Source organism: Amycolatopsis sp. NPDC057786, assembly GCF_042797905.1.
Classification (GTDB): domain Bacteria; phylum Actinomycetota; class Actinomycetes; order Mycobacteriales; family Pseudonocardiaceae; genus Amycolatopsis.
The window spans coordinates 113,098-225,809 of record NZ_JBHVKW010000004.1 but is presented as its reverse complement, the minus strand read 5'-3'; the positions used below and the strand labels follow the sequence as shown (position 1 = coordinate 225,809).

Sequence of the window (112,712 nt, the reverse complement as noted above, 5' to 3'; positions counted from 1 at the left end):
TCGCCGAGCCGTTCACGATCACGTCCTTGACCGAGCATCGCGAGATCGCCTTCCGCCAGCCGATTCCGTTGGGCGCCATGGAACTCGTGCTGAACCTGACCGAGGTCGACGGCGGGACGGAATTCGTCCAGAAGGTCACCATGGACGGGCCGCTGCGCTCGGTCATGGTCGCGATCATCGGCGGCGACGTCGTCAAGCACTTCGACGTCAAGTGCGCCAGGCTCGCGGAACTCGCGGCGGCGCAGGCCGATCACGACGCCTGAGGACACCAGCGCGACTCCGATCACTTGGGAGAAGCGGAAATCCTGCATGCCGAGCAGAAGCGAGACGGCGAGGCCGGAGACCGGCATCAGCCCGACCAGTACCCCTGCCCGGTCCGCGCCCAGCGCCGAAACCGCCGAGTACCAAAGAAGAAACGCGATGGCGGTGACGACCACCGTCAGGTAACCGAGCGCGATCAGTTCACGCCCGTCCGGCCACGCCCAGGCGCCGGACGGGTCGATGATCGTCCCGACGACCGCGCCGCCGACCCCCGCGGCGAAACAACCCCAGGTCGCGGTCGCCAACGGCCCGAGCCTGTCGAGCACACCGACGGCGAGGAGTGTGAAGAGCGCTTCGCACACCATCGCCAGCGCCGCGAGCACCAGACCTTGCCAGCGCGCCGCGCCGCCGCCGGACAGCACGGCGATCCCGAGACCGGCGAGCACCGCCCCGGTCACCGGCGCCAGTGAGGGCCGCTTCCTCTTGACCAACGGACCGGCGAGAGCGAGCACGAGCGGCGTGCCGCCGAGGAACGCGGCGACCAGACCGGGTTCGGCGTAGCGCTGCGCGAACAACAGGCAGGCCTGGAACCCGATCATCCCGGTCGCCGCGAGCGCGAGCAGCGACGGGATGTCGCGCGCGCCCGGCAACGGCAGCGGGCGCCCGCTCAGCCGCGCCCACGCCAGCAGGAGCACTCCCGCCAGCGCGTACCTCAGCGCCTGACCGGTGATCACCGGGTACCCGTCGAGCATCCCCGTCACCGGCACGGACGCGCCGACGATCAGCACCCCCAGTACGCCGATCGTCACGCCTCTTCGTTCGTTGTCCATGCCCCCACGATGACCACTCTTTGGCCCGAACCGAAGAGCCAAATTACGCTTTCTCGACCGGACCATAAGCCAATCGGAACCGCGGCCACGACCAGCCTGGGTCTGTCAGGACCAGGCACGCGCCCCCGGCGATCCGGGATACTCGGAACCATGACCGAGACGGCCGAACTGGGCGACTTCCTCAAGGCACGCAGGGCCGCGCTGGACCCGGCGGACCTCGGCCTGCCGACGGGGTTCAACCAGCGGCGGGTCGCCGGGCTGCGCCGCGAGGAGCTCGCGCAGCTGGCCGGGATCAGCGTCGACTACTACACGCGCCTGGAGCAGGGCCGGGCGCGCAACGTGTCCGACTCCGTCCTCGATTCGCTGAGCCGGGCGCTGCGGCTGCACCGCGACGAGGAGGCCTACCTGCGCAATCTGGCCGCCCCGAAACGCAAGCGCGTCGCGCGGCCCCGGCCGCCGCGGATCCGGCCGGAACTCCAGCTGATGCTGAACGCCATCCAGGCCCCGGCGCTCATCTTCGACCGCTACGGGGACGTGCTGGCCTGGAATTCGCTCGGCTCCGCGCTTTCCTTCGACTTCGCCGCTCGGCCGGCGGGCGAGCGCAACATCCCGAAGATGTTCTTCCTCGACGAACACGCCCACGAGTTCCACCCGGAGTGGGAAACCGTGGCGAAGGAGATCGTGGCGAACCTGCGCTCCGAGAGCGGGAAGTATCCGGACGATCCGCGCTTCGCCCAGCTGGTCGGCGAGCTCTCCCTCGGCAGCGAGGCGTTCCGGAAGCTGTGGGCGAAGCACACCGTGCGCGAGAAGGCACACTCGTCGAAGGTCGTGCTCAACCCGATCGTGGGTGAACTCCGGCTGCGCTACGAGACGCTCCGGCTGCCCGACGATCCGGGCCAGGCCCTGGTGATCTACACCGCCGAGCCCGGCTCCGACAGCGAACGCGCGCTACGCCTGCTCGCCAGCTGGGTCGCCGATCCCGCGCACACGTGAGCCCGCTCGGACAGGAATCGCGCTTCCCCGCGTGCGATGCGACCAAAGCGCCCTTCACCGCGTGAGACGAGGGGAAAGTCCCCTTCAGCCTCGGTGACCTCGGCGCGTACATGAGCCGCTCGGCGCGAAACTGTCGGTGCCCGGGTCCATGATGGACCCATGTTGCTCACCGAGGTGGTGACCGCGTCGGCCGAACTGGCCGCCACGAGGTCCAGAAAGGCGAAGATCGCCACCCTGGCCGCGGTCCTGCGCGCCGCTGGTGAGCTGGAACTGCCCGCGGTCATCGCGTTCCTCACCGGCCAGCCGACGCAGGGCCGTATCGGCACCGGCTGGCGGACGCTGGCCGAGCTGCAGGCGGCCCCGGCCGCCGAGCCGTCGTTGACCGTCGCCGAGGTGGACACGGCGTTCGGCACTGTGGGGGCGACGTCAGGGTCGGGTTCGGTGAAGCTGCGCGCGGACACGTTGCGGGCGTTGTTCACCAAGATGACCAAGGAGGAGCAGGAGTTCCTGTTCCGGCTGCTCACCGGCGAGCTCCGCCAGGGCGCGCTCGAAGGGATCATGGTGGACGCCATCGCGGCGGCGGCCGAGATCCCGGCCGAGGACGTCCGGCGGGCTTTCATGCTCTCCGGGCAGCTGCCGGTGACGGGCCTGGCGGCCATGACGGGCGGCCGCGAGCGGCTGGCGGAGTTCAAACTGGCCTTGGGCAGGCCGATCCGGCCGATGCTGGCCTCCCCGGCGGAGTCGCTGGACGAGGCGATCACCGAACACGCCGAGTCGCTCGTCGAGTACAAAATGGACGGTGCGCGGATCCAGGTCCACCGCGAAGGCGACGAGGTGCACGTCTACACGCGGACGCTTCGGGAGATCACCGGCAGCGTCGGCGAACTCGTGGATCTGGTGCGCTCCCTGCCCTGCACGTCGGTGGTACTCGACGGCGAGACGCTGGCGCTGACCGACGACGGCAGGCCGAGGCCGTTCCAGGAGACGATGAGCCGGTTCGGCAGCACGCGCGAGGAGCAGGTCAAGGCACTCCTCCTGCGGCCGTACTTCTTCGACTGCCTGCACCTCGACGGGGTCGACCTGCTGGACGCTCCGCTGTCCGAGCGCAACGTCGCCCTGCGAAAGGTCGCGGGCGAGCACGTCATCCCGGGCGAGATCGCGCCGGCCTCGGCCGAGGCGGTGCTGGAAGCGGCGATGGCCGCCGGGCACGAAGGCGTGATGGTCAAGGACCTCGCGTCGCCGTACGCGGCAGGCCGCCGCGGGCGCGCGTGGCTCAAGGTGAAACCCGTGCACACGATCGACCTGGTCGTGCTCGCCGCGGAATGGGGTCACGGCAGGCGCACCGGCACGCTGTCGAACCTGCATCTCGGCGCCCGTGACCCGGACGGCGGGCCGCCGATCATGGTCGGCAAGACGTTCAAGGGGATGACCGACGAGCTGCTGGCCTGGCAGACGAAGACGTTCCAGGAGATCGAGACCCACCGCACGGACTGGGTGGTGCACGTCCGCCCGGAGCTCGTCGTCGAAATCGAACTCGACGGGGCCCAGGTGAGCACGCGGTATCCGGGCGGGCTGGCGCTGCGCTTCGCGCGCGTCGTGCGGTACCGGCCGGACAAGGAGGCCGCGGATGCCGACACCATCGACACCGTCCGCGGCCTCCTCAAGCCCTGAACTCCCCGCATTTCGTCCTCTGAATGCGGTCCTTGCGCGTGCAACTACCGCATTCAGAGGACTAAACGCCTCAGTAGCAGCGGTCCGAAGAGATCCGGTAGGTGTAGTTGTTCGACAGGTTGGAGGTCACCTCGAACCGGATCTTGTGGTACACCGGCGGCTCCCCGAGCACACCGTGCTTGACCGTGCGCTCCTTGCCCGGCGCGATCGCCCCGCTCCAGAGACCCTTGTCGAAGACGTCGTCGATGATCTGGACGAGCATTCCCCGGTAGTCGTGGTTGTGCACGGTGATGTCGATGCTCTGCCCCGCGCTCACCTCGACGACCTTCGTCTTCCCGCCCATCAGTGGTCCGCCCTCACAGACCTTCGACGCCGCCGAAGCGGACGGAGCCATCAGCAGGGTGCCGGCGAGCGCGACCGGGACGACGGCGAACAGCTTCTTCTTCATCGGTTCCCCACAACGGTCTTGACGACATTGGACTGGACGGCCAGGTCGAGGCCGATCTTCATGTTTCCCCCGCAATAGGCCTTCTCGCCGTTCTTGAAATGCACCGTCAGATCCCCGGCGCATTCGAACACCTTGACGTCCCAAGTGCGCGTACCCGGCTTGAGGCAGATCGCGTCCTTCCCGGCCCGGCGCATCCAGCCGTGGTAGCCGGATTCGCAGGTGATGATCGGATCACTGCCCGAAGCGGGCGCCGGAGCCGCCTGTGCGGCGGTGACCGGCAGGAGCGCCACGGTGAGCGCGGCCCCGGCCAGTGCGGCGACCTTGACGTACGGACGCATGGATTCCCTTTCCGCAAATAATGTGAGAGTGTTTCGGAAAATCCCCATCCGGAATTCCCGGACGCCGATGACGTTAAAGGCCGCCGAAGCCACTCCGGAAGCGATTCACGACCACCAAATGGCCATGGCCGAAAAGGCAATGTCCATGCAGGTCAGCGCTTTGGCCATCGGCCCGGAGGTCAAATGACGCGGACCGAGAAGAACACCGCGCGCGTGTTCGGCAGCAGGATGTGCCCTTGCTCGTCGGCCATCTTCCAGTACACCTGGCAATGCCCTGGCCGATCGGGCGCGCGCACCTCGACGGAGACGCGCACGCGCTCGCCGGGCGCGGTCTGCGGGACGGGGACGCGGTCGGGGGTGGCGCATTCGCCGGGGTTCCCGAACGAACCGGCGCGGACCAGATAGCGGCCGACCCATCCGACCGATCCCGCGTTGCGGAACTCCCAGATCTTCACGAAGGTCGACTCGGCCGCGACCTCGCTGCCGTCGGGCACGGTCACGTCGGCGACGAATTCCGACGCGTCGCCGGCCGGGGCGGCGGGTTCGGAACCGAAGGGCGCGGCGAAGACGAACACCAGCGCCGCGACGAGGACGACCGCCACGGCTCCGGCGAGCAGGAACGCCGTCCGGCGCGAACGCTCGGGCGCGGGTTCGGGCGCCACACCGGAGGCCAGCGCGTCCCGCGCGCGTTCCCACGCACCGCGCCATTCGTGCCGGACTTCGTCCTCGTCACCGCCGAGCACCCCGGCGGCCAGCACGCGGACGAACTCCCAGGACGTCTCCCAGCTGGGCAGCCGTTCACCGCGGGCGGCGGCCGAAAGCGCGGACTTCGACGCGAGCGCGCCGTACTCGTCGCGCATGCGGTCGTAGGAAGGGTCGCCGGCGGCCCGTTTCAGCTCCCACAGCCGCCGCGCGAACTCGGCGACGGGTCCGCTGTCCTCCGCCGGCCCCCGCGCGACCCGTCCGCGGCGTCCGGGCCTCCGCTCGACGTCCATCGTTTCCCACGATATGACCCGATGGGCGGGAAGACCCGGCGGCATCCCGCCCCCGATCGAGTGGCGGCGCACGGTGGTGACGGGACGTCCCCGCCCGATCACCCATAAAGTGGGCGAATGCAGGCTTCCAAGATCGCGCGCGCCTGGTTCGGCCTGACCGCGCTGGTGGTGATCGCCGGTCTCGCCGCCCAGATCCCGGTCTCCGCGGGCACCACCGGCGGCACCTTCCACACTCCGGCCGGCCGGGTGGCCAACCTGCTGGCCTTCTTCACCATCGATTCGAACATCCTGGTCGGCCTCGGCAGCCTGCTGCTCGCGCTCGGTGTCGCGGGCCGGTCGACGCTGTTCGGCGTGCTGCGGCTCACCGGTCTCGTCGGCATCACCGTGACGGGTGTCGTCTTCCAGGTCGCGCTGGCCGATCTCTACGAACTGCACGGCTGGGCCGTTTTCGCCGACACGATGCTGCACAAGGTGTCGCCGTTGATGTGCGTCGCGGGCTGGCTGCTCTTCGGGCCGCGCGGCCAGTTGTCGTGGCGGGTCCTGTGGTGGTCACTGCTGTATCCGCTGGCCTGGCTCGCGGTCACGCTGGTGCGCGGCGCGTTCATCGGGTTCTACCCGTACCCGTTCGTCGATCCGGGGATCAACGGCTACGGCGGTGTCGCGTTCAACTGCGTGCTGATCGGGGTGCTGTTCACCGGTCTCGCGGCGGCCGCGGTCGGATTCGACCGCACGTTCAGCCGCAAAGACGAAGTGGACGACTACTTAGCCCCGGACCCGCCGGAAAGCGTTGAGCGGATCCGCGACGCCGGCACGTACTAGCGTCCGCACCGCGCCGAGCCGCGGGTCCACCGGCTTTCCGGCCGCCACCCGGTGCATCTGCTGGGTGTGCCACTGGATCTCAAGCAGGCTGTCTGCCAGCCGGATGCCGGTCTTCGGGGCCGTGCGCCGCGCGCGGACGTCCTCGCCCTTCAGCAGGCGTCCGGGCAGTGCCGGGTCGACGATCAGCGGCCTGCCGAGACCGATGACGTCCAGCGCGCCGGAACGCAGCGCGTCCGCCATGCCTCGCGGACTGGTGAAGCCACCGGTGACCATCAGCGCGACGTCGGTGACCTGCCGCGCCTTCGTGGCGTAGTCGAGGAAGTAAGCCTCACGGCTGACGGTGCTCGCCTTGGCGGAGCCCATCATGGCGGTCTTCTCGTAGGTGCCGCCGGAGACTTCCAGCAGGTCGATCCCCGCTTCACCCAGTTCGCGGACGACTTCGAGCGATTCCTCCTCGCTGAAGCCACCGCGCTGGAAGTCCGCGCTGTTGAGTTTGACCGCGATCGGCACCGCGTCGCCGACCTCGGCGCGCACGCGGGCGACCACTTCCAGCAGGAACCGGCGCCGCCGGAGCGCGTCACCGCCCCAGCCGTCGGTGCGCCGGTTGGTCAGTGGTGAAAGGAACTGTGACACGAGGTAGCCGTGCGCGCCGTGGATCTGGACACCGGCGAATCCCGCGTCGACGACGGTCCGCGCGGCCACGCCGAACCGCTCGATGATCGCTTCGATCTCGTCGACGGTCAGCGCCCGCGGAGTCGCGAACACCGAGCGGATGCCGCGGTCGCCGAACGGGACCGCCGAGGGCGCGACCGGCTGCCGGGACAGGAAACGCGGGCTCTGCCTGCCGGGATGGTTGAGCTGGACCCACAACCGGGACTCGGTCCCGTCCGCCGACCGCGCCCACGGCTTGAACTCGGTCGCGTCCGGCTCACGGGGCACGGCGACGTTGCGCGGTTCGCCCAGCGCGGTCGGATCGACCATGACGTTGCCGGTGATCAGTGTCCCGGCACCGCCTCGCGACCACGTCCGGTACAGCTCGGCCAGTTCGGCGGTCGGCCGGTTGCGACGATCGCCGAGCTGTTCGCTGAGCGCGGCCTTGGCCAGCCGGTTCGGCAGGACCGCGCCACACCGCAGTTCCAGCGGTTCGGCCAGCAGTTCACTGGGCTCGCTCATCCGCGCTTCCTCCCGCCGTTACCTACTGGGCAGTATCCCTACTCGAAGTAACATACTCGCGGTATGTCGAGTACTCAAGGCGCGCCGATGCCGAAGGGGTTGTCGATCACGTAGCGCCAGAGTCCGTCCCCGCCACGCCTCGCGACGTCGGTGGCCGTCGCGGAGAGGTGGCCCTCGATGACCCAGTCGACGATCAGCAAGGCCAGGTCACCGGCCACGTGCACCTGGCGCGGACTGACCTTGATGGGCTTGCCGAGCGCGAGGATCCCGCCGTTCGCGGCCCGGCGTTCCGCGCCGCTCACCCGCACGCCGTCCCGGCCGACGAACACGGCGTCCGGCTCGTAGACCGTGTCGAGGATTTCGGCGGATCCGGTGTTGAAGGCGGCTTGGAAGACGAAGGGATGTTCGGCGGGGTCGGTGGTCAAAGGCACACTGAGGGAATGCGTCATGCGGACAGCGAAACCGACCGCGAAGCAGGTCACCAAACGGAAACCTTCGACGGCGAACTCGTCCCGGACGCCCGCGGCCGTACGCGGCGGCCGGAGCCGGACTGTCCCGTCGAGGTCGCGCTCGCCGCGATTTCGGGCCGCTGGACGACGCTGGTCCTCCGGGAGCTGATGGGCGGAGCCCGGTCCTTCAGTGACCTGCGCGCGGCGTTGCCCGACCTGTCCGCGAAGGTGCTGACAGAACGCCTCGGCGACCTGACCGCACGACGTCTCGCAGTCCGCGAGGAGCTGCCGGGATTCCCGAGCCGGACCAGCTACCGGCTCACCCCGGCCGGCCTGGAACTACGGCCGCTGCTGATCGAGCTCTACCGCTCGGGTTCGGCGCTAGAGGGTCTGACCAGTCAGGCGAAGCCTGGCCGTTGAGGGTGGTGGCGGGGCGGGGTCCGGGCCAGTAGGCGCGGCGCGACCGGCTCCACCCGCGCACGCACCTTCACCTCTTCGGCCATCTTCCGCGCCCAGGCCTGCAACCCCGGGATGTCGATCCCATGCGGCCGGGCCTCGCGGAAGGGCTCGATGTTCTCGGCGCCGCGCTCCAGCAGCGAGGCCGCCCCGTTCCCGTTTCCCCGGGCCACGTGGGTCAGGCCGACGGCGAGCTGCGCGAGACCGCGCCACAGCTCCCGCTCCGGCCCGTCAGTGGACTTCCACGCGTCCTCGAACACCTCGTGCGCGTGAAACGGGCGGCCCGCGTCGAGCAGGCGCTGCGCCTCGGAGATGGTGTCCCCAGGGCTCCGTTCGATGCCCTCGGGCTGTCGTTCGACACCGTCGGCGCCGTACGGGAGCGGCCTGCCGAGACCGTCCCGCGGGCGGGCGTTGCGGGCTCGTCCGGCTTCGTCACGGTCCCGGTCGGTCATGCCGACAGTGTCCCACGCGGGTATCCTGGGGCCTCGTGCGCTTTCTCGACGGGCATCGGCCCGCTCACGACCTGACCTACGACGACGTCTTCCTCCTGCCGAACCGGTCGGACGTGGAGTCCCGTTTCGACGTCGACCTGTCCACCGTGGACGGCACCGGCGCGACGATCCCGATCGTGGTGGCCAACATGACCGCCGTCGCCGGTCGCCGGATGGCCGAGACGGTCGCCCGGCGCGGTGGGCTCGTCGTCCTGCCCCAGGATGTCGACGTGGCCGCGGTCGCCGACATCGTCGGCTGGGTCAAGAGCCGTCACACCGTATGGGACACCCCGCTCGTGCTGACCGGCGGAGACGCGGTGGCCGACGCGCTGAACCTGGTGGGCAAACGAGCCCACGGCGCCGTCGTCGTCGTGGACGAGGACGGCAAGCCCGTCGGTGTCGTCGACGAAGCGGCTTGCGCCGGCGTAGACCGCTTCGCGCGCCTCGCCGACGTCGCGGAGCCTGCGGTCGTCACGGTCCCGCTGGATACGCCCCCGCGTGAGGTGTTCGAGCGCCTGCACGACCACGGCGGCCGCCTCGCGCTCGGCATCGACGAAAACGGCAGGCTCGCCGGCGTCCTGACCGAGATCGCGGCGCTGCGCGCGGAGATCTACACCCCGGCCGTCGACGACGGCGGCAACCTGCGCGTCGCCGCCGCGATCGGCGTGAACGGCGACGTCGCCGCGAAGGCCGAGGCCGTCCTCGCGGCAGGCGTCGACGTGCTGGTCGTCGACACCGCCCACGGCCACCAGGAGAAGATGATCTCGGCGCTGAAGGCCGTCCGGTCGGTGAACCCGCAGGTCCCGGTCGTCGCCGGGAACGTGGTCACCTCCGAGGGCACGCGCGACCTGATCCACGCGGGCGCGGACGTCGTCAAGGTCGGCGTCGGCCCCGGCGCCATGTGCACGACCCGGATGATGACCGGCGTCGGGCGCCCGCAGTTCTCCGCCGTCGCCGAATGCGCCGCGGCGGCGCGCGAACTGGGCAAGCACGTCTGGGCGGACGGCGGCGTGCGGCATCCGCGCGACGTCGCGCTGGCACTCGCCGCCGGCGCGTCGGCGGCGATGGTCGGCTCATGGTTCGCGGGCACCCACGAATCCCCTGGCGACCTGCGCTACGACGAGCAGGGCAAACCGTACAAGGAGTCGTTCGGCATGGCGTCGAAGCGCGCCGTCGGCGCCCGCACGCGCACGGACAACGTCTTCGAACGCGCCAAGAAGGGCCTGTTCGAAGAGGGCATCTCGGCGTCGCGGATGGCGCTGGACCCGGCTCGCCCCGGCGTCGAAGACCTGCTCGACTCCATCGGCTCCGGTGTCCGCTCCGCCTGCACGTACGCGGGCGCGCGCACGCTGGAGGAGTTCCACGAGCGCGCGCTGCTCGGGATCCAGTCCGCCGCCGGCTTCGCGGAAGGGCGTCCACTGCCTTCGGGCTGGTGAACCCGAGGGAGTCCACTTGAGACTGTCCCAAGTGGACTCCCCCGGTCCGGTTATCCGTGGTCCTCCAGCATTTCGGTGACGAGCGCCGCGATCGGCGATCGCTCGGACCGGGTCAGCGTGATATGCGCGAACAGCGGGTGACCCTTGAGTTTCTCGATCACCGCCGAAACGCCGTCGTGCCGCCCGACCCGCAGGTTGTCGCGCTGCGCGACGTCATGGGTGAGCACGACCCGCGAAGCCGTGCCGAGCCGCGAAAGCACGGTCAGGAGCACGTTGCGCTCCAAGGACTGCGCCTCGTCGACGATGACGAACGTGTCGTGCAGCGACCGGCCGCGGATATGGGTCAGCGGAAGCACTTCGAGCATGCCGCGGTCGAAGACCTCGTCGAGGACGTCCTGGCTGACCAGCCCGCCGAGGGTGTCGAACACCGCCTGCGCCCACGGCTGCATCTTCTCGCTCTCGGAACCGGGCAGGTAGCCCAGATCCTGGCCGCCGACCGCGTACACCGGCCGGAACACGACCACCTTGCGGTGCTGGCGGCGTTCCATCACCGACTCCAGCCCCGCGCAGAGCGCGAGCGCCGACTTGCCCGTGCCGGCGCGTCCACCCAGCGAGACGATGCCGACGTCGGAGTCCAGCAGGAGATCCAGCGCCACCCGCTGCTCGGCCGACCGGCCGTGCAGGCCGAACGCCTCCTTGTCACCGCGCACGAGGCGGATCCGCTTGTCCGCGGTGACCCGCCCCAGCGCGCTCGAACTGCCCGCGAGCAGCCGCAAGCCGGTGTGACAGGGCAGTTCACCGACCTCCGGCATCCCGAATTCCGCCGGATCCACGGAAGACCCGCTGAACAGCGCGTCGACCAGGGTCTGCGGGACGTCCACGTCCGCCATCCCGGTCCAGCCCGAGGGCGTCACCTCCTGCGCGCGGTACTCGTCGGCTTCGAGACCGACGGCGCCCGCCTTGACACGCAGGGGGATGTCCTTGGTCACCAGCGTGACCGACGCGCGTTCCGCCGCCAGGTTGAGCGCACAGGCGAGGATGCGGTGGTCGTTGAAGTCGGTGCGGAAGCCGACCGGGAGCACCGTGGGGTCGGAGTGGTTCAACTCCACCTGAAGGGTGCCGCCGTGCTCACCGATCGGGATCGGCGCGTCGAGCCTGCCGTGCTGACGACGCAGGTCGTCGAGCATGCGGAGCGCTTCGCGCGCGAACCACCCCAGTTCGGGATGGTGACGTTTCGCCTCCAGTTCACTGATGACGACCAGCGGGAGCACGACCGCGTGTTCGGCGAACCGGGTCACCGACCAGGGGTCAGAGAGCAGGACCGACGTGTCGAGCACGTAAGTGGACCGCTGGGATTCGGGCGAGATCGAGGCTTTCTCCGGGCCAGAGGCACCGGTCGAAGAACGGCCAGAGGCCTTGCGGGGTGAACGCTGCGCAGTCACGACGGCATCTCCCTCGTGGGCGTGGCACCACGCCCGCACTCGCTGGGCCGGGCACTTCCCTGGCTAACCGTTCCTTCCGACGTCTTCCACGTCAGTCGGCACGGCCACGAGGGCCGGGTGCCGGCCCCCTCGTGCATCCACTGGGCGGCTGTGCCGCCCTGTCGACTACCGCCACGACCAGGGCCTCCCGTGAGAGTCCGCATGGGACGCGAACCCTCACTTCCGGAAGGTACCTGCGTCCGGCCGATCGCGCAGGCAGCCACCACGGTGATTCGCCAAACCGTCATCTCACTGTCGGTCGCGTGACATCAACGCCTGGTCACCGTTACGGTGCGTGATGATGATCTCCATTCAGGGACGCTCGTCGACGTGACCCGGATGGATTAACGCGACGCAGGGCGTTCACCTGATGAGACGGCGGGTTCTACCACGCGTCGTCGCGGGACGCATTTTGTGCCCGAGACAGAGAACCGGACCGAGTGAAATGCGCCTTTTTCGGCTCACACAATGGGCTTACGAGACGGTCACAAATCCTGAATAGCGAGTAATTTTCTCACTGCGGGACACCCCCACCGGATTCGGTGCCCCCGATCCCTGAACATCTCTATCAAGGAGTGCGAAGTGCTGAAGAAGGCTGGTTTCGTTTCCGCCGTCGCCGCGGGCATCATGATGGTCGGCGGGACCGCGTTCGCCGCCACCGGTGACACCACGGGCACCCCGGACCCCACGTTCGGCGACGCCTACAACACGTTCATCGAGGGCGGCGGCGCGCTGGGCTACGGCGCCGCTTCCCTGGTCGCCGGTGCCTACACGGGCATCGCCACCACCCCGGCGCTGATCCTCCACTCGCTGGAGCACCACGGCCACTGATCTTCAGTGACGACGTCGAAGGCCCCGGAGTGCACGCCGGGGCCTTCGTCATGTCCGGGGTCAGGAACCGAAGCGCCGGTGCCGCCACGCGTAATCGCGCATGGCGCGCAGGAAATCGACCCGGCGGAACGCGGGCCAATAAGCTTCGGTGAACCAGAATTCCGAATGCGCCGATTGCCAGAGCAGAAATCCGGAAAGCCGCTGCTCACCCGAGGTGCGGATAATCAGATCCGGATCCGGCTGGCCCGAGGTGTACATGTGTTCGGAGATGTGGTCGACATCCAGAATCTTCGCGAGCTCGCGGATCGAGGTGCCCTCGTCGGCGTGCTGGAGCAGGAGTTTGCGGACCGCGTCGGCGATCTCCTGACGCCCTCCGTAACCGACCGCGACGTTGACCTCCATCCCGGTGCGCCCCTCGGTGCGCTCCGCGGCCGCGCTGAGGGCCTTCGCGACCTCCGGGGGCAGCAGGTCGAGTGCGCCCACGATGCGAAGCCGCCACGGGGTGTGCGGCGCGGCGAGTTCGTCGGTGACGTCGGTGATGATCTTCAGCAACGGGCTCAGTTCCTCGGCCGCGCGGCCGAGGTTGTCCGTCGAGAGCAGCCACATGGTGACGACCTCGACGTCGGCCTCGTTGCACCAGCTCAGGAAGTCGGCGATCTTCTTGGCGCCCGCGCGGTGCCCGTCGGCGACGTCGGTGAAGCCCGCTTCGCGCGCCCAGCGGCGGTTGCCGTCCAGCATGATGGCGATGTGGCGTGGATGGCGCCCCTTGGCCTGCTGGATCAGGCGCCTGCCGTAGGCGCTGTACACGACGTCTGACAAGAAGGACCGAAGACTCACGCCACTGGAGAGTAGTCACCTCGCGGGTCCCAGTGGGACGCGCCACGGACACTGGCGAAAAACCTACGGTGCCGTAACCTGGGTGAGTGAGCGTAGTGACCGAACCCCAGCCGTCCGGCCCCACGCCCGTGGTGGACACGCGTCCTCGGTTGCGTGGGCACATCCACTTCTGGTCCTTCTTCGGCGCTGTCGCCGGAGCCTCGACCCTCATCAGCCTCGCGGCGTCCACTGTGTCGGGTATCGCCGCTTTGTCCACATCGGTCTATGGCTTGACCGTCCTCGGCGTCTTCGGCGTCAGCGCGCTGTACCACCGTCGCTTGTGGAGCCCACGAGCATACGAATGGATGAAGCGCGCCGACCATTCGATGATCTTCCTGTTCATCGCCGGCACCTACACGCCGTTCACCCTTCTGGCCATGTCCCAGCCGACCGGGTACATCGTGCTCGCGATCGTGTGGGGCGGCGCGATCGGCGGCGTCACCCTGAAGATGCTGTGGCCGAACGCGCCACGCTGGCTCGGCGTGCCGATCTACATCGCGCTGGGCTGGGTCGCCGTCTTCGTCCTGCCCGAACTGGCCACGCACGCCGGCGTCGCGGCGCTCGTCCTGCTCTGCGTCGGCGGGCTGTTCTACACGCTGGGCGCGGTGTTCTACGCGGTGAAGTGGCCGAACCACTTCCCGGACACCTTCGGGTACCACGAGTTCTTCCACGCCTGCACGGTTCTGGCGGCGGTTTCGCACTACATCGCGATCTGGCTGGCCATGTACGCGTAACTCACGTGATCAGGCGCGTAACTCACGTGTGGCGCGCCTGATCACGCGAGTTACGTCTCTGAACACGCGAGTTACGTCTCTGATCACGAGTGCGGCACCGGCGTGACCAGGACGGACACACGCGTGTTCCCTCTGGCACAAGAAAGTGCCTTCTTCCGGCGCCCCAGCCGGGGCCCCATGATCGCCCCATGGCCAAGAACGCACCGCCCCGCCGCCTCGCCGACGCGGCCCTCAGCGACTTCCTCTCCGAGCACACCTTCGGCGCACTCGCGACCCTCAAGCGCGATGGCCGCCCTCATCTCTCCACCGTCGTCTACATGTGGGATCCCGAGAGGCGCGAAGTCCGGATCAGCACGACCGAGGACCGCTTGAAGGTCAAGCAGCTCCGTAACAACCCCACCGCCTCCCTCTACGTCTCCAGCGCCGACCACTGGAAATTCGCTGTCGTGGAAGGAAAAGCGGAACTCTCCGAAGTCACTCGGACACCCGGCGACGCGGCAGGCCTCGACTATCTCGCCGCGCAGCGGCAAAAGCCCGGCGACGAAGCGGAGTTCCTCGAGACCATCGCGGCCGAGCGAAGGCTCTACATCACCCTCAAAACCGGCGAACTCTATGGAACGGCTCTCGACATCGCTTAACGTGCACCTGGAAAGGCCAGGTGAGGAGACGTCCGATGTGGGAAAAGCGGATGGAGTGGCCGCTCAACGCCGCCGCCGTACTGTTCCTGGCCGCGTACGCCTGGCCGATCCTTCAGCCCTCGCTCGGGCAGACCGGGCGGGTCTGGTGCGAGGTCGTCACGTGGGTCGCGTGGGCGGTCTTCGCCCTGGACTACGGCGTTCGTCTCAAGTACGCCGACGACAAGCGGGACTTCCTCAAGAAGAACATCTTCGACCTGCTGATCATCGTGCTCCCGCTGATCCGGCAACTGCGGCTGCTCCGCCTGGTCACGGTGCTCAACATCCTCAACCGCAACGCCGGCCTGTCGTTGCGCGGCCGCGTCGTGGTCTACACGGTGGGCGCGACGGCGCTCATCGTGTTCTGTTCGGCGCTCGCCGTGCTCGACGCCGAACGTGCCGCGCCGGACGCGCCGATCACCGACTTCCCGGACGCGGTGTGGTGGTCGATCACGACGATCACCACGGTCGGCTACGGCGACCGCTATCCGGTCAGCGGCACCGGCCGGGTCGTCGCGGTCGGGCTGATGGTCGCCGGGATCGCCCTGCTCGGTGTGGTCACCGCGACGCTCGCCTCGTGGCTGATCCGCCGGGTGGCCGAGGCCGACGAGAACGCGCAGGCGGTGACCCGCGAGCATCTCGACGAGCTGACCCGCGAGGTCAAGGCGTTGCGGGCCGAGCTCGCCGAGCAGCGTGCCGGGGTCAGTCCCGCAACATCGGAGCCGCTAGGTACCGCTCGGGGATAGCGAAGGCGTCCACGAGGGTCCGCGCGTGCGGGCGCAGGTCGGCGCACAACGCGTTCACCGCGGCGGTGACGGCCTTCGAGCGCCCGGAGGTCAGGCGCCCGTGTTCGAGGAACCAGCCCCGATCGGCCTCGATGTTCGCGAGCGCGTAGAGGTCGCAGACCCGCTCCAGCAGCTCACGGGCGTCAGCGTCGGCGCAGCGCTCGATGGCGTCGACGAACGCTTCCAGCACCACCCGGTCGACGTGCGCGCGTCCGGCGCGAAGCACGTGATCCTGCGCGTCGTTGAAGACACCGAAGGGGTCCGAACCCGCTTTACGCAGGCGCTGCGCGACGCCGCCGAGTACGTGCTCTTCGCGGTCTTCGAACAGCTTCAGGTGCCATTCGCGCGAGTAGAGGACGTCGCCGTCATCCGCTTCGGTGAGCCGCTCGACCACCTTCCGCGCGGACGTCCGTTCGATCACGGCCTCGACGAGCTGCTCCGCCACGAACCGCGCGGTCGCGAGTGGGCTGAGATCCTCGAAATGGTCCTTGTAGCTGGTCAACAGGCCCTTCGCGACCAGCTGCAGCAGCACGGTGTTGTCACCCTCGAAGGTGGTGAAGACGTCCGTGTCCGCTTTCAGCCCGGCGAGCAGGTTCTCCGACAGATAGCCGGAGCCGCCGCACGCTTCACGAGCCGCCTGGATGGTCGCGGTCGCGTGCCAGGTCGAGACGGCCTTGACGCCGGCGGCGCGCGACTCCAGCTCTCGCTGCTCTTCCTCCGGCGCGTCCTCGGCGAGGTCGTTCAGCGTCGCGACGAGTGCTTCCTGCGCGAAGTGCAGTGCGTACGACGTCGCCAGCGCGGGCAGCAGTTTCCGCTGGTGGGCGCGGTAGTCGAGGATCACGACCTCCTCGCCGTCGGGCCGCGCGAACTGCCGCCGCTGCTCGCCGTACCGGACGGCCAGCGCGAGCGCGCGCTTCGTCGCGCTGCCGGCGCTGCCCGCGACACTGACCCGGCCGCGGATGAGCGTTCCGAGCATCGTGAAGAACCTGCGGCCGTCGCTTTCGATCGGACTGCTGTACGTGCCGTCCTCGGCGACGTCACCGAACCGGTTGAGCAGTGCCTCGCGCGGGACCCTCACCTGGGTGAAGGTGAGCCGTCCGTTGTCGACGCCGTTGAGACCCGCCTTGCGACCGCAGTCCTCGATCTCGACGCCGCTCACGTGCTCACCGCGGATCGGCACCAGGAACGCGTGCACGCCGCGCGATTCGCCACCGGTGATCAGCTGCGCGAACACCACCGCGAGCTCGCCGTCGCGGGCGGCGTTGCCGATGTACTCCTTCATCGCGCCCCGGTCCGGCGTGTGCACGACGAACTCGCGCGTCGCCGGGTCGTAGGTCGCGGTGGTGCGCAGGTGCTGGACGTCCGAGCCGTGACCGTGCTCGGTCATCGCGAAACAGCCCAGCAGCTCCAGATCCTTGATCTTCCGCAGGTAGCGCTCGTGGTGGCGTTCGGTGCCGAGCAGCTGCACCGCGCCGCCGAACAGACCCCATTGGACACCGGCCTTCACCATCAGCGAGAGGTCGCCGAATCCCAGCATCTCGAACGACGTCAACGCGCCGCCGACGTCGCCGCCACCGCCGTACGCCGGGTCGAACCCGAGCCCCGGACGATCGGTGCGGGCCAGCAGCCGCAGCCCTTCGAGCACCTGGGCGCGATGGGCTTCGGTGTCGATGTCGACCGGGTCTTCGAAATCCTCCGCCGCCATCTGCGCGCGCACCGCGCGGCGGAGCCCGGCCCACCGTCCATCGAGGACGGCGGTCAGCGCGTCCGGGTCGATTTTCGCGGGAAGCCCTGGTGTGTCCACGATTCCTCCGATGCGGTGCGGTCTGCGTTCAGCCTGCCGCACCGCATCGGGAGGCGCAGCACAGAACAGACCGGCCTCAGGAAAGGTCCGGTCCCTGTGCGCGGAGATCGTCCACCTTGGTCATCGCCTCCCGGAGCTCGGCGAGCCAGGCGTCCGCGTGCTCCCCGACCAGCCGGACCGCCCAGGCGAGCGCCTCCGACCGCGACCGCGCGACGCCGGCGTCGACGAGAGTGTCGAGGACCAGGCGTTCCGGCTGCCGCAGCCTGGTCATCACCGGCGCCGAATGCGTGGTGAACAGCTGCCTCGTGCCGCCGAGGCTCGCGCCCCAGGCGACCTTGCGCTGATACCGGTGCTCGGCCTGGCGCGCGATCTCGATCCTCTCGTCGCGGGTCTCCTCACGGAACCGGCTGATCCGGCCGTCTTCGGCCGCCGCACGGGCGGCGTCGTCGGCGTGGTCACCGGTGAGCGGCGGGAGCTCGCCGACGATCACGATCTCTTCGCGATCCACCGTGACCTCGGGATCTCCGGTGAACCAGCCCTCCGGGAGCCGCCCGCCGAACCACGCGGCCGCGTCGTCCGCCGACGGGATGTCCGCCTGCTGCCAGCCGCCCCGGCCCTTCCAGCCTCCACGTCCCATCCGCCTCGCCGTCCTGAAGTAGGTGTGCATGCTCGCCTCCGCGATTACATGATTACAACAATACCGACGCTACGCCCGTATCAAGCGAGAGTCAGGCGTGTTCTCGCCCGGCGAAACCGCGGGCAACCTGATGACCTGCGCGGACGTGTTCCCATCAGCAGTCGGCGAGGAAAGGGGAACCTCATGCTGAAGAAGGTCATGATCGGCGCTCTCGTGCTCGGAGCGGCCCAGCTGGCGGTGGTCGCGCCCGCCGCGGCGGCCACCGGGCCCAGCTGGTACCTCGGCCCGGCCGAGCTCGGGCCCGGCGCGCGGATCTACGCCGAGACCAGGGCCGGGGCGGGCGGTTGCGTCCCGAACGGCCCGGTGACCTCGCCGGGTCTCGCCGAGCCGATCGGCTGGACCATCGGCGGGAACTTCGGGAAATACGGCGGTTACGGGCATGTGGTGAAGACACCCGGCACCTACGTCGCGACGCTTACCTGCACCGATGGCCGCAAGTCGGCCCGGACGTTCACGGTGACGGGTGTCCCGCCGGAACCCACCAAGCCCACGCCGAGGCCGCAGGTCGCGGTGAAACCGGCAGGCGCACCACAGACCGGCGGCGGCGCCTTCGCCCCTATGGCGTGGGACTGGTGAGCTGAGAGCGCAGTTCCTCCGCGGTCGTGACGGGCCGCTCGCACACGTACCCACGGCACACGTACGCGGCGGCGGCACCGTCGACCAGCGGCCGATCCGCCAGCAGCGGTACTCCGTCCGCGTCCGGCGTGCCGCTCACGACGACGGCGCCGTCCGGCGACGAAGCGAGGGCGGCGGCCAGCAGCTCCGCGCGTGAAGCGGCATCCGGACCGACCACCGCCACCTGAACCGGGCCGGCAGCGGCGGCTTCGGCGACCGTGAGCCAGTGTCCGGCGAACCGTGGCGCGTGGGCGGCGAGCCGTCCCGCCCGCGCCAAGGCCTGCTCTGCCGCCTCGCGGTAGCGGCCCACCCGGTCGTGCCCGGCCAGCACGGACGCGGTCAGCAACGCGTTCGCCAGCGCCGACGCCCCCGACGGGCTCGCGTTGTCGGTCGGGTCGGAAGGCCGCTGCACCAGCACTTCCGCGTCGTCGGCCGTGTCGTAGTAGGCCCCCGTCGCGTCCGGAACGCCGAAGTGGGCCAAGGCGAGGTCCAGCAGGGTGAGCGCGTCGGCGAGCCAACGCGGCTCGCCGGTCGCCTGGTGGAGTTCGAGCAGGCCCTCGGCGAGGCACGCGTAGTCCTCCAGCACCCCGGCCGTCGCGCCGACGACGCCGCCGCGCGAAGTCCGGCGCAGCCGTCCGTCCACGAAATGGGTGCTCATCAGGAAAGCCGCCGCACGGGCGGCCGCATCGATCCACTGCGGACGGTTCGACCGCGCGCCCGCTTTGGCGAGCGCGCCGATCGCGAGCCCGTTCCACGCGGCGATGACCTTGTCGTCACGAGCGGGCTGCGGACGTTCGTCGCGCGCGGCCAGCAGCGTGCGGCGAACTCGCGCATAACGCGTTTCGTCCTCGGGATGCGGCTCGCGCAGCCGCAGGGTCGAGGCACCATGCTCGAAGTTGCCCCGTTCGGTCACCTGGAACAGTCCGGCCGCCCAGGCGCCGTCCTCCTCACCGAGCACCTCGGCCAGCTGCGCGGGAGTCCAGACATAGGTGAGCCCCTCGACGCCATCGGTGTCCGCGTCGAGCGACGCGGCGAAACCGCCTTCGGCCGTGCCGAGGTCGCGCAGCAGGAACTCCGCGGTCTCCTCGACCGTGCGCCGCGCGTACTCGTGCCCGGTCACCCCGTGGAACTGCGCGTAGAAACGCAGCAGCAAACCGTTGTCGTACAACATCTTCTCGAAGTGCGGCACTTCCCAGCCCGCGTCGACCGAGTAGCGCGCGAACCCGCCGGCGAGCTGGTCGTTGAGGCCGCCCAGTGCCATCGCCTCGGCCGTGTGCTCGACCATGTCGAGGCCGGAACCGGTGCGCTCGTGGTGACGCAGCAGGAAGTTCAACGCCATCGTCGGCGGGAACTTCGGCGCTCCCCCGAATCCGCCGTTCCCGGTGTCGTACTCCTTGCGCAGCGTGGCGACCGCGGAATCGAGCGCGGCACCGTCCACAACGGACTCCGGCAGCGGCCCGCTCTTCTCCGTGAGGTGGGCGATGATCTGCCGGGCACCGGATCGCAACTCGTCAGGACGCTCACCCCAGGCTTCGGCCACGGCGACGAGCAGCTGCGAGAACGACGGCATCCCCGGCCGCGGTGACGGCGGATAGTAAGTGCCGCAATGGAACGGCTCCCCCTCCGGCGTCAGGAAACACGTCATCGGCCAGCCGCCCTGTCCGGTCATCGCCTGCGTGGCCGCCATGTACACCGAGTCGATGTCCGGGCGCTCCTCGCGGTCCACCTTGATGTTGACGAAGTTCGCGTTCATCAGCGTGGCGGTGGCCTCGTCCTCGAAGGACTCGTGCGCCATGACGTGACACCAGTGGCAAGCCGCGTAGCCGACCGAAAGCAGGATCGGCACGTTCCGGCGTTTCGCCTCGGCAAGCGCTTCTTCACCCCATGGCCACCAGTCCACCGGGTTCTCGGCGTGCTGCAGCAGGTACGGACTGGTCGCGGCCTTCAGGCGGTTCGACATGTCACCAGGGTCGCACGCGGAAAAGCGGGCGCGCAGAACGGCCGTCTGCGCGACACTCATCCGGTGCTCCTGACCATGACGACCACCCGGAACCCCGCCACCGACCTGGGCTTTCTCCTGCACAAGCATCCGGAGAAGGCGCAGTCCTTCACGCTGTCGGCGGGAAACGCGCACGTCTTCTATCCCGAGGCGTCCGACGAGCGCTGCACCGTCGCGCTGCTGGTCGAGATCGACCCGATCGAGCTGGTGCGCGGTGGTGGCACGTCGCTGACCCAGTACGTCAACGACCGGCCGTACGCGGGCGGCTCGTATCTGGCGGTGGCGCTGCGCGCGGTCTTCACGACGGCGCTGGCGGGCCGGTGCGCGAAACGGCCGGAGCTGGTCGACGAGCGGCTCCCGCTGGAGATCCGCGTCCCGTCGCTGACCGCGCGCGGTGGCGCGGAGGTCGTTCACAAGCTTTTCGAACCGCTCGGCTGGCACGTCGACGCGAAGGCCATCCCGCTCGACACCGAATTCCCGCAATGGGGCGATTCGCGCTACGTCGATCTCCGGCTGACCGGGACCCAGCGGGTCGTCGACGCGTTGCGGCACTTGTACGTTCTGCTGCCCGCGCTCGACGGCGACAAGCACTACTGGATCGGCCAGGACGAAGCCGACAAGTTGCTGCGTGTCGGCGAGGGCTGGCTCGCGGAGCATCCGGAAAGAAACCTGATCACCGACCGGTACCTCGAACGACGCCGCCCGATCGTCTCGTACGCGCTCACCCGCCTGGCGGAAGCGGACGACGTGCCCGCCGAGGCCGAAGCCCGCGTCACCGAGCTGCCGGACCGGCCCGAACCGCTGGCCGTCCAGCGCCAGGGCAGTGTGCTCGCGGCGCTCCGGGCGGCGGGCGCGCGGCGCGTTCTCGACCTCGGCTGCGGCGGTGGCGCGCTGCTGCGCGTGCTCCAGAAGGAGCCGTCGTTCACCGAGATCGTCGGCGTCGACGTGTCCGCGAGCGCGCTCGACATCGCCGAAAAGCGGCTGAAAGTCAAGACGCGGATCACCCTGAAGCAGTCCGCGCTGACGTACGCGGACCCGTCGCTGGCCGGATACGACGCGGCCGTGCTGATGGAGGTGATCGAGCACGTCGACGAGGAGCGCCTGCCCGCGCTGGAGCACGCCGTGTTCGGTGTCGCCGCGCCGCGGACCGTGCTCGTCACGACGCCGAACGCCGAGTACAACCGGCACTTCGAATTCCTCGAAGACGGCCGGTTCCGGCACGCCGACCACCGTTTCGAATGGACCCGCGAGCAGTTCCGCTCGTGGGCGGAGGACGTCGCGGCACGACACGGCTACGACGTCCGGCACCTGCCGGTGGGACAGGAGTCCCAGGAATCAGGACCGCCGACCCAAATGGCGGTCTTCACGTCTCGAAAGGAGGCCGTGGCATGAAACTGACCATTCCCGACATGTCCCTCGTCGTGCTCGTCGGCGCCTCCGGCTCCGGCAAGTCGACCTTCGCGCGGACGCATTTCGCGCCGACGCAGGTGCTGTCCAGCGACTACTTCCGCGGCCTGGTGGCCGACGACGAGAACGACCAGAGCGCCTCGGCCGCCGCTTTCGACGTGCTCCACTACGTCGCGGCGAAGCGGCTCGAAGCGGGCCGGATCACCGTGATCGACGCGACGAACGTCCAGCGCGCGTCACGGGCAAGCCTGCTGAAGCTGGCGAAGGAGCACGACGTCCTCCCGACGGCGATCGTGCTGGATCTGCCCGTGAAGGTCTGCCACGAACGCAACGAGGCCAGGCCCGACCGCGACTTCGGCGAGCACGTCGTCCGGCGGCAGCGCGGCGAACTCCACCGTTCGCTGAAGTCGTTGGAGCGCGAGGGTTTCCGTCGCGTGCACGTGTTGCGGAGCGAAGCCGAGGTCGCCGAAGCGGAGATCGTCGTCGAGCCGCTGCGCAACGACCGCCGCGAACTGACCGGGCCGTTCGACGTGATCGGCGACGTCCACGGCTGCCGGGAGGAACTGGACGAACTGCTCACCGAACTGGGTTACGTCGACGGCGTGCACCCGGACGGCCGGACCGCGGTGTTCGTCGGCGACCTCGTCGACCGCGGCCCCGACACGCCTGGCGTGCTTCGCCGGGTGATGGCGATGGCCGAGGCGGGCAGCGCGCTGGTCGTCTGCGGGAACCACGAGCAGAAACTGGTCCGCGCGCTGAACGGGCGCGACGTCAAGAGGACGCACGGACTCGCGGAATCACTGGAACAGCTTTCCACGCAGGACGACGACTTCCGCGCGAAGGCGCACGCTTTCTGCGAAGGCCTTATCGCGCACTACGTTCTCGACGGCGGCAAGCTCGTCGTCGCGCACGCCGGTCTGCCCGAGAAGTTCCACGGGCGCGCGTCCGGCCGGGTCCGGAGCACCGCGCTGTACGGCGACACGACCGGAGAGACCGACGAGTACGGCCTGCCGGTGCGCCTGCCGTGGGCGCGCGACTACCGCGGCAAGGCGATGGTCCTCTATGGACACACGCCGACGCTGGAACCGGAGTGGATCAACGGGACCATGTGTCTCGACACCGGCTGCGTCTTCGGCGGCAAGCTGACCGCTTTGCGTTACCCGGAGCGGGAAGTCGTCTCGGTGAAGGCGAAGAAGGTCTGGTACGAGCCGTCACGTCCGCTCGAACCGGCGCGGCCGCCGGGCGGACGCGAACCGGCGGTGCTGGAACTGGGCGACGTCACCGGGAAGCGGATCGTCGAGACGCGGCACCACGGCAGGGTCGGGGTTTCCGCCGAACAGTCGGCGGCGGCGCTCGAAGTGATGAGCCGCTTCGCCGTCGACCCGCGCTGGCTGCCGTACCTGCCGCCGACCATGGCGCCGTGTTCGACGTCCGAGGTGGACGGCTACCTCGAACACCCCGAGGAGGCTTTCGCCGAGTTCCGCGCCTCGGGTGTCGACCACGTCCTGTGCGAGGAGAAGCACATGGGCTCGCGTGCCGTCGTACTCGTCTGCCGTGACGACGACGTGGCGCCCGCCCGGTTCGGGATCCAGGGTCCGGGCGCGGTCTACACCCGCACCGGGCGGCCGTTCTTCACCCCGGAGCAGAACGCACGGCTGCTCGCCGGTGTGCGGGACGCGGCTTCGGAGCTGTTCGACGAACTGGACACCGGCTGGCTGCTGCTCGACACGGAGTTGCTGCCGTGGAGCGCGAAAGCGGGGTCGCTGATCTCGGATCAGTACGCGGCCGTTGGCGCGGCGGCCCAAGCCGTGCTGCCCGCCGCCGTCGCCTCACTGGACGCGGCCGCCGCTCGTGGGGTCGACGTGGCGGAGCTGGTGGAGCGGACCCGGGTTCGCGAGTCCACTGTGGACGCGTATCGGCGGGCGTACCGGCGTTACTGCTGGCCGACCGACGGTCTCGACGGCGTCCGGCTGGCGCCGTTCCAGATCCTGGCGTCGGAGGGACACGCGTACCACGACCGGCCGCACGAGTGGCACCTTTCGCTGCTGGACCGGCTCACCGGCGACCTGTTCACCCGCACACGAACTCTCTCCGTCGACACCACCGACCAGGCTTCCGTGACGCGCGGCGTCGACTGGTGGCTGGAGCTGACCGGTGCGGGCGGCGAGGGCATGGTCGTCAAACCGGCGGCGAACCTGACGCGGGGCGCGCGCGGGTTGGTGCAACCGGGGGTGAAGGTGCGCGGGCGCGAGTACCTGCGGATCATCTACGGGCCCGACTACACGCTGCCGGAGAACCTCTCGCGCCTTCGCAAGCGGGGTCTCAACCGGAAGCGGGCGCTGGCGCTGCGCGAGTACGCGCTGGGGCTGGAGGCGCTGGAGCGGCTGGCGCGCGGGGAACCGCTGTGGCGGGTGCACGAATGCGTGTTCGCCGTGCTGGCGCTGGAGTCGGATCCGGTCGACCCGCGCCTTTGACGCGCTTCGGGAATGCTATGAAAGGTCCTTTCCTTGCAAATTTTGCAAGGAAAGGACCTTTCATAGCGGCGCTCAGTCGGACTTGGCGGTCGGCTTCTCCGTCTTGGCGGCCGACTCAGTGTCAGCCTTCGGGGCCTCGGGAGCTTCCTCGACCGGAGCCTCCGCGGAAACCGCAGGCTCGTCGAAGCTCTCCGGAACACGCTTCAGGTGCTTGGTCATCGACCGCACCAGCAGCGCGACGGCGATCAGGAACAGGATCAGGATCAGGAAACCCACCGGCGACGACTTGCCGAAGTCCTCACCTTGGCCGCCGTTGTCGCCGTTGCCGGGCTGCTGCGCCAGGAACTGCGACGTCGCCGTCACCGGAACGACAGCGAACGCCGGCACCACGAAACTCATCTAGCCCTCCTTCAAGCCGGCGAACAGATCGTCCTCCGGCAGGGTGCTGTCCACCAGTGAGCGGACCAGCTCGTACTCCTCGGTCGGCCAGACCTCGCGCTGCAGGTCGCGCGGGACGGCGAACCAGCGGCTGTTCGGGTCGATCTGGGTGGCGTGCGCCTTGAGGGCCTCGTCACGCTGCTCGAAGTAGTCGCCGCATTCGACGCGGGTGGTCACCCGCTCCATGACGTCGGCCTTCTCCGGGTCCCACGACTTGAGCCACTCCTCGTACGGCGACTCCAGGCCGCGTTCGAGCAGGGCCTCGTGGAACACCGTCATCCTGGCACGCGAGAAGCCGTGCACGTAGTACAGCTTCATCGGCTGCCACGGCTCGCCGGCGTCCGGGTAACGCCCCTCCTCGCCCGCGGCGTCGAAGGCCGCGACCGAGATCTCGTGCGTGCGGATGTGGTCGGGGTGCGGGTACCCGCCGTTCTCGTCGTAGGTGACGATCACGTGCGGGCGGAACTCGCGGATGACCTTCACCAGCGCACCGGTGGACTCTTCGAGCGGGATGACCGCGAACGAGCCCTCCGGCACCGGGGGCAGCGGGTCGCCCTCGGGCAGGCCCGAGTCGACGAATCCGAGCCAGGCGTGGCTCACGCCGAGGATCTTGGCCGCGCGGGCCATCTCCTCGCGGCGGATCTCGGTCATGTTGGCCACTACCTCGGGGCGGTCCATGGCCGGGTTCAGCACACTGCCCGCTTCGCCGCCGGTACAGGTCACGACCATGACCTCGTGTCCTTCGGCGGCGTACCTGGCCATGGTGGCGGCACCCTTGCTCGACTCGTCGTCGGGGTGCGCGTGCACCGCCATCAGGCGGAGGCGTGACTTCGGCGGTTCATTGGCTGACACCATGCTCCGAACGTCCCCTTCTCGTTCCCTATTCCCCTGCGACCCTGCCTGACGGCCCGCCCGGCCGGGCGCGGATACTCGAGGGGAACCACTCGCATACGACCCCATTGTCCCTGCGAGCACGACGAGACCTACCGGGAGGCCCGGGTTGAGCACGGGACAGGACGCTCCCAGCGCGGAAAGCACCCGGACGGACGTGCCCGAGGATCGCTACGGCAAGACCCGCGCCGCGAAGCCCGCCCGCTGGCGGCGCCTGGTGTTCGGCCTGGTCGCGCTGCTGGTCAGCGGCGGAATCGCCTATGTCGCGTACACGAACTTCGGCAGCGCGCCCATCGAGGGCGAGCGCGTCTCGTTCGACGAGAAACCGGGCGACGCGATGGAGATCACCATCAACGTGACCAGGGACGATGTGAACCGTCCCGGCGTGTGCGTCGTCCGGGTCCGCGACAAGGCGGGGGCCGAAAGCGGCCGTAAAGAGGTCTTGATTCAGCCCGGTTCGAAGAACAGCAGGGTGACGACCACCATCAAGAGCATCGGAAGGCCGGTCACGGCTGATATCTTCGGGTGCTCATACGACGTACCACGGTACCTGTCAAGGCCATAGCGGCCAACGGGGTGAAACGGGCGCCCAACGCCGAGGCGCGACCGAATTCCACCGGCGGCGATGCCTCGCGCCGTGTTACTCTGATCTACCGGCACGGCCCAAGACGGGCCGTGTTTTTCCTTTATCTCAGCCAGGCCGGCGCGCCATGCCGGTCCGGTGGCCGGCTTGTACACCCAAGCCTGGCAGGCCCTACTAGGAGATGGTGACCGTGAGCGACACAAAGGTGACCTGGCTGACCCAGGATGCCTACGACAGGCTCAAGCAGGAACTCGACCACTACATCGAGCTCCGCCCGGTCATCGCTGCGAAGATCAACGACAGCCGGGAAGAGGGCGACCTCAAGGAGAACGGCGGTTACCACGCCGCCCGCGAAGAGCAGGGCCAGCACGAGGCCCGCATCCGCCACCTCCAGGAGCTCCTCCGCTCGGCGAAGGTGGGCGAGCCGCCCGCCAACGACGGCAGCGCGGGACCGGGCAAGGTCCTCACCGTGCGTTACGACGGTGACGACGAAGACGAGAACTTCCTCTTGGCGACCCGTGAAGAGGGAACCGAGGGTGACCTGGACGTCTACTCGCCGGAGTCCCCGCTCGGCAAGGCGCTCCTCGGCGCCAAAGAGGGCGAGACCCGCGAGTACGAGCTGCCCAACGGCAGCATCCAGAAGGTGACGCTCGTCAAGGCCGTGCCCTACACCGGCAAGTGAGCCACGTATGCGCCCGGCCCGATATGGCCGGGCGCGCGGAACAGCCGTTAGCGTGACCTCCGGAGAATTCTGGAGGGAATCATGAGCGAGCTACCGATCTGCGTCGCCTGTGGCATGCAGTACGCGGAACCCAGGTCCGACTGCCCGATCTGCGAGGACGAACGTCAGTACGTCCCGCAGGCCGGGCAGCGGTGGACCGACCTGAACACCATCCGCGCGAGCGGGACTTACACGGCTCGCATCGAGGAGCAGGGCCCCGGCCTCATCGGGGTCGGGTCCACTCCCAACTTCGCCATCGGCGAGCGGGCGCTGCTGGTCAAGGCCAGTTCCGGCAACTTCCTCTGGGACTGCGCGGGCTACCTCGACGACGACCTCGTCGGCCAGGTCCGCGAACTCGGCGGGATCACCGGTATCGCGATCAGCCACCCGCACTACTACACCACCATGGTCGAGTGGGCCCACGCCTTCGACGCGCCCATCTACCTGCACGAGGGCGACCGGCAGTGGATCGGCAGGCCGGATCCGGCGATCAAGCTGTGGAGCGGCGCGACCCTCGACGTCGCCCCCGACCTGCGGCTGATCAACCTCGGCGTGCATTTCGCAGGCGGGACCGTGCTGCACTGGCCGGACGGCGAGAACGGCCGCGGCGCGGTGCTCTCGGGCGACATCCTGCAGGTCATCCCGGACCGCCGCTTCGTCGGCATGATGTACAGCTACCCGAACCTGATCCCGGAACGGCCCGAGGTCGTCCGCCGCGCCGCCGAGATGCTCGAACCGTACGAGTTCGAGGCGATCTACGGCGCCTGGTGGGACGCGATCATCCGCACCGACGGGCACGAGGCCGTCCAGCGGTCGGCGAAGCGCTACCTCAGCCAGGTGGGCTAGCTCCTCGCCAGCCGTTCCAGCAGCGGCCGTACGCGCGGCGGGACCGGCGTCGAGAGCGCGATCGACGTCGACGTCCGCCGCACGTACGGCGCGCCGACCACCTCGTCCACCACCCGCTGCAGGTCGTCGTTGTTGCGCGCCACCATCCGCACGAAAAGGTCGCCCTGACCGGTCGTCGCGTAGACCTCGCACACCTCGTCGATCGCGGACAGCGCCTCCGCGACCTCGGCCCGGCGGCCCTGCGCGATCTCCAGGACGGCGAACGCGGTGAGGCCGTACCCCATCGCCGCGAGGTCGAGCTCGGGAGGGAAACCGCCGAGGATCCCGCGTTCGGTCAGCCGGTCCAGCCTGGCCTGCACGGTGCCCCGCGCGACGCCGAGACGGCGGGCGCATTCGAGCACGCCGAGCCGGGGCGAGTCGGTGAGCAACAGCAGCAGCCGCGCGTCCAGCGCGTCGAGTGCTTCCGACATGGGGCCTACCTCCTACGCAGATTGTCCACTTTGACTGCGCCACCCGGCCCTCGGCTGGACATAGTGCGCAGTGAAATCTTTGACCGTTGCGCATTTTGTCACGCGCTCGGATGCTTCAGGGCATGACGCACACAGTGGAACCCCAGGGTGCTCTTGACGACGTGAGCTACGACCAGCTGCGTCAGCTCGTCGGCCTCGTCGATCACGACTCTTCGACCGACCCCTTCCCGGTGAAGTCGATGGACGCGGTGGTGTTCATCGCGGGCAACGCCACGCAGACCGCGTGGTTCTACCAGGTCGCCTTCGGCATGCGGCTCGTCGCGTACTCCGGCCCCGAGACCGGGAACTTCGAGCGCAAGTCGTTCGTGCTGAAGTCGGGCTCGGCCCGCTTCGTGATCACCGGCGGCGTCAAGCCCGATTCCCCGCTGCTCGACCACCACCGCCGCCACGGCGACGGCGTCATCGACCTCGCGCTCGAGGTCGCCGACGTCGACCGGTGCATCGAGCACGCCCGCTCGCAGGGCGCCACCGTCCTCGAGGAGCCGCACGACGTCTCCGACGAGCACGGCACCGTGCGCATCGCCGCGATCGCGACCTACGGCGAGACCCGCCACACCCTGGTCGACCGGTCGAAGTACACCGGCGTCTACCTGCCGGGCTACGAGCCGCGCGAGAGCAGCGTCGTCCGCCCCGAAGGCGCGCCGAAGCGGCTGTTCCAGGCCGTCGACCACTGCGTCGGCAACGTCGAACTCGGCAAGATGGACTACTGGGTCGACTGGTACCACCGCGTCATGGGCTTCGTGAACATGGCGGAGTTCGTCGGCGACGACATCGCGACCGAGTACTCGGCGCTGATGAGCAAGGTGGTCTCCAACGGCAACCACCGCGTCAAGTTCCCGCTCAACGAGCCGGCGATCGCGAAGAAGAAGTCGCAGATCGACGAATACCTCGAGTTCTACGGCGGCGCGGGCTGCCAGCACATCGCGCTGGCCACCAACGACATCGTCGCGACGGTGAAGGCGATGCGCGCCGCGGGCGTCGAGTTCCTCGACACCCCGGACTCCTACTACGACGACCCGGAGCTGCGCGCGCGGATCGGCGAGGTCCGGGTGCCGATCGAGAAGCTCAAGGAGCACCGCATCCTGGTCGACCGCGACGAGGACGGCTATCTGCTGCAGATCTTCACCAAGCCGATCGGCGACCGCCCGACGGTGTTCTACGAGCTCATCGAGCGGCACGGTTCGCTCGGTTTCGGCAAGGGCAACTTCAAGGCCCTGTTCGAGGCCATCGAGCGTGAGCAGGAGCGCCGAGGCAACCTCTAACGGCGAGGCGCCATCGGCGCAGCGCCGAGGCAACCTCTGACCCCGGCAGTTCGCAGGGCGTGAAAGGGCTCTTCATCGCACTTCGTGTGGTGAAGGGCCCTTTCGCTGCGTGACGGGGCCGACTTTGTCGGCGCTGGGTGGTACACCGGACTGGAACTAAACTTTCGAGCACTCCGGAACCGAAGGCTCCTCCGGACCGTCAGTGTGAAGACGTCAGCATGCAGCTTTTGGAAGGGTCCCGATGCCGGACAACGTCGACGCCAGCGAACGAATGGTGGACAACTGGACGAAGCAGATCCAGGAGACCGCCGCGCGCTATCAGGCGATGGCCGCACGCATGCAGGGCCAGACCGTGACCGAGCGGTCGAAGGACAACACCATCGAGGTCACGATCGACTCGAAGGGCCTGCTCACGAACCTGGTCATCTCCGAGGCCGCGAGCGGTAAACGGATGGCGGAGGTCTCGTCGCAGGTCATGCGCCTCGTCCAGCTCGCGCAGTCCCGGATCCCGGAGCTGCTGCAGGCGGCGATGGCCGAGACGGTCGGAACCACCGACGAGACGGCGAACCGGGTCATCGCGGAAGCGCAGAGCACCTTCCCGGAAGCACCGCCGGAGGAGAACCCGGCTCCGCCGGAACCCCTGCGGCACCACCGCTTCGGGCCCGAGGAGGAAGAGCCCCCGCCGCCCGCGCAGGCGAACCCACCCCAGCCGAAGCCGATCCCGCGCCGCCGCCGCACGCAGGACGACGATGACGACGAGTTCGGCGGCAGCATCCTTTCGTAGACGTCCATCCGGCCTGGTAGAGGGGAGAAACCATGGCAGGCAAGGGGTATGAGCTCGGCGCCGACCTCGACGCGCACGCCAAGCAGATCGACGGCATCGCCGACGGCCTGCGCACGGCGGTCGACGCCGCGCAGCAGGTGAGCATGCCGACCGACGCGTACGGCATCATCTGCCAGCCGTTCCGGATGATGCTCGACCCGGTCGAGGAGTTCGGCATCAACGCGCTGACCAAGGCCGTCGAGGCCGCGACGACGGTGGCGAACAACGTGCGGTCCGCGTCGAACGCCTACCAGACGCAGGACGAGAACTTCGCCGCCGAGTTCAAGAACGTGCAGGTGCCTGACTGATGCCCGAGGGAAACCCGCTCGTCGCGAACGCGCCGACCGATGGCGACGGCCCTGGACCGCTGACGGCCGGGAACAGCGAATACGGCTACGCGGCGGGCATCGGCGTCGCCGAGTCGGCCATGGACGCCTTCAACGGCATCTCGAACGGTGACTGGATCGGTGGCGGGCTCGGTGTGCTGAGCCTCGCCGGCGAGATGGCGAGTGCCGCGATCGACCCGTTCGGCTACCTGATGTCGTCGGTGGCGTCGTTCCTGATGGAACACATGCAGCCGCTGAAGGACATGCTGGACGCGGTCGCCGGTGATCCGCCGGTCATCCAGTCGTACTCCGAAACCTGGGGCAACGTCGCCAAGAAACTGGAAGACACCCAGGTCGAGTTCTCGAACGCGGTCAAGAACGGCACGTCCGGCTGGACGGGCGACGCGGCCGACCAGTACCGCAAGCAGGCCGCGGAGCAGGCCGAGGCGATCAGCGGCGCGGCGACGGTCGCGGGCGGGATCAGCACCGTCGTGATGATCTTCGGCGAGATCGTCGCGTTCGTCCGCGAGTTCATCCGCCAGCTGATCGCGGACGCGGTCGGCAAGCTCATCGCGTGGGTCATGGAGACGGTGTTCTCCCTCGGCTTCGGCACCCCCGTGGTGGTCGCGCAGGCCGTCACCGCGATCGCCAAGTGGGCCGCGAAGATCGCCGACAAGCTCAAGGAACTCTGCGACGCGATGCGGCGGGTCTCGCCGCTGCTGGGCAAGCTGGTCGACGTCTTCGAGAAGATCATCAAGATCTTCGGCAAGATCGCGGGCAAGGTCACCGGCCTCGACGTCATCAACACCAAGAACATCAAGCCGGGCGGGTTCATCCAGCGCGGCGGCAGCGGCGGCGGATCCGGGGGGACCGGCGGTGGCGGCTCGGGTTCCGGCGACGGCCCGGACGGCGACGGTTCCGGCTCCGGTAGTGGCGACGGTTCCGGCAGCGGCGATGGATCCGGAAGCGGCTCCGACGGCGACAGCTCCGGGGGCAACTCCGGCGACACCAACAGCGGCCCGAACGACAACTCCGGCGGCAACTCCGGCGACACCAACAGCGGCCCGAACGACGGCTCCGGCGGCGACACCAGCGGTTCAGGTGATTCCGGCTCGAACGGCGGGTCCAGTGGAGACACCCCGTCGAACACCACCCGAGGTGGCGACGGTGGCGGCTCGTCCACCCGCTCCGACGGCGGCTCCTCCAACCGTAGCGGCGACGGACCGTCCACTTCGGACGGAAACTCCGCCGTCGGTGATGGTTCCCCCAGCACGGCTCGTTCCGACACGTCGACCCCGCACACCCGGTCCGACGGTGGCTCTCCCGGCGACTCCGCCACCCCGAACCGTGCGCCCGACGGCGGCTCGCCCACTCCGAACCGCGCGGACACCGGCTCGTCCGCTCCGAACACGCGGGCGGATAGCGGCGGCTCCCCGAGCCACACACCTGACAGCTCCCCCGCCCCCCACACCCGGGCAGACAGCGGCGGCTCCCCGAGCCACACACCCGACAGCGGGTCTCCCACGCCTCACACCCGCGCCGACACCGGCGGCTCACCCAGCCACACACCCGACAGCTCCCCCACCCCCCACACCCGCGCCGACACCGGCGGCTCCCCGAGTCACACACCCGACAGCGGGTCTCCTGCGCCTCACACCCGCGCCGACACCGGCGGCTCCCCGAGCCACACACCCGACAGCGGGTCTCCTGCGCCTCACACCCGCGCCGACACCGGCGGCTCCCCGAGCCACACACCCGACAGCGGGTCTCCCACGCCTCACACCCGCGCCGACACCGGCGGCTCCCCGAGCCACACACCCGACAGCGGGTCTCCCACGCCTCACACCCGCGCCGACACCGGCGGCTCACCCAGCCACGCCGGCGACGGCGGCGGCTCTCCCCGCACCCACGGTGGCGAGGGCGGCGGTTCACCCACTCCTCGGTCCGACCCGTCACCGGGCCACCACGGCGGCAACGACGGTGGCAGCCCCACCCGGCCGACCGACAGCGGAACGACGACCAGCGGCACCGCGCCCACGGCACCCCGCCTCGGCGACGCCGGTCCGTCGCACATGCCTTCGCAGCGCGGCGGTCCCGGTGGCGACGCTTCGCACGGTGTCCCGCCGCAGGGCCAGCCGATCGCCGGCGGCATGCCGCCGCAAGGCGCTCCGGGTGGCACACCCGGCGGCGCCCCGGGTTCGCCCGGCGGCAGGCCGCAGGGCGGCGGCTGGACGGGAACGCCCGGTTCGCCGCGCACCCCGGACACGAACGCCCCGCGCACCCCGGACACCCACACCGGCCCCAGCCGCGGTCCCGGTCAGACCGGTCCCGGTGGACGGCCGAACCAGCCGCATCAGCCGCAGCCGGTCGCTCGTGGCAACGACTTCGGCCCCGGCACCCAGCCGCACACCGGCTCACCGAGCACGCACGGCCCGGGCAACCGGCCCGGCGGCACCGGTCCCGGCAACACCGGTCCGGGCGGCCGCGGTCCCGATGGTCACTCCGGGCCGCCGCGTTCGCCGGACGGTCACGGCCCCGACGGGCACGGACCGCGCCAGGACCCGAACGGGCACCCCGACAACACGCCGCACGACCGCGGCCCCGACGGCGAGCCCGATCGTCCACTGACGCCGGACGAGGTCAACCGACGGCATTCGGAAAGCACCCCAGCGGGTAGCTCGTACCACCGCGGCGACTCGGACATGGGCGACCTGCCGCACCGGGTCCAGCCGGATCCGGACGGCCGCTACACCGTCGACGTGCACGTCACGCCGGACGGGCACGCCCGGATCGGCAACCGCACCTACACCCCGGAAGAGTTCGCGGACATCCTGCGGCGCAACGGGGATTACGACGGCCGCCCGATCCGCCTGATCGGCTGCGACGCCGGCTCGAACGACTTCGCGCGCCGTCTGTCGCGGGAACTCGACACCGAGGTGATGGCGCCGAGCAAGCCGGCGTGGACCGACTCGAACGGGCGCGTCTTCTCGTCCGACTACGAGATCGGCCCCGACGGCCGCCCTCGGCCCAAGATCCCGCCGAACGGCGAATGGGACGTCCACAGCCCCGACGGCACCGCCCACCGGGCGAGCGACGACGGCTTCACCCCGGACACCTCGCACGCCGACAAGCAGGACGTGGACGCCGACAGCGCCCGCAGCCGCGGCGACGGCGACGAACCGCCGGACGCGGACGACAACTCGACGCCGAGCAGTGACCACCCGAACCGGAACCCCGAATCCCGTCAGCAGGAACAAGATCTGCTCGACGAGGACCGGCAGCGGCAACGCCGCCAGAACCCGCAGCGGATTACGGATTTCACGCCGGAGTCCCTCGGTGAGCCGGTCCGGGTGCGGCCGGACAACCCGGAGCCGGGCGCACCGAGGGCTCCCCGGCCGGACGAGCCCTTCCCCGGGAACCAGCGGCTCGACAACAACCGCAGCTACGAGGTCCGCGACAGTGACGGCAATCTGCGCGGGACGTACCACACCGACGGCACCGGCCAGGTCACGCATATCGACACAAGCCAGCCGAACGTCCCGCATCGGATGTCCGACGGTTCGCCGAACCCGGATTACCGGGCGAACCCGGACCTGCTGCACCCTCGAGCGAACACGACCTACCGGGTCGAGATCGACGGCGAACATCAGGTGTTCCGCACCGGGCCCGACAGGCTCCCCGAGCCGGCCGTCCGCTTCCACCGGCCCGACTTCCCGGACGACAGGCACGTCGACATCGGACCGGGCCACCGGGACGCGCCGACCCCGCCGAGGCCCGGTCAGCCGTTCGTCGCCCGTACGGATCTGCAGGAGAACACCGCGTACCGGGTGCACGACAGCAACGGTGATTACCGGGGCACGTACTACACCGACGGCAACGGCCGGGTCCGCTGGGCCGAGGTCGAATCCGGCCGGATCGCGCGGACCAACCCCGATCTCGCCAACATGCCGCGCGCCGACATCGGGGAGGTCCGGCTCGTCCAGCGGATCGACCCGGACGCCGATGTTCCGCCCAATGTGCGCAACCCGGACGATTTCGCGGGTTCGACGACGCGCACCGTCCCCATCGGGCGGAACGAATCCTTCTTCGACAGCCACACGCCACCGCTCGAAGCGAATTCGCGGTACGTCGTCGAGAGCGACTACAAGGACGGCGACAAGACGGTCACGAGGCAGCGCTCGGTCTACTGGACCGACGAACACGGGAACATCCGGCTCGCCGAGACCTATCAGCCCCACCACCCGGACCTGAACTACCCGAAGCCGAACATGGTCTACAACGTCGACGGCGGACGGTTCGTGTACGAGACGGGCCCCGAGGTCGGTAACCGGCACGGCACGCGGTCCTACGACACCGACACGGTCGCGCACACGAGCAACGACCTGCAGCGTGCGGACAGCCACGAGATCGACCGGCGTGACGATTCCTCACAGAAGCGCGGCGGCGGCGTCGAAGGCAAGGAACCGGAACTGGACGCCGACGGCAACCCGACCGGCCGCAACATCAACAAGTACGACGGCGGGCACATCGCGGGCAACCAGTTCCGTGGTCCCGGTGAACTGCTCAACATGCTCGGTCAATGGCGGGCGCAGAACCAGGGTCTGCACTCCGCCGGTGACGCGCATTGGTACGCCTTCGAAAGCGACCTGTCCGACTTCCTCGATCCGTCCAAGCACACGGACGGGCTCAAGCGGAGCATCGAACAGGTCGACACCTACGCGCTGCGTGCCGACGGCGACCGGGCACCGCACACCTTGCAGGTGCGGTGGGTGGAGAATGTGACCGACGCGGACGGAAACGTCGTCCGCACCGTGCGCATTCGGAGTTTCCCGAATGTGCCACCTAGCGCAGGGGGCGGTACCTGATGGCCATCGACGCCACGCAACGGCAGGAGCTGACGAACGACGTGGGCATCGCCCTCCTCGACGCGGCCCCCGAGGGCTGGCGGCGCATCGACCTGATGTGCCTCGCCAACATCGACGTGCACGACCTTTCCTTGACGGTGCTACTCGAAGACGGTTCCAACCCGGCCGTGCTCATTCCCGACGAGGTGCGCCAGAGTCTGGTCCGGTTGCGCGAACGGATGTACGAACCGGACCGGGGCACGTGGTTCTCCGCGCGGGTGATCATCGATCCGCCCGGGTCGATCTACGTCAAGTACAACTACGACTGGGATCCCTTGTGGAATCCGTCGATCGCGATCGAAGGCTGGGCACGTGACCTCGAAGCGTTCCCGCGCGACGAGGCGCATATCCCGGACTGGCTCAAGACGAAGCTGGCAGAAGCCGAAAGCGCGGAGGAAGGCCGATGACCGCCGCACGAGAGCCGTTCGGAGCCGCGGATCAGGACCGGATCTGGGGACTCGTTTCGAACCTGGTGGCCAATTTCTGCCCGGTGGACTGGTCTCAGGTGATGATCACCTATCGAGCCATCGGCGACTATTCCGAACTGTCGGTCATGGTCCGCCGGGCCACCGACGGCGGACTGAACCTGTGGACGCCACGGCCTGAACTCGCCGGGTTGCTCGCCGAACTCCGCGCCGGGATGTACCGGCCGGGGCGAGGAACGTGGAACGAGACCACCGCGCACGTGTACCTCGATTCGCGGATCGAGTCGAACTACGGCTGGGACCAGGAGCCGACCTGGGACGGTGAACCGCCCACGTCGGCGTATGTGCGAGAGCTCGCCGACTTCCCCCGCGACGCCGGGATGGTGCCGGACTGGCTGGCGGACAGGGCGGGCAGAGCCGCCCTCGCGACGCTCACCGGGGACTCGGACGCGGACATCGCGGCCAAGGAAGCGCTGGCCGCGGCGGCACAGGGCGCGGTCGAGCTGGACCTGGACACGAGCCGCTACCGGATCGGCGAGATCGCGGACGGGGCGTGGTGCCTCGTACCCGAAAATGGCCGCTGGGCTGTGTTCTGGGCACAAGGAGAAGAGCGCCTCGCGCGGGCCGACTTCGCGACCGCGTGGGAGGCCGCCCGGTACTTCACCGGACATCTGTACCTGAACCGGTCCGCCTTCCGCGACGAACTGCCGCCGGACGCCAAGCGTCCGACCTCGGCCTGGCCGATCCAGCCGATGAGCGATGACGGCGGCCTGTCGTTGTACGAAGGAAAGCGCCTGGTGACGTTGCCGCCGGGGACGGAGATGGACCGTTACGGCGACCCGGCAGGCAACACCCTGTTCGCCGCCCGCACCGAATTCACCCATCGGTCGCACAAAGCCGAGCGGGCACAACGCGAGTACCACCTCTACCGGCTGGTGCGGCCGGTGCGCGCGATCACCGGTACGGCCGTGGCCTGGTACGAGCAGGCAGGCGGCGGTACCGCGTACGTCCTCGCCCGGTCGGTCGCGGACCTGCTCGCCGATGGCTCCCTCGTGGAGATCCCGCAGGCGACGACGCAGCCCCCGCCACCGCGGACCGGAGGGGAGCATCGATGACCATGCCACCCGGGCCGCTCGGCCCGGAACAGCAACAGCAGATCATCACCCAGATCGGCAACGGTCTCGCGTCGATGGCCCCACCCGGCTGGCGACGCCTGCGAACCGAGCACCGGGCCGCGGGCAGGCACCTCGAGACCGACGTCCTCATCACCGGGCCGGACGGGACGACGCATTCGGTCGCGCCACCGCCGGAACTGGTCCAGCTCCTCGGCACGCTGAGGGCCGGCATGTACCAGCCTGGCCAGGGCACATGGCTGGGGGCGACGCTGACGTTCGACCCTGTTCAAGGCGTTGCCGCCGACTTCACGCTCGACCAGGAGCCCGCCTGGCGGCGTCCCCCGCCGCCGATCGGCTTCCAGGACGAACTGCGTTTCTTCCCCCGCGCCGAAGAGAACATCCCGCCGTGGCTGCGGCAGCGGGCGGGTCTCGAGCCGGCGCCGGTGGCCACCCCGCCAGCGGAAGCGCCGGAATCCTTGAAATCACCCCGGGTCTACGACGGTCTCGACGAGTCCGGACGCCCGGTGGTGAACCGTGAGCCGCTTTCCCCGGCCGAGCGGGAACGCGTGCTGGCGTATCTCGACGCCGCGCCGGTCGTGCTGGCGTCGCGGAGCTACGACGCCGACGCCTTCGATCCCGATAGGGAACCGTTGGTGCCGTTGAACTTCCGCACGGACGGCCGGTGGTACTGGCCGGGTGCGGTCGCCTACTACCTGCGTGAGCACGACGTGGCGCCCGACCCCGAACTGCTCGGCCACATCCGGGCGTTGCGCTTCATCCTGCCCGAGGTCGGAGAGCCGGAACGCGAACTCGCGGTCGCCGCGATCACCGGCCAACCGTCCACTTAGGACCGGGAAATTTCGCGGCCGGATGATGCCACCTGACGGATACGTCACGTGACAAGTTCACGGTCCGGGTACTCTTGACGACGGCGGCGAAGGCGACCAGGGAGCGCACATGGCACGGGGGAACATCGGCAGGGTCCGGGCGACCCGCTCCGCCGGGATGCTCCCGGTCGTGCTGGCACTCACCTCGGCCGCCCTGCTGACCGGCGCCGCCGTCTACACGGTCGACCGCGCCGGCTGCGTGGACCCGGGTCAGTACATCCGGCACGACAACCACATCGAACTCGTCGGCGGCTGCGTCGACGGCTCGGAGCTGCCCGCCGTGCCGAAGGGGACTTCGCACGAAGCGGACGCGAAGAGCGGCGTCACGCCCAGCAACTACCGCCCATAACCGGGCGATTCCTCCCACCACACCGCGCTGACCAGCGCGAACAGAGCAAGGGACCTTTGCTCCCACTTGCTTAGCTTGGCTAAGCGAGCGGTAGCAAAGGTCCCTTGCTTCCACGCACAGCGGACCCCGGCCACGTCAGGTGACTGTGTGGGTTTTGGGTCATCCAGCGCACCAAAATCCACACGGTCGGTCAGCGTCGCTACGCGAGGTGAAGGGTGCGCGGAAATAGGGACACTCAACGTCTCCATTTCCCACACCCTCCTGCCCTCCGGGGAGAGTGGCAGCAAAGGTCCCTTGCTCACTTGCTGGGCTCAGCGGCGGTCAGCCCAGGGCCTTGGCCAGATCGGCGACCAGGTCGCTGCCGTCCTCGATGCCGACCGACAGCCGCAGCAGGTTGTCCGGCACCTCCAAGGTGGACCCGGCCGTGCTCGCGTGGGTCATCCGGCCCGGGTGCTCGATGAGCGACTCGATCCCGCCCAGCGACTCGGCGAGGATGAACAGCTTCGTCTTCGACGCGACTTCGAGAGCGGCCTGCTCGCCGTCGATGTGGGTGAACGAGATCATCCCGCCGAAGCGCCGCATCTGCTTCGAGGCGACCTCGTGGCCCGGGTGCTCCGGCAGGCCCGGGTAGTAGACACGCTCGACCTTCGGGTGCTTCAGCAGCATCCGGGCGATCAATTCGGCGTTGTCACTGTGCCGCTCCATCCGCAGCGCGAGCGTCTTGATCCCGCGCAGGGTCAGCCACGCGTCGAACGGGCCCGGCACCGCACCCGCCGAGTTGCGCAAGAAGAACAACTGCTCGCGCAGCTCGTCCTCGTTCGTCAGGATCGCACCGCCGACGACGTCGGAATGCCCGCCGAGGTACTTGGTCGTCGAGTGCAGGACGACGTCGGCACCCAGCGAAAGCGGGTTCTGCAGGTACGGGGTGGCGAAGGTGTTGTCGACGACCAGGCGCGCACCGGCGCCGTGCGCGACCTCGGCCAGCGCGGCGATGTCGGCGATCCCCAGCATGGGGTTCGTCGGCGACTCGCACCAGACCAGCTTCGTCTCCGGCCGGATCGCCGCGCGGACCTCGTCGATGTTCCCCAGGTCGGCGACCGTGTGCTCGACGCCCCACAGGCTGAGCACCTTGTCGATCAGCCGGAACGTGCCACCGTACGCGTCGTTGCCGAGCACGAGGTGGTCGCCTGGCCGCAGGGTCGCCCGCAGCAGGACGTCACTGGCCGCCATCCCCGACGCGTACGCCAGACCGTGCCGCGCGCCTTCGAGCGCCGCCAGCGCGACCTCCAGCGCGGTGCGCGTGGGGTTCGCGGTACGGGAGTACTCGTAGTCGCCTTCGCGCGTGCCGCCGACGCCGTCCTGCGCGTAGGTCGAGGTCTGATAGATCGGCACGATGACCGCGCCGGTCCGGGGATCAGGGGTCTGCCCGGCGTGGATCGCGCGCGTCTCGAAGCCCAGCAGAGAGTAATCGTCGGCCATACGGTCAAGGGTACGACCACCCAGGCGGGATCCCATCGTCTGGGATCGAACTCACCACTGCCCTGGCGGCTGTCCCTGCTGCTGGGCACCGGCAGCAGGCGGGTACCCGGGCTGCTGCGGGTATCCGAAGTTCGGCGGCTGCGTGCCCGTGTTCTTGGCGGCCAGCCAGCGCCCCGTCGGCGGGATCAGCGCCAGCACGAGGGTCGCGATCGCCGGGATCAGGACCACGAAGAGCAGCCAGCCGAAGCCGAAGTGCAGCATCACCCCGCCGTACGAGAAGTGGAAATGCGAGCCGATCGCCCGGAGCAGGAAGGTCAGCGCCACGAATCCGATCGCCCCCGCGGCTCCGATCACGGTGAGCACCCGTCCGGCGCGTTTGCGCACGAGCAGCAGGATCCCGCCGCCCAGGAGCAGTGCGGCGCTGACGAGGTCCAGCACCGCCCCGATCACGAGGAACGAAATGACGTACTGCGAGAGCTCGATGACGTGGGACACGACCCCTGCGAGGAACCAGAGCCCGCCGAGGACCGCCAAGATCCCGGCGATGATCCCGGTCGCCCCGCTCGGTTGCCGCCCCATGCCGGGCGGCGGATAGGCACCGGGTGCCGGGTAGCCGCCCTGCGGCGGGTATTGCTGGAAAGTCATTTCTCCCCCTGTTTCCTCCGAGGCTCCGGCTACCAGCCAGGAAGCCGATCCTGTTTCGACGGCTCTTCGTCGTCACGCCGCCGCCCCTCCAGCCAGTCCGAGGTCGGCTTGATCACCGACAGCGCCAGCGCGGCGAAGGTCATGACGAACAGGACGAACGCGACGACCTCACCCGTCACCAGCGGCTCTCCGTCCACTTCGGCGAAGAAGTAGGCGCGGACCGCGCCGTTCGCGAGCAACGTCGCCACCATCGCGAGCGCCGTCCCTGCGACGACGAGGGTGCGGCCGAGTGTCCTGCGCAGCAGCAACAGGACGCCGCCCACGAACAGGGTCGCCGTCAGCATCCCGTTCCACGCCGTTCCGACGAAGTACCGGGAAGCCGGCTCGAGAAAGGCGAGCTGCCCGACGAAGGTGCCCGCCTCGGACAAGTACCGCATACCGCACAGGATGGCGAGGACGGCCGCGCCGATCGCGGTCCCCGAAGACTGGTTCTGCCCCATCGAACTCTCCCCCAAGCCGAGCCGGACGGCTCAGGATCTCACCATCCGCCCTGCTGGGGGAACCGGTTCTGCGGCCGGTACGGCTGCAGCGGCGCGGGCCGCCAGCGCAGGTACCTGAAAGTCGGCGGGAGAACCGCAAGCAGGAGCGCGAGCAGTCCGAACACGACCATGGCCAGGCGGAGGACACCGTCGAAGGTCGCGAACCGGAGCAGGATGTCGAGGTGGATCCGGTACGGCACGCGGAAGGCGATCGGTTCCAGCACGACGGCCACGATGGCGAGCAGCGAACCGAGGATCAGCAGGATGGCGCCGATCAACGACCGGAAGAACGTCGTCAACGCGCCCATCAGCAGGAACAGTGCGGCGACCAGGTACAGCACCAGCTCGACGAGCGCGAAGCCCGGCAGGTTCGAGAGGCTGAACCCCGACGGGAGCTCGATGAAGTAGCGGATCGGGATGAAGCCCGACGCGAGAGCCCCGACGAGACCCAGCACCGCGGCGATGATCGCCGTCGCCCCGGAGGGCCGGGCCTGCGGAGCGGGATATCCGAAGGCCGGCGGTCCGGGCTGCTGGGCGGGATATCCGTACGGTCCGGTCACGTCGCTCCCGTCGGCCAAAGTGTGGGTTGACGGCGCTCACCCTAGCCCGCGGGACCTGGCCGCGGCAGGCGAATCCGGATACCCCGGCGAAAACGGGAACACCCCCGGCCGCTGGCCGGGGGTGTTCCGATGAAACCGTTCAGTGGCGGGAAATCACCACTGCTGCGGGGGCTGACCGGGCTGCTGGCCCGGCTGGCCGAAACCGCCGCTGGGCGGCCCCTGCTGACCGGGCTGCTGCCCGAAACCACCGGGCTGCTGCGGAGCCTGGCCGAAGCCGCCCTGCTGCTGGCCCGGCTGGGCGAACCCGCCGCTGGGCGGCCCCTGCTGGCCGGGCTGCTGCCCGAAACCACCGGGCTGCCCCTGCTGCGGGAAACCACCCGAGGACGGACCAGGCTGACCGGGCTGGCCGAAGCCACCCTGCGGCTGCCCGCCGTACTGACCGGGCTGGCCCGGCTGCCCGGGCTGGCCGAAGCCGCCCTGCGGCGGACCGCCGAAACCGCCGGGCTGGCCACTCTGCGGGGCACCCAGCACCGAACCGCCGCCACCGAGACCCACGAACTGCGCGGTCGCCGGGATCAGGCCCAGCACACCGACGATCAGGATCACGATGCCGAGGAGCAGGTGCAGCAGGCCACCGCCGATACCGGCGCCTTCCCTGGCGGAAGGCGGCAGCTTGTCCAGGAAGTCCGACGACGGGGTCGAGCCGACGAGCAGGAGGACACCGAACAGCACCAGGAGCGCGCCACCGGCGGCGACGACGATCGGCGCGAGCTTCTTCACGGTGCCCGGGAGCTTGCCCGCGAGGGCGAGCCCGACACCACCGGCGACCGAAACGAGCGATCCGACCAGAAGCATGATCACGTAGAACCAGGTGGCTCCCGGCCCGGCCACGCCAGCCTCGTCGAGGAACTTGTCGATCTGTTCCTGGTTCGGGGCGCTGTCGAAGACCTTCGAGTAATCGCTCGCGTCACCGAAGTAGACGAACGACACGATCAAGGCGATCAGGCCGAGCAAGGCCACGACGCCGCCGGCGATGAACCCGAACATCGGGTTCCCGCCGCCACCGCCCGCGGCTGCGGGGCTGTAGCCCTGCGGCGGCCCGCCGAAACCGGGCTGCTGGCCGAAGCCGCCCTGCGGCGGTCCGCCGAAGCCCTGCTGCGGCTGGCCGAAACCAGGCTGCTGCTGGCCCTGCGAGGGGTCGAAACCGCCCTGCTGCTGGCCGCCGCCGAAGCCCTGCTGCTGACCGAAGCCGCCACCCTGGGCACCGTAGGCACCGGCGGACGGGTTGTCGGCCGCGCTCGGCGGCGGGGCGTACGGGATGGCGGGCGGCTGCGAACCCGGCGGCACGAGCTGGGTGGACTCGGCGGTGGGGCTTTCCCCACCGCCGCTCACCGGCTGCACGACCTGGGTCGCGTTGGCGTCGCCGGAACCCTGCTGGACCGGCTGCACGACCTGGGTGGGCTCCGGCGTGTCGCCGAACCCGCCGCCCTGGGGCTGCTGTTCATAGGAGGGCTGCTGCCCGTACTGCGGTTGCCCGTAGTCGGGCTGGGCCGGCTGGCCGGGCTGGACCACCTGGGTCGGTTCCGGGGAACCGAACGGGTTGTCTTGCTGCGGCTGGGGGCCACTCGGGGGTCCCTGCGGTGGCTGGGCGCCACCCCAAGGCTGATTCGGTGGCTGCGGAGCACTCATTTGGGTCTTGAACCCCCTTGACGAGGACATAAAAGTTCAACTCACCGGACACGCTATCGGATAGCCGGTCGGGCCGCTCGTAACGCCCCGGCCCGACCATCCGATGAAATGCCTCTTTACCGTCCCGCGAGAAACGCGAGCAGGTCGTGCCGGGTGACGACACCCGCCGGCTTGCCGTCGACCAGCACCAGCGCGCCGTCCGCGCCCGAGAGCGCGTTCATCGCCACACTCACCTGCTCACCGGCGCCGATGGTCGGCAGCGGCGGCGACATGTGCTGCTCGAGCCGGTCGGCCAGCTGGGCCTTGCCGGTGAAGAGCGCCTCGAGAAGGTCGCGTTCGTTGACCGCGCCGACGACTTCGGCCGCCATGACCGGCGGCTCCGCGCTGACCACGGGCATCTGGCTGACGCCGAACTCGGAAAGGATCGCCACCGCTTCGGCGACGGTCTCGTTCGGGTGACTGTGCACCAGGCTGGGCAGCGAGCCGCTCTTCTTCGTCAGGACGTCGCCGACGGTCCTGCCGCTGGAGTCCGGCGGCAGGAAGCCGTAGGAGGACATCCAGCTGTCGTTGAACACCTTGGTGAGGTAGCCGCGGCCGCCGTCGGGCAGGAGCACGACGACGACGTCGTCCGGGCCGAGGCCCTCGGCGAGTTTGAGCGCGGCCGCGACGGCCATGCCGCACGAACCGCCGACGAGCAGCCCCTCTTCGAGCGCGAGGCGGCGGGTGATGTCGAACGAGTCCGCGTCCGACACCGCGATGATCCGGTCGGCGATGTTCCGGTCGTAGGTGTCCGGCCAGAAGTCCTCGCCGACGCCTTCGACCAGGTACGGCCGCCCGGTCCCGCCGGAGTACACCGAACCTTCGGGGTCCGCGCCGATGACCTGGACGCGGCCGTCGCTGACCTCCTTGAGGTACTTGCCGGTGCCCGAGATCGTCCCGCCGGTGCCGACGCCCGCGACGAAGTGCGTGATCTTGCCCTCGGTCTGGCGCCAGAGTTCCGGGCCGGTCGAGTGGTAGTGGCTGGCGGGATTCTCCGGGTTGGCGTACTGGTTCGGCTTCCAGGCGCCCTCGATCTCACGCACGAGGCGGTCGGAGACGTTGTAGTAGGAGTCCGGGTGCTCCGGCGCGACCGCGGTCGGGCAGACCACGACGCGGGCGCCGTAGGCCTTGAGCACGTTGCGCTTGTCCTCGCTGACCTTGTCCGGGCAGACGAACACGCACTTGTACCCCTTGCGCTGCGCCACCATGGCCAGCCCGACGCCGGTGTTGCCGGACGTCGGCTCGACGATGGTGCCGCCGGGCTTCAGCTCGCCGGAACGCTCCGCGGCTTCGATCATCCGCAGCGCGATGCGGTCCTTGACGCTGCCGCCGGGGTTGACGTACTCGACCTTGGCCAGGATGAGCGGCTGGAGCCCCTCGGCCAGTGCGTTCAGCTTGACCAGAGGGGTGTTGCCCACGAGGTCCACGATGTGCTCGACGTATTCCACTCCCACAGCCTAAACGCCGCAGGTCGCGATGTGCCCACTCAACTCCGGAGGAGGATGCCCCGCCGGAAAAGAGTGGCATGGATCGCGTTCGCCTTTGACCCGCACCTCCCTCCGGTGGAGGATGCGAGGTGAGCAACCGCTTAGCGCGTCTGGATCGAAAACAAGGGAGTGTCGTTCCATGCCCGAAGCCGTCATCGTCTCCACCGCCCGATCCCCGATCGGCCGCGCCGGCAAGGGATCGCTGGTGAGCATCCGCCCGGACGACCTCGCCGCGCAGATGGTCCGCGCCGCGCTCGACAAGGTCCCCGAACTCGACCCGACCCAGATCGAAGACCTCATGCTGGGCTGTGGCCTCCCCGGCGGCGAGCAGGGCTTCAACATGGGCCGCGCGGTCGCCGTCGAACTCGGCTACGACCACCTGCCCGGCTGCACGATCACGCGGTACTGCTCCTCCAGCCTTCAGACCACCCGCATGGCGCTGCACGCGATCAAGGCGGGCGAGGGCGACGTGTTCATCTCCGCCGGCGTCGAAACCGTGTCGCGCTTCGCCAACGGAAGCTCCGACTCCTGGCCGAACACGCACAACCCGCTGTTCGCCGACGCCGAAGCCCGCACCGCCCAGGTCGCGGCCGAAGGCGCCGACAGCTGGACCGACCCGCGTGAGAACGGCGCCCTGCCCGACGTCTACATCGCGATGGGCCAGACCGCCGAGAACCTGGCGCGGCTGAAGAACGTGTCGCGTGAGGAGATGGACGAGTTCGGCGTCCGCTCGCAGAACCTCGCCGAGAAGGCCATCGCGGACGGCTTCTGGGCGAAGGACATCACCCCGGTCACCCTGCCGGACGGCACCGTGGTCTCGAAGGACGACGGCCCGCGCGCGGGCGTCACCCTCGAAGGCGTCTCCGGCCTCAAGCCGGTGTTCCGCCCTGACGGCCGCATCACCGCCGGCAACTGCTGCCCGCTCAACGACGGCGCCGCCGCGGTGATCGTCATGTCCGACACCAAGGCTCGCGAACTGGGGCTGACGCCGCTCGCCCGCGTCGTCTCCACCGGCGTGTCCGGGCTCTCGCCGGAGATCATGGGCTACGGCCCGGTCGAGGCGTCCAAGCAGGCGCTCGCGCGCGCCGGGATGTCGATCGGCGACATCGATCTCGTCGAGATCAACGAAGCGTTCGCCGCACAGGTCATCCCGTCCTACAAGGACCTCGGGATCGACCTCGACAAGCTGAACGTCAACGGCGGCGCGATCGCCGTCGGCCACCCGTTCGGCATGACCGGCGCGCGGATCACCTCGACGCTGATCAACTCGCTCCAGCACCACGACAAGCAGTTCGGCCTCGAGACGATGTGCGTCGGCGGCGGCCAGGGCATGGCGATGGTCCTGGAGCGTCTCTCCTGACCCGCTGACCTGCGGAAAGAGAGCAAGGGACCTTTGCTCTCGCTTGTCTCGACGTTGAGAGAAGCGAGAGCAAAGGTCCCTTGCTCCCTTTCTGGCCTAGTGGGTCATGATCGGCGGGGCCGCGGCGACCTCGCCGTCCGCGCCCGCCGGCGGCGCGGGCTTGGTCTTCGGCAGGAACGCCGCCGGGATCAGGCACAGCGCGAGCAGGATCATCGACCACAGGAACGTCGTCGAGAACGCGTCCGCGGTCAGCCCCGAAGCCGCTTCGCGCGTCGCCGGGTTCATCACCGCGGCCGTCGCGGCCAGCTGCCCCTGCGCCGTCGGCACGCCGAACTTCCCGGCGAGCAGCGCCGCCAGGATGATCGACAGCACCGCCGAACCGATCGCCCCGGCGGTCTGCTGCAGGATGTTCGTCGCCGTCGAAGCCTTCGCCATGTCCTCCGACTTGAGCGTCTGCAACGCCGCCGAGGTGATCGGCATCATCGTCGCGCCCATGCCGAGCCCCATCACGAACAGCGCCGAAAGCAGCAGCCAGTACGGCGTCACCGCGGTGATCTGGGTGAAGGCGATCAGACCGGCGAGCATCAGCACGAGACCGGGCAGCACGATCTTCCGCGCGCCGATCTTGTCCGCGAGCCTGCCCGCGATCGGCATGGTCAGCATCGCGCCGACACCCTGCGGGGCGAGCAGCAGACCGGCGTTCATCGCCGATTCGCCGCGCGCCAGCACGAAATACGTCGGCAGGAGCAGCATCGCGCCGAAGAACGCGACGCAGAAGAACGTCATCGTCACCATGGCGACGGAGAACGACGGGTTCTTGAACAGTTTCAGATCGAGCAGCGGGTTCGTCACCCGGTTCGCCCGCATCACGAACGCCACCAGCAACGCGATCCCGGCCAGCGCGGGCAGCCACACGTCCACCGCGCCGACACCGCCCGCCGCCGGGATGTTCGAAACACCGAAGATCAGCGCCGCCAGGCCGGGCGAGACCATCAGCATGCCGAGGAAGTCGAAGCGCTCGCTGGGCTCCGGCCGGTCCTTCGGCAGCAGACGCCACGCCATGGCCATGGTGATCAGGCCGATCGGCACGTTGATGTAGAAGATCCAGCGCCAGCTCACCGCGTCGACCAGCCAGCCCCCGAGGATCGGGCCGCCGATCGGGCCGAGCAGCATCGGCACCCCGAGCACGCCCATCACGCGGCCGATCCGGTGCGGTCCGGCCGCCCTGGTCAGGATCGTCATACCGGCGGGCATCAGCATGCCGCCGCCGAAACCCTGCAGGACCCGGAAGACGATCAGCGATTCGACGTCCCAGGCCATGCCGGCGAGCATCGACCCGATCAGGAACAGCCCGATCGCGGTCATGTAGAGCCGTTTGGTGCCGAACCGGTCCGAAGCCCAGCCGGTGATCGGGATGACCGTCGCCAGCGCGAGCATGTAGCCGGTCGCGATCCACTGGATGGTGTCGAACGAGGTCTGGAACTCGATGGTCAGTTTCTGGAGCGCGACGTTGACGACCGTCGTGTCGAGGATCGCCATGATCGCGCCGAGGATGACGACGCCGGCGATCTTGAGCACGCCGGCGTCGAGTTTGTCGCCGCCCGGTGCGGCCGGGCTTTGCGTTGACATGAAAAATCCGTCCCTGATGTTCAGTGTCCCCCGGGACGCGACAACCCCCGCGGTCGCGACTACGGAATCGACGCCCGGCCTCGCGCCGGGCTCCCCAAACGAGCTTGTGCATTAATGCGCAAGCTCAGTACGTAGCCGAGGGTAGCCGAACGCAGGTTTTACCTGCCAACTTTTTCCCCGTATACGGGCCAAAAGGGCAGCCCCGAATACGTGGTGTCACGAAGAGTGATCAGCAGACGCTGTCCGTGGGAGCCGGGTTGCCGAGCCCGAACAGCGGCCGCAGCTTCAGCCCGATCCAGGTGCCGCCGAGCGCGAAGACGCCCCACAGCCAGCCGTGCAGGCTGCCGACCGAGATGCCGCCGAGGTAGGCGCCGATGTTACAGCCGCCCGCCATCCGCGCGCCGACGCCCATCAGGATCCCGCCGAGTACGGCGGCGACGGCGGTCCGCCACGGGATCGAGCTGTGGATCTTCCACGCGCCCGCCGCCGCGGCCGCGACCCCCGCGCCGATCATGATGCCGATGTCGGTGAGGCTGTTCTTGTCCTTCCAGATCGGCCCCGCCAGCGACGCCGCGTTCGCCTTGATCCGCCAGAACTCCCAGGTCTCGGGGTGCAGGCCGAACACCTGCAGGATCTTGGCGCCCCACAGGCTGAACGCGCTCGTGACGCCCCAGATCCCGCCGGAGACCAGGAAGACCGCGCCCGCCAGCACCCCGAGCACGACGGCGCCGACGAGGATCGGCCAGGAGCCGCGGTAGATCCGGGCGAGACCGCGCGCGGTCGGCACGACGTCGACCGGCGGCGGGTTGCGGCGTTTCTGCACGAACCGGGTCCCCAGCACGATCGCGGCGAGGACGGCGACGGTGATCGCCCACGAACCGAACCAGCCGACATGGTCGGCGAGCAGGACGCCCTTGACCTCGGGCCAGCCCGACAGCAGCGGATACGCCCAGGTGTAGAGGACGGATCCGGTGATGAAGCCGCCGAGGGTCAGCACGATCGTCGACTGCCCGGACCCGACCGCGAACAGCGTTCCCGACGCGCACGCGCCACCCAGTTGCATGCCGATGGCGAAGATCGTCGCGCCGACGAACAGCGCGAGCCCCAGCCCGCCCGCGGTCGGATTCGGCGTACTGCCGAAGAGCCCGGATCCGGTGCCCACGATCAGCGCGATCACCGTCGCCGCCGTGCCGAGCAGCAGCGTGTGCGCACGAAGGCCTTGGCCGTTCCCGACCGCGATCAGCTGACGCCAGGCCGAGGTGAACCCGAAGCGGGAATGGAAGAGCGCGAGGCCGAGCAACAGGCCGAGGATGAGCAGGACACCGAACTTCGCCCCGTGGGCGGCCCAGACGTACCAGGCCAGTCCGACCGCGAGGGCGCTCGCGACCGCCAGCGGTACGACCTTGACCGGCTCCTCCGGTTGCGGGACCGGGGCGGCGCAGGACGTCGGGAAGTCGAGGAGTTTCTTCTCACCGGCTCGGGTTTCGGTCGTCGCCACCAGGACTCCAGGTCGATCGGCGGGGTTGGGGACGAGCAACGTTAGGACCGGTGGCGGCCCGGTCGCAGCCCGTCCCACTCTGTGCGACGAACGGCGGCGGGCGCGGGGCCGGATGGCGGAGGCGGTAGCAAAGGTCCCTTGCTACTTGGTGCTCTTCACGCAGACCGTCGACGGCGGCGTCGAGTAGCTCTTGAGGTGGGTCGCGTCCGTGTCGTCACAGGTCGCCACACTGTCGACCACCTTCAGAACCTCCGCGTCCCGCGCGGGATCCGAGCAGGGCACCTTCTGATAGGCCACGCTGTCGGCCAGGAAGTTCTCGAGACAGTCGCCCTGCTTGGCGTTGATCATCATGCAGAGCTTGTACGAGGCGAAGGTCTTGTCGACGGTGAGCTGGTCGTACTCGCCCGCGGGGCAGGCGCCGCCCGCGTCGGTCTTCGCACCGGCCTTCGCGTTGGCCTCGGCCGAGCCGCAGTCCGCCTTGACCGGATCATCGCCGATATCACCGAAAGTGGTGACCGCGTAGCAGTCCCCCACCCGGACGTCGTCGGTGTTCGAGAGGTAGCCGACGATCCACGACGACGCGCTCAGCACCACGATCGCGACCGGTACCAGGAGGCCGACCCAGAACCACTTGGAACGCTTCGGCCTGGCGGGTTCGGCACTGTGTTCGGTCATGGGGTCAGGGTATTCGCGGCAACGGAAAAGGGCGCCCCGATCGCTCGGAGCGCCCTTTCGCGAAACCGTGGGTCAGTCGTTTTGGAAGTACGACAGCAGCCGCAGGATCTCGAGGTACAGCCAGACCAGGGTGGTCATGAGACCGAAGGCGGCGAACCACGCCCACTTCGACGGCATGCCTTCGCGGATCATCCGGTCGGCCTGGTCGAAGTCGAGCAGGAAGCTGAACGCCGCGACACCGATCACCACGAGGCTGAAGATGATCGCGATCGGCCCGCCGTCACGCAGCGGGTTGAAGCCGAAGAAGCTGGTGACGAGGTTGACCAGCATCAGGATCGCGACACCGACGACGGCCCCGATGATCCACTTCGTCAGCTTCGGGGTGACCTTGACCGCGCCGGTCTTGTAGACGACCAGCATCGCGACGAAGACACCCGCGGTGCCGATGATCGCCTGCAGCGCGATACCGGGGTACAGCGCCTCGAAAAGGCCGCTGATCGCACCGAGGAAGACACCCTCGGCGGCCGAGTACGCCAGCGTGAGCGGACCGCTCGGCTTCTGCTTGAAGATGATCACGAGGGAGATCACGAGGCCGACGAGCATGCCGCCGACGAGCGCGCCGATCACGCCGCCGCTGATACCGGTGATCCGGCCCGCGGCGTCCACGGGCAGCTGGCTGATCGCCCAGATCGCGGTCAGCACACCGGTCACCAGCGCGGTGCCGAGGCTCAGCGCCGTCTTGATGACGACGTCGTCGACGGTCATCGGACGGTCGCCGGCGCCGGCGGAGGTCTGCGGAGGGCCGTAGCCGGGCACGCCGCCCTGGGGTTGGTTGAAGCCTACGTTGGGTCCGTACTGCGCCGCGCCACGCGGCAGGTTCCGGAACGCCGGGTTGCTACTGGATCGCACCTGATCCTCCTGGATCTACTGGCACCTGCATCGGGTTCAACGACCGCGGGGGCCGCCCGGTTCCCGTCGAAGTAAAGACGACTTTACTCACAATCGGCGCGACGCCCATCCCCCACACCGTATGCGGCGGAGATCACCGACCGTTCACCGATACCCCACCTGATGCCGTATTGCCAAAACCGCTGATCACCCGCCACTCTCCACGGTGCGTGTTCGGATAATCACCGAAGGCGTGTCGGGGAACCTATCGATCGTGTGGCCTGCGCCGACGTAAATGCGCCGGGGCAGAGCACGGCCAAAGGAGTCAACACACCATGGGGTGGACCACACGCCCGAGCGTGCGTTCGCGCGCCTTGACCAGCCTGATCGCGACGTGCCTGCTCGGCGCCTTGTCCGCCACCGTCGCGGTGACACCGGCCTCGGCCGCCGACAACGAAGGCATCGGCTTCGGGGTCACGCCCGGCCAGCCCTACAAGGACGTGAAGCCGAAGAAGGACTGGCTCGGTTCTTACGTCGTCAACGGCAAGCACGTGTTCTGCGTCTCCTTCCAACTGAAGGCGCCCGGCACGGAAGAGAAGTACAAGCCCGGCGACGAACTCCTCGACAAGTGGGGCGCGAAGCTCCCGGAGGACACCGCGGCCAACATCTCCTACCTGCTGCTGCGTTACGGCGGCACCCAGGACAAGGCCGAAGCGGCGGCGCTCGCGCACCTGCTGCACTCGTGGACTTCGAAACCCCGTTCCTCCAAGGACCTCGAACCGACCCTCCCGCCCGAGGAGATCGGCTACGACATCCAAGGTCACCTCGACAAGTTGAAGGTGCAGTTCCCCGAAGGCGCCACGGCCGTCGAGAAGCTGACCAAGGACGCCGAAGCCAACCGTGGCCCGTGGACCACCGCGATCACGCCGCCGAAGGAAGACCAGCACATCGGCACCGCGGGCGAGTGGACCATCAGCGTCAAGAACGCCAAGGGCAAGGGCGTCTCCGGCGTGCCCGTGCGGCTCACGCCGTCGAACGCGACCGTCGACAGCGGTGAGAGCACCAAACCCGCGTCGACCTCGAACGCCAAGGCCGAGAAGGCCACCACGGTGAAGACGGGCGAGGACGGCACCGTCACGGTCAAGGTCACGCCGACCGGCGACCAGCCGAAGCTGGCCAGCTCGCTGTCCGCCCCGGCGGACCGGCCGTACGTGCAGTTCCCCGTCAAGACCGGCGTGCAGAACGTCGTCTCGACCGGTGGCGAGAAGGAATTGAAGGCCCAGGGGGTCGCGGTCGTTTCGAAGCCGGGCAAGGTCCAGGTGACGAAGGTCGACGCGAAGACCGACAAGGGCGTGGCGGGCGCCGTGCTGCGGATCACCGCGAAGGACAAGACGGCGGCCGCGGTCGGCCACGACGGCAAACCCCTCAACGGCGCCGACGGCAAACCCGCCGTCGTCACCACCGAAGGCGAGAACGGCACCGTCACCGTGGAGAACCTGCGGACCCCACAGGAGATCTGCGTGGTCGAAGTCAGCGCGCCGCCGGGCTACACCAACGCGTTCGACCCGAAGAATCCGCCGTCCGCCTGCGGTGAGGTCAAGCCGGGTGAGACGCTGACGCTCAAGGTCGCCAACACGCCCAACGAGGTACCGCGCACCATCCCCGCCGGCGACCGGCCGGTGGCGATGATGCAGGGCACCGTCGAGAACTCGGCGTCGACCGCCGGCATCCTCGGCGTCGGCGCGCTCGCGTTGCTCGGTTCGCTCATGGTGGGTGTGGCCGCGCGGCGGTCCTCGCGACGCTAAGAGGTTCTGGGATGTCAGTACGACGCGGGTTCGCGCTGGGAGCCGTCACGGTCCTGTGCGCTGACCTCGTCGCGGCCTTGCTCATCTGGCCGCCGACGACAGTGGTGACGGGGACGGCTCAGGCCGTCTCCGTCTCGGTCGCGGGCGGCGCTCCGGCCGCTCCCGCGCAGCAGGAGGTCCCGCCTTCGCCGGACGTCGTCCCCACGACTCCGACGGCCGCCCCTCCGGCGTCGAAGGAGCCCGAAGCCCCGAAACCGCAGGGACCGGGGACGATCAGGCTGCCCGCGGGCGGTGCCGCGAAACTCGTGCGCAAGGAACTCGGGCCGGGCGCGGAGCTTCCCGTGCCGGAGAACCTCGGCGAGGTGACCTGGTGGGGTGCCGAACCGAGCGCGGCCACCGGCGCGAGCGTGTTCGCGGGCCACGTGAACTGGAAGGGCGCGACGGGTCCGTTCGCGGAGCTGTGGACCGAGCGGATCGGCGGCACGGTCACCGTGGTCGACAAGGCAGGCAAGTCCTGGCAGTACAAGGTCTCCCAGCTGATCACGCTGAAGAAGAACGAGCTGCCGCGGCGGGCGGACGAGCTGTTCGGCCAGTCCGGCCCCCATCGGATAGTCCTGGTCACCTGCGGCGGCCGCTGGGTCGGCGGGGAGACGGGCTACGCCGAAAACCGGGTCGTCATCGCCGACCCCGCTTAGTTACCCGTGAGTAACTTCACCGGTGCCGTGGTGGTCCTCGCCGTGCCGATGCAGCAGAATGCCGGGGGACGCGGGCGAGCACGGTGAAGGGTGAGGCTGATGGCGACTTTTCTGGTGACCGGGGCGACCGGACTGATCGGGCGCCAATTCACCCGGCTACTGCTCACCAGGGACGACGTCGACAAGGTCGCGCTCGTCGTCCGGGCGTCCTCACGGGACAAACTCGCCAAACTCGTGAACGCCTGGCCGCATCCGGAACGCGTCACGCTCGTCACCGGTGACCTCGGCGAGCCGCTGCTCGGCGTGTCCCAGGAGGACCGAGAGCTGCTTCGCGGTGTCGATCACGTCGTCCACCTCGCCGCCCTGTACGACCTCACCGCCGACGACGAAGCCAGCATCAAGGCCAACGTCGAGGGCACCGCGCAGGTGATCGCGCTCGCCGCCGAGCTGAACGCGGGCTGCCTGCACCACGTGTCGTCGGTCGCCGTCGCCGGTGACCACGAGGGCATGTTCACCGAGGAGATGTTCGACGTCGGCCAGCGGCTCATCACGCCGTACCACCGCACGAAGTTCGAAGCGGAGCGCCTCGTGCGCGAACAGCAGGACGTGCCGTGGCGCGTGTACCGGCCGTCGGTCGTCGTCGGGAACTCCGAGACCGGCGAAATGGACAAGATCGACGGCCCGTACTACCTGTTCCCCGCGATCAGCAGGCTCGCCGGGCTGCCCGACGTGCCGATCGTCGGCCCCGACCTCGGCGACACCAACGTCGTCCCGGTCGACTACGTCGCCGAATCGCTGAACGCCCTGATCACCACGAAGGGACTCGACGGGCGCGCGTTCCACCTGGTCAACCCGGAACCGCAACCGGTCGTCTCGGTCTACAACGCGTTCGCGAAGGCGGCGGGCGCGCCGACCATCTCCGTGCAGCTCAACGAACGCGTGTCCAAGGGCATCGTCAACCTGGTGAAGCTGAGCGAGCACATCCCCGGCTTCACGATCGCGCGGGACGCCGTGCTGGAGCGGCTCGGGATCCCGCCGGTGCTGCTGGAGACCATGGCGTTCCCGTCGGTGTTCTCGTCGGCGTCGACGCGCAAGGCGCTCATCGGTTCGGGCGTCGAGGTGCCCCGGATCGAGGACTACGCGCCCACCCTGTGGCGCTACTGGCGAGAGCACCTGGACCCGTTCCGCGCCCGCAAGCACGGCCCGCGCGGCGAACTGGACGGCCGTCGCGTGATCATCACCGGCGCGTCCTCGGGGATCGGCCGGGCGACCGCGATCAAGGTCGCCGCCGCGGGCGGGGTACCGCTGCTCGTGGCACGGCGGCAGCACGAGCTCGAAGAAGTGCGGGACGAGATCATCGCCGCGGGCGGCACGGCGTCGGTGTATCCGGCCGACCTGACCGACGAGGAATCGGTGCACAAGGCCGTCGACGCGATGCTCGCCGAACACGGCCGGATCGACATGCTCGTGAACAACGCCGGCCGCTCGATCCGGCGGTCGATCAAACTGTCGTACGACCGGTTCCACGACTACGAACGCGCGATGGCGATCAATTACTTCGGCGCGGTGCGGCTGATCCTCGCGGTGCTGCCGCATATGTCCGAGCGGAAGTTCGGGCATATCGTCAACGTCTCGTCGATCGGTGTCCAGGGAATCGCGCCGCGCTTTTCGGCGTACGCGGCGTCGAAGGCCGCTTTGGACTATTTCTCGCGGATCGCCGCGACCGAGACCCACGGCGACGGAATCACCTTCACGACCATCCACATGCCACTCGTGCGCACGCCGATGATCCGGCCGACGAAGATCTACGACGCCTTTCCGACCAAATCCCCGGATCAGGCCGCGGACATGGTGCTGAAGGCACTGAGGGAGCGTCCGAAGCACATCGGCACGCCCGCCGGGCAGGCGATCGGGCTCGCGTACACGCTCACCCCCGGACTCACGGATGCCGTGGCCTACCAAGGATTCCGGGTGTTCCCGGATTCCGCGGCCGCGGGCGGCGAAGGCGGGCTCAAGATCGGGAAGGGCGAGCAGCATCTGTCCCGTGCGGCGATGGCGCTCGCCCGGCTCAGCCGCGGCTTCCATTGGTGACACTGCGCACACGGGTGGCGGCCGTTCAGGTGAGGGATCGCAGCTGAGAGCCGACACACGTCGGTGAATCACGAAGCCTGACAACGGCGACACCGGGTACGCAGGTACCGTCGTGGCCATGGTTCCCGAGCGAGACAACGGCCTGTTGCCCCTGCGGCGCGAGTACACCCAGGCCTGGCACGGCTTCGACCGGAACGAAGTGCGCCAGTATCTGGATCATCTCGAAGCCCAGCTTCGTCGCGTGATCACCGACCGCGACGCCGCGATCGCGCAGGCGACGTCGGCCACGCGCGAACTCGAAACCGTCCGCCACGAGGTGGCGAAGCTGAACGCCAGGATCGAGGAACTGAAGAAGCCGCCGGAGCGGCTCGAAGACCTCGACGAGCGGATGCAGCGCACCGTCACGCTCGCGCAGGCGCGGGCGGAAGAGATCACGAAGCGTGCCGAGGTCGCCGCCGAGAAGCACTGGGCGTCGTCGAGCGAGGCTTCGAAGAAGCTCCGTGAGCGCTACTCGCGGCTCGTCGCCGAGCTGGACAAGCAGGCGGACGCGCTGCACTCGGAACACGAGTCCGCGCTCGCCGAGACGCGGGCCGAGGTCCAGCGGCTGACCGTCGAGGCCGCCCAGCGCCGGGAACTGCTGGACAACGAGGCCGAGCGCAAGCGCCGGAAGATCGAGCGCGAGTTCGATCAGACGATCGCGGCTCAGCGCGCAGCGCACGAGAAGCACATCGCCGACCAGCAGACGGCCAGCAAGAACCAGGCCGAGCGCCGGATCGCCGAGGCCACCGCGGAGGCGAAGCGCCGCATCGACGAGGCGACGGCCGAGGCCAAGCGACGGCTCGACGAGGCGACGACGACCGCCGCCCAGCGCACGACCGCCGCCCAGCGGAAGGTCGAGCGGCTGGCGGAGATCCGCGAGCAGGCCCGCAAGAGCCTCATGCAGGCCGACGAGGTCCTGAAGGGCAGCGAGGCGATGCTCGCGGCGCTGCCCGAGGAGTCGGTGATCCCGCACGCTTCGAAGCTCGTCGGTGGCGACAGCAAGGCCGAGGAGAAGAAGCCCGCCGAGCCGCCCGCCTCGAAGGCCGCCAAACCTTCTCCGAAGCCCGCTCCTTCGGCGCCTGCCGCCGCTGCGCCGAAGAACGGACAGAGCGAGCAGAACGGCCCGAAGGCGAACGGGCAGAAGCCGTCACCCGCCAAAACCGGCTCCTGACCAGCGCGAAGTAGCAAGGGACCTTTGCTGTCGCTCTCTTTTGGAGAGTGATAGCAAAGGTCCCTTGCTCTCTTCCGGGAGCTGTCAGGAGGCGGTGGTGCGCGGCCAGGGGTTGGCCGCTTCGAGCTGGGCGGCGAGGCCAAGGAGGAGCGCTTCCCCGCCGGGCGCGGCGACGAGCTGGACGCAGGCCGGGATACCCGAACGATGCACCCCGACCGGCACGGACATCGCCGGATAGCCCGCGAGATTCCACAGTCCTGCGAAACCCGCAACCCGCACGGACGGCAGCACGTTGGCGATCCACCGGCTTTCGTGCCAGGTGCGGGCCTTGAGCGGGAGCGTCGCGATCATGGGCGTGACCAGGACATCGTGGTCGGCGAAGAACTCTTCGGCACGCTCCAGCCAGCGCTCCCGGGTGCTCTCCTGGACGCGTTCGGCCATCAGCCGTCCGATCCGGACGTGGGTGCGTGTCCGGGGCTGGAGCGCGGCGAGATCGAACTCGGCCGCTTGTTCGGCAGGGCCCGCGACCCAGCGCGCCAGGAGGCCGCCGATCGCTCCGGCGCTGTACCGGGGAGTGCCGGGCGCGACGGTGTGCCCGGCCGCGCGGAACAGCTCCCCGGCCTGGGCGACGGCACGGCTGAACGCGCGCGGCAGCGGCGCCCTCGTCAACGGGACCTGAGTCGACAGGGCGACGCGGGACGGCTTCGGGGTGACGAGGTCCGCCAGCCCGGGCTGTTCGGCGAGGACCGCCATCAACACGGCGCCGTCGGCCACGGTGGTCGTCATCGGCCCGTGCGTGGACAGGCCGAACCAGCCGTCCTCCCCTGGCACCCGGACCACACCCTTACCCGGTTTGAGTCCGACGATCCCGCACATCGCGGACGGCAGCCGGATCGAGCCCAGCCCGTCCGTGCCGTGCGCGATGGGCACCATCCCGGCCGCGACGGCCGCGGCGCTCCCACCCGACGAACCACCGGCGGCGTAGGACGGATTGCGCGGATTGCGCGCTGTCCCGTCCGGATCGTCACTCGACGGCCAGACGCACAGCTCCGGCACCCGGGTCAGGCCGACGATCACCGCTCCTGCCGCGCGTAGGCGCCGAGCTATCTCACCGTCCTCTGTGGACAGCGTCGACGAACCCGCGCGTGAACCCCACGAGGCGTACTCACCCTCGACCGGCGCGACGTCCTTGACCGCGATCGGCACCCCGGCCAAGGGCAGGTCCGCCAGGTCCGCGCGTTCGGCGACGGCGGCGGCCTCGGCGACCGCCTCCTCGGTCCGCACCCGGCGGAACGCGCCGACCACCCCGTCCGCCGCCGCGATCCGGGCCAGCGCTTCCCGTGTCACCTGGACCGGGTCGAGTTCCTTGGCACGCACAGCCGCCGCGATTTCCACTGCCGTCTTGACCATCCCAGCACTGTAGAGGGGGCGGCGAAGATCAGCCGCGCGCCGAACAGGCGAACCCGAGAGCGAACGGAGAGCCGATGGCCGACATCGAGGCCGCGACGGAGCTGGTGCAGGCGACCGGCCAAGCAGCCGGACTGGCCTATCCCGACTGGACCTACGCCGTATCGGCCAGGGTGTACCCCGCACGCGGCGTCGGCACATGGGGCGCGGTCGCCTACCGCGGCGACGAAGGCACGGTCGTCCGCCTGTTCGGCCATCGGGAGATCAGCCGCCGCATACAGAATTCCTCGGAAGAACTCCATGACGCGCAGGAGCGGGAGTGCGCGGGAATCAAGTGCTCGGTCGCACGGGCGGGAAACTTCCGGATCGAATACTCCTACGACATCGACGAGGCGATCACATGGGCGAACCAGGTCTTCAGCGGGCTCGCCCCCGATGAGCTCGTGGAAGTTCTGCGACCGCATGACCTGTGACCGGCGGCCCGTCCGGCGGCACCGCGGCATCCAGGTCTGATCCCCGTCAGGCGTTCGGGTCCCGGCCCATCAGCCCGAGCAGCCTGTCCTGCAGGGGCGCGTCTTCGGGCACTTTCACTTCGGGACCGAAGACGACGATGCCGGGCCCGAACGCTCCCGGAATCCTCATCTGATCGGGGATCGCCTGCGCCGACGGCCACATCCGGGCGACCTCCTCCGGATCGATCGTGTCGTCCTGTCCGGTGGCCCTGGCCAGATCCCAGCCGTGGATCACCATGTCGGCGCTGACCACCTGGTCGATGTGCTGTTCCGCGGTCATCTTCCCCATCGGTGTCTCGTGTTCCGTGGCCGCGAGCACGGGATCGGCGAGGATCGCTTCGACCTCGGCCCGCGCGGCACGGAAGGCACCCAGCGGGTCGTCCAGGAGCGACGGCGCCTGCCCGAGAACACGCCCGAAGGGACGCAGCATCACGCCGTGCATGTCGACGATGTGCCCGACGACGTCTCTGGCGGTCCACTCCGCACAGGGAGACCCGCTCTCCCACTGCCCGGCTCGGACGGCGGCGATCTTGCGCTCGAAGGCGTCGGCCCGGACGCGATAACGGTCCGCGATGGTTCGTCCCATCGTGCTGTTCGTTTCCACTCGTTCGCACCTTTCCGTTCCGAAGTGCGGGGAAGTTAGATAACCTAGCGGTTTCATAACCACCTGGTAATTTATGGCGGGCTGATCGACTTGTCAAGGCACCGACACCGGCTTGACCAGAGAGAACACGATCCGGAAGGAGCTGGAGCCGCTACGCGGTCACGTCCCAAAGGGCACGCGAGCGCGTACGAAAGGGCAACTGGGGTTACCGTCGACACCGGCATGGACGACGAACGAAACGAGCCGATGAACTCCGGGCGACCGAAGACGACGAAGCGGTGGGCGGCCGTCATCCTGGGAGCCGCCACGGTCCTGGCCACCAGCGTGCAGTGCGGTACGGCGAACGACGAGGCCGGATCCGCCCAGCCCGCTGGAACCGTACCTCCGCCGCGCAGCAGTGCCCCTTCAAGCCAGCCCGCCTCCAGCAAGCCCGCGCCGTCACCGAGGGCGGAGCAGGCGCCCGTTCCAGGCTGCGAAGCCGTCATCGCCGGAATGAGCCCCCGGCAGCGGCTGGCCCAGTTGGTGGTGGTCGGCGTGAACGCCGGCGACCCGCAGGCGGCGGTGAAGCTGGTGCGCGACCAGCAGGTCGGCGGGATCTTCCTCGGCGGCAACGAGACGGCCCTGCTGCGGAACCGCGCACTGGACGAGGTCCAGCGCGCCGCGAAGGTCCCGGTTTCGGTCGCGATCGACGAGGAAGGCGGCCGTGTCCAGCGGATCGACGCCCTCGACGGCGACATGCCGAGCGCCCGGAAGATGGCTTCGACACTGACGCCGGCGCAGGTGCGGGCGAAAGCGGCCGAGCGAGGACGGCAGATGCGGGCCCGCGGTGTCACCGTCGACTACGCGCCCGACGCCGACATCACCGACCAGCCGGACCGCGACATCGTCGGCGACCGATCGTTCGGCGCGAACCCGGAGACCGCGCGCGAGTACGTCCTGGCGTTCGCGCAGGGCCTGCGGGACGCCGGGGTGCAGCCGGTGCTGAAGCACTTCCCCGGGCACGGGCACGCCGCGGGGGATTCCCACAAGGGACTGGTACGAACGCCGCCGCTGGCCTCGCTGCGCAAGGTCGACCTGGTGCCGTACCGCGACATCGGCGAGTACGGCGAGATCGGCGTCATGGTCGGGCACCTGAACGTGCCCGATCTGACCGGTGGCACCCCGTCGACCCTGTCGGCGCCGGCGTACCGGTTGCTGCGGAAGGACTACGCGTTCGACGGTCCGGTGATCACCGACGATCTCGGGGCGATGAAGGCGATCACGGCGCAGTACCCGCTCCCGACGGCCGTGCTCAAGGCCCTGCAGGCGGGAGCGGATCAAGCGTTGTGGTCGTCCGGCGGCAACGTCGGGACGGTGCTGACCACACTGGAGCAGGCGCTCGCGTCCGGCGATCTCCCGGCCGCCAGGGTCGACGAGGCCTTGACCCGCGTGCTCGCGGCGAAACGCGCCTGCGGCTGACCGGCCGAACGCCGGCGGTCCGAAAACTCAATGAACACAATGCTGACCAGGCCCGCGGCAGGAGTGACCCTGATCACCGCCCTGCCGCCCGATCAAGGAGGATCGCGTGCCTGGTCCCATGAAGTTCCTGCGCCGTCTCGCACTGACGGCCGCCACCGCTGCCGGACTGAGCCTGTTCGCCGCCCCGACGGCGTCGGCGGTGCCGTCGCCGATCGACCATCCGATACCGACGACCGGCTGTCAGCGTCCGTCCCCGGTCCCCGCCGGGACGACGACGCCGCGGACGCTGACGTCCGGCGGTCTGGTCCGCGAGTACACGGTGCACGTCCCGGCTCAGTACCGGCCGTCGCGGCCGTACCCGCTGGTGTTGTCGTTCCACGGCCACAAACGCACGTCGGAATATCAGGAGGAGCTGTCCGGATTTTCCGCCTATGACGCGATTTCCGTCTACCCGCAAGGACTTCCGGGAACAGACGGCCTCTCGGCATGGACCGGCGCGCCCTACTCGGCGGCCGCCGACGACGTGCTCTTCACCAGTGATCTGCTGAACACGCTCCAACGTGAACTGTGCGTCGACGCCCGCCGGATCTACGCGACGGGCAAGTCGAACGGCGGCGGGTTCGTCGGCGTCCTCGCCTGCCGGATGCCGGGCCGGATCGCGGCGTTCGCTCCCGTCGCCGGCGCGTTCTACCCGCAGGGCGGCGAATGTCACCCGTCGCGTCCCGCTCCGATCCTCGATTTCCATGGCACGGCCGACGCGACGATCCCCTATACCGGGAATCCCGCCAAGGGCCTGCCGTCGCTGCCGGACTGGCTCGCCGCGTGGGCGGACCGCAACGGCTGCTTCCCGCGTCCGATCCGGTATTCGCCGAAAACCGACGTCACCGTCGAACGCTGGCTCGGGTGCTCGCTGCAGCACTACCGGGTCGAAGGCGCCGGGCACGTCTGGCCGAGCACCGCGCCGAACAACGACTCCGCCACTCCGACCGTCATCGACGCGACTCCGGTCATCTGGAAGTTCCTGCTCGCCCACCGTCTGCGTTAAGAACTCGTCGATTTCCTTGCCGGACCGGCACCACTGGCGCTACCGTCGAACTGACCGGATGACCAGATAAGCAAATCTGGTCACGAAGTCAGAGACTGGGAGCGCACGTGGCAGAACGTCCGGACCGCACCGCCGGCCGCGCCGATCGCATCCTCGACGCGGCCGGCGTCCTGCTGACGCGGCTGGGCTATCGCAAGGTGACCATCGAGGACATCGCGAGTCAGGCGGGCATCGGGAAGGGCACGATCTACCTGCACTGGCCCACCAAGGAAACCCTCTTCCACGCGTTGCTCCTGCGTGAATCCCTCCGGGCCGCCGAGAACCTCCTCACCCTGATCGACGAAGATCCGGCGGAGGTCATCCCGCACCGGTTCCATCGGGCGGTCTTCCTCCATGTCCAGCGGAGCCCCTTGCTCGGCGCGCTCATCACCGGCAACACCGAACTGCTGGGCCGGTTGAAGAAACATCCTTTGCAGGACCAGGACGCGGTCGTGACCGAGCGGTACCTGAAGACGATGACGGACCGGGGCCTGCTGCGCGACGACATCCCGAACCTGCTTTTCTCCCTGCGCGCCTCGGCGCTCGGGTTCTACCTGATGGACAGCTTCATCGCCGACGGCGCCGACCTCGGATCCGAGGAGAAGGCCGACGCTCTCGCGCACATCGTCCGGACGGCGTTCGAGCCGCCGGAGCCGCCGTCCCCGGCGAACGTGGCCGCCACCGCGGCCGAAGTGACCCAGGCGTTCCAGGACCTGATCTCGTCCTATCGCGCCTGGATCTACCGGAAGGACGGCCCCGAAGAGCCCGCTTGATCCGGGCTCTCCACCACCGAAGAAGGGGGCAAGCCATGACCACGATCGCCGAACGCTGGGGCGTCCACGAAGCCCAGTTCTGGCTTCGAGGTGAATTCCCGGCCGAGCCGGTCCGTTTCGACCCCGAGACGGGCATGTGGAACGTCTACGGCCACGCCGAGGCGCTGAAGACCCTGAGCGACCCCAAGGTGTTCTCCTCCGACACCGCCCGGTTGATCCCCGAGGAGATCTCGCCGGACAAGGACCTGTTCGTCGAGGGCAACCTGCTCCAGATGGACCCGCCGGATCACAAGAAGCTGCGCACGCTGGTGAGTCACGCCTTCACACCGAAGGTCGTCGCGGATCTCGAACCGCGGATCGCCGCGCTGACGAACGAACTCCTCGACACCGTCGACGGTACGGACTCGATGGAACTGGTGACCCATCTGGCCTACCCGCTGCCGGTGATCGTCATCGCCGAACTGCTCGGCATCCCGGCGAGCGATCGCGACCTGTTCAAGGAATGGGTCGACACGTTGCTGCGGAACAGCCAGCAGCGGTCACTGATCAAGCAGACCGAGGAGGACAAGAAGGCCGCCGAGGAAACGGCCGCACAGGTGAAGAACCTGGTGAACTACCTCGCCGAGCATGTCGACGACCGGCGGCGGAACCCGCGCGAGGACCTGCTGACCAAACTCGTCGAAGCCGAGGTCGACGGCGCGAAGCTCACGCAGAACGAAGTCGTCAACTTCGCGAACGTCCTGCTGCTCGCCGGGCACATCACCACCACGATGCTGCTCGGGAACACGGTGCTGTGCCTGGATTCCCATCCGGAGGAATACCGGCGCGTCCGCGAGGACCGGGAATTGCTGCCCGCCGCCATCGAGGAATCGCTGCGCTACCTCAGCCCGTTCGCCCTCGTCGCCCGCGCCACGACGACCGAAGTCGAACTGAGCGGCCAGACGATCCCGCCGGACAGCATGCTCGCCATCTGGGTCGCGGCGGCGAACCGGGATCCGCGTACGTTCACGGATCCCGGCACCTTCGACCCGGCGAGGGCGAACAACCCGCACCTTGCCTTCGGCCGCGGGATCCATTTCTGCATCGGCGCCCCGCTCGCCAGGCTGGAAGGGAAGACGGCGCTCAACATCCTGCTGGACCGCTTCCCTGATCTGCGCACCGATCCGGCCGCTCCGCCGTCGTTCATCCCCAGCCCGAACATGACCGGGGTGAACAAGCTCCAACTGTTGCTGAAGCCCTAGCGGTCCGCGTACCGGGAGGCGAGCGGGACCACCACTCGTGGCGCTCGCTTCCCGGGTGTGTACCGCAGTTCGGTGATGTTGCCGTTCGGCACGAGGTAGGTGTCGGCGAACGTGCGGAATCCGCGCATGGCCTCACTGTCCGGCGTGGTGATCCCGGTCAGCAGCGACCACATGACCGCGCGGATGAAGAGCCCGTGCGTGAAGACCGCGATCGGCCCGGGTTCGCGTTCTCCCAGCCGCGCCAGGAAATCCTGGGTCCGGGTGAAGAGCGCCGCGAAGGATTCCGCGCCGTTCACCGCGTGGTGCGGATCGGCACGGGACCAGTAGGCCTCCGTGTACGGCTTACGGGTGGCAGTGGTGGTGACCTGTCCATGGAGTTCACCGAGAAAGGTGAACTCCTGGACAGGCCACTCCTCACGCTCCGCGCCGGGGAATCGCTCGATCGTCGGCTCGGCGGTCTGCCGCGCCCGCAAGAACGGCGACGTCACGATCAACCGAGGCGGTTCGGCCAGCGATTCCGCGATTTCGAGGGCTTGCCGCCTGCCGGCCTCGGTCAGCGCCGAAGCCCCCGGCTCCCCGCCGGGAAGCCCCGCGTTGGACTCGCTTTCCCCATGCCTGATCAGCCACACTCGTGTCACGATCGCCTCCTAGCCCCCGTGTGCCTCGACGATCGCACCGAGTGCGAGTGGATCGCGACTTCCAGGATGCCCCATCACCGCGGAAACGACGGGACTCTCAACGACCGAACTGTCCCGGCGAGCGCCCCTCGCCCGCCGGGCCGCGGTACGCCTGCGCGATGTCCAGCCACTGGTCGGCCAGCGCGCCCTCGGCACGGACGTCGAGGTCGTCGCGGTGACGGCGCCGCGTGACCAGGAGGCAGAAGTCCTCGGCGCTCCCGGTGATCCGCTCGGGCGAATCCTCGGGGCCGAACGTCCACAACTGCCCGGACGGCGAGGTGATCTCGAACCGGAACTCCTGCTCCGGCGGGGTCAGGCCGCGCGCCTCGTAGCCGAAGTCCCGCACCCGGACGGCGAAACCGACGAGGTACGCGAGCCGGTCCGTCCGCTCCGGCCGCACACCCAGCGCGTCCGCGACGTCCTGCCCGTGCGCGAACAGCTCCATCATCCCGGCGCACGCGAGGATGGCCGGCGGCAGCGGGTTGACCAGCCACGGGACGACCTGGTCCGCCGGGACCGCGGCGAGCGCCTTGATACCGGCGTCACGTTCGGCGCGCCAGCGGCTCAACAGGACCTCGTTGGGGTCACCGAGGTAGTCGTCGAGGGCCGCGTTGACCGCGGCGTCGAATCCGCGCGCCATCGAGGACTTCGCGAGTTCGGCGAAGGCCCGGGGTTCGGCCGCGGACAACCCGGCGATCTTGAAGATGAACGCGAGATGCGCGATCTGGTGCTTGACCGACCAGCCCGTCGCGGGCGTCGGCAATTCCCATCCCGCGTCGTCGAGGCCGGCCACCAGGGCGTCGACCTGTTCACCCTCCGTGGTGAGGTCCCTGATCACGTTCCGGAAGTCAGTCACCGTGCCGTCCTCTCGCCGTTTCCACCCTCTCGAATGATGCGGACGCGCCTGGCCGTCGTCTTCTCTTCACGAGCGCCTTCGGAATCCGGACTTGATTCTGGAGCCGGGTCCAGGTTCTACGCTCGCGTCATGACGGCGTTGACCATGTCCGAGGTGACCTCCCGCGCCGGAGTGCGGCCGGACACCGTGCGGTACTACGAGCGCATCGGCCTGCTGCCCACGCCCGCGCGGACGACCGGTGCCCACCGGCGCTACGACGAGGGCGTCATCGAGCGGCTGCGGTTCATCCGCGGCACTCAACGGCTCGGGCTGACGCTGACGGAGATCGGTGACCTGCTGAGCGTGCGCGACACCGGCGTATGCCCGTGCGAACCCGCCGAAACCATGCTGGAACGCCATCTCGCCGAAATCGAAGCGGAGATGGCGCGGCTCGCCGAACTGCGCGCCGAACTCACTTCCATGCTGTCCGGGATGTCCGGCGAGAACTGCGCCGATCCGGTTCCCGGCGCCTGGTGCCCGCCCGGCTGCGACCCCGAGGGAGGAGGTGGATGACCATGCGGAACGACGACTGGTGCGATTGCGACTGCTGCGGCAGCGGCTGCTGCTGACCCGCTTCGGCGGGACCGGCCGGGCTTGACGTCACCCGGCCGGCACTCCTGCGCGGGAGCACCGCCTTACCGATCCGGTCTTTGCGGACTTCGGCCGAACAGGCCATCAGGCCGCCCGCTGTCAGCGCCGGCCGCGCGAGCTCGCGGGCGATGTGGTTCGCGAGCACCTTCGCCGTCATCGAGACGGGCGTGGTGTCCTCCGGCGAAAAGATTCGTGGACGGGCTCGGTCATGACCGCGTCATGCCGGAATCGCGAAGGCCTCCTCGCCACCCCGAGAATGGCGAAGGAGGCCTTTCACGGTCCGGCCGTCACACTCCGGTGCAGGCGGCCATCGCGAACTCGCCCGAAGCGGTCTTGGTCGAAACGACCGCGCCGTCGACGGTGATCTTGCAGGTGACGGATCCACCGGTCTCGCCCGTGGTCACCGTGAGCGTCCCGCCCTTGTAGACGCCCTTGTTCTCGACTTCCTTGTTCCACGGCAGCGCCGGAACGGTCTCGGTGGTGGGGTTGAGCACCTCGCCGTAGATGACCTCGACGTTCGTGGCGTCACCGGTGACTTCGTAGGAGACCTTCGCGGTGCGGTTGATTTCGTTGTTGACCTCGTTGACCGCCGCGTTGAACACGAAGATCCACACCACGCAGACCACGAGCCCGAGTGCGGACAGGGCGATACCGGTGATGGAGAGCCCCTTGTTGGAGGCCTTCCCGTTCTTGACGCGGATCAGCCCGATGATCGAGAAGATCAGGCCGAGGATCACCAGCGGCCACGCGATGACGCCGACGAACGGGATCGGGGAGAAGACCAGCCCCACCAGGCCGAGGACGAAGCCCGTGACGCCGATGCCGTTGCGGGGCGGCATCGGGCTGGCGGGGGCTTGCGGGGCCGGCGTGTAGGGGGTTTGCTGGGTCACGGGGGATTTCCTTTCCAACGGGATGAACGAGGCGGCATACAACCAGCGATCGCGAGTCCGCCGCGTCGTACTCGGCGCGTGAACCCGTTACGACGAAAGTCGTCATTCGCGCGCTGCGAAGGATCGGTTCCGCTGATGTGGGTGGCCTGGCCTCCTTGCGTACGCTCAGCGCATGGCAAGGCGTGTGCTCGGTGTGGTGCTCACCGTGGTGGCGGTCGCGGCGTGCGTGATCAGCAGCATTTTCGTCTTCAGCGCCCAGGGCTACCTTCCGGCGACGAAGGAGTTCGACCCGACGTGGTGGTCCACGCTCGGCTTCCTCACCGGGATCGCGGCGGCGGTCATGCTCTGCTGGCGGCACAAATGGCCGGAACTCGTCCTCGGCATCGCCTTGGTTCCGCCGCTTTGCTTCCGGTCCGACGCGCTGGCCGCGTTGGTGGCGCTCGCCGCGTTGGCCGCGCACCGCCGCGACCGTCTCCTGTGGACCGGGTCCGTACTGGTCTACATCGCGACGGCGTGGGCGTTGTTCGGCGACGCCAACCGCCATCCAGACGTGACCATCGCCGGTCAGATCGTCGGCAAGCAGTTGTCCGCGGTGCAGGTGATGGGGACGCTGACGGTCGCCGTCGTGATGACGGCCGTGCCCCTCACCGTCGGGGTCGTCCGCGGGATGCGGGACACGATCGCGATCCGCGAGGCCAAGGAAGAGGAACTCCGCGCCGAAATGACCCGTCGCGCGGAACGCACCCGGATCGCGCGCGAGATGCACGACGTCCTCGGGCACCGGCTTTCCCTGCTGTCGCTGCAGGCCGGCGCGCTCGAGGTCAGCAAGGGGCCGGCGACGACGGAAGCGGCGAAGACCGTCCGTACGACGGCCCGCCAATCACTCGAAGATCTGCGGCAGGTCATCGGTGTCCTGCGCGACGGCCAGGGTTTCGGCGAAAACGGCGAGAACGGATCCCATCCGGAGCCGCCGCAGCCGACGCTGGCGGACATTCCCGAGCTGGTCGCCAATGCTCGGCGGGCCGGGTTGGGGGTCAACGTGACGATCCTGCTCGACGACGCGGGCGGCGCACCGGCCTTGCTCGGCACGACCGCGTACCGGATCGTCCAGGAGTCGATGACCAACATCCTCAAACACGCGCCGGACGCGGCGGCCGAGGTTTCGGTTCGCGGAGGTCCTGGGAACGGGCTCACCGTCGAGGTCGTCAATCCGCTGCCCGCGATGGCGGCGGGCAAGCCGCCGGGCGCCGGCGCGGGACTGACGGGCATCGGCGAACGGGTCACGCTGATCGGCGGGAACGTCAGCGCCGGCCCCACCGAAGAGGGCACATTCGCCGTCCGGGCTTGGCTGCCGTGGGGACACCACTAACCTGTCCGGGTGAACCAGCGCCCATTACGAGTGCTGCTCGTCGACGACGACCCGCTCGTACGAACCGGTTTGTCGATGATCCTGTCCAGTACGGGCGACATCCAGGTCGTCGCGGAAGCAGGCGACGGGGACGAAGCCGTGCCGAAGGTGAGCATGCACGCGCCCGACGTCGTGCTGATGGACATCCGGATGCGGCGGATGAACGGCCTCACCGCGACCGCCGCCGTCACCGCGCTGCCCAATCCGCCGAAGGTTCTCGTGCTGACCACCTACGACCTCGACGAATACGTTTTCGACGCGCTCGGCGCGGGCGCCAGCGGGTTCCTGCTGAAAGAGGGTTCGCCGCAGGAGATCATCGACGCGGTGCGAGTGGTCGCGGCGGGCGAGGCGATGCTTTCGCCTCGGACGACACGGAAACTCATCGGGCATTTCGTCGCGACCAGGACGAGTCCTCGCCGTCATCGGGCGCGAGCCGGGCTGAGCACGCTGACCGAACGCGAGCGGGAGATCGTCACCGCCGTCGCGCGGGGCGGCACCAACGCCGAGATCGGCGCGGCACTGCACCTGAGCGAAGCGACGGTGAAGACCCACATCACCCGGATCTTCGCGAAACTCGACGCGGCCAACCGGGTCCAGCTGACGATCTTCGCCTACGAAGCCGGGCTTGTCGCTCCCTGACGGTCCGTAGCGAGCAACCCGGCGACGACGGTCGCCCAAAGGACCGCCGCGCCGCCGAAGCCCGGCACGAGCTGCCAGGCCGCCGCCCAGCCCGCGATCGCGAGCACGGCGGCCAGCGCGGCGACGCCGCACAACAAAGCGCTCAGCACCAGGAATCGCCGCGAGCGGAACAATTTCGCGAACGGCAGGAAGTGCAGGCCGACCACGAAAAGCACCCAAGCGGGCACGGCTTCGGGAAACTCGAAGAGTGCCGAAAGCACCCGTGCCCCGGCGAAGATCCCCACCAGCATGAGCACCACGGCGATGCCGTACCGCCTGCCGAACGGGCTTTCCTCCCGGCCGCCGCCAGCGGGCAACCCGGCGCCCCGGCGGGCGGTGAGGACGAGCCAGCCTGCCAGTCCCAGTACCGCGGCGACGCCCACGACGACCAGCGGCGTCGATCCGCCGTCGACGGAAGAGGCGCCGAAGAACCACCACCCGGCACCGAATCCCACGCCGATCGCGGAACTGATCAGCAACGTGACCAGGTGCCCCTTGGTGAACTGCGCGTCCGTCATCCCGCGAGCCCGGCGAGGACGGCGGCGGCCTCCTGCGGATGGATGAGGAACCGGACGTGGCTGCTCACGAGCGACCGCACGTCGGTCGGATTGTCCGGGGTGAGCGCGTCCGCCTCCTTGATGAACCGGTCCTGCAGCGCGAGCGGCATCGACCGGTCCTCGGTGAGCCTGATGTAGGTGCGCGGGATCCGGCCCCACGTGTCCGCGTCGGCGCGCTCGGTCCCGGCGTCGAGGCTCTCGTCCGGCTCAAGAGTGTTGAGGTAGGCGAAGAACTCCTGATCGGTCCCGTCTTCGAGCATCGCGGTCTTCAACCCGGCCAGCAACGCGGGATCGGCGGTACGCCAGTTCATCCGGAGCGCGCCGAGCTTCGCGGGATCGGCGACGACCACACCGCCGACGTCGTTGAGCGCACTGCTCGCGTACTCGGGTCCTTGCATGTACTCGCCCAGCGTAACGTCGACGCAGCACCAGGCGGAGATGTAGACGATCCGGTCGATCAGTTCCGGGACGGCGTTGCCGACGCCGGTGAGCGTGACCCCGCCGCGACTGTGCCCGACCAGGATGACCGGCCCGTAGTCGGCGACCCTGCGCACGACGTCCACCACCTGCTCGACGGCCTCGGCCAGCGTGGCACCCGCCTGGTTGGACGGCGCCGTGGCCAGCGCTTCGAGGTCCTGCGGCGCCTGGTAGGCGGCATGGAAACCGGCGGCGAAGCCGTGTCCGGGAAGGTCGACGGCCAGCGTGCGGTGGCCGAGCAAAGCGAGCTCACGTTGCAGCGGGCCCCAGGTGAACGAGGCACTGCTGGAACCGTGCACGAAAACGTAGGTCGAAGTCACGGTTCCAGTCTGTCAGCACACCTTGGCGGTCGTGGCACGGATTGCGTTCGAGCGGGTGTCGCGAGCGGCCCCCTCGCCCGCTCGCGACACCTCGTCTAGAAGTCCCGGTCCTCCGAGCCGGATTCGTCGTCGAAACCAAGGGAGGAGAGATCGCCCTCTTCGAGCAGATCGATCTGACGGCTTCCTGCTCGCCAGTCCTGTGAACGGCGGCGCCGTCGTTCCTGTTCACGAACGATCCAATCGCGCCCCTCCGCCGCGACCGCTTCCAGGACATGCAACGCACCCGCGATACCGGACGCCGTGAGCGACGTTTGGAGAATCTCCGACTCGTCTTCCACCGTCATGTCGGTCAGACCACCGGTGCCCTCCACCAGAACGCTGATGTCCTCACCGCTGAGGAGGGAAAGGCGGAACTCGCGACTTCGCACGGTGACAGCGCCGAGATGTGCCGGATCGTCGCCTCGGACGACGTACCGCCGGTTGTCCGCGAACCGGATGCCGACCTCGGCGACGTGCGCCGAAGCCAACGCGTCGTAACGGAACGACTTCCGCTGCTCGTTGTGCACGTCCCCGGTGAGGAAGTTCAGCTGGACTTCGATCTCACGCACTCCGCTCTTCGTCAGCAGGAAGACGAGCACCACATATTTGGAGTACCGGAGCGGGCCTCGGGGAACGCGTGCCCGCAGCGCGTCGGACATCCCTTCGGTCAAAACGACATGTGCGACGAGATCCCGGTTCACCAACGAAGACCGCCTGAGCGCCTCGGTCTTGAGGTAGTTCTTGTCGAGGTCGAGCCAGCGCGCCATTTCCGCGTCACTCGGCCGGTCGCTGAGCACCTGCCGCCAATCCGAATATGCCCGCTGTTCGGCCTCGTAGGTCACCTGCGCGGCGGCACGCTCCAAAACCTCGTCCCGTTGCGGCGCCAGGATCTGGATAGCTCCTTTGACCGCGAGAAAAGCCCCGAGCCCCAGGAAGAAGGCGACACCTGCGAAACCACCCCCGGCGAAAAGCAGGAACAGCGATCCCACGACGCAACCGCCGACACTCGACTTGAACAGCGTCGACGTCCTTCCCGACGGCCTGAGCGAAGCTCTGTATGCGAACAAGGTTCCCGCACGCCACTGGTCGGCCACCTGGCGAGCGTGCCAGCGCATGAGCCACAGGATACTCTCCGGCCCCACTTGAGCGTTGCCGTAAAGCGCGACGAAACGGGTCTTGAGATACTGGCGGATACCGAACGTGTCGGCATCCCAATTTCCCGCGATATGGGGTCTCGCCTCCGCGAAACTCAGGTCGACCAACCCGTGGACCTCTTCGACGAACCGTGTCGAGACCCAATGCCCTGGCGAAACCGGCCGCACGTGCTGAACCGGGATTCCGTGCTCGCGGTTCTTGCTCACCAGCCGCCTTTTCACGACTTCGATTTCCAGTCCCCAGCGGAAGGCACCGAATGTTCCCGCTCCCACCAGGAGCAGGCCGAGAAGGCCGAGGAGGAGACTCCCGTCGACGAAGGCCGCGATCGCGAAGAGCAGCCCGAGCAGAAGGGCGAACATTCCCGAAACCAGTTTGACCCAGGCGCCCGCGCCCACCGGTGACGGCGCGTTCTCCCAGAACCGTGGCGGAGCGGGGTCGGGTTCGAAGAATTTCCACGCGCGGCCTGCCCTGTCCTGCGCCAGCCTGTCCTCGGCGACCCTCTGCGCGTAGAGGACGTCGAGACTGTCTTGGATCGCGCCGCTGAGGATCATGTTCAGGTGTCGGGTGATCTCCCGCTGGCGTTGCGGCGGCAGATCGCTGAAGTTCTTCAACGCTCGGTTCATGGCCTGCGGGTCGAACGTGCTCCCGATCTGCTGTCCCCATACACACGTGACGAAGTCCGACACGACTTCGAGCGCGCTGTGCCACTCACCGGGGCCGAGACCGCCCGCCAAGGCGATCGCGTCCAAGAACGCGTCGTGCACGTCGTCGTTCATCTCACCGAGCGAGCGTCCACTGAAGACAGCCAGCGCGTAGTAGTACGCGAATTCGGCCGACGAGATCTGGCCTTGCTTCATGACGTCGCGGAAGATCTCCTGCGCCATGCGGGCGTTACCACCTTCGAGATGGTTCTTCGCCACTTCGAGCTTTCGCTCGGGAGGATCCTCCCGGCTGACGTGATAGGTGTTCTCATGTCGATGAAATGTCGTCGAGCCGTAGTTCACGCCGATCTGCTGACCGACCGTGGAGTTCCCGGACGCGACGTACTCGTGGTGCGCCTGAGGATGCGAGCCGTTCGGCATCGTCCCGTGCGGCCAATTCGGTGGAGTCATCGCGACCTGCCGGAATCACCGAGGTCGATGGTGGTGTCGCCGTGGTTGGTTCCGATCTGCTGCCCGACCCGCGCGTTGTCACGCGCGACGAACTTCTGGTGCGACGCCGGCTGGGACGATTTCTCCGCACGCCTGCCACCTTCGTGTCCGTCGTCGAGTTCGGTGGCGACGGCGATGGCGAACGCGGCCGCGTTGGCCGCGGCGACGTCCTGCCAGCCTTCGGCGTCCGTCCGATCCTTGGCACCACCCGCGAGATCACTGATACCGCGGATCGTGACGGCGGGAACCCGTTCGTTGAGATGTCCCGCCGCGGCGAATCCAGCGCTTTCCATCTCGATCGCGATCGCGTCGTTGTAGTTGCGCCGCAACTGCTGCGCCAAGTCCGAGGTTCGCGAGTTGAGCACGACCTCACCGGCCGCGATCGGTTCGAACCAGACCTTCGGCACCGGTGAATCATGGTTTCGCCGTTCTTCCGTTCGAAGCCACTGTTCTTCCCTGGCAAGGGAACGCGCGATCTGCTCCGCCCGGTGCGAAATCTCCCAGGCCCGCGGACGCGCGAGAAACTCGGTGTCTTCGCTTCTTCCACCCTGGTAGGCGTAGACCTTCGTAGCCACAACGACATCACCCAGTCGCAACCAGTCTCGCAGTCCACCTGCGACACCGGTGAAGATGATCGTCGCCGGGTCGAACTCCGCGATCGCCCTTTCGGTCAGCGTGGCGGCCGAAGAGTTGCCCATACCCACCACGGCAGTGGCGACCTTGCCACCGGAACGGCCGGGCAGTTCACCGATCTCGAACAGGGTTCCCGCCGGATGCTGATGGCGGACCAATCCTTTCAACCGAGCACGGACAGCCGTGTACTCGGTCTCCAACGCGGTCAGGATGACGATCATGCGACCACGTCGATTCTTTTCACCACAGTGTTTTCCTCTCACAGACCGCGCCGGCGATGTCGACGCGATGTAGCCGAGCATGGCGAAGATGCGGTCGTCCGAACGGTTGAGCGGGACGGGCGACCGGGATGTGGGAGTGCTTGGTGCAACTTGCACGGTAGCGGAGCCGGACCATTCTCGTCAATTAGACGATTAATCCTCCGGGGCACTAGACTGTCCCAGGTGGACACAACCTTCACCAACGCCCGTCGTCGACACCTCGGCAGAAGGCGGCAAGGATGACCGAAGACGACTGGACGATCCCCGAGATCACAGTGGCGGTCGACCTCGCGATCCTCACGGTGCAAGCCGGCGCACTGCAGATCATGTTGGTGAAACGGGGCATCCCGCCGTTCGAGGACGAACTCGCCTTGCCAGGGGGCTTTCTGGAATCCACGGCCGAGGACCTGGATTCCGCCGCCGCCCGAGAGCTCACGGAAGAGACCGGCCTGCGCGCCGAAGACCTGCATCTGGAGCAACTGAAAACCTACGGAGGCCTCGATCGCGACCCACGCGGCCGGGTGGTGAGCGTGTGCTACCTGGCCTTCACGCCGAACCTTCCGGCTCCCACAGCCGGCGGTGACGCTCGCGAGGCGATTCTCACCCCCGTCGACGACGTGCTACGGCCGCAGGCGACGATGGCCTTCGACCACAAGGAGATCGTCGCGGACGCGGTGGAACGGGCCCGGAACAAGCTCGAGTACACGACCTTGGGCGCCGCCTTCTGCGCTCCGGAGTTCACGATCACCGACCTGAGGCAGGTTTACGAGATCGTCTGGGGCGAGAAGCTCGACCCTCGCAACTTCCATCGCAAGATCACCAGCGTGCCAGGCTTCCTGACCCCCACCGGCGGACGGGTCACCGGACACGCGGGGCGCCCCGCGGCCCTCTACCGCCGCGGACCGGCCACGATCCTCCATCCCGCCATGCTGCGAACCTGACCCCCTTTATTGTCACCTTGACATTAACCATCTCGAACACTAGCTTCGGAAGCGTAATCGTCACTCAGACGAGAAGAGGTGGTGATGGAGATCCGTTCGACACTCAGAACCGCCGTACGCGTGGTCACCTTGGCCTTTGCCGGCGGCATCGCCTGCGGCGTGATCGTGTCCGGCTGCGCTCATGACCAGATCCGAGGCTCTTCCACACCCGATGATCGCGAAGGTTCTCAGTCCGCGATGAGCACCTGGGCCTCCCCGTCGAACCGGTAGCCGACCCCGCGCACCGTCGTGATCGGCGTCAGCACGGGTTCGAGCTTCCCGCGGATCTTGCGGACGTGGACGTCCACGGTCCGCCCGTTGCCGCCGGACAGCCCCCACACCCGCGCCATCAGAGTGAGGCGGTCGAAGACGCGGTCCGGATTCCGGCTCAGGAACAGAAGGAGGTCGAATTCCAGCCTGGTGAACTCCAGCACCTCGCCGCGCGACAGCACTCGTCGCGAACCGGGTTCGATGCGCAGCGGCGGGGCGGAATCACTGGACCGCCGTCGTCCGGCGAGTTCGACGAACTGGCCGGTTTGGACGGTCCGTGCCGTCAGCGTCACCCCGACAGTGTCCTCAAAGGACTCAAGCAGTCGCGCGGCGATCGTGGCGGCGTGCTCGGAGTCGGCACTCACCCGCAACGCCAGGGTCAGCTCGACGGTCGGCTCGATGCTCACCGCGACCGACCGGGTCATCTCACACCACCCGGACCGGATGCCGGACGGCGGCGTCGAACAGGTAGCCCTGGGAGTTGTGCGGCGTGACGTCCGGCTGGGTGGCACCGGTGATGTCCGTGGCCCGCGCACGCAAGGTGTGCGCACCGGGAAGGCCGGAGCGCCAAAGGGATCTCCCAGCGTTGCCAGCCTCGATCGGCCGCCGCGCCCACGAACTTCGCCTGCCGCCTGCCGCGAACTCGGCGTTCCATGGCAGTCCCGAAGAGCTTCAGCCGCCAGGAGCCGGCGTCGATCGACGGTGTGGCGGTGTGGTTGCGCACGAAGAACCGTTCGACGGGAGTCAGATAACCCTGTCCGCTCAACGCCCCCAGCGCGTCTCGGCGTTGGTGCCGTAGACATCGAAGATCTCCGGCGGCAAGGGTTTCACGATCGGCGTGGCCGCCGACGCCGTTCCGGCCGGAAGCGAGCCGAACGCCGTCATCGCGAGTGACCCGCCGGCCGCCAGCCGAAGCAGCCCTCGCCGCGACACCCCGTCGCCCCGCGCGCCACTGGGCGAGCCGAGCGCGGTCGTAGGTGGCTTCGTCCGTCAGGCCGGTTCGGTCATGCGGGTCATTGTCGGCAGGGGCGGTCCGCGCGGACCAGGACGTCCACAGAGCGGAACCGGTGGTGCCCCGGACGGGGATCGAACCCGCACTGTGTCGATTTTAAGTCGACTGCCTCTGCCAGTTGGGCTACCGGGGCACGGGACAGCCTAAGGGATGTCCTTCGGTTCGACGCTTCAGTACGCCGATATTCGAGTCAGCGGAGACCGAGCTCGTTCCGAACGGCCTGTTCTCCTCGAATTTCTCGTTGATCGGCCGGGATCGACGCCGCGGAGAGGGCGAGCAGGAAGACCCTGATGAACACTGCCCGCCAGCGGAAAGGTCTCTTCCGGGAGCGGGCGCGCGCATCGTCGCGCTCGATCCGCTCCAAACGTGCTTCGCCAATTCGGCCGGAGACAGGCCGGTGGCGAGCGGAACGGCGGGTACGGACTTCCGGAATGCCTGCACCGGCACACCTGAAACGCCGTGAAGGCCTCCTTCCCCACGGTCAAGGCAGGGAAGGAGGCCTTCACGGACTTACGAACTCAGGACTTCGACAACCGGTCGAACTCCTCGCGCGGGTTGTTGATCTGGCCGAGCGAGATGACCTCGCGCCGGAACAGGCCACCCAGCATCCAGTCGAACAGGATGCGGATCTTGCGGTTCCACGTCGGCATCGCCTTGAGGTGGTACGCGCGGTGGAAGAGCCAGGCCGGGAAGCCCTTGATCTTCAGGTTCAGCGCGTCGGCGACACCCTTGTGCAGGCCGAGGCTGGCCACCGCACCCAGGTTCTTGTGGTAGTAGTCCTTCGGCTTGCCGCCGCGGATCACCTTGATGATGTTCTTCGCCAGCAGACGCGCCTGGCGAACGGCGTGCTGCGCGTTCGGCGGGCAGGTCGCGGTCGGGTCCTGCTCGGTACGCGAGAGGTCCGGCACGGCGGCGTTGTCACCGGCGGTCCAGACGTCGGGGTGCCCGACGACCTGCATCGCGGCGGTGGCCTCGACACGGCCGCGCTTGTCGAGCGGCAGGTCCGAGCTGGCGAGCACCGGGTTCGCCTTCACGCCGGCGGTCCAGATGATCGTGTCGGTGTCGAACTCGGTGCCGTCCGAGAGCACGACGTGGCCGTTCTCGAACGACTTCGCCGCTGTCGACAAATAGACTTCGATGCCGCGCTTTTCGAGCTGCTCGACGGTGTACACACCGAGCGTCTCGCGTACCTCGGGAAGGATCCGCCCGGCCGCCTCGACGAGCACCCAGCGGATGTCCTCGACCTTGAGGTTCGGGTAGTAGTTCTCCACCGCGAACCGGGTCATGTCCTCGAGTTCGGCGAGCGCCTCGATACCGGCGAACCCGCCGCCGACGACGGTGAACGTCAGCAGGCGCTTGCGCTGCTCGGGATCGAGCGTGCTGGCGGCCTCGTCCAGCTTCGTCATGACGTGGTTGCGCAGGTAGATCGCCTCACCGATGGTCTTGAAGGCGATGCCTTCCTCGACCAGGCCCGGGATCGGCAGGATGCGCGCCACGGCGCCGAGGGCGACCACGAGGACGTCGTAGTTCAGCTGCTCGACGTGCCCGTCGGCGGCCTCGACCGTCACGGCCTTGCGCTCGTGCTCGATCTTCGTCACGCGCGCGGTGAGCACGTGGCAGCGCTTGAGCACGCGCCTCAGCGGCACGACCACGTGCCGCGGTTCGATCGCACCGGCCGCCGCCTCGGGCAGGAAGGGGGCATAGGTCATGTGCGGCTGCGGATCAACGACCGTCACGGACGCTTCGTTGGCCCGGAGCATCTTCTGGAGCCCGTACGCCGTGTAGAGCCCGACGTACCCACCACCAAGGACGAGGATCCGTGTCGGTTCCGACTTAACACCAGCCATATTTCTATAGTCGCACCCATCAGCTGAGATCGCTCGGAGACCCCATCCGGCTGTGACCAGCGTCGCCACGGTTTCCGCACCGATTCAGTTCAGGCCGGCCGCCGAGGTCGCGGAGGCCAGGACGTCGCACACCATGTCAAGGGTCAGGCGCCCGGTCTGGACATTGCGCTGCGACACGTGATAACAGCCGAAAAGGCGCAGGTCGCCGAGTTCCAGTTCGGCTCCGTGGCCGAACTTCGGGCGTGGCGCGGGCACCGGCCAGCCCGCCTCCGCGAGCACCGGCAGCAGCGCCTGCCAGCCGAACGCGCCGAGCACCACGACGGCCTTCAGCGTCGGTTTCAGCAACTCGAGCTCGGCCGCGAGCCACGATCGGCAGGTTTCCCGTTCCTCAGGTGTGGGCTTGTTGGCGGGTGGCGCGCATCTCACCGGGGAGACCATCCGGGTTCCTCGGAGCTCGAGGCCGTCACCTATATGGGTCGACGTCGGCTGCGACGCGACCCCGACCCGGTGAAGCGCCTTGAAGAGAACGTCACCGGACGGGTCGCCGGTGAACAGGCGGCCGGTCCGGTTCGCGCCGTGGGCCGAAGGGGCCAGGCCGACGATCGCCAGCGACGCGTCCGGCGGGCCGAAGCCGGGCACCGGCCGGGCCCAGTAGGTCTCGCCGGCGAAGGCCGCGCGTTTGACCACGGCGATCTCCTCGCGCCACGCGACCAGCCGCGGGCAGGCGCGGCAGCCGATGACCTCGGCGTCGAGTTCGGCGAGCGAGCGGAACCTCATAACGCCTCTTTCAGCGCGTCCCTGGCGAGCCGGTCGGCTTGCCGGGTGGTCTCCGGCTGACGGAACGCGGGACACAGCCGCAGCACCTGGAGGCACGCGTTGTCCAGCGAGATCTTGTGGCCGACGGAGACATAGAGGGGCTTCACGCCGTCTTGGGTGCGCAGGACCGCGCCGACGACCTCGTCGTCGTCCAGCAAGGGCCTCCGCGAGCCGCGTTCGAAGCCCGGCTCGTCGTGCTCGCCGACGAACCGGGTCTTGCCGACCCCGACCGTCGGCAGCCCGGTCACGACGCCGACGTGGCAAGCGAGCCCGAACCGGCGCGGATGTGCCAGGCCGTGACCGTCGCAGACCAGCAGATCCGGGACGTGGTCGAGCGCGCGGAGGGCGTCGAGCAGCGGGGGCAGCTCGCGGAACGCGAAAAGCCCCGGTTCGTACGGGAACGAGATCCGGGAAACGACGGTTCGCTTTTCCACGACGCGGAATCCGTCGGTTTCGAGGGTCACGGCGGCGGCCGCGATGAGACCGCTGTCCTCGTCGTAGGCGACGTCCAACCCGGTGACCGTGACGATCTCTTGTGGACAGCGATCTTCGAGTTCGACCAGGCCACGCAGGGTTTCCTGGATCCCGATCGCCTCTCGGGGCGTGCTCGGGCGATCATGCGCCGTGACGATGTCCACTCCTACAGACTGCCAGTAAGTTGGGAGCATGCCGGACACCAATCCCGAGGAAAAGGCCACCGACGAGAAGGACACCCCGTCGGTGGAAACCAAGGTCGAGCCGACCGACGACCTGGTCACCACGAAGCACACGCTCACCCTCAAGCGCAAGAAGCTCGCCTACACCGCCCAGACCGGGCGGATCGTGCTGCGGAAGGAGGTCATCACCGACGGCAAGTCCGAGGGCTACAAGGCCAAGGCCGAGGTGTTCCTGACCTCGTACACGCTCGACGACGCGGAGCCCGGCTCGCGCCCGGTCACGTTCGCGTTCAACGGCGGGCCCGGCTCGGCGAGCGTCTGGCTGCACATGGGCCTGCTCGGCCCGCGCCGGGTGCTTTCGGGCGACGTCGACGACCCGGTCGCGCCGCCCTACGGGCTGACCGACAACCAGGAAACCCTGCTGGCGCACAGCGACCTGGTGTTCATCGACCCGGTGTCGACCGGCTATTCGCGCGCCGTGGACGGCGAGGCGGCCAAGGAGTACCACGGGTACACCGCCGACATCGAGTCCATCGGCGAGGTCATCCGGCTCTGGGTCTCACGCAAACAGCGCTGGCTCTCGCCGAAGTTCCTCGCGGGCGAGTCGTACGGCACGCTCCGCGCGGCCGGGCTGGCGTCGCATCTCCAGGAACGCCACGGCATGTACCTGAACGGGCTACTGCTGATCTCGTCCGTACTGGACATGGGCACGCTGCGGTTCACCGAGGGCAACGACCTGCCGTACTCGCTCTACGTGCCGACGTACGCGGCGATCGCGCACTACCACGGCCTCCACGGCGACCGGCCGCTCGACGACGTCCTCGCCGACGCCGAGGACTTCGCGGCCAAGGAACTCCCCTGGGCTCTGGCGCGCGGCGCGCGTCTGTCCACACAGGACCGCGCCGAAGCGGTGGCGACGCTCGCCTCCCTGACCGGCCTGAGCGAGTCCTATGTGGACCGGGTCAACCTGCGGATCGAGCACGTGCGGTACTTCACCGAGCTGTTGCGGGACAAGGGTCTCGTCGTCGGCCGGATGGACGGACGGTTCACCACCTGGGAACCCGACGGCGGACGCGAGCACATGAGCGACGACCCGTCGATCTCGCGGATCATCGGCGCCTACACGGGCGGGCTCAACCACTACGTGCGGGCCGAACTCGGCTACGAGAACGATCTGCCGTACGAGGTCCTGTCGACAGACGTGTTCAAGGCGTGGTCGTACTCGGACTTCGAAGGCCGCTCGGTGTCCTCTGTGGACTCACTCGCGTCGGCCATGCGGGCGAACCCGCACCTTCAGGTGCATGTCGCCTTCGGGCACTACGATGGCGCGACGCCGTACTTCGCTTCGGAGCACGTGTTGGCGCGCTTGCAGATTCCCGAGGAGCTGCGGGAGAACATCGACACGGCGTACTACCCGGCAGGGCACATGATGTACGTGCACGAGGAGTCGCGGGTGCGGCAGGCGAAGGACCTGGCGAAGTTCATCAAGACCGCTTCCGGAAAGTAGCCTTCCGCTCACTTCCCAGTCTCCAGACGCCATGAAAGGTCCTTTCCTTGCAAAATTTGCAAGGAAAGGACCTTTCATGGCACTCCGGGATCAGATCCTGTCGGACCTGCCGATCACCATGTCGGCATGTACCTATCACGAGCTCCGTTCACGGACTCATACCTACGTCAATACAGTCGGCACGGCGTCATCCGCGTGGCGACTCTGGAGAAACTAGGAGTCACACAAAGCACGTCTTACCGAAGATGCCAGCCTGGCGGGAGGTGGACCCACCTGCTGCCAGGCATCGTCCTACTTTCGAAGGAACAGCCGACCCCGCGGCAACGAGTCGAAGCCGCATTGATGCTTACCGGCTCCCAGGGGATCGTCACCGGCTTCGAGGCCGCGCGACGATACGGCCTACGACAGTCCGGCCCTCATGGGACAGTCCATTTGCTCATTCCCCAAGAGCGCAAAATACGAAGCGTCAAGTTCGCGATCATCGAAAGAACGATCGCCATGCCGGAGCGTCGCGTGACCGAAGGGGTACCGCTGGCAGCGCCGGCTCGAGCGGTACTGGATGGAGTAAGGCGCATTCGCGAACTCGAGCCGGTTCGCGCCTTGCTCATCGAAGCCGTCGAGGCGGGCCTTTGTACCGTGGACGAGTTGAGTGCCGAACTCGAGTCCTGCAGCAGACGAGGAACGGCGCTTCCTCGTGCCGTACTCAGAGAACTCGCAGCCGATGTCAAATCGGTCCCCGAAGCAGAGGCGTTGGCGATCTGGAAGAAGGCGGGTCTGCCGCCTGCTGAGAGGAACGTCAAGATCTACGACGCCTTCGGCAACTACATCGGCAAGCCCGACTCATGGTGTGATGAGCTCGCCATGGCATGGGAAATCGATTCGTATGCCTACCACTTCGGCAGGAACGCGTACCGGAAAACCCTCCACCGCAACAATCGGTACGCGGCCGCTGGGATCGTCGTCGTGCAGACCTTGCCATCCCGGATTCGCGACGAACCGGACAAGGTCATCACCGAACTCCGTCGTGCGGCCGACGCAGCGACACAGCGTCCGAGACCGGCCATCACCGTGGTCCGCACCGGTCGAGCCGCCTGACAGGCCCGGCCCGACCACGCTATGAAAGGTCCTTTCCTTGCAAAATTTGCAAGGAAAGGACCTTTCATAGCGCCAGCAACGGAACCGAGGATCAGCCTCGCAGGTACTGCGCACCCCGCGTGACGGCCGACCAGGCGTCGACGCCACCGTGACCGTAGAAGCCGTTGAACGAAGCGTCACCGGTGCAAGTCGCGGTGAACGACGCGTCCCGGCCTTCGTCCAGGTAGTCGACGGTCCGCGGCACCGGGCAGGCGATGTCCGAAGCCGTGCCTTCGAGCACCCGCTGCACCGCGTCCGGGTTCATCCCGAAGTCGCGCGAACCCTTGCCGTACTGCGAAACGATCAGCGCGGCGACACCCGAAGCGTGCGGCGACGCCATCGACGTCCCCTGCAGCCACTGGTAGTAGCCGACGCGGCCGTCGGCGGCGGTCGCCTTCTGGATACCGGCGGCGACACCGTCGGGCGTGAGGTTCCCGTCCGCGTCGATCATGCCTTCCGCGACACCGACGTTGCGCGGGTACGTCGAAAGGATCATGTTCTCGTTCGTGCGGTGCCACGGGGTGCCGAAGTAATCACGGAAGTATCCGCCGGGCGCGGACACCGAGATCTGCTCGACGCCGTAGTTCGAGTAGTCCGCCTTCGCCTGCGACGGTCCGAAGGACGAGACACCGATCGTGTGCGGGCCCTCGACGGGCAGCGAGAGGCAGCTCGCGTTGTCGATCTGCCGCGGGTGCGTGCTGTTCGAGGGGTAGTTGGGGCTCGACGCGTCGGGCTGCGGGGCGCCGAGGTCGCTGTGCTGGTTGCCCAGCGAGACGACCTGGGTGACGCCCTTGCGGTGCGCGTAGTTCAGCGCACGGGTCGTCGCCTCGATGATGGTGCGCTGCTCGGCCTGCTGTTCGGCCGAGTCCGCGGGGTTCGCGGTGCAGTTGTACAGCCAGGGATCCGTGAAGAAGCTCATGTTCACGACGTCCACACCGGCGTCGCCGGCGTAGGTGATCGCGTCCACGGTCGGCTGCAGGAAGAACGAGCCCGAGTCCTGCCCGGCGCGGAGGTTCACCAGCGTCACGTTCGGGGCGACCCCCGAGACACCGAAACCGTTCGCGGCCGCGCCGATGGTGCCGGCGACGTGCGTGCCGTGCCCGTTGTCGTCGTGGTCCGCCGGGTCGACACAGCCACGGAACTCACACGGCCCGTCGACGACGACGCCGTTCACGTCGGCGACGATGTCCTTGGTGAAGTTCCGCGACGCCGCGCGGTCGAAGTTCGGCGCGATATCCGGGTGACTGCCGTCGACGCCGGTGTCGATGACGCCGACCTTCACTCGCTTGTCGCCCGGCTGTTTGGTACGCGAAAGGTCCGACCGGACGGACTTGAGTCCCCAGAGCTGCTCGTCGAGCGGGTCCATGCCGACGGCGTTCGCCTGCACCGGCTTCTTGGCCGAGGCCGCGCCGCGGCCCTCCTTCTCGACGACGCCCGGCTTGTCCTTCACCTTGCCCTGCTTCGGCGCGGTGCCGATCGCCTTCGCTTTGGCGGCGCCGAAGACCGACCGGTCCGTGGAGACGCGCTCGGCGAAACCGTTGGCGGGCGCGGTCGCGGTGACCAGGCCGACCGCGGCGTTGCTCGTCACGACGGTGCCCCCGGCGGCGCGGACCGCCCGTTCCACCGAAGCGACACTCTGACCTTCACGGGCCAGGACGGAGAATTCGGTCGCGGCTCCGGAAAGCGCCGGCTGCGCTGATGCCACCGGAGCAGCGACGATCGCGCCGAACAGCGGTACCGCGAGCGCGATCACGAGAGATCTGGGCTTTTTCACTTCCTGCCTCCTGAAGAAAACTATTCGTGCAAACTACGTGAGCGATCCCCACGTATCAACGAAGTCCCTACGAAAGTCAGGGGACGACGGTTTTCTCCTCCGCGAAATGGCAGGCGGACAAATGCCCGCCGGACCGGACGACCAATTCGGGTTCCTGATCCGCGCAAACGTCCTGCGCCTTCCAGCACCGCGTGCGGAACCGGCAGCCCGACGGCGGATCCAGCGGGCTCGGCACGTCGCCTTCCAGCCGGATCACCTGCCGCTGCCCGCGCAACGCCGGATCCGCGACCGGCACCGCGGACAGCAGCGCCTGCGTGTAGGGATGCGAAGGACGCTCGTAGATCTCCTCTTCGGTCCCCATTTCCACGATCTTGCCGAGGTACATCACCGCCACCCGCGTGGAAAGGTGACGGACAACCGACAGATCGTGTGCGATGAACACATAGGAAAGGCCGAATTCGTTCTGCAGATCACCGAGCAGATTCATCACCTGCGCCTGGATCGAAACGTCGAGCGCCGAAACCGGCTCGTCGCAGATGATCACCTTCGGCCGCAACGCCAGCGCCCGCGCGATGCCGATGCGCTGACGCTGCCCGCCGGAGAACTGGTGCGGATAGCGGTTGATGTGCTCGGGGTTCAGCCCGACGACGTCGAGCAGCTCCCGCACCTTCGCCGCCCGTGACCCCTTCGGCGCCACCTCGGTGTGGATTTCGAAGGGTTCGCCGATGATGTCGCCGACCGTCATCCTCGGGTTCAGCGAGGTGTACGGATCCTGCAGCACGATCTGAATCTCGCGCCGCAGCCTCCTCAGTTCGGCTCCTCGCAACGCGAAGATGTCACGGCCTTCGAAGGTCGCGAGCCCGCCTGTGGGTTCTTCCAGCCGCATCAGCACCTGGGCCAACGTGGACTTGCCGCAACCGGACTCCCCCACCACACCGAGCGTTTCGCCCGGCATGAGGTCGAAGGAGACGCCGTCGACGGCCTTCACGTGCCCGATGGTGCGTTTGAAGAGGATCCCGGCCCGCACCGGGAAGTACTTCACCAGGTTTTCGACGCGCAGAATGGGCTCAGACACGATCGCTCACCACCTCGTCGGCGAAGTGGCAGGCGCTGACCCGGCCGAAGCCGAGGTTGCGCAGGGCGGGCCGTTCGGTCTCGCACCGGCTTTCCGCCCGCGGGCAGCGCGGATGGAACGGGCAGCCGGGCGGGATGTTCAGCAGGCTCGGCGGCAGGCCCTTGATGGTCTCCAGCGTCTGTCCTTTGAGGTCGAGCCGCGGCAATGAGGCCATCAGAGCCTCGGTGTAGGGATGCCCCGGCGAACGGAACAGCTCGGTGACGTCGGCCTGTTCGACGATCCGGCCCGCGTACATCACGGCGATCCGGTCGGCGACCTCGGCGACCACCGCCAGATCGTGGGTGATCAGGATCAGCCCCATCCGCCGTTCGGCCTGGATCTCCGCCAGCAGGTCCATGATCTGGGCCTGCACGGTGACGTCGAGCGCGGTCGTCGGCTCGTCCGCGATCAGCAGATCCGGGTCGAGCGCGAGCGACATGGCGATCATGGCGCGCTGCCGCATCCCGCCGGAGAACTGGTGCGGGTACTCGCGGACCCGGCGGGCGGCGGCGGGGATGCGCACGGTGTCGAGCAGTTCGATCGCCCGCTTCCGCGCGTCCTTTTTGGACATGCCGAGCCGGACTCGCAGTTGTTCCTCGATCTGGAATCCCACCGTGAACACGGGATTGAGCGCCGACAACGCGTCCTGGAAGATCATCGCGATCTCCCCGCCCCGCACCTCACGCCGCCGCTCTTCGGTGGCGGTGAGCAGATCCTCGCCGCGGTAACGGACCGCGCCGCCGGTGACGACGGCGGGCGGGCTGTCGAGGATGCCCATCACCGTCTGCGCGGTCACGCTCTTCCCGGAGCCTGATTCCCCCAGCACGGCAAGGGTTTCCCCGGCGTGCACGGAGTAGTCGACGCCGTTGAGCACGGTCGCGACGCCATCGGAGGTGCGGAATTCGACATGGAGGTCTTCCACCTCCAGCAGCAGTTCGTCGGTCACGGACGATCACCGGGCCTTCGGGTCGAGCGCGTCGCGGATACCGTCACCGAGCATGACGAACGCGAGCACGGTGATGGTCACGAACCCCGCGGGGAACAACAGCATGTGCGGATTCACCCGGAAGTAGTCCCGCGCGTCGCTGATCATCACACCCCACGAAACGACCGGCGGCCGCACACCGACGCCGAGATAGGCCAGCGTCGCTTCCGCGCCGATGAAGGCGCCGAGCGCGATGGTCCCGTAGACCAGCACCGGCGCGACCGTGTTCGGCAGCAGATGCCGGAACACGATGCGCGGCGTGCTCGCGCCGAGCCCGCGCGCGGCCTTGACGTAGTCGAGCTGTTTGGCCACCAGCGTCGCCGACCGCATGATGCGCATCGCCACCGGCCAGCTCAGCGCGGCGATCGACACGACCACCTGCACGATGATCGTGACGACCCCGGGGTTCGAACCGGGCGCGTTGAACGTGGTCAGGATGACGATCGCGCCGAGCACGAACGGCAGGGCCGCGAAGATGTCACCCACCCGCGAGAACAGGCTGTCGATCAGACGGCCGTAGTACCCGGCGATGATCCCCACCACCGAGCCGATCAGGATCGTCAGCACCGTCGCGAAGACACCGACCAGCAGCGACGCCCGCGCGCCGTGGATGGTCCGCGCGTAGACGTCGTAACCCTGGTTGTCGTAACCGAACCAGGCGTCCGCGGACGGTCCTTCGTTGGCATGGAGCAGATCGCTGAACCCGGCGGGCCGGGAACTGAACAGATCGGGCGCGATCGCGATGAGCACGACGAGCGTGATGATGACGGCGGAGATGATGAACGACGGCCGCTTGCGCAACATCCGCCAGGCGTCGCCGCCGAGGCTGCGTGGTTTGTGCGCCGTCGCGGAATCGTCGGCGACACCGGCGCCTGCGACGTCCACAGAGGACACTCCGCCGGCCACATTGGGGTCAGTCATAACGGATCCTCGGGTCGAGAACGGCGTAGAGCAGGTCGACGATGAGACTCACCAGCAGATAGACCATCACCAGCAGGACGACGACGCCGGTGACGGTGGCGCCCTCCCGGTTCTGGATACCGCGGAAGATGAGCCCGCCGATGCCGTTGATGTTGAACACGCCTTCGGTGACGATGGCCCCGCCCATGAGCGCGCCGATGTCGGTGCCGATGAAGGTCAGCACCGGGATCACCGAGTTCCGGAGCAGGTGCACGCCGACGACCCGGCTGCGCGGCTGTCCCTTCGCGACGGCCGTGCGGACGTAGTCGGCGTGCCGGTTCTCCGCGATGCTCGTTCTGGTCAACCGGGCTATGTAGGCCATGGAGAGACTGCCGAGCGCGATGCCGGGCACGATCAGCTCGCCGATCGTGGCGTCCTCGGACACGCTCGCGTCGATGATGCCCAGTTCCGAACCGAGGACGATCTGGAGCACGATCGCGGTGACGAACACCGGGATCGAGATCAGGAACGTGGTGGACATCAGCACGAGGTTGTCGAGGAAACCCTTGCCGCGCAGGCCGGTCAGGATGCCCGCGGACAGGCCGATGATCGCTTCGATGGCCACCGCGATGAGGGCGAGCCGGACCGTCACCGGATAGGCGTTCCCGATCAGTTCGCCGACCGAGTTGCCGTTGAAGGTCTCGCCCCAGTCGCCGGTGAACAGGTTGCCGAGGTATTTGAAGTACTGGACGAAGATCGAATCGTCGAGGTTGAACTTCGCGGTCATCATCTCGATGTAGGCGGGCGGGCAGGCGACCTGACCGCATTTTCCGGCGAACGGGTCACCGGGCACCGCCCACACGAGGGCGTAGATGAGGAACGTCGTGCCGAAGAAGACCGGGATGAGTTGAAGTAGTCGTCGGAGGATGTATTGGGGCATGGGCGTGCCGTCCTGGAGATCGCGTGGTGGGAGCCGGGGTCCGGGACGGCCGGGAACGGTGCTGCACCGTTCCCGGCCGTCCCGGCCACGCGATTACTTCGCCGCGACCTCGATGGACGCGTAGTCCGCGAGCCTGCCGAAGTCCAGCTTCACGGTCTTGAGCCGGTTCGACTTCCCGCCGACACCCTTCTCTTCCCATACTGGGATCTGGGGCAGATCCTTCGCGATCAGATCCTCGGCCTGCTGGTACAGCTTGATCGCGGCCGCCTTGTCGGCGGTCTGGTCCGCCTGGGTCAGCAGCGCGTCGACGGCCGGGTTGTTGTAGGTGGAGTCGTTCGACGAACCGGTGCTCTTGTAGCGCGGGTTCAGGTAGTTCTCGATCGACGGGTAGTCGGCGGACCAGTCGGAACGGCCCATGCCGGTCAGCTGGCGGTTGTTGACGATGCTGCGCCACTGCCCGAAGTCGGTCGCCGGCACGAAGTCGCATTCGACGCCGAGCGCGTTCTTGATGCTGTTGCACGCCGCGACCAGCGGCTCCTTGCGGCCACCGTCGGCGTTCGACGCGATGGTCAGCTTGCCGGTGTAGCCGGACTTCGCGAAGAACTCCTTGGCCTTCACCGGGTCGAACTTGCAGAACTCGCAGACGCCTGGCCGGTAGCCCTCGATACCGCGCGACACGTAGCCGTCGGCGGGCGCGTAGGTGTCGTTCATGACGGTCTTGACGATCTGCTCGCGGTCGATGGCCAGCGAGATCGCCTTGCGCAGGTCCAGGTTGTCGTAGCCAGGGACGTAGTACGGAAGGGCGAGCGCGCTGATGCCGAGCAGCTTCCCTTCGATCAACCGCTCACCGAGGTCGGTCTTGTACTTGCCACCGGCCTTCGCCGCGGGCGGGAGCGCCTCCATGAAGTCGAGGCGGTTGCTCAGCAGATCCTGGTACGCGGTCTCCTGGCTGGTGTAGATGCGGACCTCGAGGTCCTTGAACTTGACCTTGTCCTCGCCCTGGTACTCGTCGAACCGGGTGAGCTTCATGTTCTGGTTCGGCGTGCGCGAAACGAACTTCAGCGGCCCGTTTCCGATCGGGGCCTTGGCGAACGCCTCCGGGTCGGCGAAGAACTTGTCCGGCAGCGGCGCGAAGGCGAGGTAGCCGATCTTGGTGGCGAACACGGAGAACGGTCCCTTGAGGGTGACCTGGAACTCGTAGTCGTTCACGACCTTGAGCCCGGACATCTCCTTGACGGCGGGTTCCTTGGCGCTGATCTCGTCGTAGCCCTGGATCTGCTCGAAGAACGACGCGTTCTGCATGCCGTTCTTGCCGTTCGCGCTGTAGTTCCAGGCGTCGACGAAGTTCTTGGCCTTGACCTCGGTCCCGTCGTGGAACTTCCAGCCCTTTTTGATCTTGATGTCGAAGACCTTCGAATCGGTCGTGGTGATCGATTCGGCCATCAGGTTGTACGGCTCGGCGGTGTCGGATTTGTAGCCGACCAGCGCCGAGAACACCGGCTTGAGGGCCTTGGACCCACCGAGCTCGTTGGTGTTGGCGGGAATCAGCGAGTTCTCCGGCTCGGTGCCGTAGACCGAAACCGACGCGTTGGCGTCGACGGCGCCGGACCCCTTGTCGTCACCGGATCCACCACCTCCACAGGCCGTCAGCAGCAGGGCCGCCGTGGCCACCACCGCCGTCGCTCCCCAGAACCCGCGTGAAGCCCGCATGTCCACTCCAACTCTCGTCGTCGGATAGGGCGGCGAGTGCTGGTCGCGCCCTACCGCCCAGAAGGTGAGACGACGCTATGGGACAGGTGAAGCCGATCACAGTGCGTTGGTGTTGCAAATGTGTGACGGTCTCCGGGACCACCCGGTTAGAGCACAACGTTGGTAGGAACGACGCTACGCCGAACGGCTCAATCCGGACTGGAGGTCACCGCTTGATCACCTAAAGAAATGGCTTCCTGTAAGAGAAAACCCGACTGTCAAGCCAGCGACAGCGCGATCCCGTCGAGGATGTCGTGCTCGGAGATCACCAGTTCGTCGGGACCACCGCGCGTGGCGAACTGCTCGGCCAGCACCTGCACGATCACCGAGCCGCCACCGATCACGTCTACCCGGCCCGGGTGGATCACCGGGTTCGCGGCGCGGGTCGCGTGGTCGGCCGTCAGGAGCGACTGCGCGACGCGGTCGATGTCGGCGTGGGAGAGCTTCGAGAGGTGGGTGCGCTCGGAGTCGTACTCCGACAGGCCCTGCGCCACGGCGGTCAGGGTCGTGACCGTCCCGGCGACACCGATCCACGTCTTGGCGGTGGACACGTCCACGACGTCGAAGGCCTCGGTGAGGACCTTGGCGGCCAGCTCGCGGGCTTCGGCGATCTCGGCCGCGGTCGGCGGGTCGGACTTCAGCGCGCGTTCGGTGATGCGCACGCAGCCGATGTCGACCGACTTGGCCGCGATGACCTCGGCCTGACGGCCGTCCCAGGTGCCGACCACGAGCTCGGTCGAGCCGCCGCCGACGTCGACCACCACGAAGGGGCCGTCGTCGGGATCCTGCTCGCCGACCGCGCCGGTGAAGGACAGGCGCGCCTCTTCGTCCCCGCTGATTACTTCGGCCTCGGTGCCGAGCACTTCGCGCGTCATCGCGAAGAACTCGTCGCGGTTGCTCGCGTCACGGGTCGCGGACGTCGCGACCATGCGGACCTTCTCCACTCCCTTGCGGCGCGCGGCGATCGTGTAGTCGGCCAGCGCCTTACGGGTGCGCTCGAGCGCCTCGGGGGCCAGTCTGCCGGTGGCGTCCACGCCCTGGCCGAGGCGAACGATCCGCATCTCGCGGTGCAGGTCGCGCAGGTCGACCGTCCCGTCGTGGCGGGGGGTCAGCTCGGCTACGAGCAGGCGGATGGAGTTGGTCCCACAGTCGATCGCGGCAACACGAGGCATGCCTCGGAGATTACAGCGGAGCTTCTCCGTTGAGGGTGGTGGCGGGGGCATGGATGGACGGCCAATGCGATCAGGGCGTCTTGGTACCGCTGGTGTCCGTCGGCGTGACCGTCGTCGTCGTTGTGGTCGTCGTCGGCGAGGTGCAGGTCGGCGCCGGAGTCGGCGTCGTGGTCGTCGGACTCGTGCTGGTGCCCGAAGTCGGTTGCGTCTCCGTCACCGTGACCGTCGGACATTGCGGCAGCTTCGGGCTTGTCGACGGCGAATTCGACGAAGACCCCGAATTGCTCGGCGGCAGCGAGCTCGACGGCGGCGACGTCACCGAACCGGGTGGCGTCGACGGCACCGGAGGCGGCGGCACCGACGCGGGCGGCGGAGCGGCACCGGCGTTCGGGGCGCCGATCGGGACCTGGCTGTCCGGCGTCGGCAGCACCCCCGTGCGGTACGCCTCGGCCCAGATCAGCACGGTGTTCACATAGGTGTCCGAGTTGTTGTAGCGGAACACGGCCGCGCGCAACTGGTCCGGTTTGGACAGATCGAGCCCGCCGGAGCACAGGTACCGGCCCGTGCCCAGCGCCGCGTCGAAGATGTTGTTCGGATTGGACTCGCCGTCGCCGTTGCCGTCGGAGGCGTAGCCCTTCCACGTCGACGGGATGAACTGCGTCGGGCCGACGGCGCGGTCCCACACCGTGTCGCCGTCGAATACGCCGCCGTCGGTGTCCGGGATGGCCGCGAACGGCCCGGCGCCGTTGAGCTGCGGACCGAGGATCGGTTCGAGGGTGTTGCCCTTCGCGTCGACGTAACCGCCGCGCGCGTGATTGGACTCGATGCGGCCGATACTCGCGATCAAAGCCCAGTCGATGTGGCAACCGGGCTGTTCGGCGATGAGGATGTCGGCGGCGTTGCGGTACGCGGCGAGCGCGGTGACCGGGATGCCGAGCGGTCCTTCGGGGAGTTCGTCCGCGGGGAGCGGGAGCGGGGTCGGGGCGTTCGGCAGGCTGCCGTCGACGCCGATCTGCTGGACGAGCGGGTTCTTCGGGTCGTAGCCGTCGACGAGGGCGACATTTTCGGAATGGACCGTGCTCGCCGTCGCGGCCCAGCTGCCGGCACCGACGACCGCGGCACCGGCCGGGACGACGGCGAGGACCCCTCCGGCCACCGCGGCGATCGTGCGGTGCCGGAGACAGAGTCTCCGGACGTGACCGGTGACCGCGCCTGGCACGTGCCTCACGCGCATACCTCAGAACCCTCCCGGCGGATCACGACTCGGCGATCCGGTACTTGCCCACCCCGTCACCCCTCGACCGTGCCCAGCCTGCCGCATACGGTGACCGGTTTCACCCCATAGCGGAGGACCAGTTGGCCGACATCGGGTGAATTAACCCACCTGGAGGAACTATCTGTACATCGCGCGCGGGTGTTACCCCTGGCAGTCGCCGGACGGCCAGCCGTTCGCCTTGAGCAACTCGAGCGTCTCGTCCCCGAACGGGTTCACCCCGGGACCGACGGCCAGCGTGTGCGCCAGGTGGACGTGCAGGCATTTGACGCGGCCGGGCATCCCGCCCGCGCTGACCTCGTGGCCGAGCGAATCGATGGCGTCGCGTTCGGCGAGGTAGCTCTCGTGGGTGCGCTGGTAGGCGGCCGCCAGCTCGGGGTCCTCGGCGAGCCGGTCGGTCATTTCCTTCATCAGCCCGGACGCCTCGAGCGTGCCGACCATCGACGTCAGCTTCGGGCAGGTCAAGTAGTAGAGCGTGGGGAACGGCGTGCCGTCGTCGAGGCGGGGGCTGGTCTGCACGACCGACGGGTGGCCGCTCGGGCAGCGCGCGGCGACGGCGCGCAGCGCACGGGGGGCCCGGCCGAGCTGTTCCGCGATGATCTCGCGGTCGGCGTCGGTCACCGGCTCAAAAGAAGACTTTTCCGTGCTGTTCACACCCATAAGGCTAACGCGCGGCTGAAGGACGCTTTCCCCGCATAGGACGTGGTGAAAGCTCCCTTCACCGCATCTCATGCGGTGAAGGTCCCCTTCAGCCGCCCGCGACCTGATCCCACAGCTTCTCGTACCAGGAGCCCGCGGGCACCGGCTGCTGACCTTGTGGTTGCCCTTGCTCGGGCGCTTTGTCTTCGGGGAGCTGCACGATGTACGGCGTCTCGCCGGGTTTCACGAAACCGAAGCGCTTACGCGCCTCCGCCTCGATCTGCGCCGGGTCGCTCAGCTCGGCCTTGCGGCCCTCCAGCTGGGTGACGCTCCGCTGCAGCTCGGACTGCAACTGCTGCTGCTCGGTCACCTCGGACTTCTGGCTGAGGTACGTGCGCAGCGGGACGGCGATGGTGAACGCGAGCGCGCACACCACGATCGCCACCACCGCGGCCCGGCGGGTGGTGGACATGCCGAGCACCTTCGCGGCACCCGATGCCCGTTTCGCCGCCAGACTGCGGCGCAGCCGGGTTCGGGCGCGGACCTCCGTCGTCGTCGTGCGACGGGCGCGCTCCGGTCGGCGGCCCCTGCTGGAGCCACCGCCGCCCGCGCGCCCGCTGCTACGACGGGTCGTCCGCGCCCTCCCCCGGTCCGCCATGGCTGATTACCCCTCCGGGCTGAACCGCGGGAACGCGAGGTCGCCGGCGTAGCGCGCCGCGTCGGCGAGGGTCTCCTCGATGCGGAGCAGCTGGTTGTACTTGGCGATCCGCTCGCCGCGCGCCGGGGCGCCGGTCTTGATCTGGCCGACACCGGTCGCGACGGCGAGGTCCGCGATGAAGGTGTCCTCGGTCTCGCCGGACCGGTGGCTCATCATCGACTTGTAGCCGTACGAGGTGGCCAGCGAGATCGCGTCGAGGGTCTCCGACAGGGTGCCGATCTGGTTGACCTTCACCAGCAGCGCGTTGGCGGCGCGGCGGGTGATGCCCTCTTCGAGGCGGTCCGGGTTGGTGACGAACAGGTCGTCCCCGACCAGCTGGACCTTCTCGCCGATCTCGGTGGTCAGCTGGACCCAGCCGTCCCAGTCGTCCTCGCTCAGCGGGTCCTCGATGGACACGAGCGGGTAGTCGCGGACGAGCTCGCCGTAGTAGGCCGACATCTGCTCGGCGCTCTTCTTCGCGCCTTCGAAGGTGTACGCGCCGTCGGAGAAGAACTCCGTCGCGGCGACGTCGAGCGCGAGCGCAACGTCGCGGCCCGGGGCGTACCCGGCCTTCTCGATCGCCTGAAGGATCAGGTCGAGTGCCTCGCGGTTGTTCTTCAGGCTGGGCGCGAAGCCGCCTTCGTCACCGAGGCCGGTGGCCAGGCCGCGGCCCTTCAGGACCGACTTCAGCGAGTGATAGACCTCGGTGCCCCAGCGCAGGGCCTCGCGGAACGACTCGGCGCCGATCGGCGCGATCATGAATTCCTGGATGTCGACATCGGTGTCGGCGTGCGCGCCACCGTTGAGGATGTTCAGCATCGGCACCGGAAGCACGTGCGCGTTCGGCCCGCCGAGGTAGCGGAACAGCTCCAGCTCGGCCGACTCCGCGGCGGCCTTCGCCACGGCGAGCGAAACACCGAGGATGGCGTTCGCGCCGAGGCGGGACTTCGCCGGCGTGCCGTCGAGGTCGACCAGCTTCTGGTCGACGATGCGCTGGTCGACGGCGTCGGTGCCGACCAGGTCCGGGCCGATCTCGTCCAGGACGGCCGCGACCGCGCGCTCGACACCCTTGCCGTTGTACCGGCCGGTGTCGCCGTCACGCAGCTCGACGGCTTCGTGTTCGCCGGTGGACGCACCCGAGGGGACCGCGGCCCGCGCCAGCGTGCCGTCGTCGAGAGCCACCTCCACTTCGACCGTCGGGTTGCCTCGCGAGTCCAGAATCTCGCGAGCGCCTACCTGCTCGATGAGCGCCACGCCATGCTCCTCATGTGGGTTGTGCCTGCGGTGACCGCGCCCAGCCTAGCCGTCACCGCAGTTCACCCGTTGGAGGCACGCGCCACAATGCGCGCCGACCAGACCTAAGAGTCGGTTGGTTCACCTGCGCGAACTTCCCGCCAGCCCGACGGAAGCTCGACGGTGTCCGAGAACTGCTGCCAAAAGGTCCAACTGTTGCCGCCGATGTCGGAGACGGTGAACACCCGGGCGCCGTAGGGCTGATCCTGGGGTGCGTCGATGTCCGCGTCGTCGCCGAGCGCGGCGCGGACGCGCTCGTACTGCGCGTCGACGTCGGGGACGTACACGATGTTCAGCTGCCCGACCGGGCCGTCGACGCCTTTCGCCTGCCAGTACTCGGGGCCGACCCCGGCCAGCTGGATCTTGGCCGGACCGGCGCACAGGGTGGCCTGGAACACCTCTCCGGAGGCGTCGGCGAAGCGCACTTCCTCGGTGAACCCGAACACTCTGACCAGCCACGCGACCGCCTCGGTGGCGTCGGCGTAGTAGAGGTACGGCGCGAGCCCGAGGTAGCCGGGCTCGTTTTCTTCGGCACTGCTCATGGCAGGACAGTCCACCATGACCGTTTCAGCAGTCGAGATCGACCCTGCCCAGGCGTATCGTGGAGCGGACCATGATGGATGCCGAACCCGCCCCAGAACCCGGCGAGGACTCGTCCGGTGAGTCTCGGTTCCACGCCTTCCGGCAGGCGGAGGCGCTGGTCGAAAGCCGCAGGCCGCTCGACGCCCTCAAGGCCCTCGAGCCCTTGCTGAAGGACGAAACCGACAAACCGAGTGTTCAGTTGCTGGCAGGCCGCGCGTACTTCCACTCCGCACAGTTGCGACGGGCCGAACGCGCCTTCACCCGGGTACTGGAGCTGGACCCCACCGATCACTACGCGCGGTTCGTGCTCGGGCGGACCCTCCAGCGCCTCGGCAGGCTGACCGAAGCGCTCGCGCAGATGCGGATCGCGTCGGCGATGCACCCGATCCCGGAGTATCTGGAAGCGATCAGTGAGGTCAACGCGCGGATCGCGCTGCGCGACTGACCTGCCGGCGGGAGCAAGGGACCTTTGCTCTCACTTCGACCTCGCCCGCAGGTGAGCCCGCTCGCCCTGCTTGCCGAACAGCACGAGCAGCTCCACCGGCCCCGGCCCCGCGCTGCCGAACCAGTGCGGCACCCGTGTGTCGAACTCCGCGGCCTCGCCGGGACCCATCGTGAAGTCGCGGTTGCCGAGCAGCGCCCGCAGCCGTCCGCTGAGGACGTACATCCACTCGTAGCCCTCGTGCGTGCGCTGCACCGGCTCGATGTCTTCGACCGGGATCAACAGTTTGAACGCCTGTGGCTGGCCGGGCTGCGCGGTCAGCGCCCACGCGGTGAACCTGCCGAATTTCTGCGGTTTCATCCGGACCCGCGGGTCGGCGGGTTCGGGTTCGCCGACCAGTTCGTCGAGCGGCACCTGATGCGCCGCCGACAACGTGAGCAACAGCTCCAGCGTGGCCTTCCGGGAGCCCGATTCGAGCCGCGAGAGCGTGCTGGCTGAGATCCCCGTCGCCTCCGAGAGCGCGGAGAGCGTGGTGCCGCGCTCCTTGCGGAGCTGCTTGAGCTTCGGGCCGACCTCGGCGAGCCGCCGTTCGATGTCCTCCATGCCCTCAGTTTGCCAAATCGGCAATGAATTTTGCCAATCCTCGAGGAAGTCCGGATGCTCGGGACCATGAGCAACGAATTCGACGTGGTGATCATCGGTGGTGGCGTCGCGGGTCTCAGCGCGGCCTTGGTACTGGGCAGGGCACGGCGCAAGGTCGTCGTGATCGACGGCGGCACCCCGCGCAACGCGCCCGCCGCGCACGCCCACGGTTTTCTGACCAGGGACGGCATCCCACCCAAAGAACTGCTGGAAATAGGCCGTGACGAGGTCCGCGGCTACGGCGTCGAGATCGTCGAGGACGTCGTCCACCGGCTGCGGCACGACAAGGCGGTGGAACTGGCGAGCGGCCGGGTCATCCGCGGTCGCCGGATCGTGGTGACCACCGGACTGGCCGACGAATTGCCGGACGTCCCCGGCGTCGCGGAGCGCTTCGGCACCGACGTCCTGCACTGTCCGTACTGCCACGGCTGGGAGGTGCGCGATCAGCGTTTCGGCGTGCTCGCCACCTCGGAGAGGTCGGTCCACCAGGCGCTGATCGTCTGGCAGTGGAGCAAGGACCTGACCTTCTTCACGCATACGCAGCAGCTCTCGGCCGAAGACCGGGCGAAGCTGACCGGGCTGGGCATCCGGATCGTCGACGGGAAAGTGTCCGAGCTCGCCGTCGAAGACGACCGGCTGACCGGCGTCCGGCTCGTCGACGGGGAATTCGTCGAACGCGATATCGTGTTCGTCGGCCCGAAGTTCGTCCCGCACGACCGGCTTCTCGCCCAAATCGGCTGCGCGCGCACCGAAAGCGGCTCGATCGCGGTGGACGCGCAGGGCCGGACGAACGTGGACGGTGTCTGGGCGGCGGGGAACGTCGTCGATCCGATGGCACAGCTGGTCGTCGCCGCGGGCGACGCCTACCGGATGGCGTCGGCGCTCAACTTCGACCTGGTGCTCGAAGATCAGGGCGCGACGCTGGCGTCCGCGTAGGTGTCGGCCGCGCTGAAGACCTCCTGGACGTAGGGCACCGACGGGTTGAACACCCGCATCGACTTCCACCAGCCGTCCGGCGTGGCGACGTCGTCGCCGGCGGCGCACAGGTAGCGGGCTGTGGCGAAGGCGGCATCGTCGAGGTCCTTCGGATCCGGGTGCTTCCCGTCGCTCCTGGCCCGGGCGGAGTGCTTGGCCCAGACGTCGGCCCGGAGCGTGATCGGGCCGGGCCTGCCCTGGGCCGTTTCGACGTGGGAGATCCCGGCGAGGGTCGCCCACGAGAGGTGGCAACCGGGCTTCTGCCGCCGGAGCCACATCTCGGCCCGGCCGTAGGCGGACAGCTCGGTGACGGAGAGCCGGGTCTTCGCCGCCACCCGGTTCGCCCAGGTCTCGAGTTCGGCCGCGTCGGAAACGGTGGGCCGGTCGGGCGGCGCGGCGAGCCCCGCGCGCGGCGTCGCCACCCCCGGCTGGGGCTTCTGGTCGGGAACCGCGAGCGCGGGCTGGGGCTGAACCGGCGGAGGCGGCTCCTCGCCTCCCGGCCGGTTCACCCCGACGGTCATGATCAGCACCACGCCCGTGAGCACGAGCCCACCCGCGAAAGCGAGCCTGGGCACGTACGGCGGCAGAGGGCGGGCAGCATGCTCCGGGGCTTCGGTGCTCTGCGCGGTTTCAGCCACCCGGTCAGGTTACTTCGCCACACTTCCGGGCGATGCCCCAATCGGCTTACGAAGCGGACCGACAGTAGAACCAATCGGCGACCGGCACCCCTTGACCTCCAGATAAGTGGAGGTATCACACTGCTTTCCATGTTCAGTGAAGCGGAACTCGACTACCTCGCCTCCCAAGGTCTCGGGCGGCTCGCGACGGCGCAGCCGGACGGCACGCTGCAGGTCAGCCCCGTCGGTTACGCCTACAACACCGAGACCCGGACGATCGACATCACCGGCTACGAACTGGCGAAGAGCAAGAAGTTCCGGAACGTGGCCGCGAACGGGCAGGCCGCGTTCGTCGTGGACGACATGCCCTCGCAGGACCCGCCGAGGATCCGCTGCCTCGAAATCCGCGGCCGGGCCGAGGCGCTGACCGGCGCCCGCACCCCCGACGGTCATCTCGACGGCGCGGTGATCCGGATCCATCCGGCGCGGATCATCAGCCTCGGTGTCGACGACCCGGACCACGACCCGCTCGATCTCGTTCCGCACAACCGAAACGTCTGACCGGGGAAGTGAAAGGGGCGTTCCCGACGAAAAACGTCGGGAACGCCCCTTTCAGCGACGGGCACCGTAAACCGCGTAGCTCCCCAAACCGGCCACGGCGAGCACCACCGCGGTCCACGTGGCTTCGGCGACTCCGGCGGGCTGGAAGGGCCAGGTGACCACCAGGTGCACGCTCTCCGTGCCCGACGTGGTGGCCCAGACCACGAACGCGACCGCGAATCCGGCCAGCGGCAACGTCCACCCGAACGCCCCGCCGAACAGCACCGCGGCGACCCCGGCGAGTCCGAGCAGTCCGCCCGCGTTCCGCACGATGATCTCCATCGGAACCCGCTCCGCTTCCCACAGCCGCGGCAGTAGCACGGCGCCGATGCCGACGCCGCCGATCAGCAGGAGATGCAGGGCGCGGCGAGGCGCCCAGCGGATCGCGGCGGTCCGGTCGAGATCGACGTCCTGCCCGCTGAGGCCGATGGCGGTCACCGCGATCGCCACCAAGAGCGCCAGGGAAACCGGGATCTCCGACCAGCGGTCCCGCGCAAAAAACCAGATCACCGCCATACTCGCCGTCAGCGCCGCGAACGACGCGGGCAGGGCACGCGAGCGCGCGTACAGCACCGCCCACCTCATCGGGCCCCACCGAGGAGGATGTCGAGCTGGTTGCCCTGGCAGGTCAGGCCCGCCTGCCGCTGCGCGATGATCCGCGTGCGCTGCACGTCGGGCGGCAGGGCACGGAAGGTTTCCCACTTCCGCGCGACCTCGTTCTTCGTGTCTTCGCTCAGCCAGGAATTCCCGGCCATCCCCCACTCGCCGAGGAACCAGCTCGACGTGATCGACCGCGCGGTGAGTTCGTCCATGAAGGTCCTGTCGACACCATGGAGGGTGTAGCAGGTCGGCGTTCCGCCGCCGGCGACCAGTGTCCGAGTCATGTCGTCCGAATTCAGGACCGAACGGATGGACCAATCCACCAAGTCCACATAGACGGTGTCGGCGGCGCGCGGCGGCACCTCGTCGTAACCCAGCCGCCGGTCCAGTACCGCGACCTTGACCGGCGCGTCTGGCAGAGTGCCCAACAGCCGCAACGCTTCCTTGCCCGGCCCGGCGAGACGAGGCAGCTCGGCTTCGAGCATGCGGGGGACGCAGACCGGGCCGTCGCAGACCATCTCCGTCGCGTTCGGGTCGGCGACCTCGGCTTCGGCCGTGCTGCCGGGAAGAACGGGCAAGGCGATCGCGGCCGCCACCAGCGCGGGAACGACGGCGAGCCCCTTCGCCCGCTTGGAGCGGGCGGCCAGCAGGAGGAATCCGGTCGCGGCCAGTCCGGCGAGCCAGACCACCTGCCCGAGATCCATCCGGCCCGCGGTGGTGGCGAACGGATCCCGGACGACGCCAATCGCGGGCGAGAGCAAGGAGACGTTGTACGGAACGAATCCTCTGACCACGCTGCCCGTCGACCCGCCGAGCTGGAACAGGATCACGGCCACAAAAGTGGCGACGGCCACCGCGGGCGCGGTCAGCGGATGCGGCAGCAACCGGCCGATCCCGAGCCCGATCCAGGCGCCCGCGAGCATCCCGAGCACACCGACCACGACGATCGGCAGCCAGCCGAAGGTGAAGAACCCGCCATTGAGGGCCGCCTGGACGGCGCCGACGGCGAAGATCAGCAGGTAACCCAGCACCAGCAGACCGCCCAGGGCACCGGCGAGTTTCGCGGCCCGGTGCCATGCGGGTCGCGGCATGGTGGCCATGAGCTCGGCCGTGCCGGACCGGCTGTCACGCATGCCCTGGATGACACCGGCGCCGATCGCGATCGGCCACAGGAACACCAGCAGGAAACGGCTCCACTCCGCGGCGTGCGTCCAGTGTTCGTCCCAGGCGAGCGGCGCCTTCGTCCACGGACCACTGAACGAATACAGGAAGCCGAACGCGACGACGAGGATCGCGAGCGTGGCCCAAGGGGCGATGGAGCGGCGGACTTCGGTCCGCAGGACGCGCGTGTTCACCAGTTCCCCTTCCCCGGCTCGTGCCCCAGCAGCGCCGAGTAGCCGCGCTCGATCGGGCTGTCGCCGACGTGCTCCTCGGTCCCGGCCGCGGCCAGCTCGTCCGGAGTCCCCTGGAAGACGAGTTTCCCGTTTTCGAACAGGACGACGTCGGTGCAGGCCGTCGCGACGTCCTCGACGAGATGCGTCGAGACGACGACGCAGGCGTCACGGCCGATCTCCTGGAGAAGGTCCCGGAACCGTACACGCTGCGCCGGGTCGAGCCCGGCGGTCGGCTCGTCCAGCAGGAGGATGTCCGGATCGTTCACGATCGCCTGCGCGATCCCGACCCGCCGCACCATGCCGCCGGACAGCGTCTTCATCCGGTCGTCGGCCCGGTCGGCGAGGCCGACCCGTTCGATCGACCGCTGCACCGCGGCCGGGATGTCCTGTTTGGACATCTCCTTCAGCCAGGCGATGTATTCGACGAACTCGCGGACGGTGAACCGCTTGTAGAAACCGAAGTTCTGCGGCAGATAGCCGATACGGCGGCGCAGGCGGCGCTGATCGGTGAACCCCCCGACGGATTCACCGAGCAGCGCCAGCCCTCCCTCCGCCGGCCGGAGCACCGTCGCCAGCGCCCGGATCAGCGTGGTCTTCCCGGCCCCGTTCGGGCCGAGCAGACCGTGCACCCCCGTGCCGAGTTCCAGATCGAGCCCGTTCACGGCCAGCTTGCGTTTGCCGACCCGGACCTTCAGTCCCTCCGCCTTGATCTGCCACGCGTAGGTCGTCGGTGCGACCTCCGCGGCCCCGACAGCACGCATCATGTTCTCCCCTTCGTTCATCGTTCGGATCCGGTGAGGAGGCCGAAGACGCTCCGCCGGAGCACCACCACGACCGCGGTCAGCGCGAAGATCGCGCCCCACACCGGGAGCAGCCGGGGCTCGAGCGCGGTGGCGCGCCCTTGCGAGGCCACCGCGGGCGCCAGGATCACCGCCATCCAGACCCCGGTGAGGACATAGGCCGCCCGTACCACTCCGATCAGCCCGCCGAGTGCGAGCGTCCCGGTGGTGAAGGCCAGGCTCGGCAGGAGACCGAGCCCGAATCCGCCGCCGGCGAGCCAGCTCGAAAGGCCCTGGATCGGCAAGACGACCGCGAGGACCGCCGTCGTCCGGCGCAGCAGCAGGTAGAGCCCGGCCCTCGGCGTCGAAGTGACGAGTTCGTACGCGGGATCGAGCCCCTTGGCCCACGAGACCGCGACCCCGAGCACCGGCAGCACCGGTGAGAAGAGCTGGACGAACGAGTAGCCCTTGGAGCCGGTGAACCCGAGCGAATCCAGCAGGAAGCCCAGCGCCGGGATCAGGACGATCATCACCAGCCACGGCAGCATCACCGGCGTCACCCAGGTGTGCAGCCGTCCGGTCCACCCCTTTCGCATCGGGCTCGGCCCCGCTTCGGCGAGCCTCGGCCCCAGTCCGGACCAGACGTCGTCCACCAGCGCCGATACCGTCGGAAGGCGGAGCGCGGACAGTCTCCCCCGGCATTCCGCGCACGATTCGAGATGAGCCTCGACCGCCCAGACCTCGTCACCGGCCAAACCGTCGTCCCCGCGGACGTAACCGGCGAGGAGCTGTTCGGACACGTGTTCCTTGTTCACGACAGCGCCTCCCGCATCGCGATCCGAGCCCGCCTGGCGCGGGTTTTGACGGTTCCTTCCGGCAGGCCGAGCAGGACCGCGGTCTCACGGACGGTCAGCCCGTCGAGCACCATCGCCTGCAGGACCTGGCGTAGTTCGGGAGCGAGACGTCGCAGCGCGTCGCCGACGTGGTCGCCGACCGCACCGGCCAGCGCCTCCTCCTCGGCGGCGGGCGCGACGGTGGTTTCCGCGACCGGCAGGGGCTGCGCGTGCCGCGCCCGGCGGCGGAAGGCGTCGACCAGCCGGCGCGCGGCGATCGTCCACAGCCAGCCCACGGCGCTCCCGCCGACGGCGGACCCGGCGAACGCGCCCGCCGCGCGCCAGACCGCGAGGTAGGTCTCCTGCATCACCTCGGCGACGATCTGATCGTCGGCGCAGCGACGGCGCAGGCGCACGGCCAGCCACGGCGACGTGCGGCGGTAGAGCTCCTCGAACGCCGCGCGGTCACCTCGGGCCGTGCGGCGGACGAGCTGCTCTTCGTCCGGTTCCGTTCCTTTCACATCCGGCAAGACGCCGAGATCACCGAACCGGTTCTCACCCGATTGTGTCCTGTGTCACAAACGCCATTTGCTGGCGTGAAGTACATGAAGGACCCCTTCCTGTACTTAGGCGCAAGGAAGGGGTCCTTCATGTACTAGGAAAGGGCGTCAGGAAGTCGGCCAGAACTTGCGCCAGCCGTCGGCCTCGAGCGTCGTCGGCTCCAGACCGGCGTCCCGCGCGGCCTGCTCGGCGGCCCGGATGTCACGCGCGAACCGCTTCGCGACGGCGCGGAGCTCGCCTTCGGGATCGATCCCCGCGCGGCGCGCGGTCGCGGCCACCCGGAACAGCTGGGCGGCCGCTTCGGAACCGTCGGGGAACAGGTCGAGCGGGATCCCGGCGCGGCCGCTGCGCTGGCCGAGCTTCCCGGCCAGCGCCACGGCGGGCTGACCGAGCGCGACACCGTCCACAATGGACTGACGACTCTTCTCGGCCTGCTTCAGTTCTTCCCATTTGAGGTTCTGGTCGCTGACGGTCTCGACCCGGGGAGCGTCGGCGAAGACATGCGGATGACGTCCGACGAGTTTCGCGACCAGCTCGGAAGCGACCTCGTCGATCCCGAACGGATCGTCCGCGTCCTCGACCGCGACGCGCGCGTGGAACAGCACCTGGAGCAGGACGTCGCCGAGTTCCTCGCGTAAGGCGACGCGGTCGCCCTCTTCGATCGCGTCGAGCAGCTCGTAGGTCTCCTCGACCAGGTACTGACGCAGCGACTCGTGTGTCTGGACGGCGTCCCACGGGCATCCGCCCGGCGAGCGGAGCCGGTCCATCACCTCGGCGGCCTCGACCAGCGGAGGAACGGGCGCTTCGATCACGCGCGCACCCGACCTGATCAGCTCCGCGGCCTTCGGTTCCCTTCGCGATCCGGCGATGAGCACGAGATCCCGCACCTGCGCCTCACCGAGCGCGGACACCCCGAAAACGCCGGGATCCACATCGGACGCCGCGTACACGGCCGCGCTGTTCCGCAAGATCGGGAGTGCCGCGGCGGGCAGTGTCGCGCCGCGGGCGATCACGACGACGGCAGCGGTCACGGGTTTTGCGGGGCGGCACCGTGCACAGGCAGCACGATGCCCTTCTTCGAAGCTTCGTTGGGCGCGAGGTCCATCTCGACAACATCCCACACGCCGTAGCGCGGGTTCACCTTGAGGTCGACCTGGCCGAGGTACGACTGGAGGAGCCGGACACCGATCTTGGCCAGCTGCTGGGCGGTGGGCTGCGCGGCCTGATCCGACGCGACGGGCTTGTCCGCGGTCCGCTCACGCATCACGACGACGACCCAAAGCGGCTGCTGCGGTGTCGGCTTGAAGGCGGCGACGGTGTTGGGTTCGAGACCGAACAGGACGGTGGCCGCGGTCGCGGGCGACTGCATGGCGGGCAGCTTCTGGCCGGTGCCCGCCTGGGTGTCGGAGGTCTGCTGATCCTGCGCGATCAGTTCGGCGGCGGCGTTCGGCGAGGCGGCGAAGCGGCGGGCCTTCTCGATCGCCTGCTCGCGCAGCTGGTCCGCGTCGGCGCCGGTGGCGTCGGTCGAGGAGACCGAGCTGAAGTCGAACGTGACGCTGAGCTTGTCCATGTACTTCATCGCGAGCTGGGTCTGCAGCGCGGCGTCGACCAATGCCTCGCGGTGGTCCCGCACCCGCGCCACGAGCTGTTCGACGCTGAGCTCGGGGTCGTCCTGCGGGTTGGCCTCCATCGGCTTGGCCAGCGGATCGTTCTGCAGCGCGTTCACCACGAGGGACTCGTCGACCCCGATGCCTTCCCGCTGAGCGGCGCGCTGGGTGAGGTCGTGCAGGATCTCCTGGCGGACGATCTCGCGGCCGACGAGGTCGAGCTTGTGCTCCTTGGCGAGCTGCTGTCCGTACGGGTGCTCACGAACGGCCTTGTCGATCAGCTGCTGCACGCGATCCACCGAAACGGTCCTGCCGTCGACGATCACCGCCGCGCCGACCTGCCCGGGTCCGGCGTTGCATCCGGCGAGAAGGAGAGAACCGGCAAGAACCCCGACCAGCGCGCGACGGCGCCCCATGATCCGCATCACAGGGCCTACCCTCTCATACCGGCCCCGGCGAGAGAACCAGGTCGTCAGTCGCGATTCGGGCTCGGCCCATCACACGAGTTCCGCCTTCAAGCACGCGAGTTCCGCTTCCAGTCACGCGAGTTACGTCTCCGATCACGCGAGTCCGGAGTTCCTCACGCGACGGGCGCCGGCGACTTCATCAGATTCGTCAGCAGCTTCGCGCACCAATCGAGCAGTTCCTCGTCTCGCAGTGCCGGGGCGCCCATCCGCCCGCCCGCCGGACCCTCCGTCGGCTTCGGCACGGAAACCGTGTTCGTCACCGCCTTGTAGAGAGCCTTGGGGTACAAGCGCTTCAGCCGCACCAGCTGCGAGTCCGCCAGCGGCAAGGGCGCGAACCGGATCGACGTACCCTGGGCGGCGACCTCCGTGACCCCGGCCGCGCGGCAGGTGTGCCGGAACGCGGCGACCGCGAGCAGCCTCCGCACCGCGGCGGGCGGCTGGCCGTAGCGGTCGACCAGTTCCTCGCGGACGGCGTCGAGCCCGGCCTGGTCGGGCGCGGCCGCGATCTTGCGGTACGCCTCCAGCCGCAGCCGCTCGCCCGGCACGTAGTCGTGCGGGATATGCGCGTCCACCGGGAGATCGACGCGGACGTCGGCGAGTTCTTCCTCCTCCGCCGTGTCCGCACCCGCGTGACGGCGGAACGCGTCGACCGCTTCGCCGACGAGCCGCACGTACAGATCGAAACCGACGCCGGCGATATGCCCGGACTGCTCCGCGCCGAGGATGTTGCCCGCGCCGCGGATCTCCAGGTCCTTCATCGCGACGGCCATACCCGCGCCCAGTTCGGTGTTCTGCGCGATGGTCGCCAGCCGGTCGTGCGCCGTCTCGGTGAGTGGTGCCTCCGGCGGATACAGGAAGTACGCGTACCCGCGCTCCCGCCCGCGCCCGACGCGGCCGCGCAACTGGTGCAGCTGCGCGAGACCCAGCAGGTCACCGCGTTCCACCAGCAGCGTGTTGGCGTTCGAGATGTCCAGCCCGGTCTCGACGATCGTGGTGCAGACGAGCACGTCGTACTCGTTCTCCCAGAAACCCTGGATGATCTTCTCGAGTTTGTCCTCGTTCATCTGCCCGTGCGCGGTGACGACGCGGGCCTCGGGCACCAGCTCGCGAATGCGCTTCGCGGCCTTCTCGATCGACGAAACCCTGTTGTGCACGTAGAAGACCTGGCCGTCGCGCAGCAGTTCGCGCCGGATCGCGGCACCGACCTGTTTGTCGTCGTACGCGCCGACGTAGGTCAGGATCGGGTGCCGGTCCTCGGGCGGGGTCAGGATCGTGGACATCTCGCGGATCCCGGCGAGCGACATCTCCAGCGTCCGCGGGATCGGCGTCGCCGACATGGTCAGCACGTCGACGTGCGTCCGCAGCGCCTTGATGTGCTCCTTGTGTTCGACGCCGAACCGCTGCTCCTCGTCGACGATCACCAGGCCGAGGTCCTTGTACCGGATCCCGGTCTGCAGAAGGCGGTGCGTGCCGATCACGATGTCGACTTCACCGGAAGTGAGCTGCTCGAAGATCGCGTCCGACTCGGGTTTCGAGGTGAACCGCGAGAGCCCCCTGATCTTCACCGGGAACGAACTCATCCGTTCGGTGAAGGTGTTGAGGTGCTGCTGCGCGAGCAGTGTCGTGGGCACCAGCACCGCGACCTGTTTACCGTCCTGCACCGCCTTGAACGCCGCGCGCACCGCGATCTCGGTCTTGCCGTAGCCGACGTCGCCGCAGATGACGCGGTCCATCGGGACGCCGCGTTCCATATCCGCCTTGACCTCGTCGATCGCGGCGAGCTGGTCGTTGGTCTCGGTGAACGGGAAGGCGTCCTCGAGTTCGCTCTGCCACGGGGTGTCCTGCCCGAACGCGTGCCCTGGGGCGGCCTGCCGCGCCGCGTAGAGCTGCACGAGTTCTGCGGCGATCTCCTTGACCGCCTTCTTCGCCTTGGCCTTGGTGTTCTTCCAGTCCGACCCGCCGAGTTTGTTCAGCGTCGGCAGCTCGCCGCCGACGTAGCGGGAGACCTCGTCGAGCTGGTCGGTCGGGACGAACAGCCGGTCCCCTGGATGCCCGCGTTTGGAGGAGGCGTACTCCAGCAGCAGGTACTCGCGGGTCGCGCCGGCGACGGTGCGCTGCACCATCTCGACGAACCGGCCGATGCCGTGCTGGTCGTGCACGACGTAGTCGCCCGTCTTGAGGGCGAGCGGGTCGACGGCGTTGCGGCGCCGCGACGGCATCTTGGTACTGAAGTCCTTTGTGGACGTTCCCGCGCCGGAGCCCCGGCCCGTGAGGTCCGATTCGGACAGCACGACCAGCGCGCGCTCCGGCGAGACGAAACCGTCCGAAAGGCCGCCGCACGTCACCGTCACGACGCCGGGTGTCAGCGGACCGGTGATGCCTTCGGCGAGCGCCGCGGGCACCTCTCCCGCCGACAGCTGCTCGACGGCGCGCGCCGCGGTGCCGTGCCCGGCGACGACGAGCACCGCCGTCCCGCCCGCGGCCGTGTGCGCGCGCAGGTCCGTCGTCGCGCGCTCGACCTCGCCGCGGTAGTTCGGCGCGGCCTCGATCGAGACGCGGTAGACGTCGGGATCGTCGCTGGCCAGCTGCGTCAGCGTCCACCAAGGGCGCTTCGTCTCCTGAGCGTGCTTCGCGATCCCCGCGAGGTCTCGGTACGCGGAAGCGCCGAGGTCGATCGGAGCCTGACCGCCCGCGGCGGCCGTGGTCCAGGACGCTTCGAGGAACTCCTGCCCGGTACGGACCAGGTCGGCCGCGCGGGCACGGATCTTCTCCGGGTCCGCCAGCAGCACGTGCGTGCCCTCGGGCATCGCGTCGGTCAGCAGGTCCAGCTCGCCCTCGCACAGGACGGGGATGAGCGCCTCCATGCCCTCGACGGGGACCCCGCCGGAGAGTTTGGTGAGCATCTCGGTGAGCTGGGCGTCCGCTTCGTACGTCGTCGCCAGCTCGGCGGCCTTCGCGCGCACCGCCTCGGTGAGCAGCAGCTCACGGCACGGCGGCGCGCTGACGTGCCGGATCTCCCCCGGCAGCGACCGCTGGTCCGACACCGCGAACGCGCGGATCTCGCTGACCTCGTCACCCCAGAACTCGACCCGCACCGGATGCTGCGCCGTCGGCCCGAACAGGTCGAGGATGCCGCCGCGCACGGCGAACTCGCCGCGTTTCTCGACCATGTCCACCCGCGTGTAGGCGAGCTCGACCAGCCGCTCGAGCAGCCCTTCGAAACTCTGCTCCTCGCCGACCACCAGGTCGATCGGCGCGAGCGAACCGAGCCCGGGCGCCATCGGCTGGATGAGGCTGCGGACGGTCGCGACGACGACGCGCAGATCGTCGGCGCCCGTCTTGAGCCGGTGGAGCACCTCCAGCCGCCGGCCGACGGTGTCCGCACGGGGCGACAGCCGTTCGTGCGGCAGCGTCTCCCAGGACGGGAAGTCGGCGACGGCGGCTTCGCCGAGGAAGGACTTCAGCGAAGCGGTCAGTTCGTCGGCCTCGCGGCCGGTCGCGGTCACCGCGAGCACGGAGCGGCCGCCGGCGCCCTCGTCCGCGGCGAGGGCGCCCACGACCAGCTGGCGGGTGGCGATCGCGCCCTGGAGTTCGAGCACCGGGGCACCGGCCCGCTCCACGACCCCGCGAAGGGCCGGATCGGGAAGGATGGAATGAAGGAGTCCGGACAATGGAGCGTTTGTCACCGTCCCAGCCTACGTGGGGGCACCGACAGTCCGCCGCGCGATCACCGGGGCAAGGCGTCGGCGACCATCGGAAGCTGTTCGTCTAACTCGGCCGGTTCCTGCGTCGCGATCCGGATCAGCACGTGTTCGGCGCCCGCGTCCTGGTATTCGCGCAGCCTGTCGGCGACCTGCGCCGGGCTGCCCGCGATCTGCACCTGGATCTTCTCGACGAAGTCCAGCGGAACGCCGTAATTACGCCGCGCGTAGTCCTCCAGCCGCTCACGTGCCCGGATCGGGTCATTCTCGATGAGCACTGTCGCGAACAACGCGGGCGTCACGGGCGTATGGCAGCTTCGCGGATCTTCGCGAGCCCGTCGGCGTAGTCCGCGACGTCGGGCGGATACGGCAGCCAGCCGTCGTAAAGGCGTCCCGCTCGCTCCAGCGCGCCCGGCGTGAACGACGCCAGCCACACCGGCGGGCCACCCGGACGGTGTGGTTCCGGGTACTCCGGAAGCGTGTCGTAGTGCAGCACCTCGCCGTGGAAAGGGCCGCTTTGCCCGCTCCAGACGTGCCGCCACAACGCGACGATGTCGTCGAGCCGGGCGCGACGGCGTTCCCACGGAACGCGGGTGAAGGCGAATTCGGGTTCACTGCGGCCGGCGAACCCCGCGCCGACCCCGAGCGTGATCCGGCCCCGGCTGAGCAGGTCGAGCGAGAGGATCGCGTTCGCGGAAAGCAGCGGATCCCGCAACGCCGGGAGCAGCGCGGCGGTGCCGAGGGTGACCCGCTCGGTTCTGGCGGCGAACGCGCCGAGCAACGTCAACGGATCGATGGGCGCCCGCGCGAGGGTGTCGCCGACCCAGACCGAATCGAAGCCGAGGCGTTCGGCTTGGACGGCGATGGCGACCATTTCCGGCGCGGTGCGCCCGGCGTCGAGGATGGACCGATAGGTGGGGACGACCAGACCGAAGTTCATGCCGGGAGCATCGCCGCGGCGGGGAATCGTCTCAATTCCTTCGAGGGAATGGCGGCACCGGCGACGGCTCGGCCAAGATGACGACCATGGTTTCCGGATTCGGCCCCGCGCTGCGGGGCTGGCGCGAGCGGCGGCGGCTGTCCCAGCTGGAACTGGCGCTCCGGGCCGGGACCACCCAGCGGCATGTGAGTTTCCTGGAAGGCGGCCGGTCGATTCCCGGCCGCGGCCTGGTGCTGCGCGTCGCCGAATCGCTCGAACTCCCGCTCCGGGAACGCAACGGTTTGCTGCTCGCGGCCGGGTTCGCCCCTGGTTTCCCCGAAACGAAACTGGACGATCCCAGGTTGAAGCCGGTTCTCGACGGTATGCGGCGGCTGCTCGACGGGCACCGGCCGTACCCGGCGATCGTCGTCGACCGCTACGGCGTGCTCGTCGCCCGCAACGACGCGCTCGACCTGCTCTTCGAGGACGTGGCGCCCGAACTGCTGGAGGAACCGGTCAACACCCTGCGGCTCGCGCTGCATCCGAAGGGGATGGCGCCACGGGTGCGGAACCTCGCGGACTGGGCGCGGCACATCCTCGAACGGCTGACGCAGGAGATCGCGCACGCGCCAGACGAGCGGCTCGCCGCGCTGCTGGCCGAACTCGAAAGTTACGTTCCGGAGCCGGGGCCGCCCGGCCCGGACCATCTCGGGTTCGCCGTGCCGATGCGCCTGTCCACTTCGGCGGGTGAACTGCGGCTGATCACGGCCATCACGACGTTCGCGACCGCGGCCGACGTCACGGTGTCGGAATTGAAACTGGAGACCTTCCTTCCCGCCGACGCCGAGACGGCCGCGATCCTGACGCGTTGACCGGTCCGTTCCTAGTGGGCGGTCGACCACGGTGGCATGCTGATGTCATGCGCACTTCCGCCGTCGTCGTGTTCGCTTCACTGTCCTTGCTGGTCACGGCCTGTTCCGGGGCGTCAAGCGAGACGGTGCAGAGCGCACCACCGGTCACTTCGAAGCCCGCCGTGTCGGCGTTGAAGGTCGAGCAGGTGACGGCCGGGCTCGAACATGGCTGGGACGTCGGCTTCCTGCCGGACGGGAAGATCCTCGTCACCCAGCGTCCCGGGAAGCTGGCGCTGGTCGAAGGTGGCACGAAACGCGACGTCGCCGCCGACTTCTCCGACGTCCACGTCCGCGGCGAAGGCGGCCTGATGGGGATGGTGGTCAGCAAGGACTTCGCGACTTCGCGCGAGTTCATCACCTGCCAGACCCACAAGGAGGGCGACACCGCCGTCGACATCCGGCTGGTCACCTGGCGGCTGTCGGACGACGGCGCGAGCGCGACGAAGGTCAAGGACCTCCTGACCGGGCTGCCGGTGAACCCCAGCGGCAGGCACTCCGGCTGCCGTCCCGCGTTCGGCGCGGACGGCGCGCTGCTCGTCGGCACCGGCGACACCGCCCGCCCGCGGCATCCGCAGGACCGGACCAGTCTCGGCGGCAAGGTGCTGCGCGTCGACGCGAAGACCGGGAACGCGTTGCCGGACAACCCGTTCATCAAGTCCGCGAACCCGAACGAACAGCGCGTGTTCACCTACGGGCACCGCAACGTCCAGGGCGTCACGGTCCGTCCTGGCACCGGCCAGGTGTTCACCGCCGAGCACGGACCGACGATCGACGACGAGGTCAACCTGGAGACCGCGGGCGCGAACTACGGCTGGGACCCGTCCAAGGGCGGCACCGAGACCAGCTACGACGAAAGCGTCCCGATGACCGACAAGCAGCGCTTCCCGGACGCCGTCAGTCCTTTGTGGACGACCGGCGAGATCACCGAGGCGATCTGCGGCGCGGAGTTCCTCACCGGATCGCAGTGGGGAGCGCTCGAAGGCTCGCTGGCCGTGACCGCGCTGAAGGGCCAGAAACTCCTGCTGTTCCGCCTCGACGACGCTGGCAAGGTCACCGAAGTGACGCTGCCGCCCGAGTTCGACGACAAGTTCGGCAGGCTTCGCGCGGTCCGGAGCGCGCCCGACGGCTCGCTCTACATCACGACTTCGGAAGGTCAGGACGACAAACTGCTGAAGGTCACCCCTGGCGCCTAGATCTCCTGCCGGCGTAGGGACACTAGGCTTCCCCCATGACGAAGATCGACCCGGCGACGACGGCGCTCGTCCTGATCGACCTGCAGACCCGGATCGTCGCGCTGGAGACCGTCCCGATCGAAGGCACCGAGGTCGTCTCGAACGCCGTCCTGTTGCGAGACGCCTTCAGCGCGGCCGGCTCGCCGATCGTCCACGTGCGCGCGCACCGAACGGGCGTCGACGAGCAGCCGCCCGGCAGCGAACTGGTCGCCGAGCTGACGCCCCGTGAAGGCGAGCACCTGATCACCAAGCACACGATCGGCGCGTTCTACCGCACCGGACTCGACGAACTCCTGCGCGGACTCGGCGTGAAGACACTGGTGCTCGCCGGGATCGCCACGGAATACGGCGTCGAATCGACACTGCGGGCCGCGATCGACCACGCCTACGAGACCATCGCCGTTTCGGACGCGATGGCGGGTATCGCCGCGATCTCCCACGAATCGGCGGTCACGAAGGTGTTCCCACGACTTGGCGAAGTGCTCACGACCGCCGAGACCGCCGCGGCACTGGGCTGACCCGTGATCGACAAGATCGCCTGGCTGCGTCTGCGCGACGGCCGGATCCTGAGCACCGCCCACGCGGCAAATCCGTGTTCTCTCTGCCCGGCGGCAAACGCGAACCCGGCGAAACCGACACGGAGACCCTGATCCGGGAAATCCGTGAGGAACTGACCGTCGAGATCGTTCCGGCGAGCATCGAGCCCGCCGGGGTCTTCGAAGCGCAGGCCGACGGCCACGCGACGGGGCGGCCGAATTCAGCGGAACGCTCAAGGCAGGCAACGAGATCGACGAGGTCGCGTGGCTCGGCTACGCGGACAAGGGCCGAGTCTCCGCGGTGGACAAGATCATCTTCGATCACCTGCGGGAGACCGGGCTCCTGCGCTGAGGTTCAGTGCAGCCGCAGCTTGGGTTTGTGCTCCAAATTGGACAGACCGTTCCAGGCCAGGTTGACCAGATGCGCGGCGACCTCGTCGCGCTTGGGCTTCCTGGCGTCGAGCCACCACTGCCCGGTGAGCGCGACCATCCCGACGAGCGCCTGCGCGTACAGCGCGGCCAGCTTCTCGTCGTAACCCCGCGCGGCGAACTGCTGCGCGAGGATGTGCTCGACCTGGCTGGCGATGTCGTTCAGCACCGTCGAGAACGTGCCCGTCGAA

108 protein-coding genes, 1 tRNA gene and 3 pseudogenes (2 of these 112 only partly in view) are annotated in these 112,712 nt (G+C 68.6%); 48 read left to right on the top strand and 64 right to left on the bottom strand.

What is annotated here, in order from left to right:
* A protein-coding gene (locus ACFVM3_RS05195) for an SRPBCC family protein (RefSeq protein ID WP_378435704.1) crosses the window boundary here: on the top strand, positions 1-263 show its 3' portion. The gene continues 238 nt to the left of window position 1, outside the view; 263 of the gene's 501 nt are visible here — the last part of the coding sequence; the start codon falls outside the window, past its left edge; the stop codon is at positions 261-263.
* Here the strand turns inward: ACFVM3_RS05195 and ACFVM3_RS05190 are convergent.
* Positions 261-1,091 (bottom strand): annotated as a pseudogene (locus ACFVM3_RS05190) (DMT family transporter); the annotation flags it as partial. The gene ACFVM3_RS05195 and the pseudogene ACFVM3_RS05190 overlap by 3 nt on opposite strands.
* A gap of 150 nt (positions 1,092-1,241) precedes the next feature.
* Between ACFVM3_RS05190 and ACFVM3_RS05185 the strand changes: the two are divergent.
* Positions 1,242-2,084 (top strand): helix-turn-helix transcriptional regulator, encoded by an 843-nt coding sequence (locus tag ACFVM3_RS05185; protein ID WP_378435702.1) that lies wholly within the window; start codon positions 1,242-1,244, stop codon positions 2,082-2,084.
* Positions 2,085-2,243: 159 nt separating this feature from the next.
* The gene (locus ACFVM3_RS05180; protein ID WP_378435700.1) at positions 2,244-3,755 is read left to right on the top strand and encodes an ATP-dependent DNA ligase; all 1,512 of its coding nucleotides are present in this window, start codon (positions 2,244-2,246) and stop codon (positions 3,753-3,755) included.
* 70 nt (positions 3,756-3,825) lie between these two features.
* Here the strand turns inward: ACFVM3_RS05180 and ACFVM3_RS05175 are convergent, their stop codons facing one another.
* The gene (locus tag ACFVM3_RS05175; RefSeq protein WP_125791894.1) at positions 3,826-4,203 is read right to left on the bottom strand and encodes a hypothetical protein; all 378 of its coding nucleotides are present in this window, start codon (positions 4,201-4,203) and stop codon (positions 3,826-3,828) included.
* Positions 4,200-4,541 carry a hypothetical protein gene (locus ACFVM3_RS05170; RefSeq protein WP_016337171.1) on the bottom strand — a complete coding sequence of 114 codons (342 nt, stop codon included), beginning with the start codon at positions 4,539-4,541 and terminating at the stop codon, positions 4,200-4,202. The genes ACFVM3_RS05175 and ACFVM3_RS05170 overlap by 4 nt, the downstream gene beginning before the upstream one ends.
* Before the next feature lie 28 nt (positions 4,542-4,569).
* Between ACFVM3_RS05170 and ACFVM3_RS05165 the strand changes: the two genes are divergently transcribed.
* A complete protein-coding gene (locus ACFVM3_RS05165) occupies positions 4,570-4,728 on the top strand; it encodes a hypothetical protein (protein WP_378435698.1) in 159 nt (52 codons plus the stop codon).
* Here ACFVM3_RS05165 and ACFVM3_RS05160 read toward each other — a convergent pair.
* A complete protein-coding gene (locus ACFVM3_RS05160) occupies positions 4,721-5,536 on the bottom strand; it encodes an NBR1-Ig-like domain-containing protein (protein WP_378435696.1) in 816 nt (271 codons plus the stop codon). The two genes, ACFVM3_RS05165 and ACFVM3_RS05160, sit on opposite strands and share 8 nt — an antisense overlap.
* Before the next feature lie 117 nt (positions 5,537-5,653).
* Between ACFVM3_RS05160 and ACFVM3_RS05155 the strand changes: the two genes are divergently transcribed.
* Positions 5,654-6,355 carry a Pr6Pr family membrane protein gene (locus ACFVM3_RS05155; RefSeq protein ID WP_378435694.1) on the top strand — a complete coding sequence of 234 codons (702 nt, stop codon included), beginning with the start codon at positions 5,654-5,656 and terminating at the stop codon, positions 6,353-6,355.
* Here ACFVM3_RS05155 and ACFVM3_RS05150 read toward each other — a convergent pair.
* Together ACFVM3_RS05150 and ACFVM3_RS05145 are read right to left on the bottom strand one after the other, a co-directional pair.
* Positions 6,299-7,528 (bottom strand): NADH:flavin oxidoreductase/NADH oxidase family protein, encoded by a 1,230-nt coding sequence (locus tag ACFVM3_RS05150; RefSeq protein ID WP_378435692.1) that lies wholly within the window; start codon positions 7,526-7,528, stop codon positions 6,299-6,301. The two genes, ACFVM3_RS05155 and ACFVM3_RS05150, sit on opposite strands and share 57 nt — an antisense overlap.
* A gap of 74 nt (positions 7,529-7,602) precedes the next feature.
* The gene (locus tag ACFVM3_RS05145) at positions 7,603-7,977 is read right to left on the bottom strand and encodes a YybH family protein (RefSeq protein WP_378435691.1); all 375 of its coding nucleotides are present in this window, start codon (positions 7,975-7,977) and stop codon (positions 7,603-7,605) included.
* On the opposite strand from ACFVM3_RS05145, the gene ACFVM3_RS05140 reads away from it, so the two are divergent.
* The gene (locus ACFVM3_RS05140; RefSeq protein ID WP_378435689.1) at positions 7,969-8,397 is read left to right on the top strand and encodes a winged helix-turn-helix transcriptional regulator; all 429 of its coding nucleotides are present in this window, start codon (positions 7,969-7,971) and stop codon (positions 8,395-8,397) included. The genes ACFVM3_RS05145 and ACFVM3_RS05140 overlap by 9 nt on opposite strands.
* Here the strand turns inward: ACFVM3_RS05140 and ACFVM3_RS05135 are convergent.
* On the bottom strand, positions 8,376-8,885 hold the full coding sequence (locus ACFVM3_RS05135; protein ID WP_378435687.1) for a DUF309 domain-containing protein: 510 nt from the start codon (positions 8,883-8,885) through the stop codon (positions 8,376-8,378). The genes ACFVM3_RS05140 and ACFVM3_RS05135 overlap by 22 nt on opposite strands.
* Positions 8,886-8,920: 35 nt before the next feature.
* On the opposite strand from ACFVM3_RS05135, the gene ACFVM3_RS05130 reads away from it, so the two are divergent.
* A complete protein-coding gene (locus tag ACFVM3_RS05130; protein WP_378435685.1) occupies positions 8,921-10,360 on the top strand; it encodes a GuaB1 family IMP dehydrogenase-related protein in 1,440 nt (479 codons plus the stop codon).
* Positions 10,361-10,410: 50 nt separating this feature from the next.
* Here the strand turns inward: ACFVM3_RS05130 and ACFVM3_RS05125 are convergent, their stop codons facing one another.
* Positions 10,411-11,697, bottom strand: a complete 1,287-nt coding sequence (locus ACFVM3_RS05125) for a PhoH family protein (protein ID WP_378435732.1) — start codon at positions 11,695-11,697, stop codon at positions 10,411-10,413.
* 726 nt (positions 11,698-12,423) lie between these two features.
* Here ACFVM3_RS05125 and ACFVM3_RS05120 point away from each other — a divergent pair.
* Positions 12,424-12,672, top strand: a complete 249-nt coding sequence (locus ACFVM3_RS05120) for a hypothetical protein (RefSeq protein ID WP_378435684.1) — start codon at positions 12,424-12,426, stop codon at positions 12,670-12,672.
* A gap of 60 nt (positions 12,673-12,732) precedes the next feature.
* On the opposite strand, the gene ACFVM3_RS05115 is transcribed toward ACFVM3_RS05120, so the two are convergent.
* Positions 12,733-13,509, bottom strand: coding sequence for an isoprenyl transferase (locus ACFVM3_RS05115; protein ID WP_061986121.1), 777 nt, complete (start codon positions 13,507-13,509; stop codon positions 12,733-12,735).
* 131 nt (positions 13,510-13,640) lie between these two features.
* On the opposite strand from ACFVM3_RS05115, the gene ACFVM3_RS05110 reads away from it, so the two are divergent.
* From ACFVM3_RS05110 to ACFVM3_RS05100, 3 genes are all read left to right on the top strand, one after another.
* Positions 13,641-14,282: a hemolysin III family protein gene (locus ACFVM3_RS05110; protein ID WP_378435731.1), complete on the top strand. Its 642-nt coding sequence runs from the start codon at positions 13,641-13,643 to the stop codon at positions 14,280-14,282.
* Between the two features lie 188 nt (positions 14,283-14,470).
* Positions 14,471-14,920: a pyridoxamine 5'-phosphate oxidase family protein gene (locus ACFVM3_RS05105; RefSeq protein ID WP_378435682.1), complete on the top strand. Its 450-nt coding sequence runs from the start codon at positions 14,471-14,473 to the stop codon at positions 14,918-14,920.
* Between the two features lie 35 nt (positions 14,921-14,955).
* Positions 14,956-15,702 (top strand): potassium channel family protein, encoded by a 747-nt coding sequence (locus ACFVM3_RS05100; protein ID WP_378435680.1) that lies wholly within the window; start codon positions 14,956-14,958, stop codon positions 15,700-15,702.
* Here ACFVM3_RS05100 and ACFVM3_RS05095 read toward each other — a convergent pair.
* Positions 15,659-17,545: an acyl-CoA dehydrogenase gene (locus ACFVM3_RS05095; RefSeq protein ID WP_378435678.1), complete on the bottom strand. Its 1,887-nt coding sequence runs from the start codon at positions 17,543-17,545 to the stop codon at positions 15,659-15,661. The genes ACFVM3_RS05100 and ACFVM3_RS05095 overlap by 44 nt on opposite strands.
* Before the next feature lie 76 nt (positions 17,546-17,621).
* The gene (locus ACFVM3_RS05090; RefSeq protein ID WP_378435729.1) at positions 17,622-18,182 is read right to left on the bottom strand and encodes a hypothetical protein; all 561 of its coding nucleotides are present in this window, start codon (positions 18,180-18,182) and stop codon (positions 17,622-17,624) included.
* A gap of 183 nt (positions 18,183-18,365) precedes the next feature.
* Here ACFVM3_RS05090 and ACFVM3_RS05085 point away from each other — a divergent pair, with 183 nt between their 5' ends.
* Positions 18,366-18,818 carry a hypothetical protein gene (locus ACFVM3_RS05085; protein ID WP_378435676.1) on the top strand — a complete coding sequence of 151 codons (453 nt, stop codon included), beginning with the start codon at positions 18,366-18,368 and terminating at the stop codon, positions 18,816-18,818.
* On the opposite strand, the gene ACFVM3_RS05080 is transcribed toward ACFVM3_RS05085, so the two are convergent.
* The gene (locus ACFVM3_RS05080) at positions 18,799-20,817 is read right to left on the bottom strand and encodes a thioredoxin domain-containing protein (protein WP_378435728.1); all 2,019 of its coding nucleotides are present in this window, start codon (positions 20,815-20,817) and stop codon (positions 18,799-18,801) included. The genes ACFVM3_RS05085 and ACFVM3_RS05080 overlap by 20 nt on opposite strands.
* Before the next feature lie 63 nt (positions 20,818-20,880).
* Here ACFVM3_RS05080 and ACFVM3_RS05075 point away from each other — a divergent pair, with 63 nt between their 5' ends.
* Entirely contained in the window at positions 20,881-22,248 is a 1,368-nt protein-coding gene (locus ACFVM3_RS05075; RefSeq protein ID WP_378435674.1) for a 3' terminal RNA ribose 2'-O-methyltransferase Hen1, read from the top strand.
* Positions 22,245-24,737, top strand: coding sequence for a polynucleotide kinase-phosphatase (locus tag ACFVM3_RS05070; protein ID WP_378435672.1), 2,493 nt, complete (start codon positions 22,245-22,247; stop codon positions 24,735-24,737). The genes ACFVM3_RS05075 and ACFVM3_RS05070 overlap by 4 nt, the downstream gene beginning before the upstream one ends.
* Positions 24,738-24,809: 72 nt before the next feature.
* On the opposite strand, the gene ACFVM3_RS05065 is transcribed toward ACFVM3_RS05070, so the two are convergent.
* Together ACFVM3_RS05065 and mca are read right to left on the bottom strand one after the other, a co-directional pair.
* The gene (locus ACFVM3_RS05065; protein WP_378435670.1) at positions 24,810-25,136 is read right to left on the bottom strand and encodes a hypothetical protein; all 327 of its coding nucleotides are present in this window, start codon (positions 25,134-25,136) and stop codon (positions 24,810-24,812) included.
* Positions 25,137-26,030, bottom strand: coding sequence for a mycothiol conjugate amidase Mca (mca, locus tag ACFVM3_RS05060; RefSeq protein WP_378435668.1), 894 nt, complete (start codon positions 26,028-26,030; stop codon positions 25,137-25,139).
* 145 nt (positions 26,031-26,175) lie between these two features.
* Here mca and ACFVM3_RS05055 point away from each other — a divergent pair, with 145 nt between their 5' ends.
* The 3 genes from ACFVM3_RS05055 (at position 26,176) to ACFVM3_RS05045 (ending at position 28,216) form a co-directional block, all read left to right on the top strand.
* Positions 26,176-26,631, top strand: coding sequence for a DUF4307 domain-containing protein (locus ACFVM3_RS05055; protein WP_125674051.1), 456 nt, complete (start codon positions 26,176-26,178; stop codon positions 26,629-26,631).
* Positions 26,632-26,830: 199 nt separating this feature from the next.
* Complete coding sequence (gene greA / locus ACFVM3_RS05050) at positions 26,831-27,331, top strand: transcription elongation factor GreA (protein WP_016337198.1); 501 nt, start codon at positions 26,831-26,833, stop codon at positions 27,329-27,331.
* A gap of 81 nt (positions 27,332-27,412) precedes the next feature.
* Positions 27,413-28,216 (top strand): MBL fold metallo-hydrolase, encoded by an 804-nt coding sequence (locus ACFVM3_RS05045; RefSeq protein ID WP_378435666.1) that lies wholly within the window; start codon positions 27,413-27,415, stop codon positions 28,214-28,216.
* Here ACFVM3_RS05045 and ACFVM3_RS05040 read toward each other — a convergent pair.
* The gene (locus ACFVM3_RS05040; protein WP_034305441.1) at positions 28,213-28,686 is read right to left on the bottom strand and encodes an Lrp/AsnC family transcriptional regulator; all 474 of its coding nucleotides are present in this window, start codon (positions 28,684-28,686) and stop codon (positions 28,213-28,215) included. The genes ACFVM3_RS05045 and ACFVM3_RS05040 overlap by 4 nt on opposite strands.
* A gap of 122 nt (positions 28,687-28,808) precedes the next feature.
* Between ACFVM3_RS05040 and hppD the strand changes: the two genes are divergently transcribed.
* The 8 genes from hppD to ACFVM3_RS05000 all read left to right on the top strand — a co-directional run bounded on the left by hppD (position 28,809) and on the right by ACFVM3_RS05000 (position 38,837).
* The gene (gene hppD / locus ACFVM3_RS05035) at positions 28,809-30,008 is read left to right on the top strand and encodes a 4-hydroxyphenylpyruvate dioxygenase (RefSeq protein ID WP_125791872.1); all 1,200 of its coding nucleotides are present in this window, start codon (positions 28,809-28,811) and stop codon (positions 30,006-30,008) included.
* A 241-nt stretch (positions 30,009-30,249) separates the two neighbouring features.
* On the top strand, positions 30,250-30,792 hold the full coding sequence (locus ACFVM3_RS05030; RefSeq protein ID WP_378435663.1) for a YbaB/EbfC family nucleoid-associated protein: 543 nt from the start codon (positions 30,250-30,252) through the stop codon (positions 30,790-30,792).
* Between the two features lie 32 nt (positions 30,793-30,824).
* Entirely contained in the window at positions 30,825-31,139 is a 315-nt protein-coding gene (locus tag ACFVM3_RS05025) for a type VII secretion target (RefSeq protein ID WP_378435661.1), read from the top strand.
* Positions 31,139-36,022: a hypothetical protein gene (locus ACFVM3_RS05020; RefSeq protein ID WP_378435659.1), complete on the top strand. Its 4,884-nt coding sequence runs from the start codon at positions 31,139-31,141 to the stop codon at positions 36,020-36,022. The genes ACFVM3_RS05025 and ACFVM3_RS05020 overlap by 1 nt, the downstream gene beginning before the upstream one ends.
* Positions 36,022-36,468 (top strand): hypothetical protein, encoded by a 447-nt coding sequence (locus ACFVM3_RS05015; protein ID WP_378435657.1) that lies wholly within the window; start codon positions 36,022-36,024, stop codon positions 36,466-36,468. Before ACFVM3_RS05020 ends, ACFVM3_RS05015 begins: the two co-directional genes overlap by 1 nt.
* The gene (locus tag ACFVM3_RS05010; RefSeq protein ID WP_378435656.1) at positions 36,465-37,601 is read left to right on the top strand and encodes a TNT domain-containing protein; all 1,137 of its coding nucleotides are present in this window, start codon (positions 36,465-36,467) and stop codon (positions 37,599-37,601) included. Before ACFVM3_RS05015 ends, ACFVM3_RS05010 begins: the two co-directional genes overlap by 4 nt.
* The gene (locus ACFVM3_RS05005) at positions 37,598-38,449 is read left to right on the top strand and encodes a ferredoxin (RefSeq protein WP_378435654.1); all 852 of its coding nucleotides are present in this window, start codon (positions 37,598-37,600) and stop codon (positions 38,447-38,449) included. Before ACFVM3_RS05010 ends, ACFVM3_RS05005 begins: the two co-directional genes overlap by 4 nt.
* 109 nt (positions 38,450-38,558) lie before the next feature.
* Positions 38,559-38,837 carry a hypothetical protein gene (locus tag ACFVM3_RS05000; RefSeq protein ID WP_126736407.1) on the top strand — a complete coding sequence of 93 codons (279 nt, stop codon included), beginning with the start codon at positions 38,559-38,561 and terminating at the stop codon, positions 38,835-38,837.
* A gap of 321 nt (positions 38,838-39,158) precedes the next feature.
* On the opposite strand, the gene ACFVM3_RS04995 is transcribed toward ACFVM3_RS05000, so the two are convergent.
* The 6 genes from ACFVM3_RS04995 to ACFVM3_RS04970 form a co-directional block, all read right to left on the bottom strand.
* Entirely contained in the window at positions 39,159-40,316 is a 1,158-nt protein-coding gene (locus ACFVM3_RS04995; protein WP_378435652.1) for a cystathionine gamma-synthase, read from the bottom strand.
* Between the two features lie 51 nt (positions 40,317-40,367).
* Entirely contained in the window at positions 40,368-40,961 is a 594-nt protein-coding gene (locus tag ACFVM3_RS04990; protein WP_378435650.1) for a hypothetical protein, read from the bottom strand.
* A 29-nt stretch (positions 40,962-40,990) separates the two neighbouring features.
* Entirely contained in the window at positions 40,991-41,461 is a 471-nt protein-coding gene (locus ACFVM3_RS04985) for a hypothetical protein (protein WP_378435648.1), read from the bottom strand.
* Positions 41,462-41,499: 38 nt separating this feature from the next.
* Positions 41,500-42,060: a hypothetical protein gene (locus tag ACFVM3_RS04980; protein ID WP_378435646.1), complete on the bottom strand. Its 561-nt coding sequence runs from the start codon at positions 42,058-42,060 to the stop codon at positions 41,500-41,502.
* 153 nt (positions 42,061-42,213) lie between these two features.
* Positions 42,214-43,632, bottom strand: coding sequence for a hypothetical protein (locus ACFVM3_RS04975; RefSeq protein WP_378435644.1), 1,419 nt, complete (start codon positions 43,630-43,632; stop codon positions 42,214-42,216).
* 233 nt (positions 43,633-43,865) lie between these two features.
* Positions 43,866-45,236, bottom strand: a complete 1,371-nt coding sequence (locus tag ACFVM3_RS04970) for a cystathionine beta-synthase (protein WP_257484377.1) — start codon at positions 45,234-45,236, stop codon at positions 43,866-43,868.
* Between the two features lie 178 nt (positions 45,237-45,414).
* Between ACFVM3_RS04970 and ACFVM3_RS04965 the strand changes: the two genes are divergently transcribed.
* Positions 45,415-46,635, top strand: coding sequence for an acetyl-CoA C-acetyltransferase (locus tag ACFVM3_RS04965; protein WP_126736412.1), 1,221 nt, complete (start codon positions 45,415-45,417; stop codon positions 46,633-46,635).
* Between the two features lie 96 nt (positions 46,636-46,731).
* Here ACFVM3_RS04965 and ACFVM3_RS04960 read toward each other — a convergent pair whose 3' ends face one another.
* The 4 genes from ACFVM3_RS04960 to ACFVM3_RS04945 form a co-directional block, all read right to left on the bottom strand.
* Entirely contained in the window at positions 46,732-48,264 is a 1,533-nt protein-coding gene (locus ACFVM3_RS04960) for a DHA2 family efflux MFS transporter permease subunit (protein WP_378435641.1), read from the bottom strand.
* Between the two features lie 229 nt (positions 48,265-48,493).
* Positions 48,494-49,762 carry a YeeE/YedE family protein gene (locus ACFVM3_RS04955; protein WP_378435639.1) on the bottom strand — a complete coding sequence of 423 codons (1,269 nt, stop codon included), beginning with the start codon at positions 49,760-49,762 and terminating at the stop codon, positions 48,494-48,496.
* Positions 49,763-49,903: 141 nt separating this feature from the next.
* A complete protein-coding gene (locus ACFVM3_RS04950) occupies positions 49,904-50,437 on the bottom strand; it encodes a hypothetical protein (RefSeq protein ID WP_378435637.1) in 534 nt (177 codons plus the stop codon).
* A gap of 72 nt (positions 50,438-50,509) precedes the next feature.
* A complete protein-coding gene (locus ACFVM3_RS04945; RefSeq protein ID WP_257484375.1) occupies positions 50,510-51,346 on the bottom strand; it encodes a Bax inhibitor-1/YccA family protein in 837 nt (278 codons plus the stop codon).
* Positions 51,347-51,660: 314 nt separating this feature from the next.
* On the opposite strand from ACFVM3_RS04945, the gene ACFVM3_RS04940 reads away from it, so the two are divergent.
* The 4 genes from ACFVM3_RS04940 to ACFVM3_RS04925 all read left to right on the top strand — a co-directional run bounded on the left by ACFVM3_RS04940 (position 51,661) and on the right by ACFVM3_RS04925 (position 57,126).
* Positions 51,661-53,130 carry a SpaA isopeptide-forming pilin-related protein gene (locus ACFVM3_RS04940; RefSeq protein ID WP_378435635.1) on the top strand — a complete coding sequence of 490 codons (1,470 nt, stop codon included), beginning with the start codon at positions 51,661-51,663 and terminating at the stop codon, positions 53,128-53,130.
* Positions 53,131-53,141: 11 nt separating this feature from the next.
* Positions 53,142-53,825 (top strand): class F sortase, encoded by a 684-nt coding sequence (locus ACFVM3_RS04935; protein ID WP_378435633.1) that lies wholly within the window; start codon positions 53,142-53,144, stop codon positions 53,823-53,825.
* Between the two features lie 99 nt (positions 53,826-53,924).
* Positions 53,925-55,916 (top strand): SDR family oxidoreductase, encoded by a 1,992-nt coding sequence (locus ACFVM3_RS04930; RefSeq protein ID WP_378435631.1) that lies wholly within the window; start codon positions 53,925-53,927, stop codon positions 55,914-55,916.
* A 118-nt stretch (positions 55,917-56,034) separates the two neighbouring features.
* Positions 56,035-57,126, top strand: a complete 1,092-nt coding sequence (locus ACFVM3_RS04925) for a cell division protein DivIVA (protein WP_378435629.1) — start codon at positions 56,035-56,037, stop codon at positions 57,124-57,126.
* A gap of 84 nt (positions 57,127-57,210) precedes the next feature.
* On the opposite strand, the gene ACFVM3_RS04920 is transcribed toward ACFVM3_RS04925, so the two are convergent.
* Complete coding sequence (locus tag ACFVM3_RS04920; RefSeq protein ID WP_378435627.1) at positions 57,211-58,536, bottom strand: amidase; 1,326 nt, start codon at positions 58,534-58,536, stop codon at positions 57,211-57,213.
* Positions 58,537-58,610: 74 nt separating this feature from the next.
* Between ACFVM3_RS04920 and ACFVM3_RS04915 the strand changes: the two genes are divergently transcribed.
* Positions 58,611-59,006, top strand: a complete 396-nt coding sequence (locus tag ACFVM3_RS04915; protein WP_378435625.1) for a hypothetical protein — start codon at positions 58,611-58,613, stop codon at positions 59,004-59,006.
* A 46-nt stretch (positions 59,007-59,052) separates the two neighbouring features.
* On the opposite strand, the gene ACFVM3_RS04910 is transcribed toward ACFVM3_RS04915, so the two are convergent.
* Positions 59,053-59,631, bottom strand: coding sequence for a TIGR03086 family metal-binding protein (locus ACFVM3_RS04910; protein ID WP_378435623.1), 579 nt, complete (start codon positions 59,629-59,631; stop codon positions 59,053-59,055).
* Positions 59,632-59,871: 240 nt separating this feature from the next.
* Between ACFVM3_RS04910 and ACFVM3_RS04905 the strand changes: the two genes are divergently transcribed.
* From ACFVM3_RS04905 to ACFVM3_RS04890, 4 genes are all read left to right on the top strand, one after another.
* Positions 59,872-61,107: a glycoside hydrolase family 3 N-terminal domain-containing protein gene (locus ACFVM3_RS04905; RefSeq protein WP_378435621.1), complete on the top strand. Its 1,236-nt coding sequence runs from the start codon at positions 59,872-59,874 to the stop codon at positions 61,105-61,107.
* Between the two features lie 106 nt (positions 61,108-61,213).
* Positions 61,214-62,152 (top strand): alpha/beta hydrolase family esterase, encoded by a 939-nt coding sequence (locus ACFVM3_RS04900; protein WP_378435619.1) that lies wholly within the window; start codon positions 61,214-61,216, stop codon positions 62,150-62,152.
* A gap of 107 nt (positions 62,153-62,259) precedes the next feature.
* Entirely contained in the window at positions 62,260-62,964 is a 705-nt protein-coding gene (locus tag ACFVM3_RS04895; protein ID WP_378435618.1) for a TetR/AcrR family transcriptional regulator, read from the top strand.
* 35 nt (positions 62,965-62,999) lie between these two features.
* A complete protein-coding gene (locus tag ACFVM3_RS04890; RefSeq protein ID WP_378435616.1) occupies positions 63,000-64,205 on the top strand; it encodes a cytochrome P450 in 1,206 nt (401 codons plus the stop codon).
* Here the strand turns inward: ACFVM3_RS04890 and ACFVM3_RS04885 are convergent.
* Together ACFVM3_RS04885 and ACFVM3_RS04880 are read right to left on the bottom strand one after the other, a co-directional pair.
* Positions 64,202-64,843, bottom strand: coding sequence for a histidine phosphatase family protein (locus tag ACFVM3_RS04885; RefSeq protein WP_378435614.1), 642 nt, complete (start codon positions 64,841-64,843; stop codon positions 64,202-64,204). The two genes, ACFVM3_RS04890 and ACFVM3_RS04885, sit on opposite strands and share 4 nt — an antisense overlap.
* 97 nt (positions 64,844-64,940) lie before the next feature.
* Entirely contained in the window at positions 64,941-65,738 is a 798-nt protein-coding gene (locus ACFVM3_RS04880; protein WP_125674083.1) for a TIGR03084 family metal-binding protein, read from the bottom strand.
* A 129-nt stretch (positions 65,739-65,867) separates the two neighbouring features.
* Here ACFVM3_RS04880 and ACFVM3_RS04875 point away from each other — a divergent pair, with 129 nt between their 5' ends.
* Positions 65,868-66,290 carry a heavy metal-responsive transcriptional regulator gene (locus ACFVM3_RS04875; RefSeq protein WP_378435612.1) on the top strand — a complete coding sequence of 141 codons (423 nt, stop codon included), beginning with the start codon at positions 65,868-65,870 and terminating at the stop codon, positions 66,288-66,290.
* 365 nt (positions 66,291-66,655) lie between these two features.
* Here ACFVM3_RS04875 and ACFVM3_RS04870 read toward each other — a convergent pair whose 3' ends face one another.
* Positions 66,656-67,207: a DUF4190 domain-containing protein gene (locus tag ACFVM3_RS04870; protein ID WP_125674380.1), complete on the bottom strand. Its 552-nt coding sequence runs from the start codon at positions 67,205-67,207 to the stop codon at positions 66,656-66,658.
* Positions 67,208-67,430: 223 nt separating this feature from the next.
* Here ACFVM3_RS04870 and ACFVM3_RS04865 point away from each other — a divergent pair, with 223 nt between their 5' ends.
* A complete protein-coding gene (locus ACFVM3_RS04865; RefSeq protein ID WP_378435610.1) occupies positions 67,431-68,627 on the top strand; it encodes a sensor histidine kinase in 1,197 nt (398 codons plus the stop codon).
* Between the two features lie 30 nt (positions 68,628-68,657).
* On the top strand, positions 68,658-69,305 hold the full coding sequence (locus ACFVM3_RS04860; RefSeq protein WP_378435726.1) for a response regulator: 648 nt from the start codon (positions 68,658-68,660) through the stop codon (positions 69,303-69,305).
* Here the strand turns inward: ACFVM3_RS04860 and ACFVM3_RS04855 are convergent.
* From ACFVM3_RS04855 to ACFVM3_RS04840, 4 genes are all read right to left on the bottom strand, one after another.
* Positions 69,278-69,862 carry a hypothetical protein gene (locus ACFVM3_RS04855; RefSeq protein ID WP_378435608.1) on the bottom strand — a complete coding sequence of 195 codons (585 nt, stop codon included), beginning with the start codon at positions 69,860-69,862 and terminating at the stop codon, positions 69,278-69,280. The two genes, ACFVM3_RS04860 and ACFVM3_RS04855, sit on opposite strands and share 28 nt — an antisense overlap.
* Positions 69,859-70,698 (bottom strand): alpha/beta fold hydrolase, encoded by an 840-nt coding sequence (locus ACFVM3_RS04850; protein ID WP_378435606.1) that lies wholly within the window; start codon positions 70,696-70,698, stop codon positions 69,859-69,861. Before ACFVM3_RS04850 ends, ACFVM3_RS04855 begins: the two co-directional genes overlap by 4 nt.
* Positions 70,699-70,793: 95 nt before the next feature.
* On the bottom strand, positions 70,794-73,004 hold the full coding sequence (locus ACFVM3_RS04845) for a hypothetical protein (protein WP_378435604.1): 2,211 nt from the start codon (positions 73,002-73,004) through the stop codon (positions 70,794-70,796).
* Positions 73,001-73,897 (bottom strand): purine phosphorylase, encoded by an 897-nt coding sequence (locus ACFVM3_RS04840; RefSeq protein WP_378435602.1) that lies wholly within the window; start codon positions 73,895-73,897, stop codon positions 73,001-73,003. Before ACFVM3_RS04840 ends, ACFVM3_RS04845 begins: the two co-directional genes overlap by 4 nt.
* Before the next feature lie 278 nt (positions 73,898-74,175).
* Between ACFVM3_RS04840 and ACFVM3_RS04835 the strand changes: the two genes are divergently transcribed.
* Positions 74,176-74,877 carry an NUDIX domain-containing protein gene (locus tag ACFVM3_RS04835; RefSeq protein ID WP_378435600.1) on the top strand — a complete coding sequence of 234 codons (702 nt, stop codon included), beginning with the start codon at positions 74,176-74,178 and terminating at the stop codon, positions 74,875-74,877.
* 227 nt (positions 74,878-75,104) lie between these two features.
* Here the strand turns inward: ACFVM3_RS04835 and ACFVM3_RS04830 are convergent, their stop codons facing one another.
* The 6 genes from ACFVM3_RS04830 to nfi all read right to left on the bottom strand — a co-directional run bounded on the left by ACFVM3_RS04830 (position 75,105) and on the right by nfi (position 79,499).
* A complete protein-coding gene (locus ACFVM3_RS04830) occupies positions 75,105-75,611 on the bottom strand; it encodes a winged helix-turn-helix domain-containing protein (RefSeq protein ID WP_378435598.1) in 507 nt (168 codons plus the stop codon).
* Between the two features lie 337 nt (positions 75,612-75,948).
* Entirely contained in the window at positions 75,949-76,119 is a 171-nt protein-coding gene (locus ACFVM3_RS04825; RefSeq protein WP_378435596.1) for a hypothetical protein, read from the bottom strand.
* A gap of 135 nt (positions 76,120-76,254) precedes the next feature.
* Positions 76,255-76,331: transfer RNA gene (locus ACFVM3_RS04820), tRNA-Leu, on the bottom strand.
* 385 nt (positions 76,332-76,716) lie between these two features.
* Positions 76,717-78,045 (bottom strand): NAD(P)/FAD-dependent oxidoreductase, encoded by a 1,329-nt coding sequence (locus ACFVM3_RS04815; protein WP_007028829.1) that lies wholly within the window; start codon positions 78,043-78,045, stop codon positions 76,717-76,719.
* An 84-nt stretch (positions 78,046-78,129) separates the two neighbouring features.
* A complete protein-coding gene (locus tag ACFVM3_RS04810) occupies positions 78,130-78,822 on the bottom strand; it encodes a uracil-DNA glycosylase (RefSeq protein ID WP_378435594.1) in 693 nt (230 codons plus the stop codon).
* Entirely contained in the window at positions 78,819-79,499 is a 681-nt protein-coding gene (gene nfi, locus ACFVM3_RS04805) for a deoxyribonuclease V (RefSeq protein ID WP_378435593.1), read from the bottom strand. The genes ACFVM3_RS04810 and nfi overlap by 4 nt, the downstream gene beginning before the upstream one ends.
* 28 nt (positions 79,500-79,527) lie before the next feature.
* Here nfi and ACFVM3_RS04800 point away from each other — a divergent pair, with 28 nt between their 5' ends.
* Together ACFVM3_RS04800 and ACFVM3_RS04795 are read left to right on the top strand one after the other, a co-directional pair.
* A complete protein-coding gene (locus tag ACFVM3_RS04800; RefSeq protein ID WP_378435592.1) occupies positions 79,528-81,024 on the top strand; it encodes a S10 family peptidase in 1,497 nt (498 codons plus the stop codon).
* A gap of 342 nt (positions 81,025-81,366) precedes the next feature.
* Positions 81,367-82,119, top strand: coding sequence for a hypothetical protein (locus ACFVM3_RS04795; protein ID WP_378435590.1), 753 nt, complete (start codon positions 81,367-81,369; stop codon positions 82,117-82,119).
* A 91-nt stretch (positions 82,120-82,210) separates the two neighbouring features.
* On the opposite strand, the gene ACFVM3_RS04790 is transcribed toward ACFVM3_RS04795, so the two are convergent.
* The 12 genes from ACFVM3_RS04790 to ACFVM3_RS04735 all read right to left on the bottom strand — a co-directional run bounded on the left by ACFVM3_RS04790 (position 82,211) and on the right by ACFVM3_RS04735 (position 95,236).
* Positions 82,211-83,932 carry a S8 family serine peptidase gene (locus ACFVM3_RS04790; protein ID WP_378435588.1) on the bottom strand — a complete coding sequence of 574 codons (1,722 nt, stop codon included), beginning with the start codon at positions 83,930-83,932 and terminating at the stop codon, positions 82,211-82,213.
* A 76-nt stretch (positions 83,933-84,008) separates the two neighbouring features.
* Positions 84,009-85,007, bottom strand: coding sequence for an ABC transporter ATP-binding protein (locus ACFVM3_RS04785; RefSeq protein WP_378435586.1), 999 nt, complete (start codon positions 85,005-85,007; stop codon positions 84,009-84,011).
* On the bottom strand, positions 85,000-85,992 hold the full coding sequence (locus tag ACFVM3_RS04780) for an ABC transporter ATP-binding protein (RefSeq protein ID WP_378435585.1): 993 nt from the start codon (positions 85,990-85,992) through the stop codon (positions 85,000-85,002). Before ACFVM3_RS04780 ends, ACFVM3_RS04785 begins: the two co-directional genes overlap by 8 nt.
* Positions 85,993-85,998: 6 nt before the next feature.
* On the bottom strand, positions 85,999-86,952 hold the full coding sequence (locus tag ACFVM3_RS04775) for an ABC transporter permease (protein WP_378435583.1): 954 nt from the start codon (positions 86,950-86,952) through the stop codon (positions 85,999-86,001).
* On the bottom strand, positions 86,945-87,871 hold the full coding sequence (locus ACFVM3_RS04770; RefSeq protein WP_125694151.1) for an ABC transporter permease: 927 nt from the start codon (positions 87,869-87,871) through the stop codon (positions 86,945-86,947). Before ACFVM3_RS04770 ends, ACFVM3_RS04775 begins: the two co-directional genes overlap by 8 nt.
* Before the next feature lie 93 nt (positions 87,872-87,964).
* Positions 87,965-89,581, bottom strand: a complete 1,617-nt coding sequence (locus tag ACFVM3_RS04765) for an ABC transporter substrate-binding protein (protein WP_378435581.1) — start codon at positions 89,579-89,581, stop codon at positions 87,965-87,967.
* Positions 89,582-89,838: 257 nt separating this feature from the next.
* Positions 89,839-90,792, bottom strand: coding sequence for an exopolyphosphatase (locus ACFVM3_RS04760; protein WP_378435579.1), 954 nt, complete (start codon positions 90,790-90,792; stop codon positions 89,839-89,841).
* A gap of 70 nt (positions 90,793-90,862) precedes the next feature.
* Entirely contained in the window at positions 90,863-92,026 is a 1,164-nt protein-coding gene (locus ACFVM3_RS04755; RefSeq protein ID WP_378435577.1) for a lytic transglycosylase domain-containing protein, read from the bottom strand.
* A gap of 183 nt (positions 92,027-92,209) precedes the next feature.
* Positions 92,210-92,725: a DUF501 domain-containing protein gene (locus tag ACFVM3_RS04750; RefSeq protein ID WP_370641842.1), complete on the bottom strand. Its 516-nt coding sequence runs from the start codon at positions 92,723-92,725 to the stop codon at positions 92,210-92,212.
* A gap of 88 nt (positions 92,726-92,813) precedes the next feature.
* Positions 92,814-93,176 carry a septum formation initiator family protein gene (locus ACFVM3_RS04745; RefSeq protein ID WP_091598626.1) on the bottom strand — a complete coding sequence of 121 codons (363 nt, stop codon included), beginning with the start codon at positions 93,174-93,176 and terminating at the stop codon, positions 92,814-92,816.
* A 192-nt stretch (positions 93,177-93,368) separates the two neighbouring features.
* Positions 93,369-94,655 carry a phosphopyruvate hydratase gene (eno, locus tag ACFVM3_RS04740; RefSeq protein WP_016337276.1) on the bottom strand — a complete coding sequence of 429 codons (1,287 nt, stop codon included), beginning with the start codon at positions 94,653-94,655 and terminating at the stop codon, positions 93,369-93,371.
* Positions 94,656-94,759: 104 nt separating this feature from the next.
* On the bottom strand, positions 94,760-95,236 hold the full coding sequence (locus ACFVM3_RS04735; RefSeq protein ID WP_378435575.1) for a VOC family protein: 477 nt from the start codon (positions 95,234-95,236) through the stop codon (positions 94,760-94,762).
* Positions 95,237-95,307: 71 nt separating this feature from the next.
* Between ACFVM3_RS04735 and ACFVM3_RS04730 the strand changes: the two genes are divergently transcribed.
* Positions 95,308-95,721, top strand: coding sequence for a tetratricopeptide repeat protein (locus ACFVM3_RS04730; RefSeq protein ID WP_378435573.1), 414 nt, complete (start codon positions 95,308-95,310; stop codon positions 95,719-95,721).
* 30 nt (positions 95,722-95,751) lie between these two features.
* On the opposite strand, the gene ACFVM3_RS04725 is transcribed toward ACFVM3_RS04730, so the two are convergent.
* On the bottom strand, positions 95,752-96,321 hold the full coding sequence (locus ACFVM3_RS04725) for a helix-turn-helix domain-containing protein (RefSeq protein WP_378435571.1): 570 nt from the start codon (positions 96,319-96,321) through the stop codon (positions 95,752-95,754).
* A gap of 54 nt (positions 96,322-96,375) precedes the next feature.
* Here ACFVM3_RS04725 and ACFVM3_RS04720 point away from each other — a divergent pair, with 54 nt between their 5' ends.
* Positions 96,376-97,296: an NAD(P)/FAD-dependent oxidoreductase gene (locus ACFVM3_RS04720; protein WP_378435569.1), complete on the top strand. Its 921-nt coding sequence runs from the start codon at positions 96,376-96,378 to the stop codon at positions 97,294-97,296.
* Here the strand turns inward: ACFVM3_RS04720 and ACFVM3_RS04715 are convergent.
* Positions 97,269-97,973: a murein transglycosylase gene (locus ACFVM3_RS04715; protein WP_378435567.1), complete on the bottom strand. Its 705-nt coding sequence runs from the start codon at positions 97,971-97,973 to the stop codon at positions 97,269-97,271. The two genes, ACFVM3_RS04720 and ACFVM3_RS04715, sit on opposite strands and share 28 nt — an antisense overlap.
* 129 nt (positions 97,974-98,102) lie before the next feature.
* Here ACFVM3_RS04715 and ACFVM3_RS04710 point away from each other — a divergent pair, with 129 nt between their 5' ends.
* The gene (locus ACFVM3_RS04710; RefSeq protein ID WP_378435565.1) at positions 98,103-98,513 is read left to right on the top strand and encodes a PPOX class F420-dependent oxidoreductase; all 411 of its coding nucleotides are present in this window, start codon (positions 98,103-98,105) and stop codon (positions 98,511-98,513) included.
* Positions 98,514-98,564: 51 nt separating this feature from the next.
* Here ACFVM3_RS04710 and ACFVM3_RS04705 read toward each other — a convergent pair whose 3' ends face one another.
* From ACFVM3_RS04705 to ACFVM3_RS04665, 9 genes and pseudogenes are all read right to left on the bottom strand, one after another.
* On the bottom strand, positions 98,565-99,137 hold the full coding sequence (locus ACFVM3_RS04705; protein ID WP_378435564.1) for a hypothetical protein: 573 nt from the start codon (positions 99,135-99,137) through the stop codon (positions 98,565-98,567).
* Positions 99,134-100,507, bottom strand: coding sequence for a hypothetical protein (locus tag ACFVM3_RS04700; RefSeq protein WP_378435562.1), 1,374 nt, complete (start codon positions 100,505-100,507; stop codon positions 99,134-99,136). The genes ACFVM3_RS04705 and ACFVM3_RS04700 overlap by 4 nt, the downstream gene beginning before the upstream one ends.
* Positions 100,504-101,307: an ABC transporter ATP-binding protein gene (locus ACFVM3_RS04695; protein ID WP_378435724.1), complete on the bottom strand. Its 804-nt coding sequence runs from the start codon at positions 101,305-101,307 to the stop codon at positions 100,504-100,506. Before ACFVM3_RS04695 ends, ACFVM3_RS04700 begins: the two co-directional genes overlap by 4 nt.
* Positions 101,308-101,324: 17 nt before the next feature.
* Positions 101,325-102,140 (bottom strand): zf-HC2 domain-containing protein, encoded by an 816-nt coding sequence (locus tag ACFVM3_RS04690; protein WP_378435560.1) that lies wholly within the window; start codon positions 102,138-102,140, stop codon positions 101,325-101,327.
* Positions 102,137-102,679 carry an RNA polymerase sigma factor gene (locus tag ACFVM3_RS04685; RefSeq protein ID WP_125674390.1) on the bottom strand — a complete coding sequence of 181 codons (543 nt, stop codon included), beginning with the start codon at positions 102,677-102,679 and terminating at the stop codon, positions 102,137-102,139. The genes ACFVM3_RS04690 and ACFVM3_RS04685 overlap by 4 nt, the downstream gene beginning before the upstream one ends.
* A gap of 147 nt (positions 102,680-102,826) precedes the next feature.
* Entirely contained in the window at positions 102,827-103,750 is a 924-nt protein-coding gene (locus tag ACFVM3_RS04680; RefSeq protein WP_378435558.1) for a MazG family protein, read from the bottom strand.
* Positions 103,747-104,751, bottom strand: a complete 1,005-nt coding sequence (locus ACFVM3_RS04675; protein WP_378435556.1) for a hypothetical protein — start codon at positions 104,749-104,751, stop codon at positions 103,747-103,749. Before ACFVM3_RS04675 ends, ACFVM3_RS04680 begins: the two co-directional genes overlap by 4 nt.
* A 155-nt stretch (positions 104,752-104,906) precedes the next feature.
* Positions 104,907-108,464: a transcription-repair coupling factor gene (gene mfd, locus ACFVM3_RS04670; protein ID WP_378435722.1), complete on the bottom strand. Its 3,558-nt coding sequence runs from the start codon at positions 108,462-108,464 to the stop codon at positions 104,907-104,909.
* A gap of 56 nt (positions 108,465-108,520) precedes the next feature.
* Positions 108,521-109,434: pseudogene (locus tag ACFVM3_RS04665) on the bottom strand (LLM class flavin-dependent oxidoreductase).
* Between the two features lie 86 nt (positions 109,435-109,520).
* Here ACFVM3_RS04665 and ACFVM3_RS04660 point away from each other — a divergent pair.
* From ACFVM3_RS04660 to ACFVM3_RS04645, 4 genes and pseudogenes are all read left to right on the top strand, one after another.
* Complete coding sequence (locus ACFVM3_RS04660; protein WP_378435554.1) at positions 109,521-110,285, top strand: helix-turn-helix domain-containing protein; 765 nt, start codon at positions 109,521-109,523, stop codon at positions 110,283-110,285.
* Between the two features lie 47 nt (positions 110,286-110,332).
* Positions 110,333-111,517, top strand: a complete 1,185-nt coding sequence (locus ACFVM3_RS04655; RefSeq protein WP_378435552.1) for a PQQ-dependent sugar dehydrogenase — start codon at positions 110,333-110,335, stop codon at positions 111,515-111,517.
* A 35-nt stretch (positions 111,518-111,552) separates the two neighbouring features.
* Positions 111,553-112,074 carry an isochorismatase family protein gene (locus tag ACFVM3_RS04650; RefSeq protein WP_378435550.1) on the top strand — a complete coding sequence of 174 codons (522 nt, stop codon included), beginning with the start codon at positions 111,553-111,555 and terminating at the stop codon, positions 112,072-112,074.
* A gap of 3 nt (positions 112,075-112,077) precedes the next feature.
* Positions 112,078-112,444: pseudogene (locus ACFVM3_RS04645) on the top strand (NUDIX domain-containing protein).
* Positions 112,445-112,447: 3 nt separating this feature from the next.
* Here the strand turns inward: ACFVM3_RS04645 and ACFVM3_RS04640 are convergent.
* Positions 112,448-112,712 carry the 3' end of a TetR/AcrR family transcriptional regulator gene (locus tag ACFVM3_RS04640; protein ID WP_037342446.1) on the bottom strand. Its footprint extends 329 nt past the window's final position, so 265 of the gene's 594 nt are visible here — the last part of the coding sequence; its start codon lies beyond the right edge, outside the window — the gene reads right to left on this strand; its stop codon occupies positions 112,448-112,450.

Excerpts from the sequence above, each read along its gene's own strand:
- ACFVM3_RS05185 (WP_378435702.1), top strand. The coding sequence starts at position 1,242 with ATGACCGAGACGGCCGAACTGGGCGACTTCCTCAAGGCACGCAGGGCC.
- ACFVM3_RS05180 (WP_378435700.1), top strand. The coding sequence starts at position 2,244 with ATGTTGCTCACCGAGGTGGTGACCGCGTCGGCCGAACTGGCCGCCACG.
- ACFVM3_RS05175 (WP_125791894.1), bottom strand. The coding sequence starts at position 4,203 with ATGAAGAAGAAGCTGTTCGCCGTCGTCCCGGTCGCGCTCGCCGGCACC.
- ACFVM3_RS05170 (WP_016337171.1), bottom strand. The coding sequence starts at position 4,541 with ATGCGTCCGTACGTCAAGGTCGCCGCACTGGCCGGGGCCGCGCTCACC.
- ACFVM3_RS05160 (WP_378435696.1), bottom strand. The coding sequence starts at position 5,536 with ATGGACGTCGAGCGGAGGCCCGGACGCCGCGGACGGGTCGCGCGGGGG.
- ACFVM3_RS05155 (WP_378435694.1), top strand. The coding sequence starts at position 5,654 with ATGCAGGCTTCCAAGATCGCGCGCGCCTGGTTCGGCCTGACCGCGCTG.
- ACFVM3_RS05150 (WP_378435692.1), bottom strand. The coding sequence starts at position 7,528 with ATGAGCGAGCCCAGTGAACTGCTGGCCGAACCGCTGGAACTGCGGTGT.
- ACFVM3_RS05140 (WP_378435689.1), top strand. The coding sequence starts at position 7,969 with ATGCGTCATGCGGACAGCGAAACCGACCGCGAAGCAGGTCACCAAACG.
- ACFVM3_RS05145 (WP_378435691.1), bottom strand. The coding sequence starts at position 7,977 with ATGACGCATTCCCTCAGTGTGCCTTTGACCACCGACCCCGCCGAACAT.
- ACFVM3_RS05135 (WP_378435687.1), bottom strand. The coding sequence starts at position 8,885 with ATGACCGACCGGGACCGTGACGAAGCCGGACGAGCCCGCAACGCCCGC.
- ACFVM3_RS05105 (WP_378435682.1), top strand. The coding sequence starts at position 14,471 with ATGGCCAAGAACGCACCGCCCCGCCGCCTCGCCGACGCGGCCCTCAGC.
- ACFVM3_RS05100 (WP_378435680.1), top strand. The coding sequence starts at position 14,956 with ATGTGGGAAAAGCGGATGGAGTGGCCGCTCAACGCCGCCGCCGTACTG.
- ACFVM3_RS05090 (WP_378435729.1), bottom strand. The coding sequence starts at position 18,182 with ATGGGACGTGGAGGCTGGAAGGGCCGGGGCGGCTGGCAGCAGGCGGAC.
- ACFVM3_RS05085 (WP_378435676.1), top strand. The coding sequence starts at position 18,366 with ATGCTGAAGAAGGTCATGATCGGCGCTCTCGTGCTCGGAGCGGCCCAG.
- ACFVM3_RS05080 (WP_378435728.1), bottom strand. The coding sequence starts at position 20,817 with ATGTCGAACCGCCTGAAGGCCGCGACCAGTCCGTACCTGCTGCAGCAC.
- ACFVM3_RS05070 (WP_378435672.1), top strand. The coding sequence starts at position 22,245 with ATGAAACTGACCATTCCCGACATGTCCCTCGTCGTGCTCGTCGGCGCC.
- ACFVM3_RS05065 (WP_378435670.1), bottom strand. The coding sequence starts at position 25,136 with ATGAGTTTCGTGGTGCCGGCGTTCGCTGTCGTTCCGGTGACGGCGACG.
- mca (WP_378435668.1), bottom strand. The coding sequence starts at position 26,030 with ATGGTGTCAGCCAATGAACCGCCGAAGTCACGCCTCCGCCTGATGGCG.
- greA (WP_016337198.1), top strand. The coding sequence starts at position 26,831 with ATGGTGACCGTGAGCGACACAAAGGTGACCTGGCTGACCCAGGATGCC.
- ACFVM3_RS05045 (WP_378435666.1), top strand. The coding sequence starts at position 27,413 with ATGAGCGAGCTACCGATCTGCGTCGCCTGTGGCATGCAGTACGCGGAA.
- ACFVM3_RS05040 (WP_034305441.1), bottom strand. The coding sequence starts at position 28,686 with ATGTCGGAAGCACTCGACGCGCTGGACGCGCGGCTGCTGCTGTTGCTC.
- hppD (WP_125791872.1), top strand. The coding sequence starts at position 28,809 with ATGACGCACACAGTGGAACCCCAGGGTGCTCTTGACGACGTGAGCTAC.
- ACFVM3_RS05030 (WP_378435663.1), top strand. The coding sequence starts at position 30,250 with ATGCCGGACAACGTCGACGCCAGCGAACGAATGGTGGACAACTGGACG.
- ACFVM3_RS05025 (WP_378435661.1), top strand. The coding sequence starts at position 30,825 with ATGGCAGGCAAGGGGTATGAGCTCGGCGCCGACCTCGACGCGCACGCC.
- ACFVM3_RS05020 (WP_378435659.1), top strand. The coding sequence starts at position 31,139 with ATGCCCGAGGGAAACCCGCTCGTCGCGAACGCGCCGACCGATGGCGAC.
- ACFVM3_RS05015 (WP_378435657.1), top strand. The coding sequence starts at position 36,022 with ATGGCCATCGACGCCACGCAACGGCAGGAGCTGACGAACGACGTGGGC.
- ACFVM3_RS05010 (WP_378435656.1), top strand. The coding sequence starts at position 36,465 with ATGACCGCCGCACGAGAGCCGTTCGGAGCCGCGGATCAGGACCGGATC.
- ACFVM3_RS05005 (WP_378435654.1), top strand. The coding sequence starts at position 37,598 with ATGACCATGCCACCCGGGCCGCTCGGCCCGGAACAGCAACAGCAGATC.
- ACFVM3_RS05000 (WP_126736407.1), top strand. The coding sequence starts at position 38,559 with ATGGCACGGGGGAACATCGGCAGGGTCCGGGCGACCCGCTCCGCCGGG.
- ACFVM3_RS04995 (WP_378435652.1), bottom strand. The coding sequence starts at position 40,316 with ATGGCCGACGATTACTCTCTGCTGGGCTTCGAGACGCGCGCGATCCAC.
- ACFVM3_RS04990 (WP_378435650.1), bottom strand. The coding sequence starts at position 40,961 with ATGACTTTCCAGCAATACCCGCCGCAGGGCGGCTACCCGGCACCCGGT.
- ACFVM3_RS04985 (WP_378435648.1), bottom strand. The coding sequence starts at position 41,461 with ATGGGGCAGAACCAGTCTTCGGGGACCGCGATCGGCGCGGCCGTCCTC.
- ACFVM3_RS04965 (WP_126736412.1), top strand. The coding sequence starts at position 45,415 with ATGCCCGAAGCCGTCATCGTCTCCACCGCCCGATCCCCGATCGGCCGC.
- ACFVM3_RS04960 (WP_378435641.1), bottom strand. The coding sequence starts at position 48,264 with ATGTCAACGCAAAGCCCGGCCGCACCGGGCGGCGACAAACTCGACGCC.
- ACFVM3_RS04950 (WP_378435637.1), bottom strand. The coding sequence starts at position 50,437 with ATGACCGAACACAGTGCCGAACCCGCCAGGCCGAAGCGTTCCAAGTGG.
- ACFVM3_RS04940 (WP_378435635.1), top strand. The coding sequence starts at position 51,661 with ATGGGGTGGACCACACGCCCGAGCGTGCGTTCGCGCGCCTTGACCAGC.
- ACFVM3_RS04935 (WP_378435633.1), top strand. The coding sequence starts at position 53,142 with ATGTCAGTACGACGCGGGTTCGCGCTGGGAGCCGTCACGGTCCTGTGC.
- ACFVM3_RS04930 (WP_378435631.1), top strand. The coding sequence starts at position 53,925 with ATGGCGACTTTTCTGGTGACCGGGGCGACCGGACTGATCGGGCGCCAA.
- ACFVM3_RS04925 (WP_378435629.1), top strand. The coding sequence starts at position 56,035 with ATGGTTCCCGAGCGAGACAACGGCCTGTTGCCCCTGCGGCGCGAGTAC.
- ACFVM3_RS04920 (WP_378435627.1), bottom strand. The coding sequence starts at position 58,536 with ATGGTCAAGACGGCAGTGGAAATCGCGGCGGCTGTGCGTGCCAAGGAA.
- ACFVM3_RS04915 (WP_378435625.1), top strand. The coding sequence starts at position 58,611 with ATGGCCGACATCGAGGCCGCGACGGAGCTGGTGCAGGCGACCGGCCAA.
- ACFVM3_RS04910 (WP_378435623.1), bottom strand. The coding sequence starts at position 59,631 with ATGGGACGAACCATCGCGGACCGTTATCGCGTCCGGGCCGACGCCTTC.
- ACFVM3_RS04905 (WP_378435621.1), top strand. The coding sequence starts at position 59,872 with ATGGACGACGAACGAAACGAGCCGATGAACTCCGGGCGACCGAAGACG.
- ACFVM3_RS04890 (WP_378435616.1), top strand. The coding sequence starts at position 63,000 with ATGACCACGATCGCCGAACGCTGGGGCGTCCACGAAGCCCAGTTCTGG.
- ACFVM3_RS04875 (WP_378435612.1), top strand. The coding sequence starts at position 65,868 with ATGACGGCGTTGACCATGTCCGAGGTGACCTCCCGCGCCGGAGTGCGG.
- ACFVM3_RS04870 (WP_125674380.1), bottom strand. The coding sequence starts at position 67,207 with ATGCCGCCCCGCAACGGCATCGGCGTCACGGGCTTCGTCCTCGGCCTG.
- ACFVM3_RS04865 (WP_378435610.1), top strand. The coding sequence starts at position 67,431 with ATGGCAAGGCGTGTGCTCGGTGTGGTGCTCACCGTGGTGGCGGTCGCG.
- ACFVM3_RS04855 (WP_378435608.1), bottom strand. The coding sequence starts at position 69,862 with ATGACGGACGCGCAGTTCACCAAGGGGCACCTGGTCACGTTGCTGATC.
- ACFVM3_RS04845 (WP_378435604.1), bottom strand. The coding sequence starts at position 73,004 with ATGACTCCACCGAATTGGCCGCACGGGACGATGCCGAACGGCTCGCAT.
- ACFVM3_RS04840 (WP_378435602.1), bottom strand. The coding sequence starts at position 73,897 with ATGATCGTCATCCTGACCGCGTTGGAGACCGAGTACACGGCTGTCCGT.
- ACFVM3_RS04835 (WP_378435600.1), top strand. The coding sequence starts at position 74,176 with ATGACCGAAGACGACTGGACGATCCCCGAGATCACAGTGGCGGTCGAC.
- ACFVM3_RS04830 (WP_378435598.1), bottom strand. The coding sequence starts at position 75,611 with ATGACCCGGTCGGTCGCGGTGAGCATCGAGCCGACCGTCGAGCTGACC.
- ACFVM3_RS04815 (WP_007028829.1), bottom strand. The coding sequence starts at position 78,045 with ATGGCTGGTGTTAAGTCGGAACCGACACGGATCCTCGTCCTTGGTGGT.
- ACFVM3_RS04810 (WP_378435594.1), bottom strand. The coding sequence starts at position 78,822 with ATGAGGTTCCGCTCGCTCGCCGAACTCGACGCCGAGGTCATCGGCTGC.
- ACFVM3_RS04800 (WP_378435592.1), top strand. The coding sequence starts at position 79,528 with ATGCCGGACACCAATCCCGAGGAAAAGGCCACCGACGAGAAGGACACC.
- ACFVM3_RS04795 (WP_378435590.1), top strand. The coding sequence starts at position 81,367 with ATGCTTACCGGCTCCCAGGGGATCGTCACCGGCTTCGAGGCCGCGCGA.
- ACFVM3_RS04775 (WP_378435583.1), bottom strand. The coding sequence starts at position 86,952 with ATGACTGACCCCAATGTGGCCGGCGGAGTGTCCTCTGTGGACGTCGCA.
- ACFVM3_RS04770 (WP_125694151.1), bottom strand. The coding sequence starts at position 87,871 with ATGCCCCAATACATCCTCCGACGACTACTTCAACTCATCCCGGTCTTC.
- ACFVM3_RS04765 (WP_378435581.1), bottom strand. The coding sequence starts at position 89,581 with ATGCGGGCTTCACGCGGGTTCTGGGGAGCGACGGCGGTGGTGGCCACG.
- ACFVM3_RS04760 (WP_378435579.1), bottom strand. The coding sequence starts at position 90,792 with ATGCCTCGTGTTGCCGCGATCGACTGTGGGACCAACTCCATCCGCCTG.
- ACFVM3_RS04755 (WP_378435577.1), bottom strand. The coding sequence starts at position 92,026 with ATGCGCGTGAGGCACGTGCCAGGCGCGGTCACCGGTCACGTCCGGAGA.
- ACFVM3_RS04750 (WP_370641842.1), bottom strand. The coding sequence starts at position 92,725 with ATGGGTGTGAACAGCACGGAAAAGTCTTCTTTTGAGCCGGTGACCGAC.
- ACFVM3_RS04745 (WP_091598626.1), bottom strand. The coding sequence starts at position 93,176 with ATGTCCACCACCCGCCGGGCCGCGGTGGTGGCGATCGTGGTGTGCGCG.
- ACFVM3_RS04735 (WP_378435575.1), bottom strand. The coding sequence starts at position 95,236 with ATGAGCAGTGCCGAAGAAAACGAGCCCGGCTACCTCGGGCTCGCGCCG.
- ACFVM3_RS04730 (WP_378435573.1), top strand. The coding sequence starts at position 95,308 with ATGATGGATGCCGAACCCGCCCCAGAACCCGGCGAGGACTCGTCCGGT.
- ACFVM3_RS04725 (WP_378435571.1), bottom strand. The coding sequence starts at position 96,321 with ATGGAGGACATCGAACGGCGGCTCGCCGAGGTCGGCCCGAAGCTCAAG.
- ACFVM3_RS04720 (WP_378435569.1), top strand. The coding sequence starts at position 96,376 with ATGCTCGGGACCATGAGCAACGAATTCGACGTGGTGATCATCGGTGGT.
- ACFVM3_RS04710 (WP_378435565.1), top strand. The coding sequence starts at position 98,103 with ATGTTCAGTGAAGCGGAACTCGACTACCTCGCCTCCCAAGGTCTCGGG.
- ACFVM3_RS04705 (WP_378435564.1), bottom strand. The coding sequence starts at position 99,137 with ATGAGGTGGGCGGTGCTGTACGCGCGCTCGCGTGCCCTGCCCGCGTCG.
- ACFVM3_RS04695 (WP_378435724.1), bottom strand. The coding sequence starts at position 101,307 with ATGCGTGCTGTCGGGGCCGCGGAGGTCGCACCGACGACCTACGCGTGG.
- ACFVM3_RS04675 (WP_378435556.1), bottom strand. The coding sequence starts at position 104,751 with ATGCGGATCATGGGGCGCCGTCGCGCGCTGGTCGGGGTTCTTGCCGGT.
- ACFVM3_RS04660 (WP_378435554.1), top strand. The coding sequence starts at position 109,521 with ATGGTTTCCGGATTCGGCCCCGCGCTGCGGGGCTGGCGCGAGCGGCGG.
- ACFVM3_RS04655 (WP_378435552.1), top strand. The coding sequence starts at position 110,333 with ATGCGCACTTCCGCCGTCGTCGTGTTCGCTTCACTGTCCTTGCTGGTC.
- ACFVM3_RS04650 (WP_378435550.1), top strand. The coding sequence starts at position 111,553 with ATGACGAAGATCGACCCGGCGACGACGGCGCTCGTCCTGATCGACCTG.